We start from the raw sequence: 115,343 nt of genomic DNA on the forward strand, positions 1-115,343 counted from the left end.
ATGGGGTCTGTTGTTTCATGACCGTATCGTTTGAATAATTAAATATAAATAATCTTATCAAATTATTCCATTGACACAGTTCGCGTTACAGTCTCGTATGATAAGCACTACATAATAAGTACTTCACCATATCTCAATTCTCATTACGACCTACGCACTTCCCTATTCTACATACTAAGTACTATATACTAACTACTAAATCATATCTCAATTCTCACTACGACCTACGCAATACCTTATTCTACACACTAAGTACTATATACTAACTACTAAATCATATCTCAATTCTCACCACGACCTACGCACTACCCTATTCTACATACTAAGTACTATATACTAAGTACTAAATCATATCTCACTACGCAATTCTCACTACACAATCCTTCTAAATCACTCGATTTTTAAAACTGCTGCTTGGCTTCTGTGAAAGATCAATCAAATAACCATTGATGATAGCATATTTCAATTGCCCGCCGCTCCGCAACAAAAAGTTACTGGTACCCAAAAGGCTGATCTGCGCCGTAGGCGTAAAGGAAGCCTGCGTAAAGACCACCAACGGTAGGTTATGCAATCTATCCGCACCCCTGGCGTTTATCTTTACCGCTACAAAACCCTCTTTAAGTAAGTTCCACGCACGATCCATGGAGATGTCGTCAACCGTTTCGAAAGCTGTTGGATACGTTTTGCCTTGCACAAACTGCAAGCCTTGCTCCTCCAGCTCCTCATAACCGTAAGCGATATTTAAATCACCGATATCTTCCACATGTCCGCGTACGAAATAGTCACGGCCTACCGTAATCTCCGTCCTGCGAAGCGCAATATCGGTTTTCAATGAAACGCTGTCACTGCTTAAATCTACTCCCCTTAAAACCACATCATGCAGTTGCGAAGCATTAAAAGGAATTTTATCATAGTCTTCCGCGTCGTATTGCGCATACGATCCTTGCGCTATTTCCATGAGGGCGTTCAGGATAATAGCAAAATTCAAACGCCTGATTTCCTGCTTTTCCGGATCGCCTTTTTTGCCGCCAGACTCGATTAAAACCGTGCTGGCGCCCCAGCTTTGAAAATTGTCTCCAAAACCTCGTGGGCTGTAGGTGTCGTCGTATTTCGCCACTGCATCAGGCACATATTGCTGCAATAGGGTAATCATCCCGACGATGAGTTGCATAGCCCCTTTTCGAACCTCATTCACCTCTCGTGCCTCGTTATAGGCCGGTGCAAGCATGGAAATCGTTACCGGATTTTTGGTTTCCGGAACATTATAATAGATGCTTTGATCGTGCAGGTTGAACCCATAACGTGGCTTGACCTCCTTGCCTATTTTGCGTAGCAGGGCCCCTTCCACAGTCTGCCCAACGCGCGCATCGCGATTAAGGTCAATGTGCTGTGCATTTCGACGGGTATAGCGCTCTGCACCATCGGGGTTAAGCATGGGGATAAAGTGAATAGCTAAGTTCTCGTTCAATAATTGACGCACCGAGTCGAAACCATCTTCCCGACCCTCCAAAAAATTGAACAGATCAAAAAGCGCCATCGTGGCGGTAGGTTCGTCTCCATGCATCTGCGACCACAGCATCACTTTCTTATCCCCTTTACCGTACTGCAGTTTATAAATCGCTCGATTTTCAAAAGACTTACCGACTTCCTGGACAGCGAAAACAGATCCGGATTGATGCTTTTTTACCAAAGAGTCTACCTCATGATGCTTGAAGCGGCGATGCTTGATAGCCGTTTCTTTATATTGTGCGTGCAAGGAATTGAATTGTGTAGAGTCGAGTCTCATAGCCTTAGAATAATCCGATTTGGCTTCTGGCGAAACCGTTGTACATGCCTGAAGCATAGCCACTATGCCCACGATAAAGAAGGTTCTTTTCATCATAATAAAATAACATCGTTCAATAGCTTATTGTTTCAAAATCAATACTGATCTGCAAAGCCTGAGCTTGTTCAGCTCCGCAAAACAGGCCAAGATCCGGCTATCGATTAAATAGTAAGCGATGGCCCGATCCTGCTTCAACGATATCACCATGGCTAAACGCGATATTCCCAGATACCACGGTGTGGATAATACTGGACGAGAAGGTATGGCCTTCAAAGGGTGACCAGCCACATTTCGACAAGATGTTTTCTTTACTCACGGTGTAGGGTTTATTCAGATCAACCAATACCAAGTCGGCCCAATACCCTTCCCGTATAAAACCGCGATTTTCAACTTGAAAGAGTGTTGCCGTGTTATGCGCTGATTTCTGCACCAACTGCTCTAGGGTAAGTTTCCCTTGTTTGACTAAATCCAATAGTGCTTGGAGGGCGTGCTGCACCAAAGGACCACCCGATGGTGCCTGTGCGTAGGGTTGCGTTTTCTCTTCCAACGTATGGGGTGCATGATCCGTGGCGATAACATCAATATGCCCATCAAGCACAGCAGCCAAAATACCGTCGCGATCTGCCGCTGTTTTAACTGCTGGATTCCATTTAATGAAGTTGCCTTTGCTTTCATAGTCCGCGTCGGAAAACCATAAGTGGTGCACACAAGCCTCGGCGGTGATCCGCTTATCGGTCAATGGGATATTATTGGCAAACAAATGCGTCTCCCGTTCGGTTGAGATATGTAAAATGTGTAAGCGCGTATTGTGCTTTTTCGCTAAAGCCACCGCTTTGGAGGAAGAAAGGTAACAAGCCTCTTCCGAGCGGATGCGTGGATGCATGGACGCTGTTAAACCGTCTTCACCATACTCGTGTTTGAAATCGGCTAGATTTTGCTTTATCGTGCCCTCATCCTCACAATGTACGGCAATTAAAGTCGGCGCTTCTTTAAAAATGTTTTCTAGCGTATCTTCATTATCGACCAACATATTACCGGTGGAAGACCCCATAAAAATCTTGATGCCACATACGTCACGCGGATTTGTTTTTAGCACCTCCGCTAAATTGTCGTTTCCGGCCCCCATGAAAAAAGAATAGTTAGCCAATGATTTTTCAGCAGCAATATCATATTTATCTTGCAGCAATCTTTGCGTAAGGGTATTCGGCACCGTATTGGGCATCTCCATAAAAGAGGTGGTACCGCCCGCCACCGCAGCACGGCTCTCGTGCCATATATCAGCCTTGTAGGTTAATCCAGGCTCCCGGAAATGAACTTGGTCATCAATCAATCCAGGAAGTAGGTGCAACCCTTTGGCATCAATGACGTGATCAGCTGCATGGTCGATAGATTCGGCTATCATTTCAATGCGTCCGTGGTTAATGAACACATCAGCCTGCGTGATTTTTCCTTCGTTAACAATTTGCGCGGATTTTATAAGAATAGAAGACATGGTATGATCAAGATGTTTTACTAGTTTAGAATACGACGAGGTGCCTGATGATTGTGATCGAATGGCCATCCCCGCCGACGAATTTACGAATCGGCAACGAAAAAAGTAAGTTTGTATAAAGAAAAAGCTTGCAATCGGGCGATTGCAAGCTTTCCTATTAACCAATTATAAACTTAAATTATGAGATTGCAAAATTAACCTTTCACGGTGAAATTTGCAAGGTATGACATCTATTTTTCGCTAGCGATCCACTTCACCCAATACGATATCAATTGAACCCAGTATAGCGATTAGGTCAGCAATAAGCTGCCCTTTCCCCAATTCAGGTAACACCGACAAATTATTAAAGCTTGGCCCTCTTGCTTTTACCCGCCTAGGAATATCTGATTTTTCTTGTGTCACAAAATGAAAGCCGAGTTCGCCTTTTGGGTTCTCTGCACGCATGTAATATTCCTGTGATTTGAGGTTGACTTTTTTTGGCACCATGCCGCGCGGATCAAACTCTGGCGTACGCTTGTAATCTCCGCGCAAACGCTGCAAGCATTGTTCGATAATGCGGATCGATTCCTTCACCTCATCCACCCGCACCTTATAGCGGTCCCAGCAATCTCCGAGCGTTCCCATCTCGCCCCGCCCTACCGGAATCTCAAATTCCAGCTCGGGGTAAACGGAATAGCCATCAATACGGCGAAGATCCCATTTTACGCCGGATGCGCGCAGCATCGGCCCACTACAGCCATAATTAATGGCGACATCAGCCGGAAGAGCGCCAATATTGGCGGTACGGGAGATAAAAATCTGGTTGCCAGATAACAGATCGTCGAGTTCTACAAGCTTCGGCTTGAAATACGCAACAAAATCGTTGCAGCGATCTTCAAAACCAACGGGCAGGTCGTAAAATAGTCCGCCGATCCAGATGTAATTGTACAGCATCCGCGAACCTGATGCCCATTCCAGCATATTCATGATATGTTCGCGGTCTCGGAAACACCACATAAACGGTGTAAAGGCACCGATATCAATACCATAGGTGCCAATTGCGATTAGGTGCGAGGCAATTCGGTTTAACTCGCAAACCAACACGCGAATATATTCTATACGCTTCGGAATACGATCATGGAGGCCCAACATGCGCTCCACGCCCATGACGAAAGCATGGCTATTATTCATGGAGGCCAAATAATCCAAACGATCGGTGAACGGTATGGACTTGCCGTAACTCATAGATTCCGCGTGCTTATCAAAACAGCGATGCAAATATCCCAAATGGGGGATAATTTCTTTTACAACTTCGCCATCAGTGATCAGTTCCAAACGCAATACACCATGCGTCGATGGATGTTGAGGACCCATATTGATAACCATCTCCTGGGAACTTATCGCAGCAATCTTCTCCTTATATTTTTCTAATGCTTTTGTGTATTGCATGGGTTTTACCTACTTTATCGTGATACCATGATAGGATTCCGCATCTTCATAATCCTTCCGCAACGGATAGCCCACCCAGTCATCCGGCAACAAAATTCTTCGTAAATCCGGATGGTTTCTGAAGAATATACCCATCAGATCGAATGCTTCACGCTCGTGCCAATCTGCCGTGCGCCAAACAGCCGAAACGGAATCCACCTCGGGCAGTTCATTGACATCCCGGTTGTTCTCCAGCTCTATTTTAAGTGTAACCTGGGTTTGGTAGGGTATAGATGCCAAATGGTATACCACATCGAATCGATTGTCCGGAAAGTAATCGACTGCCGAAATATTCGATAAAAAATCGAAGTAACAGCCTTCTGTGTCGCGAAGAAAAAAACCTATTTGCTCGATGTAATCGGCATTCACCACGAGTGTGGGTTGCAGTGCTTGCTCATCTAACCTGATTATGGATTCTTCACCAAATTTATCACCCAGTAAGTCGCGTATTTGTTTAATCATAAGTTAAGGTGCTAGACGTTGACGAAGCCAGTTACCGTCTTGAAAAACATATTCCATGCGATCGTGAAGTCGACTACTTCGGCCCTGCCAAAATTCAACGCGCATTGGGCTTACCTGATAGCCGCCCCAGAATGCCGGACGAGGAAAATGTTCCTTATTTTCATACGTAGCACTTACTTCGATAACGCGTTGCTCAAGTGCTGCCCGATCTGGAATAATCCGGCTTTGTGGCGAAGCGATGGCGCCAATGCGGCTACCGCGCGGTCTCGATGCAAAATACTCGTCGGAATCCTCCGATGGAAGTTTCTCGACCCATCCCTCAATGCGAACCTGCCTTTGCAACTCGGGCCAAAAGAATAGTAAACTCACCTGCTTATTCACCGCCATCGACTGCCCTTTTTTACTATGGTAATTTGTAAAAAAGCTAAATCCCGACGATTTTATATCTTTCAACAGCACGACCCTGGACGAGGGGTAACCATCTTCACTGATGGTCGACAGCACCATAGCATTGGCCTCTGTAACCTCAGCATGCAAGGCTTCATCAAACCAGCGTTGAAACTGCGCAATCGGATTGTCCAGCACATCATGTTCATCAAGCGTATATTTGCTATAGTCTTCCCGGATCGCAGCGATATTTTTGTGCGTAATGGCCATGGTCTAAGTCTTATTTGATACGAAGCAAACTTAATCAAAAGCGGCGGCTTTGCGCACAAAGCCCGGAAAAAATTGCGTTTTTATGTAAATTGAAGTATATTGATAACGTCATACGTTAGCGGCGGAAATTTTCAGCGATAAGTTGACGAATCTCAACAGCCATCGAGGCGACGGCCTGGTTCTCCGCAGCGGCATTACAGCCCCACGTTCCTTAACGTATAGCGGTTTTGTATAAATAATAGGTTATTATTTAATTTAGGTGCAACATGTTCAACACGCATATACCACAAAAAGGCAGTCTTTTACTTTCCGAGCCCTTTATGCTCGACACGAATTTCGAACGATCGGTGATATTATTGTGCGACCACGATGATCAAAACGGAACGATGGGTCTTGTTTTAAATAACAAATCTTCCCTGCTGCTATCTGACGTTATTCAAGAGGTTGAAAACCCGAACTTCCCACTTTATGTTGGCGGACCGGTCAATATGGAAGCATTATTTTTTATACACAATATCCCCGAAAAGATCGAGGGCGGCCTTCCACTTTTTGACGACATTTATTTCGGGGGAGATTTTGAACAGGCGCTATTTCTGCTGAACGATAGTATAATCGACACCACCAACATCAAGTTTTTTATTGGCTACGCTGGTTGGAACGTCGGACAATTGAATGAGGAAATCCTGCAAAACAATTGGGCCGTGCACAATAAATTCCCTACAGCACTTCTCCTGTTGCAGGATGGTGAGGATCTCTGGAAACAAGCTTTAATAAACTTAGGCCCTAAATATGCGCACGTAGCGAACTTTCCGAAGACGCCGGATTTAAATTAGGAAGAGGAAATGTCATCCTTCAAATTTCTGCAGCCTCCATTACAATTCTTTACTGACGCAATTTCAAAATAGAGTCACCGTTTTTGAGTTTTGAATAAATTCAATAGACCTTCACCAATAACGCTACCAGTAAGTCCAAAAATTCCTAAAAAGCCTCTCTTGTGTAAAATATCTAGCCAAATTAAACATCTATCGTTTAAATTAGTATCATTTTAAATGCTAACAGGGCAGGTTATTCTAAACGAATAATATACGTAGACAGCTATGATGAAACCAAAATCCACGCCAAAATAGACTATCTTATGTAAATTGAGTTTTCTATTTAAGGTATAATTGGATATAATGAAAGCCATCTATACCCAAAGCCACAAATCTTAAATAACGAAAAGTAATTCACTTATATCCAAACCTAAATTCTCATTATTCGTAGATAGATCTGCTATTATTGCTACACCCAACCCGTTATGCAACTTCGCTGATAAATTATTTATTTGGCCATGATTAATTGCCTTAATAATGATCTCTTTTATTATTTCGTTAGGAAAATAAAAGTTCACCAGAGTAAGAATAGATAACTTTTTAAGATTTAGTTCTTCCGGATTACTATTGATTAATGAGAATCGAGTAATCAATATTTTTAGATATTCATTGGCTCTCATTTCATGCATTTTGAGACCGCGTTTTTTTGCGGCAGCTAAATAACTAGTCGCGAGATACGAATGATTAAGTAGAAGGTCGAGGTCTTCATCACCATAATACCGAGGGGTTTCGTTCCTCAACACATCTTCAATATTCAGAATTAATTTCTTATTAATCTTTTCAATTGTTGATTGATTTACGGGAATATCTAAATCCAAAACAGTTCTTAACGTATTCGCTAGCATTATAATACCTAACTTGTTATTAGATTGACTTTCGAGTGCTAATTCAATGAATTCTAATAAATCGTCTGTTAGGATTAAACAACCTTCCAAATGACCTAAAAGTGTATATCGATGCGCATTACTCGTTTTATTTCTGATTCTTCTGCTCAAATACTTTAATATTCCACAAATCCCTTTATCCAGCGATATATCCTCAATTTTTGTATATGCTATATATTTATATATGACTTTATCTATTGACTCTAAAATATCGTGTGTGTCTTCCACGTCCATCAAATCATTCTGAACAAGCCACTCTATAGCCCAACCAATACCCGCTAGCCCCCCAGCATAATCCACTGTTCTAATTGATTCACTTCTATCACAGATTTCTTCTATCAAAGTTTCCCCTAAACTGTAATACTTCTGTTTATTAAGAAACTTTGTTAATACAAAGAAAATTATTGATTGACCGGCTTTTCCGTTAAATAAGCCAAGTTCATCATCATTTTTAACAGTTTCTTCCAAAATTCTCACAATTGTGCGGAGCTTATTATCAATTGTATTTTGTATATTCATAATCTGAAAATTTAATTTTTGTACAACTATTAATGTAAGCTTGCAATTCCATTTCGCTCATGTTTGAGATTCGATGATATTCGTCCATAAAATCAAAATATACCTCATCGCTTTCATAAGCTGAATTTTCGTATCTTTCATGTCCCAAGTGGAACAGAGGACCATTTACTCTTTTTACCTTAAAGCCTAAATTTTTCATTCTCTTTATACGTTCTACATCCTCAGGCCCCCAACTTGTAAAATATTCATTTTCCATGCCAGCGGCGACGAAAGAAGCCTTTTTAAAAAAAACTAATCCTCCGTATGATCTATGGGTTATCGGATGAAAACATTCCCTATTTAGCATGAGTAGGTCTGCATCTAAAATTTTCCCAAACATTGGCTTAAATAACGTATGCACATCCAAATACTCGCCATCATATGGGGAAACCATATCAGCCTTTCCATCTTTAATCAGTTGTACACTTTCAACAATCTGGTTTATCGGGACAATCACATCTGTGTCTAAGATCGCTACTATGGGAGTATTGGCTTTGTCGATCATAAAGTTATTCACTTTGGTTCTATGGAGCAGTCCACTATTTTGAGGAATAAAATAGTGAGAACACTCTATGGGGAGCAAATCTCGATCTATTTTAGATTCTTCATCAACTTCGCCTAATATGATACTAGTCCTTAGATACTTGCATAAATACCATGTAACAGCATGGAGATTATCAAGTCTACTTTGCGAATCTATTTTTACACAGATGACAAATGTTACATCTAATAAATCTATTCTTTCCTTGTCCAGTTCCGATTTAAACTGCCTTATTAGGTCTAAAACTAAATAACTAGCAGTTTCACGGCTGATCGTATTGATAGAGTTATCATAATAGGGAGGGTAATGTCTGTAATTACTTTTAATAAAGAGAGGTCCCGGTGAATTAAGAGAATCACCAGAATAATGTAAAATGTTCTTTATTTCAAGTTCGTGGCCGGGACTCTTTGCAAAAGCAAAGTCCAGTGACTTATGAATTTCTATTTCATTCCCAAATAGAAGTCCATTCCAAAACATAGCATACATGTCCGCACACCAAGATTGAATAGTTGAAGGAATCGATTTACCTTCGCTTTCATAGTTTTCAATTATGCCCGTATTAAAGCCCTTAATCTCGTCAAATATTAGTTCACTGTCTCGTTCAATTTTATCCCAAAAGTCAGGGCTGCAATTTTTTAACAAATATTGTGCTCCGCCACAATTTTGATCATTTTCTATAACGATATCGGGTTGTATTCCAACTATAGTACATAATTTTTGAAAGAACTGAACGCTTGTTCTACCAATTACATATCGACTATCAAGATATTCCCTTGTGTCAGAAAGATACCACTTAGCATCTTTATTCAACAATGTCCAATCAGGCTGTCTCTTAAAAAGTATGTCTGAATCATGGTAAAATATAGATTCATTCGATAACTGCGGATTTCTTAAAAAATGTTTTCTAATGATATGAGGCCTTAGAGACGGAATATAATTTGTATGCTCCCGGGTGTCAGGATAAAAGAAAAACTTGGCCATATGCTGAAATCGTTTTTCAAGATCCCTATAATGCAGTGCTACACTTCTCTCCGAAGGATGACCGACAAGGACATGAATGTTGTCTGCAGAAATACCTTGTTGATGAAAATTGAAAATTTGTAATTCCAATTGCCAAACAAAGAAGTAATCATCAGGTTGAGCTGAAATAAATATCATATTACTTGCGTTCAAAGATTTAAAATACTTGTTAGAATGCGGGAAAAGAAAGACTTATTTTCTTTTCTGATTATTAAATCGCCTGTTGATTTTTCCCTCAAAGGCTTTAAAGAATTTGATGTTACATAGAAAACAGCTGAGTTAAAGTTCCTATAAATAATTGTATCTATTTTCCCAGAGACAAAATATCTGGTTTTGGGATTTCCGTTTTCAAATCTATATTCATACTTCGAATGAATTTTAAAAGTGGTGTCTTTTATATTTTTTACGATCAGGTTAAGCTTCATCGAGTCTTTATTTTGATTGATAAAAACTCGGTCCACTTCGGCAATCAGTTTCAACTCATCACTGGGTTCATAACGATTTAACAGAAAAAAGAAGACGACCAATAATGCCAGTACAAAGAAGTTACCTTTTGTTACCAACCCATTAGGTATTTTCTTCAATAATGAAGACATTTCTTCACTTCTTATTTCATACTTAGTCTCAGGCATAATATTTTAATCTCCTAATTCGAGTTGGTTTTTAACAAGTTCATAATAATTCCCTTTCGATCTAGATAGCGTCATATGGGTTCCTATTTCAACTATTTTACCTTCTTTTAGGACAACAATCTGATCCGCATTTTTAACAGTACTTAGTCGGTGTGCGATGATTACCACAGTTTTTCCTTCGAAAAAGTCATCGAGGTTGTCTATTATCTGCCGTTCGTTGTTCGCATCTAGACTACTTGTCGCTTCATCAAAAAACAAATACGCTGGATCTTTATAAACTGATCTTGCAATAAGTATACGTTGCTTCTGTCCACCACTTAGTCCCACCCCTGAAGAACCTATTTTGGTAGTATATCCTAGAGGCAATCGGTCTAAAAATTCAGATAGATTCGCTATTTTGATTGCTTTTTCCATTCTTCTCTCATCAATAGGCATTCCGTCAACTGCAATATTACGAGTGATTGTATCGAAAAAAATAAAGCCATCTTGCATGACCGTTCCACATGCACCACGCCATAGTTTTGGCGAAATTTTATTGAGATCCGTTTTTCCGATCTTGACGCTCCCACGTACAGGCTTGTAGAAGCCTAAAAGTAACTTTAGCAAAGTTGATTTACCGCTCCCACTGGTTCCGACAATAGCGGTCACTTTGCCTTTTGGAATTTGCAATGTGACATTGTTTAATACCATTGGAGAGTCGGGCCCACTATACTGAAACGATACATTTTCCAGGTTTAGATCTTCATGTTCTATTTGATCAATACCGTGATCAATCTTCTCATCTTGTTCCTCTCCCCTTTTTTGGTGAATCTCCAGCAACCTGTCCATACTTAATTTTGCATCCTGAAACCCTTGTATAAAAGACATCAATTGGGAGATCGGTCCATTCGTCTGACCAATAATATACGAAATGCTTAAAAGTGTTCCCAAAGTAAGATTACCGTCTAAGACCTGTCTAGCGGCAAGAAAAGAGATGATAATATTCTTTAGCGAGGTCAAAAAATTAAAACCTGTGGATTGCCACTGTTCAAGAGCAAGAGTAGAAATATTTAATTTGAAAAATTTTATTTGCAACCTTTCCCATTCCCATCTTTTCGAAATCTCGCTTCCATACAACTTGACTTCTTGCATCCCAGCTATCATCTCATATAGTTTGTCTTGGTTCCCGCGGTTTCTTGCAAAACGCTTATAATCAAGTTGCTTTCGTTTCTTTTGGAAAAGAAATACCCACAATACACCAAGTAGGCTCAACGCAAAGAAAGTTATAAAAATAGCGTTATCAAAAAATAGTAATATAATTGAAAAAACAACAATATTTACAAGAGAAAAGATGGTGGAGATTGCTGTTCCGGTCAGAAATGTGTCAATACGATGATGATCTCCTATCCGTTGCGACAGATCCCCAACTGCTTTCGTATCAAAGAAGCGTATAGGAAGTTTAAGCAATTGGATTAGAAAATCGGAAATAACATTTAAACTAATCCTTGTATTGACATGTAAAAGCAGCCAACCTCTGATCAATTCGATTAATGTACTTCCTATGAAAAGCGCAAATTGAGACAATAGCACTAAATATATAATAGAAGCATCGCCTTTATTGATCCCCTCATCGATTAGTATTTTACTAACAAAAGGAAGGATCAATGAGATTAAACTTCCAATTGTCATTCCGAAAATCAACTGGAAGAAATTACGCTTGTAGGGCTTTATATATTTTAAGAGGAATTTATAGCCATTAAAGCCTTCAGTCTCGCTACTTCGATCATTAAGCGCTGCTGTTGGTTCGAGCAACAACGCAGTACCTCTGTGATCTGCCGTCGATATCCATGATTTCTTAAATGTTTCTAGATCTATGTTTACCATGCCATGTGCTGGATCAGCTATCCTGAATTTTTTTTTACCTTTTATTTTGCACAACACCACGAAATGCTCTTGGTTCCAGTGTAAGATCGCAGGAAGCGGACAATCATCTATTAGTCTCTGAATATCTAAATAGGCCATAAAAGTCCTGAACCCAAGATGCTCAGCGGCCTTACTGATGTTCAGGAGACTAACTCCATCTTTACTTATGTAACAATTCTCCCTTAAATATTCCAATGGAACATCCTTTCCGTGGTAACGGCAGATCATTTTCAAACATGCAGGCCCGCAATCAGCCGAGTCATATTGACTATAGAAAAATCTTTTCCTAAACATATTTCAGCCAGATTCAGATTAGTGTATTGTCTTGCCAAACCTTTATAAAAACCGGAGTAATGTAGGTGTTTGGTCGTTGTTTGAGAGAATTATAAATTTTCTAAGAGCGATTCCTTAAATCGATTGATTACAATCATTCTTTTCTTACTTTCATCAAAATCGTTAACGCAGTAATCTACGCCCTCATTCTCAAGAGCTTGTTGAGAACAGCCTCCATTGCATATTGGTAAAATGACACAGTCCAAACAAGGTTCGTTTTTAAATTTACTTTCCAATCGTTTGGTATACTTATCATTCCATATGATTTCGCCGGATTGAGTTAAATTACCTTCACTATTCGACGTAGTAAAATCTCTTGCTGTGCACTTAAACACCTCGCCATTATAATTAATTGTAGCATGGTTTTTATGATCTCCATAACATGAGTTCATCACGTGGTCATGAGAACCTGTTGTAACGTTAAAGCCTTGTTCACGGAAATACCACCTAATATTATACAAATCATCGTCACTTACGTTATAGTTGTCTTGCCAAACCTTATGTAAATCGAATTCTATAAATTCACGGTTTTCGGCTGTTAGATCGGTAAAATCTTCAGCAATTCTTTCAAGGTCGGGAAGTGTTTCGGGAGAGCAATTAATGCGGATCAAAACTTTTATACCGTTGTACAATAATGATTTAATATTGGATATAATAGCGTCATAAGATCCTCTACCTTCCGACACAAAACGAACAACATCATGTCTGTCTCGATGCCCATCGAGCGTAATTTGAAAAAATAACAGATTAAATCGTTTGGCAGTCTGGATTACATCCGAATTGATTAATAGACCATTGGTGGTCATCCCTGACGTCATTTTAATCCCCAAAGAAGTACATATTTTGTGAATTTCTTCTAAGATTGGTAGAATCACCTTCCTGTAGTACAATAGCGGCTCACCACCAAACCAGTCCAAGCTAAAATATTTCAAATTATCCTTTCGGCTATTTACTATATCTCTCACAAAGCGCACGGTATTTTCAACCGTGCTGATATCCATCTTTGAATCCTTAATATGAGTTTCATAACAGTACCAACATTTAAAATTACAATTCATAGTGGGGTTTATATGCAATTGAAACATAGACTCATCTTGATCAATAAAATATACTAAATCCTTCACTTTTTGAAGTTCATCATCTGCTTCGTCAACTAAAAAACCTTTTTCCACTAAAAAATCAAAAAAAGTAGGATGTACAGATTGAAGACTTTCAAATTCGGAACGTTTTAATGATGATTCGTACATTAGATAGAGAGAATCGTCCAACGCCATATACTCCCGGGAATAACTATTAAAGCCTATTTTCTGATTTTCATAATCGAAAAACATATTGTATTTACTTGCTTTCATAATTTTAAGATTGGATATGAATTAATAAATTGAACCAAGAATATGCTAAAGAAGCCTCTCCAAGATCTTTCAAAATCGGAGAGGACTTCCAGAATTTAGCAAGTACCTGTGTTCGTACAGCCTGGGTTTGTACCAGTACATGTGCCAGGATTTGTACAGCCAGGATTTGTTCCGAACAAGCTAGCACTCAATTGTCTGAAACCGCCCTTGATGGCACCAAAACCACCAGTGAATTCTCCTTTTCCGTTTTCGTCCAATTTGTCAATGAGGACTTTAATTGTCTTTTTCATGTTAATAAATTTAAAATTTACATTCTGTTAAAATTTATTTAAACATCTTTCCTTTACTATGCGCACTTGTAAAATACTCAATGAAATAAATACGCGTTTAGTTGGCGCGACCTCGTTCGTCAAACTTGGCGTCCTTATTACTTGTTTTTATATTGGACAGACCGAAACGGTAGGTTACACCGAGGGTCAACCTTCTAGCATCCGAATAATTGTTATAATATTGTGTGTTATTTTGGAAATAGACCTCCATCCCAGTCCGATTTTGTTTAAAGATATCTTCAGCCATGAGCTGCAATTGCAGCTTTTTGTCCAAAAGCTGTAGATTTATTCCAGCACGCAAACTAGCCACAGACTTATATAAAGAATTGCCAGCACGTCTTGGAAGGTTCTGCCAATAATTAAGTAAAAGCGTTATCGTTTTAGCTCTATTTAAAAAGAAAGAGTTATTGATAAGGTAGTAATACGTTAAGCCCTTTTGAGCAATCGCATCTTCCAATCTACTTTTACTTTTTATATAGAATATATCTGAGAAAAGATAACTCTGCATCCAGTTGATCTTTGTAAAGGAATAGCCGATGTTCAAACCGGAATAATACTGCGTAAGATGATTTTGCCAAGTGGTTACCTTGGTTGTGTTTTCCAAAAAAGAGAGGTATGAATATCCGTCAATAACTTTTTGATGATAAAGAGTAACTGATAAATTTCCATTAAAGACATACCCAAATTCAAAGTTATTATTAAAAGAAGGTGACAGATTAGGATTACCTGTTGAGTATGTATAGGGATTGCTATACCACCTAAACGGGTTCAGATTGCCAAATCCGGGTCTATTTATTCGCCTGGAATAGCTAAGTGAAAGTGTATGTTTCTCATTTGGCCTAAAAGTTATATATCCATTTGGAAAAAAATTGCCATAATCAAAAGTGTTTTCCATTCCCGTTTCTGGAGAGAAGCCTTTCACATCGGTATATTCATAACGGATACCCACCTGAGCGGCAAGTTTGTCGTTCAATTGACGGAAACCACTTGCATAAGCAGCATAATTTTTCTCTGCGTAATCGAAAATATTACTTTTACCTGGGTCTATAATATAATCTCCACCTGTTAAGTTAAGATATCTAACAGAAGAGCTGTTAGAAATATCCGTATATTTTACCCCCATATCCAGATTGACAGCTTTAGTAGGATAGGTAAAATCACCCTGTACTGAAAAAATTTGATACGATACATCGCTCTCGTTCCTCACGGTATAGCTGTTTTGCGATTGCGAATTGTCAGATGTAAAATCAACGGGATTTTTGGGTCTATTCGACAAGAAATTTCCGATAAAGCTCAGCTTTCGTCCTAAGGTATCCAACTTCAGATCATAGTAGCTACTTACTGTCTGAAAATTCACGGATTGTCTATGCTTAGCACTTGTCCATAATGTAGAATCCAGCATTTGATTGGTCAGATATTGTGTTGACGAAGCTATGTTCATGTTAGCTTTGCCAATAGTACCATCATAAATGATTCCGACATTGGAAGATTTATTTATCGTGTAGTCAAGGTTAATATTCAGGCCTCCTCCATTATTAAAATCCTTTCGCTTATCCGATTGAACTGTTGAAGTAGGATTACCAACAAATGATGAGTTTTCTACTGTACGGAAGGCAACGTCATAGTGGCGGAGCCCAACGGCCAGCAAAAGTTTATCAGATTGATAATTGATATTAGCGTTGTTACCTATCCCGCCGTAAGTGCGTTGAAAATAGGTAGACCCTAAAGTTGCCTGAAAGCCATTATTCTTTTTTTTCTTGAGAACAATATTAATCAGCCCGCTATTGCCCTGAGCGTCATATTTGGCAGGCGGTGTCGTGATCACTTCAATTCGTGAGACATCGTCAGATCTTAGCGATTTTAAATATTGCATCAATTCATTACCAGACAAGTTGATAAGCCTCTCGTTTATCATCACAGAAACTCCACTTTTACCGACAATGGATACCCCCCCATCGCTCGTGTTTAGCATCGGTGTATTGGCAAGAGCCTCTGAAACATCGAATCCCTGCATCGCAGGAGAATTTTCAACGTTAAAAACGATCCTATCTACTTTTCTTTCAATGAGTTTTCTTTCTGCATTGATTACCACTCCTTCTAATTGAACAGCAGAGTTGATAATGATTTCACCTAAATCGTGATCTCCTGTTAGGTTGATTTCCTGAACCAGAAATTCTTTACCTAACTGGGTTATCCTGAGTACGTAATTACCGATATTTTCCTTCATACTGAAAGCTCCTGTACTATCTGTTACCACTTGTTTAGAAAGCACACTATCCTCATTCAATAAATGGACATTCATTTGCTCTAGCGGCTTACGTTCTTGGTTTACAACCTTACCCTTCAAGGTATATTCCTGTCCGAATAAAGCAGTGCGAAAAAAGACTAAAATAATAATAGTAACGAGCCTCGCGATCATAACTTTACAATGTGTGGATCTAAAAGAATTTAAGATAGTTTATAAAAATAGTAATGAGTTCAACAGTTTTGTTTCAATCTCCTTGAGTTTATGGCAATTTGCTGAAAACCCATATCCAAGATATTGTATTTTCATTTACGCTATTTGCATAATTCGACGAAAACAGATTCGACCCGCACGTAACTGCTTTTCCACTCGACATCATTTATTTATGCCGGCATGGTCCTAACGTAACATACTTATATTTAATATGCTTTAAAATGATATGGAAAACACATAATCTAAAATTTTTGATCTCCTAGATGTTATTGATTGTCTTAAACATATTTAATCTATACTAGAAGATCTGAATTGACTCGTCCGATTCTCTTTTCACTTGCAGAAACGATGAAATTCATCAAAATTATATTTCGGAACTACATTAGTATCGACTTTCGCGTAAAATGAAAATTCTATCGGGGTTCATCAAATATCCTATCCATATTTTTACTAAATTTACAATATCACAAGCTTTAGTTACTATATGGGAAATGATTTTAATTTATTAAAACAGCACACCTCAATGGTTCACATTGTATGTCATATTATCTCTTGGCTGTTCAGAACAATTCTTTACTTCCTCAACAGCATTGGTTTGTTTAGCACACCACAAACCTCTTCATGATCGAATAGATTACAGAACCCTAATAATTGATAACCGACTGGAACGGGTATGCTAACTGTTTATTGATTTAATATAGCTAAAAAGATGATAAAATGCATTGTTATCGATAACGAAAAGCTGGCAATTGAGATGATCACTAGCTGTATAGAGAAAATTCATGATTTGGAAATTTTGGGAGTGTTTCATAATTTCCTTGACGCCATGCCTATCATATCTTCGGGCAAAGTGGATGTTATATTTTGCGAGATACAAATGCCCGATATTAATGGAGTTTCATTCCTAAAGAGCATAAACAATCCTCCGTTATTTATTTTCGTTACCGGAGATCCCGGTCATGCGATTGAAAGTTTTGAATTGGGTGTACTTGATTATATTATGAAGCCATTAGAAATCGACAGACTGCTCAAATCCGTAAATAAAGTTCGCGCTTTCCTGGAACCAGAAAAATCATCAGCTTTTGAAAGAAATTTTTTAGTAATTAGGGACAGGTCTGCAAATGTTATCATCCCTTATATCGAGCTGTATTTTATAAGGAGCGACAAAGACTACGTAAAGATTTTTACAGTTGAAAAGACGTATACAGTCTGGAAGAAAATATCGGAACTGGAGGAAACACTAGCTTATGCTAAGCAGTTTTTACGTGTACAAAAATCGTATATAGTAAACCTCGACCATGCTAAAACTGTGGAAGGAAACTTAATTAAGATGAAAGGAAGCGTTGAAAACATTCCTATTGGAGGACAATACAAACCTGAATTGTATAAACGTTTAGGTATCTCTGGCATAGACTGAACACGAACTAATATTTAAGACACCTTTATTGCGACAGTACCGCGCCCTTTACGCTGCTTTGACAAAACCTTCTGCAACGATATGCTGTTCCAAACAAACACACATCAAATCTACACGTTATGGAAACTTGGATCGGGAGCATAGCCGGTATATTGACTTCTATCTCGATGGTTCCGCAACTATGGAAAGTTATTCGCACAAAAGAGGTAGACGATTTATCCTGGCCGATGCTTATCACGTTGATTTTTGGCGTAGCACTCTGGGTGTTTTATGGCCTGCTTCACATGGAGTGGCCCATCATACTATCCAATAGTTTCTCCTTTATCGTTAACTGCACAGTTTTAACCTATTATTTTCTATTCAGCAAAAAATAACCGAAGCGTTTTATACGTACCCTATCCGAAATATCTCGTTTTTCTACGGATTTTTTGTCAGATTTCTCCCATTTAGCGTCTGCAGTCGAAACATTCTTCACATACTTAGGTTTGTTTAAAACGAGTGGCTTAGCAAACGATATACATATAATCAATAAATACGAAGGAAAGATGAGAGTAGCTATAATTGGAACATATCCTCCCAGACAGTGCGGTATTGCAACGTTTACACAAGATCTTTATAAAGCGTTGCCGAGGGAAATGAATGAGGACCATGCTATTGTTGCAATAAGTGACGGAAGTGAGCTGTCTTTTCCAGAAGAGGTTCGCCTTTGCATCGCAAGAAACGAGCAACGTGAATACATCGATGCGGCGCAATACATCAACACACATTTCGATATGTGCGTGATCCAACATGAATATGGAATATTTGGGGGTGACGCGGGGGATTTTATTTTATCGTTGACAGATCATTTAAAAGTCCCTGTAGTTAGTAATCTGCATACCGTATTGGAAAAACCGAATCCGGTAGAGCATCGCGTACTAAAAGCATTGTGCGAACGCAGCAATGCGGTGACGGTGATGACCGAGAAGGCGATTGAGCTGTTGCGAGATGTATTCACTGTACCTGTGGAAAAGATGCATTGTGTTTCACATGGTGTGCCCACATTTGATTACAACCAAGTAAAAGCTAAGAATAAACTGGGGTTGGCTGGCAAAAGTGTGATGCTCAGCTTTGGCTTCTTAGGCCGCGGTAAGGGAATAGAAACGGCCATAGACGCTGTTAAGCACGTGAATGACCCCAACTTCCAATATCTCGTTCTTGGATCGACACATCCTAATGTATTGCGTGAAGAAGGCGATAGTTACCGAACGTTTCTGCAAAACAAGATCGATGAAAATGGCCTAGCCGATAAAATCAAATTGATCAACACCTTTGCATCGGAAGACTTGTTAATTGAATATTTAACAGCCTGCGATATCTATGTCACGCCTTACCCAAATGAAAATCAAATTAGCAGTGGCACACTTACCTTCGCCATTGGCGCTGGGGCAGCGGTGATATCGACTCCATATTGGTATGCAAAAGATTTACTGGCAAATGACCGTGGATTACTCTTTGACTTCAAAAATGAAAAGGCTTTGGCCAATCAGATAAACACTTTGCTTGATGACCCCTTGGTGTTGGCAAAATATAGACGCAATGCGGCTACGTATGGTCGAATGATCTCTTGGCAAAATGTTGGAAAACAATATTATGAACTCTTAAAAACAGTAGGTGTGAAAACTATTGAAATTTCCACGCCAAGCAGACAAAAAGTAAAGACGTTGTTTACCGCAGATAGCTCACGACTTTCCTCGTAGCGATTGATTATTGCTGTCCTAAAAGAAAGCTTACTTAATAAATAGTGGTCTCTGCTATTTAACGACCGCCTAATAAAGCCCCCTGCTCCTTTACGCAATCCATGTTGCTATCAAGGAGCAGGGGGCTTATTAACGCTATATGATATTGAAGTTTTAGAAGCAATAGATTGCACCATCGTCGTTCCTCAACCTTGCGCTGCCCTAACTTTTGCAGCTCCCTACAATGTCTACCGCTCTAGAAAAACCATTCCGGTAAGCTCGACTTCATCTGCGTTTTGCAGAACATTTTCGATAACTAAAAAGTTATTAAATTCGGTTTTAACGTAGGAATACGACGCGAATTTGATATCAATGCGATCTGGCACCCACGATGGATCGTTACTATCCACGTCCGACCGAGATCGCAAGGCGTTAAAGCCCTTTACTTTTAACTCCTTCAGTATTTTATAATTCAGCTTGACAAACTCCATGGCGGTATCTTGTATTAAAATGTGGAAGCATCAGGTATAGCACAGTAAAAAAGCTGGCCGCATTCATTTTATCGACCAAGGCAAACAAAATTGTCCGCGTTTACCAGCGAAAATCATAATGTACTGACGTAATGCTTTTGAACAAGCTCAATAACTTTTTTTGCAGTAGGCAATGCCGATAACGGATTCTGGCCGGTGACCAGGTTTTCGTCAACGACGACATGCGACATGAAGGGCACTTTCGATAAGCTCAGGTCCGACTCGTGCTCACGCAGCCGGCTCTCGAGCAGATAGGGAATCTGTGCGGCACGCAAAACCATATTTTCCTCTAAATTGCTAAATGCAGTGATCTTCTTGCCACGAAGATAACCGAAGATATTGGCTTCTATGGAGAAAAGTGCAGCGGGTCCGTGGCAAACAGCTCCTATTATTTTCGATTCATTCACACAATGTGTCAGTATTCTCCCTACCGCCACGTTGTCAGCAAGATCCCACAATGGGCCGTGTCCGCCAGGGACAAACACCGTGTCGAATTCGGCAGGATTTACAGCTTCAACCTTTTCCGTGGAAGCGAAGGCAAGCTGCGCCTCTTCGTCCTTCTGAAAGCGTTTGTTCGAAGCAGCCACATTTTCCGTAAGCTTACTCAACGGGTCTATTGGAGGCGTGCCGCCCTGCGGACTTGCCAACGTTACCTGATATCCAGCATCTTTAAATGCGTAGTATGGATCCGTAAACTCGCCTAGCCAAACACCCGTTTTCGAGTCCGTGTCAATCATGTCTTGATGCGAACTGAGTATAATAAGTACTTTTCGATGTGCCATAATATATGATCTATACGTTATTAACCATCATATCGTCTGTATCGTTCTTAATAAAGTATCTTTTTGTCGAAGTTAATTGAGCAAGCACCACACAGCCAGTCCCGCTGTGATTATTTGTTGCGAAATATCGATGTTCTGCGTGTATTATAAGCTTGCGAAATGCCCCTCGAACGCGGGCTCTTCCGCACCGATATACGAGTAGTAACGTGGCAAGAACCAACCCAGCGCTTGCATAATCGCGCGGTAATGCGCTTGACTTTCAAATTGCCAAGGAACGATATTAAAAACAAGATCTTGCCCCTTTCCGGTCTGGGCACGATCGATAATACACACTTTAGGATCTTGCACACCCTGGGCTTGCAAAAAGCTTTTTATGACATTTCTTGCCAAAGGAGGCAACACAAATTCAGAAGGCGCGCCAACCAGCATCTCTTCATCAGACTGAATCGTTTCATCGCCCTCTGATGCTTTGCCAAATGGATGGTCTTGTGGAATAGCAAAAGTACGATGCACCGAATAATGTAAAAGATCGCCATAGGAAAGCACCCACTCCACTTCCCCACCCTTCGGTTCGAGCGCTACTCCGAAGCCATTCTCCAGCAGGAAGTCATCCAACATATGCTCCAACACATAACATTGGAACGGTTTATTGGCCTCTGGAACGAAGATCTGGAAATATGGAAAATTATCCGGTCCCTGAATAACTTGCGGTTCACCGCAAGCGAAACTCGCTGTACCTACGTGCGACAAAAAGTTACCTACCCAATCATCGTTGCGTTCTTCCCGCGGAACTCTCAGAAGCTGATCGATAATTGCCGTATGCTCAAGGTTTCCCAAATAGGCATTTTGCTCATCTTCGGATGCTGCGGGCGACTCTTCCGAAGACACGACGTTATGCCCTGAACCAACAACGTGTTCATTGGCATTATCCGCATGCTGTTCCTGTTCATCCATATCGGCACTATCGCTATCTTTCACGGTTATGCCCTCTACAACGTTCTTTTCACCAACAGCAGGAGTTGGCTGTTCCAAAATGGGCTCTTGAAAAGTTTCATTTACCCCGGCAGATGCTCCATGCTGAACATCCTTATCGTGTAGCAGCTCTGGCGAGTCGTCATAACCCTTCTCATCACCTTGCCCATTCAGCTTTTTAGTTTTATCGTTCACTTTTGCGTCGCCATCTTCTACGGAAGCATCTACTCCGCTCTTCTTCTTAAAAAAATCAAATATTCCCATACCAATTAAATCGAGCCTCAATATATCTAAATCATCGAAGAAACGCAAAATTTAAATGTATTAGCGGTGCATGCAGCAGCGCACATCCGTAACGAAAGCGTGATAATACAACAGCAAAAAACAACGCTTGAGCAGCTGAATTACTACTTATCAAATAGACTAATTTTAAAACGCAAAAAATAGTATCTTTGCCAAGGTTTTACCGCTGAATTTTCGTTGTTGACCACGACACCATATGCGTGGTTGCCAACGGCCGACAACGAGGAGAATATGCTAAACCTGCCCATTGGTGCATGGCCGCATAAAAAACAGAGCGCAGCAAGCTCATGAAATAAATAGTTCGCGTATACACTATTGCATTAGCACAATACATGATCAGACTGGAAGAGATCAATAAAGTTTTTTACAAAAAAAATAAAGAGATACAGGCTCTTAAAAATGTGTCTTTAAAAATTGGCAAAGGAGAGATCTTTGGCATCATCGGTTATTCGGGGTCTGGAAAAAGTACGTTGGTCAGAACGATCAATCTTTTAGAACGCCCGACATCCGGCAGCATTTTTCTTTCCGAGGAGGAGATTACACGCTATTCGGACAAACAGCTTATTCCTTTTCGCCGTAAAATTGGAATGATTTTTCAACATTTCAACCTCTTATCCTCGCAAACGGTATTCGCAAATATTGCATTCCCATTGACACTCACCGGCATGCCGAAGGCGCAGATAGCGCAACGGGTAAACGAGCTTTTGTCACTGATTGATCTATCGGAAAAAAGTGAGGACTATCCGGCTTCGCTATCTGGCGGGCAAAAACAACGCGTAGCTATTGCGCGGGCGCTAGCCTCTGATCCGGAAATATTGCTGTGTGATGAAGCAACCAGTGCACTGGATCCGCAGACCACTCGGTCTATTCTATCGCTTTTAAAACGCATTAACCGCGAGCTCGGAATTACCATTGTCTTGATTACCCACCAAATGGAAGTGGTGCGTGCTATTTGCCAACGCGTCGCCGTCATATCACAGGGCGAAATTATCGAAACAAACGAGACCGAAGCGCTGTTTCAACACGCGCAATCACCCATTACTAACGAACTCCTTAACCCATCCCCTTTTATCGATTAACAAATCACTTTTATGTCTGAAGCTACATTTTGGTTATTAATGAAAGGAACGTGGGAGACAATAGCGATGACTTTTTCTTCCGGCTTTTTCAGCTTTTTTCTTGGCCTGCCATTGGGAATATTGCTTTTCCTGACGAGGGATCGGCAACTGCTTGCCAACCGTTCGGTAAACAGAACGGTGGCTTTCTTTGTCAACATATTTCGCTCTATTCCGTTCATCATATTAATCGTGTGGATGATTCCATTTACAAGAGCCTTGGTTGGCACATCGATCGGGATGAACGCGGCTATCGTTCCGCTCAGTATTGGAGCGGCACCATTTGTTGCTCGCCTGGTCGAGAACTGTCTATTAGAAATTCCATATGGTATCATAGAGGCCGCACGATCTATGGGAGCTACCACCATGCAAATTGTAAGGAAGGTATTGATTCCGGAAGCTTTACCCGCACTTATTAATAGTGCATCACTCACCCTCATTACGTTGGTGGGGTATTCGGCAATGGGCGGCGCCGTAGGCGCTGGCGGCTTAGGCCACATCGGCTATCAATATGGCTACGTGGGCTACGATGCGTTCATCATGAATATGGTGCTCATCCTACTCATTGGCCTTGTATTTGGTATACAATTTTTGGGAGACCGACTTTCGAAAAAAGTCGATCACCGCAAGTAAACGAGCGAAAAATATGCTATAAACGAAATAACAACATAGACATGAAATTGAATCTTACACACATAGCCGCATGCATGGGTCTCCTTGCCACACTGCTTTCCTGCGGCGGAAATCAAGGCTCTTCCGATACCCTTAAAGTTGGCGTGCAGGCCGGCCCAGAATTTACCCTGGCAGAAACCGCTAAGCAGGTAGCCAAGGAGAAGTATAATCTCGACGTCGAGTTGCTATCTTTTAACGACTATGTCATGCCGAATGAAGCCTTGCAGCAAAAAGATATCGATGTCAACGTGTTTCAAACAAAGCCCTATCTTGATGTGCAAACAGAAAGCAGAGGCTATAATTTCGCTATCGTGGGCAATACTTTTGTATACCCGATGGCTGGTTATTCCAAAAAAATAAAAAACATCAGCGAACTGAAAAATGAAGACACGATTGTTATCCCCAATGATCCTACAAATCTTGGAAGAGCGCTATTGCTGTTGCAAGAGGTAGGCTTAATCAAATTGAAGGACGACGTTGGCATTTTACCGAAACTGCAAGATATTACAGAAAACCGTTTAAAACTCAACATACTCGAGCTCGAAGCACCGCAACTGCCACGCACCCTCGACGACGCAAAAGTCACGGTCGCTGTGATAAACAACAATTTTGCAGCTAGCAACAACCTGACGGCCAAACGCGATGGTATTTTTGTGGAGAATGAAAAATCGCCTTACGTCAATATCATTGTCAGTCGAGAAGACAACAAAAATGACGAGAAGATCAAGAACTTCACCAAGGCTTATCAATCAAATGAAGTCGAGGCAAAAGCGGAAGAAGTTTTTAAAGGTGGGGCGGTAAAGGGTTGGTAAAATTTCACCAGACACTTTAAAAAGTGGGCATCCTCGGAGCCCACTTTTTTTGTTGTTACATTACACGAAGCGTTCTATCTGTATCCACGCCTACTAAGGTGCTGTAACGTCTCTTGCGAGATTTTCGGGTAATGTCTTAGGGCTTGCCTATCCTACAATAATAAGAAGAAACAAAAAACCTCCTGCTGCTGTTTTCATTAGGTAAGGATATCTAATCTATAAAACACAAAGGACATGGCTAAAATAGTTGCAGAGCAATTGGTGGAAATGCTCGTAGAGGCTGGTATAAAACGCGTTTATGCGGTAACAGGAGATAGTTTAAATTTTTTCAACGAAGCGATTCGGAAAGATGGGCGCATCAAATGGATCCATGTGCGCCATGAGGAAGTGGGCGCTTACGCCGCTGCTGCGGAGGCTGAGCTAGATGGCATCGCCTGTTGTGCCGGCAGTTGCGGCCCCGGACATATACATTTGATCAATGGTGTATACGAAGCACATCGTTCGCACCTCCCCCTATTGGTCATTGCATCAACCATTCCGACAAACCAAATGGGCACGGACTACTTTCAGGAAACGAATACGTATAAGTTATTTGACGATTGCAGTGGCTACAACCAACTGGTTACCACGGCCGAGCAAGCGCCACGCATTTTCCAAACCGCTATACAGCACGCGATAGCGCAAAAAGGAGTCAGCGTAATCGGCCTGCCGGGCGATGTGTCCGAACTGAAAGCAGTAGAACCGCATACCGCGCAGCGCATGTATCCATGCCAGCCGGTGATCCGACCCTCGGACTACGAGCTGCAGTGCATTGCGCAGCTACTCAACGAAGCCAAAACGGTAACCATATATGGCGGAATAGGCTGTACAGGCGCGAAAGAGCAGCTGGCTGAGCTAGCTGAGAAACTGAAAGCACCAGTAGGCTATAGCTTCCGCGGTAAGATGCACGTACAACTACCGGCGCCCTACGACGTAGGCATGACGGGCCTGCTCGGTATTCCCTCTTGCTACCAAGCCATGAAGGAGGCTGACGTGCTGCTCCTCCTGGGCACGGATATGCCGTATGATGCTTTTATGCCGAAAGAGAACAAAATTATTCAGATTGATCTTGCGCAAAGCAGGCTCGGTCGGCGTGCCGATCTGACCATTGGCGCTGTTGGCGATGTGAAAGAAACCATTAAGTCACTACTCCCCTTTCTGGAAGAAAAAGAAGACCGCTCCTTTTTAGATTCCTTTGGCACTTTTCATCAAAAAGTACAGGAGCGGCTACATCAATACGTGGAGAGCAATGGGGAGAAAGACGCCATTCAACCGGAGTTTCTGGCGGATAAGATTAATGCCTTGGCCCACGACGATGCCATATTTACGGTAGACACCGGCATGTCTTGCGTGTGGGGCGCGCGCTATATCCATCAAACGGGAAGCCGCGTACTACTGGGATCCTTTAACCATGGTAGCATGGCCAACGCCATGCCGATGGCTATTGGGGCCGCTTTGGCCTATCCGGAGCGCCAAGTTATCGCATTTTGTGGCGACGGAGGCCTCTCTATGCTGTTGGGCGACCTATCGACCATCAAGCAATACAATTTGCCAATCAAACTCATCGTATTCAACAACCGGGCGCTCGGGATGGTCAAACTGGAAATGGAGGTTGCAGGCCTAGTGGACAATGAAACAACCATGGAAAATCCAGACTTTGCAAAAGTGGCAGAAGCCATGGGCATCCATGCCATGTCTATCCATGAGCCCGATGATGTTGAAGATGGCTTGCGAAAAGCATTATCCTTCGAGGGGCCGTTTTTGCTCAATGTAATGACCAATCCAAATGCATTGGCCATGCCCGCACACATCACCAAAGAACAAGTCTTCGGCATGACGGAAAGCATGACAAAAATGATATTGGGTGGCCGAATGGATGAGGTGTTTGACACCATAAAATCAAACTACAAGCATCTAAAAGAGATCTTCTAGACCTGTATATATTACACGCGTCTTTCCCTTACGACAACGAGGCAGGGGAAAGACGCAAATAATTCCGATTATAGCTCCGCCGACTTTGCCCAAATATTAATATCGCTATCCAGCGCAAAGCGATCTATGTTCATTAGTTCCTGCTCAGAAAAATCCAAACGGTCCAATGCGCCCACACAGTCGATCACCTGTTGCGGCTTACTCGCTCCGATCAACGCAGACGTAACACGTTTATCGCGTAATACCCATGCTAGAGCCATTTGTGCCAGCGTTTGCCCACGCTCTTTCGCTATCTGGTTCAGTGCCTTAATACGGATCAAATTCTCCTCAGAAAGAAAGCTTGTCGCCAGCGATTTTCCCTGACTAGCACGACTGCCTTGCGGAATTTCATGCAAATACTTATCGGTCAGCATGCCCTGCGCTAGCGGCGAAAAGACGATAGATCCTATACCGGTATCTGCTAAAACGTCTAGAAGTCCGTCGGTTTCTACCCAGCGGTTCAACATGGAGTAGCTGGGCTGATGGATCACGAAAGGTGTTCCCATCTCGCGCAGCAGGGCATATGCTTCTTGGGTACGTGCGGCATTGTAAGACGATACGCCGACATAAAGCGCTTTACCGGAGCGTACCAATTGATCCAAAGCGCGCATAGTTTCCTCGAGCGGCGTCTCCGGATCAAAGCGGTGGGAGTAAAAAATATCCAGGTAGTCTACACCTAAACGCTTCAACGTTTGGTCGCAGCTAGCAATCATATTTTTCCGGCTCCCCCACTCGCCATAAGGTCCATCCCACATCAAATATCCCGATTTGGAAGAAAGTATCAGCTCGTCGCGCAGGCCAGCAAACTCTTCTTTCAAAATACGTCCAAAAGCTTTCTCTGCGCTACCCGGAGGCGGACCGTAATTGTTTGCCAAATCAAAGTGCGTGATACCAAGGTCGAAAGCTGTTGTGCAGATATCCACCTTCGTCTGGTGGGGCACATCGTCTCCGAAATTATGCCATAAACCCAAGGAAATGGCCGGTAGCAAGAGACCACTGTTGCCACAACGGTTGTACCGCATCTTTTTATAACGATCTGAATGAACTATATACTTCATGAAAATATCTATTTTTTACCTGCAAAGTAGGGAAATTTACGCTGATTAACAATATTCGTGTCGCTACAGTTGACGACAGCTTACCGTTTTCGCGATAGTACGATACGATAGGACCTATTCAAATAAATAAGAGAACGGGAGACCTAAAATTTCCATTTTTTTCGATATGTTTGGGACTCAAAGCCCCTAATCACTATGAAAAAAGTAACTGTAATCTGTTTGGCTTTTCTATACTGTACGCTGTTTTGTGTTTCGAACATCCAGGCGCAGACCCATCGTATCTTGTTTAAAACTGATTATGGTGCTTTTAAAGTATTGCTCTACGATTACACACCAAAACATCGGGATCTATTTTTAGATGCCATGAAAAACGATGTTTACCGGGCTGCACTATTCAACCGCGTCATTGAAAATTTCGTGGTACAAGGTGGCGAGCACGATGTGGACATTGCAAAGCGCGAGGCGGCGCAGCCAGCGCTCGGCAAGCGTCGCCTCGCGGGTGAATTTGACCAGCGAGCCTTCCACAAGGTAGGTGCCTTTGGCGCTGGACGAGACGACAATCCAGAAAAAGCGTCGTTCCTAAATCAAATCTATTTCGTTGTCGGCAAGCCTGTCCGTGCTGAAGATCTAGACAGCTTGGAGAAAAAGAAAGACATATCTTACAGTGCAGAAGCGCGAGATACCTATTTGAAAATAGGTGGACAGCCCCGTTTAGATAACGACTATACCGTATTTGGCGAAGTGTATGAGGGCTTGGATGTATTGCTAGCAATCAGCAAAGTGAAAACCGACAAAGAAGATTACCCACTTCGGGAGATTTCCTTTACGATCGAAGAAATACAATACCCGTGAAAACCAGAATGAAGGGCTGAACCAAGAACATTTATCAGTTCGTACAGCCTTAAAATAACAACTCCAAATTCGTTCTTTACGCGAATCTGGAGTTGCCTGAACACTACACGAAAGATGGCTTACTCTTCATACAATCGATTTGCGCCTACACCGTGGATCGATAGCTGGTTAATAATTTCGCGGTAGTCTAAGGCCTTTCCCTCCACCGTAAGAAGACGGTAAGCAGACTCCAGATCTAAACTCCATGTATAGATTCCATTCACTTTTTTAACAGCCGTATGAATTCTATCCAGTAGCGAGGTGCACGCTACGTCCGTTTCAAAAATTAATTTTTCCATAACTATTTCTGTTTTGTACACACCGTAAGGCGTGTACGATTCAACCATGGGCATCAGCTAGAAAACTGATGTATTAAACGCAAAAGGAATATCGCAAATAAAAAGAATGAAACCAAAGGCGTAGCGAAATTATGCAGCAAGGTGGGAAAATCCTGTAACGAAGTTTTGCTCATGTGTATTAAATTTTAATACCATGCAAACTTTACGTCTGCTACGGGGTTATTCGGTAGACCGTATTTAAAAACATACATGAATAATGCATTAATGCTCGCGGGAATCATCATATTATGCTTCACGCTCTTACCTCTTATTCGTCACGACTATTGGACATTCCGAGTCTTTGACTACCCCCGTATCCAAAAATTAGTGCTCACCTTGACGTGGTTTGTGGCCTACATGGCTATGGGAATGCCCGTAGAGATGCCGTTCTCTGTATTGGCTGTAGCGATGTTCGTTAACTGCTGTTACCTTTTTTATTTGATCTTCCCCTTCACGATTTTGGCAAAAAAACAGGTAAAAAAAATTATCCATGATGATGCGGACAATAGCATATCAATTTTGATATCAAATGTATATGAAGACAACGATAACATTGCGGGTTGTTTGCAGGTGGTTCATCGTTGTGGCGCAGATTTAGTGCTGCTGTTAGAAACAAATGATAAATGGGCAGCAGGCACCGAGGTATTGGACGAGGTTTATCCACATCAAGTCAAGGTGCCCTTAAATAACACGTATGGTATGCTCTTTTTTTCGAAATACCCCATCCATGATGTCACCGTACGGTATCTGGTAGAGGAGGATATCCCATCCATACGTTGCCGGGTAGAATTACCCAGTATGCAAATGGTTCAGGTATATGCTGTCCATCCTACGCCGCCCGTACCCAATGAAAATCCACGATCAACGGAGCGCGATAAGGAGCTACTGATCATAGCGGAAGAAGCCAGCAAAACAAAATTACCGATTTTGGTGATGGGCGATCTGAATGATGTGGCTTGGAGCTACACCACCACCCTATTTTTGAAGATTAGCGGCCTTTTGGATCCCCGCCGTGGACGCGGATTTTTTAACACCTTCCATGCGCACTACCCTTTCCTACGTTTCCCCTTAGACCATGCGTTTATATCAACGCATTTTAAGCTGAAAACCATCCGGAAGGAAGACAATTTTGACTCTGATCACTTTCCGATCTTTGCACAATTGCAGTACGAGAAGCAGGCAGATGAGGAACAAAGCGAGGCGGTGCTGGAGGCCGATGTGGAAGACCGGGAAATGGCCGCCGAAAAACGACATGCGGAAACATAGGCTCTTGGTTTACGGTTACCTCTTTTCAGGTAACCATGCAGGAGCTGAAAGATGGCCCGAAATAGGAAGGCAAACGCGACGGCCGGAAAGATAAGTCATCGCGGCACGAAGCACCACGTTTACCGCCTGAACAGATTAAATTTCATATTTTTTAACAAGAGGCATTCACCGCAAAGAAAATAAAAAAATGTACCTTTGCACAGTTTATTTGAGGAACAAAAGAATACATGCAGCAAAATTACCTTTCTAGACCATATGCAGCAATAACGGGTATTGGTGGATATGTGCCACAGAAACGAAGGACCAACTTTGATTTAGAGCAGGTGTGTGATACATCGGACGAATGGATCATGAAGAGAACCGGCATCAAAGAACGTCGAATATTAGATAAAGACCTAGGCACATCAGACATGGCCGTGATGGCTATCCGTGACCTGTGTACACAGTTTGACAAAAATTTGCATGACGTAGATGCCATCATTGTGGCAACATCCACTCCCGACGTCATGATGCCGGCAACGGCAAATATCATAGCCAAAAAGTTAGGTTTAAAAAATGTTTGGGCCTTCGACATGAATGCCGCTTGCTCCGGCTTTTTGTATGCGTTGGATATGGGCTCTTCACTTATCGAAACAGAACGTTATAAAAACGTATTGGTGGTGGGCGCAGATAATATCAGTGCCTTTGTTGACATACAAGATCGTTCTACCAATATCCTTTTTGGCGATGGAGCGGGTGTTGTTTGGTTAGAGCCTTCTTCGGAAAATGGCATCATCGATGCTTTTATGCAAAGCAATGGCGACGGCCGTGAGTTTCTGAACATTGAAGGGGGTGGTTCCTTACATACATTGAACAACGAAACCATCGCGATCGAGAAAAAATACATCCGGCAAGATGGCAAGGTGGTTTTCAAACAAGCCATACAGTCCATGAGTGATGCCTGCAACCAAGTATTGAAACGCAACAACCTCGATATAAACCAAGTAAATTGGCTTATTCCGCATCAGGCGAACAAACGAATCATCGACGCCGTCGGAAAAGAAATCAATATCGCTGCCGACCGAACACTGAGCAATATCGAGTACTTAGGCAATACCATTGCCGCCACGATTCCTCTTTGTATCTGGGAAAACCTCAAACAACTGCAAAAAGGCGACTTGCTGATGCTTACCGCCTTTGGTGCCGGTTTTTCTTGGGGAGCCAGCTTGCTCCGTTGGGCGATATAAAATCAGTAGTGCGTATCGAGTAATGCGTACAGCGTAGTGAGTAGTGCTGAATGCGAAGATGAGCGTCTTTGCGAGGAGGCACGACGAAGCAATCTTTCTGGGGCAGTAGTATATTGAGTAGTGCGCTTTAGATATTAGTATTTAGACATTAGTATTTAGATATTAGAACTTAGAAATTTTTGTTCTCACTTTTGACTTCTGACTTTTCAATTTTGACTTTTGACTTCTGACTTTTGACTTCCCCTCATTAACAACATATGTCGCCTCATTTTTGTTGCGTATGCAGTGATTTGCCTCTGTACTATCCAAAAGGGATGCAACAAAAATAAGCGACGGGGTTTTGTTACTTTTGCCCTCCAAAAGTAATGCCTTGCCGCGGCATGCGGCGGATGGGATGGTAGAATGAACAAACCATTAAAAAACAATTTTCTACCTTACAAAGACGTAGTCATCCTCCCGTCTCTACACAACGTATTTCAACCCGCTGCATACATCTTCCAATAATGTATAGCTTGGTCAAAAAGTGTCTCCGCATCCGTTTCGATTTCAGAAGCCGTATACATAATAACGTAGTGTTTGCTATCTTTTTGGTAGGCCATGCTGCGGAAAGATTTAGATAAGCGTCTTTCGTACTTGGGATGCTCTTGGATAATAAAGGCTACCAATGTGTCGCCACCTACTTTCCGCAACTCCATATCCACGACATCACTCCATTCGATTTCGCCGAAGGCCTTGGATAGTGGCGTCGTTTTTCCGGATATACCTTTCGCATTGATTTTCACCAATGCTGACTTATCTTTCAATTGACGTAAGGCGCCGACTAGCATAAAAAGCATCACCAACAACAGCGCACAGGATACAACCGCTAATTTTATTTTGATTACCCGATCAAAAACTCCAAAGCTATATACCGCCATACCTGCTAAGACGAGGCATAGTACAATCGATCTGATGAATAGCTTTTTACTCTTCTTGCTGTCGCGGAATATCTCAATTTGTTCGGTCATTATACAAGATTTGTTTCAGCGATCAAATATAGGAATAGCAAGGTAAATAAAGCTGATCGCTGCATAGAAAATATGTCAAAGAACTATACGTTTCGTGCGGTCGCAACATGCAGCGGAAGCGCTAAGCTACAGCACAAAATCCTATTTTTCTGGTCTTAGTAAATACCTTGTTGTCTGGTTATTATTTTGATAACCCTTATACTCGTGTCATAACGAGCTCTCTTAGGCAATTCAATAACGATGTCTCCCCCCGCATTTGAAAAGTGTAGAATCTCGCCCGTGTCCAGTAACTGACAAGTGTCAACGTTCTTTGCCAAGGTTATGGTTAGTTTATTATCTACAGCATCTCCCATGATGTGTGCGTAGATTGCCTGCCGATCTCCTTCCAATTTTTTTTGCGTAAATACGACATCTTGTGTCCCCCTTAGATTGCTAGCCACTTCCGTGGCGTAGATCGCTTCGCCGTTCGCTAACAACCAGGCACCCATTTCCTGTAGACGCCTAACGCCGGGCAACGGCAGCGTCCCGTCAGCCTTCGGGCCGATATTTAATAGATAATTGCCGCCCTTCGAGGCGTTACTCACCAAATACCGCAACATTTCTCCGGACGATTTCCAATTAAAATCGTTACCGTGATAAGCCCACGTATGGTTCATCGTGGCCGGTGTTTGCCAAGGTTTGCTTTGCATATCTTGCGGATAAGCATTGTCCATCATTTCCCGAAAATCGATATCATCTCCGGGATCGTGCATAGCAATGCGCCCGTTAATCAGACATTTTTTACTGAGCGACCTGATCAAGCTGATGAGTTCGTCTCTTCTTTCTGCTGTAATAAGTTCCTTGGCTTCATTATCCCATGTATCAAACCAAAGCAAATCTGGGTCATAGCGTTCAATTAATTCTTTGACTTGCGGAAGGCATTTCTGCTTCCAATACACTTCAAAATCAGTTGCTCTCCTTGGAGAATGCCAAAAAGGAACTGCGCCCTGCGGATGTTCCCAATCCTGCCAATGTGAATAGTAAAATCCATAACGAAGCCCATGCTTCCTACATGCTGCCACTAGCTCACCCAAAATATCACGATCTTTTAACGCCGTTGCGCCGATGTCAAAGTCCGAAACATCAGAATTCCAAAGGGCAAAGCCATCATGATGCTTTGCGGTAATTACAAAATATTTCATACCAGCCTGTTTGGCAAGTCCAATCCATTCGTCAGCATTGAAATCTTTTGGATTAAAGCGTGGTGCAAGCGCTTTATAATCGTCCATCGGTATTTCCAGCCGCTGCTGAATCCATTCGGCATACCAACTATTCCCATTAGCTAAGGTGGTATCGGGCATGGTACGCCCTTGGTAAGATCCACCCAACAAACTATATAGCCCCCAATGTACAAACATGCCAAAACGAGCTTCTTCAAACCATTCTAACTTATTGCTGTTGTTATTACTTCCTTGTGCCTTTATACTCATGAAACTAGATATGATCATACAGATCATGAGCAAACCGGAACACAATTTTGTTATCTTTTTTATTTTCATCATATGGAGATTTCAATGTTAGTTTTACTCCCAACCAGGGTTTTGTGTCAAAAGATTATTGAGGGCTAACTGTCCCGTAGGAATAGGCCATAGATACCGGTAGTCAGACCAGGGTAAGATACCATTTGACATATTGGTACTTCGTGCTTTGAGAATGATAAAACCATCTTCATCGACAAAAACGTCTCTATTTAACAGCGCAATGGTGGCAAACTCTAAGATACCTGTCGTAGGATTGATCAGCCCATTGGCATGCGATCCACTGTAAAGCTCCTGCATTTCCGCGGTCATTCTTACCCCACGCATGGGTACAGTAAGCAACCTAGCCGCTTTCCAGCGCATTAAATCCCAGTACCTTAAATCTTCTTGCGCCATTTCCACGCGGCGTTCTCTTCTGATTTCACGCAATAGGGGCGTCACCGCATAATCCAACTTATCTGCATATATCGCGTCGAGTCGGGGGTCTACGGGCTCATTGCCAATCAGCAACCGCGAGGATGGATACGTTGTAAAATCAAAACCGGCCCGCTCACGCAATCGGTTAATCGTGATATCGACATCTTGCTGCACAAGATTTCCCAATTCATATTTAGCCTCCACATAATTAAGTAAGGCTTCGGCATACCGAAACTCGATAACCGATTGTGAAGAGCCATGAGCGCGGTCCATTAAGTCTTTATCGGGCATCCAGTGCTTGATAAAGCGGTAACCAGACTGTTCTAAACCTGTAAACTGCAACCGAGGAAAGTTAATACCATTTGCCTGAGCATCATATACGCCCGTACTTCGATTGAAAATACTGATATATTCACCAGGTCGGCAAATAGTTTGCGTCAAACGCGGATCCCGGTTTTCGAGTTCAGTCCATTTGCCAAACCCTAGAAATAGCGGATTGTCTACGTAACTACCTGGGCCTCCCCCGATGTAGATCGGTCGACCATCGACGCACAGATACTCATCCACCAAGCTTTTCTGCCCCGTGATACCCAAGTGAATATTATCGTGGTAATACACAAGAAGATCATTCATAACGCCAATATTGAAATTGTATTCAACGCCTAAAACCGCTTCTGGGTTTGTTCGAATCGCGGCATCCCGCTGTGCAAAAAGCGCCCAGTAGGCATCGGCCCTACCGTTATCATACAGAGCATAGCGCCCACTGCTGATGAGTGCATCACTGGCGGCCACTGATTCCTGCAGCCATTGAGCTGCTGAGGACTGCAGCCCGATTTCCGTGTGGTATTTTCTGTAGGTGCCTTCATAAAGACATATTCTCGATTTTAGAAATTGAGCTTTATCTTGATCGATGCGCCCTACCGGGTTTGCACCCCCAGCAGCCGGCAACCAAGCAATGGCTCGATTAATACACATCAGCACAGAATCCATCACAAGTGCCCTCGGATCTCGGGCAGCATATAGTTCGGGCGAATCCACAGCCAGATCAGCCGCGATCCACGGAACGTCGCCAAAGATCTGTACTCTTCTAAAATAATCCCACGCTTTGAAAAAGTAAACCTCGCCGGCATAGGCTTGTTTTGTTTCTTCGGGAATAGCTGCCCGTCGGTAGTTGGCTAGAAAATGGTTTATTTGCCTAAGGTTACCCCAACTCCATCCATTATTGTCATCGTTTAACGGAACTACGTAAGCATCCGTCAATCTGACGTCTATATTCTGCCCCATATTGGTCGCATTGTCCGAAATAACATCGCCATAAGCGATATGGCTTCCACGTACAGAGAATGGCGGCCTCCGGGGATCCTGTGTATGTCCCCAAATGTACACTTGATACAGGCCGTTCACATACAGTTCTAAATCCGACTGAGAATTCCAAAAGTTTTCGTTCACTAGCCGATCCAAAGGCGCTCTCTCCATAAAGTCATCATTGCAGCCCAAAAATAGGGTTAGCGCGGTGAATATGACCAAACTTTGCTTTATATATATATTGATTTTCATATCCTTATAAATTGATTGTTAAAACCTAACCTGTACGCCGAGTGCTAAACTTCGCATTTGTGGGTAATTTGCGTCCAGCAAGTCTGGGTCATAAACTCTCGGCAATTTGGTTATCTCAAAAATATTAAACCCTGATACCGTAAACCGCAGTCGCTGTATACCGATAGCGCTGGTCTTATCGAATGGCACCGTGTAGCCCAATATAGCTTGCTTCAACCGGAGATACCTACCGTCAAATAGGTAAGCCGTTTGTGGAAGCCAGTTTTGACTGCGTCGTCCGTTGTACATGGGGTACTTCGCATTTGTTCGCTCCGGCGTCCAGGATTGGTTATATACATCCCAGTTTCCCGAACCATCGATATCCCCGCGCCAAGTCATATCCCCGATCCAAACATCGCGTTTTCCAATTCCCTGAAAAAACAGGCTTAGATCAAAACCTTTATAAGAGAAGTTGCTGGTCAGCCCGAAACTTAACCGCGGCGTGGAATTGCCGATCACCATGAGATCACCATGATCATCCAGGGTATTTGATCCCCTGTCTACCCTACCGTCTCCATTTCGATCTTTGTACATTATGTCTCCTGGAAAATAAGCCCCGCTATATTCGTGTGGTCGATGCAGATTTATATTATTTTCGCCCGTATACCTGGTAATAAGATTATTCTGTATGTCTTCGGCCTGCAAAATCCGGTCGGTTTCATACCCCCAAATCTCGCCGACCTGCATGCCGCTGTACAAGCTCGACAGGCTATTGTTATCATTTCCCCTAAATTCCAGCACTTTGGAGGTGTAGTCGGAAAGCACAAACCGAAAATCGTAATTAAATCCAGTCTGGGTTCTATCTTTATATCCCAGTGAAAGCTCCCAGCCATTGGTTTGGAGTGCTCCGGAATTTTGTGTTGGCGGATCTGCCCCTAGAACGGCGGGATAGGTAGCACCCGCCATAATGATGTCGGTGGTTTTTCGTTGGTAAACATCAAGCGATAGATCAACGCGACCTTTTAAAAGCGTGAGATCTAAGCCGCCGTTTATAGTCGTGGCCGTTTCCCAGGTAAAGTTTGGGTTCACCAAACCCGGTGGGGAAATTTTGTAAGGCCTCGCGCCATCGATAAGGTAGTTCGCACGCTCCGCTACCATGGTAGGATAAAAGCCATAATTGGCCACATTTTGGTTACCTATTGCACCATAACTTGCTCTTATTTTTAAATTGTCTATCCAATTCCGGATGTTGCCTTTAAAAAATGGCTCTTCCGATATACGCCAGCCACCGGAAAACGAAGGGAAAAACTTGAAACGATTGGCACTGGGAAATCTTGAGGAGCCATCGTAACGGCCATTCATCTCCACGATGTATTTATCAGCATAGTTGTAATTAAGCCTCAAAAAACCACCGCGCACGGCCCAGTGCTCATCTCGTTCGTCAATCGAGCGGTTATCGCCATAGGTATTTCCTAAGGTCGGCGCCCCAAGGGAAATGATTCCCTGATTGTAAGCTTGCAATTGTTCCAGGTTCCATACTTCTTGGTTAAACCCCACGATACCGGCGATTTGGTGCCTATCAATTCGTTTGTTGAAATCGAGATAAATATTATTGGTTAACAAACGAACGCTCTCCTTAGTATCCCATATACTTCCTGTATTGGTGAAGGTTCCGATGGTTTCTGCTTGCCAAGATTCAAAAATATAACGATACTCCGGCTCTACATTTTTATAATCGTAGGTGGATGGTCTGTAGGAGATATCAGCTTTAAGCTTGATGTCTTTCGTGATGATAAATTCAGGACTCGCGGTAAAAATCGCGACACTTCGCTTGGTATCTGCATATCTTCCGCTATTTGCATAAGCCGATACGATGCTGTTTGTCGGCGCATTGGGAATGGGGTCTGTCGGCCCCGTCCATACCGGTTGATTGACATTCCAGAGCCGTTGATAAAGCAACACCGGCCAGACACTTCCTTTCCACGCGTAAGGTAACGGTTCATGGTAATTTGTAGCATTATAGTTCAGTTTGAAAGCAATGTTGAACCACGTATTTACTTTAGCATCTACGTTTAACATACCGTTGTAACGCTTCATATTATCGTTCCGGTAATTGTAAAAACCATCTTGATCTTGGTAGCCAAAGGAGCCATAATAGCGTAAGGCTTCCGTCCCTCCAGACAAGCTTACATTATGTTTCTGAATGGGTGCCCAATCTTTAACAATCAAATCATAGGGATTATAATCGCCTACCCAGGTAATGGATTGTTCATTCGTGCCAGGCACATACATCCAGGCGTTTTCGGGGATAGGGTTGGCCTGGAATCTTCGAATACCTTCCAAGCGCTGCTCGTCTTCCGTCGTCATGGTTCCTCCAGTATAAACGCGCGACATGATATGCGCATATTCTGCCGTATAGGCATCCATAAAATTTGGCCGTGACGATGGACGGTTCCATTGGATATCGCCAGCATAAGCCACGGTGGATTGCCCGGCCTTACCTTTCTTTGTGGTCACTAAAATAACGCCGTAGGCAGCGCGTGCACCATATATGGCCGAGGCCGACGCATCCTTGATCACCGATATATTATCGATATCGTTAGGATTCAAAGCGCTAAAGTTGAAGTTTTCCATCTCGATATTATCCACCAAGATAAGTGGGCTGCCATTATCCACCAGCCATCGTGGATTATTATTATCGTTGTGTAGTGACATTGAGGTCGCCCCCCGAATGTTGTAGTTTGCAAAAGCATTTGGTTGGCCACTTCCCACCGTGACATTAAGATTAGGCACTACGCCCTGCAAGGCCTGACTGATATTTGTGACCGGCCTATTCTCCAAAACATCCGACGATACCGACGATACCGCGCCAGTTAAATTCACCTTCTTCTGCGTACCAAAGCCCACCACAACGACCTCATCCAGCGTGCTGAAATCACGTTGCAAGACGATGTGCATTTCCTGTCGGCTAATGGCGACCTTTCGAGAGACACTACCTATAATGGAGATGATTAGGATGCTTCCGTCTTCCACATCATCAAGCGCAAACCTGCCGCCACGATCGGTAACGGTTCCCTTATTTTTGCCTTCTACGCGAACCGTGACGCTGGCTAGGGGCTCACCGATGCTATCGGTTACTTTGCCGCTTACCGATTTACGCTGCGGAGCCTCCGCTGGGTTTTGCTGTCGCCCCGGCGACTTGGCCTTTATCGTAATCATCTTATCCAGCACTTGAAAAACAAAGGGCTGATTTGCGAATACCTGTTCCAGTATTGTCAAAATCGGCTGATCTTTTACAGCGAGTGTAACTGGATTGGCGGTCTTCAGATACTGCTGATCGTATAGGAAAGTATACCCGCTTTTATCGCCAAGCTCGGCAATAACTGCCTTAAGAGGGGCATTGTCAAATGATACCGTGATTTTCTGGGCAAAGGCACAGTTGATCCATTGGCTAAAAACGACAACCAAAAGGACGGCCGCTTTCGAAAACGGAAGAAACCTGTTAAATACGTGGATACCAACCGTAGCATCTCCGGCCTGAAAATCCCCAATTCGGTATGTATGGGATTTACTATTCATAGATTTGTGTGATTAGGTAATGTTATGAAGTTAGTTTCAAATTATGATATAGGCTTTGGCAGACCCAGTTTAGAGGTTATGGGAAAGACCGCTACGGGCGCCACGCTAATGATCAGCAATGTTAGCGTTATTGCTGATTTTTTTTGTTTGCTTTCGTTAGTCGATTATCTTACCAGCATTAACCTCCTTTCGCTTTCCATTTTAAATTTTAATCCGCTCGTGATTTCGAGCACCTCCAATATTTTCGAGAGATTTGCGTTTCGTGGGAGCTTGCCACTGTAGCGATTGCCCGGTAACCTATGCTTATCGATCGCATCAATAGCATACCAGCGCTCCAACTGTGTTACAACTTCCTGCAGATCGCTGTTGTTAAAATAAAAGTAACCTGCCTTCCTTGCCGCGAACTCCGCTAGATCCACATGCTGCACAGTCAACTCCTGGTCTTTCCTAGTAACGGCGCTCTGCTCGCCTGGTAATAACGACCTAGCTTTGCTCGAACCGGAACGTACTTTAACACGACCCTCAAGTAAGGTTACCCGAGAGATAGGATCATTGATGTAGTCATTGACATTAAAATGAGTCCCCAGAACCTGCACAAGCTGTCGTGGCGTCTCGACAAAAAACGGAACGCGCTTGGGCTCATCGCTCGGATAAACATGTTTTATTTGCTGGGTTACTTCAAAATACGCCTCTCCTTCTACGCTCACACGACGTTCCTCGGCAGCAAAACGCGTAGGGTATTTTAGCGAGGACGCAGGGCCTAACCATACATCAGTACCATCTGCCAGTCTGATCGTATAGTGACCGCCCTTTGGCGTTCTGATTTCGTGGAAACCACCGGCCTGATTGCTGTTTCGCGTTTCGACAGCCTGGAAGAAAAGATGCCCGTCCGGGTCTTTCAAAACGCGGATGCCATCATCTTTTGCTACAAGACCATGTGGACAGCTATCCAAAAGTACTTGTTCACCAGAGGACAAGGTAAGCACGGCCCGATCTTGCGCGGCCGTTATATCATGTATTTCCAAGCTATCAACTTGGGTGATCACTGGTGGTTCGACCGGATACATATACCGATACACAGCAAAAGATAGCCCTAGCAAAAGCAGTGCAGCAGCAGCTTGTATGTATGCCGGTAATCTTCCTAAACGTTTTGGTTTTTCTTTGTTTAACGCTGTCCACATCTCCGCTTCTATCCTGGAAAGTTCTTCTTCCGTTAACGAAAAGGGTGATTCCTCATGAAGTTGTTCGTACCAACGCTCGACCAGATACCGCTCTTCCTCCGAACATAGCCCGCGGCGATATCTTTTTAGAAGTTTCAATGCGTCTTGCTTTTTCACGCTTATCAATTAGTCAGTATATAGTCATGACGTGCGAAAGGTTAACAAGGGGGATAAGAAATTTAAAAAAAACGGATAAAAAATAAGAGAAGAAATAAATGCCGTAGTTTGGATCGAAGTATTTTCATCGCCTTTTTTACTTGATCAGTCACGGTGCTTTCTGCAATATCCAACCTTTGTGCAATCTCCTTATGCGAAAGATGGTCGTATCGGCTCAACAAAAAGATCTGCTGCATGCGGTTAGGAAGCAAGGAAATCTGTTGCTTAATAATGGTCAGCAACATATTTTCCCGCACAGCATGATCCGTATGATCCTCGCAATGCTGTAGAAAAACATGGAGGCTGCGGATGTGATCGGAGGCGTTTTTTTTCTTAGCAATAATATCCAGGACGCGATAGCGAATAGCTGCGTAGAGGTATGGTGCCAACTGACCGTTTCGAATGGCGATCGCTTCCCGTTTATGCCATAAATTGGCAAAAACATCCTGCACAACATCTTTTGCCTCTTCCTCATCATTCAATTTCATGTAAGCAGTAGTATATAGCGATTTGTTGTAGCGAAGAAAAAGATGATAAAATGCCTCGGCATCGCCATTGCCCATTAAAGACAACAGCGCTATATCCGACAGCTGATGTATATCTTTCATAAGTTTGACATGTAAACGAGCCTCCGAAAAAGCTCGATTTTAAATGGCCGCGTTTTTCTATCGGAAAGGTAGAAGCCTAAAAACACGCAATAGTAATAAAAATGATATAAACAACAAAATATTTCCAAATATCAAACGTTTGCATATTCTTTAATTTATATACATACATATAAGTATTATAAATAAACGAAAATAACGATATAAAAAACATTGAGACAATAATTTGTTTAAAAAAAAGTAGTGCACAAATCAAGATGCAGCTCAAACTACCTTGTTAAAGAACAGCAGGCTTTTCAGCGAAAGAGAAATATCCGCATACGCGAATATGAATAGAGGTATTGGCTGCACGATGCAGCTTTTAGGACCTTGCAAAGGATATATGATTTGAACGTTAGGAGTAGGCACGACATAGCGGAAAGTGATACTCCCAATTTTTGAAAACTTTAAGCAGACAATCCGGTTCAATGCATACGGATAATGCGTACATTAGAAAAAAAGCTTGCCATGAAAATCTTATCTGCAACCGACATTCGCCAATTGGAACAAACAACCGAAATCCAACAGCAATTACCGGACGCTGCGTTGATGGAACGCGCAGGGCGATTACTGTTTAGCGAACTGCAAAATGTCCTTGGGGAATGCCAATGTAAAGCGGAGATCTTATGTGGTTTCGGCAATAATGGGGGCGACGGATTGGTATTGGGTCGTCTGCTCCACGAGGCTGGGCATGATGTAACTGTCTATCTATTGGAACAGCACAGCTATAGTAAAGACAATTTTATCAACCAAGAACGACTTCGTAAAAGCGGCGTCGAAATCGTTTCGATAACCAAAGAGAGTACGCTTCATTTTTCGGAGAAGAGCATCGTACTAGACGCGCTTTTTGGTTATGGCTTATCCCGCTTGCTGGATCTTAGCTGGGAGCCGCTTATCCGCCAAATCAATGAAGCACCTAACCGCGTTTTTGCGATCGACATCCCCTCTGGTTTACTTGCCGACGAGCATACGCCAGAAGATGCAATCGTCGTCAAAGCTGATCGCACCTATACCTTAGCCTTTGTAAAACTTCCATTGCTCCTGCCCGCATACGGATCGATAACAGGGGATTTCGTAGTGTTAGACATTGGGCTGGATCAAGACGCCTTATCGCATAGCCAAACAAATACGTTTTATACAACCTTGGCGGATGCCAAAGAGATCGTGAAACCACTCCATAAGTTTTCGCATAAAGGTACATTCGGACATGGGGTGCTGGCCGGTGGAAGCTACGGTAGCATTGGCGCTGTGGTACTGGCTTCGCGAGCTGCACTGAAAACCGGATGTGGCTTGGTCAGCAGCTATGTGCCGCAATGTGGTTATGAAATTATACAGTCTACCGTGCCCGAAGCTTTGGTCAAAACGGATGCTGCGGAGCGCGCCATCAGCACCTTTATACCGGATATTTTGCAGACCAAATCAATTGCTGTTGGAATGGGTATGGGCACCGCGCAGGAAAGCCAGCACGCCCTACAGCAGTTGCTGACAGATCTCCAAGAGCTCGAGCACCCGCCAAAACTGTTGCTGGATGCGGATGCACTCAATATCCTCTCCCTGCACAAGGAATGGTTGGCTTTGCTCCCACCCTATACGATCCTTACACCGCATCCAGGAGAATTGCAACGGCTGATCGGTGGGTGGAAAGATGATTTCGACAAACTGGAGAAAGCAGCCGACTGGAGTGCAAAATACCAACAGATTTTGGTGATTAAAGGAGCGAACAGCGTCATCATTTTTCCGGATGGCCAACTGCATTTCAATTCGACCGGAAACCCGGGCATGGCAACAGGCGGTGCCGGCGACGTCTTATCTGGCATTATTGGCTCGCTGCTGGCTCAGGATTATACACCGGGGGAAGCAGCTGTTCTGGGCGTTTTTCTACATGGATTGGCAGGTGACTGTGCCGCAAAAAAGATCCATCCAAAAAGCATAACGGCCACGGATATTATCGAGAACCTTTCGGACGCGTGGAGGCACCTATTTCCCTAGATCGGGAAGATTTGGGAGGATGTAGCCTTCCTAGCCTTACCCTTTTGGTAGACGTTATGGCGAATGTAGCATGCTCATCACTTTGTATATATTGCTACAAAACATCTTGCTTTTATGGTTGACTATTTTTATGAAAAAATTAAGTTTTATAAAAATTTATTTAATAAATTACCTGAAACAACGTTAGACACTTAAACATTGGATTATATCTTGAAAGAAATGAATTATAAAAGGAAGACTATAGACGTCTTAAAATTAATTTTATAATTTTACACATTATTTAGTGGATGTCCATAATAGCAATAACCAATACGCAAAATATTGACGCAGTAACATTTGTAAAACAAAAAATCATGTTATGTTAAATCTCTTCACACATAACGATATGGATCACGAGGCTAATGCGCTTCAAGAAAGAGATCAGGCTTATCCCTTTGTAAGCTTTGATACAACGGGAAGTCGGATTGCACTTGAAGACTTTAGCGGAAAGTATATCCTGCTTGATTTTTGGGTGAGCTGGTGTGTGCCATGTTAGAAAGAGATTCCGGAGCTTAAAAAGATGTATAACTCGTTCGATAAAAAGGAAGTAGAGTTCGTGGGTGTATCATTCGATACCAGAGATCATTTATGGAAAAGGAGTATAATCAATAATGCAATTCCGTGGTTAAATAGCAGTGATCTTCAAGGCAACAAAGGACCTATGTCTGATCGCTACAAGGTGATAACGCTACCACATAAAGTTTTAATAGACCCGCCTCACTTTTCGACACGTTGTATTAAGAATCAAATTTTCGCACATATGAACAAGATCAGCACCTTATTGGCCAGCTTTACATTCTTCTTGATTGCTTTGGCCCCGTATACGATTGTGGTTGCACAGTCGCTCCAGTTCGGCAACGCCAATTTATTAGTTAAAATATCTGGATCTTGTGATAGCGTGCATGAGCTAAAACTCGCGCATTTTTCGTCGCTTTTTGAGGCTGATGTTCCCGCTAAAATTGATATTGTTAAGGATAGCCTGTTACGTCTATCTGGTACTACATTAGGCCCCTCGCTCTACTATTTTTTTTACAAAGATCAATACAATACGGTGCTGCTAAATCCGAATGAAACAACAACCCTACATATCAAGCATCTCGATTGTGACCATTATGAAGTTGACTTTGAAGGAGAATTTGAGGATATCTTCCGGCAATCGAAAGCCTATGGGGAGCTGATCAAAAATGCTGTTTTTGGGTACAGGCGATCTCCCGATATAAAAACACCATTAACGACATTTGAACGTGCAAATGATTTCAGAGATTGTAAACTGAATGAGTTTAAAGATCGAATTGCGTTTGCGGACGAAGCAATGAAGCCCCTGACTGTTTCTCCTTCCTTAAAAAATAAGCTTACCAACTTTATGAAGGCCGACTTGATACTTCATTATGATAGCTTAGTTGTTCGACATAACAGATCAATTGGTTTAGCTTCGCGACCTGCCCCTAAACGAGATGTTTCTTATTATGAAGGACTATTGGACATTACGTATTCCGATCCTGATCTGCTTATGTTTTCAGATCCCAGGTTTTTGGAAGCAGTTCGAAAAGATAGCGTGTTAAACTTGCCAAACTTAATGCATAGCTCCCCAGCTTCGTATAGAGAAAGCCTGCAAAAATCGCTACCAAAGCAGCGTGATTTGTTTTATGAAATCACGCTAGTAGGCGCATATTTGGATCAAATGAATGATGGGACACCCTTATCAGCAAGCCAAAAAGTAGCTATCAACGGCTATTTTACAAACCCGCAAATCAGCAATTACTTATATTTTAAAAATGCACAAGGAATACCCGACAACAAAAAATCTTCTGTAAAATATTACCTACCCTTCGACAACGCCCAAAATGATGTGCTGAACGATATATTATCGAAATATAAGGGCAAAGTGGTCATTGTTGACTTTTGGGCAACTTGGTGTGGCCCTTGCATCGAAGCTTTTGATGACATTAAAAATGTTAAAGACAAATACGCATCGCGAGATGATGTTGTGTTTGTTTACCTGACAGACCAATCGTCTGACCGAACTCGCTGGAATGAATATGCAAGAATCATTTCAGGAGACCATTATTATCTATATAGATCACAGTTGAGCTCTATAAATAACATGTATGATATTGAGTCGATTCCTAGCTATCTTATTTTTGATAAACATAGCAGCCTGTCTGAGAAAAGCATTGGTGGCTATATGGGCAATGACAAATTGATGGAATGGATTGAAAGTTCTTTAAAGAAATAGTTTTTCAGCCTCTTTCATTGGCAGAGATTATAAGTAACAAAGATTGGTTATGAGTTCTATAAAGAAAATACCAACTTTTATTATTATTGGAGCTTTTCATGGTTGGTATGGCATAAAGCTTAAGCAGGATCATACATACAATGAAACAAATATAAGCTTTCCACATCAGCCGAACAGATTAATGGCATTGCTGCGGCGACTTTATCCATTTCCCAATTCCACCATTTGATTTCCATTAACTTATCAATTTCTCCGATTGTAAATCGTTTTCGAATTTCTTTAGCTGGATTTCCGGCAACGATGGTATAAGGCGCAACATCTTTCGTGATTAGCGCCCGGCTACCAATAATGGCCCCATCAGCGACACGTATGCCCGGCATAATCATAGCTTCGGCGCCAATCCACACATCGTTTCCAATAATCGTATCACCTGCGGGTTGAAAACCATTCTTACTTGTTGCAAACGCATCCACATCGTCCATAAAATGAAAGGGAAAGGTAGAAATCCAATCACTACGATGCCCTTGGTTACCAGCCATGATAAACGATACACCTGTGCCGATAGAGCAGTAGTTCCCGATAATCAACTTATCGACATCATCCCGATCAGGAAAAAGATAGCGCGCGCAGTCTTCAAAAGCATGACCGTGATAATAGCCTGAATAATAACTAAACTTCCCGGCGATAATATTTGGATTCCTGTTGTGCTCTGCGATAATTTTACCCCGAAAGGGGCTTTGAAAATGATTTTCCATACTTATAGCGCCTGCTGTGCCTTAAAATACTGCCTGGGTGACGTGCCTAAATACTTATTGAAATCTTTGATAAGATGGTTTGCATCGTAATAACCACAGTCATCCGCGACAGCGTGCAGATTAAGGGCAGAATCCTCTCCTAGAATTTTATACGCAGCAAGGAAACGTTGTAACTGCCCAAATTGATAGGGGCTGATCCCCAGATTGCGTTTAAACTGTCGTTGCACCCATTTAGGGTGAAAAGTCGATAACGCTGACCTGTTCTTCCCTTGCATGCGATGTCCTGCTGAAAAATCAATGGCCAATTGATCAAAAGCCAGCACTTCCTCATCCATAGCGCACGAGCTAAACAAAGAAGCCAAAAGATCAATTAAGCCTTCAATAAGCGAAGGCGCTTGGTACACCTGCTGAAACATGGAATAATAGCGAGGATGATAGTCTGCAAGATTATGCACATACGGCGCAACAACGGCCTGTTTACCAAATAAAGCCTGCCAAGCCGATGGCAAGAACCGCACGATAGTTAGCTTTTCAGCTGCTGCTGTCTGTGGGGGTAGCCAGTAACTTGGGTTGAGTGACCCTGCGGTAAACCAAATCGAATCTAATGCGATGAGTTCGTTTCGCACGCGGCATGTACTGGCCATATCGGGTTTTGGAAGGATCAGCAATGCAGGCAAGCCATCATTAAAAAGAGCTACTTCTGTTCCCAATTCTCCAAGCTCGAACTGATAGATACCCTCCACAAATGCGGCGACTTGCGGGTCTAGCGGTAAACTTTCCCCAGCTTGGTCAAACGAAAACCGAATCGATGTCAGGCATTGTATAGGCATAGGCACAAAGATAACCATTTTCGAGAGCAATCCCATTGTCCAAAATTTACTACCTGCCTCCGCATCACACGACTTACTTTTGTTAAAAAAAGACGAAGATGATCATAGAAAGCGAACTAGAGCTAAGCATGCTGACACAAGCAGGAATGATTGTGGCGCAAACCTTACACCATATGCTGGAGCAAGTACGCCCCGGAATGAGCACCAAAGAATTGGATGATCTTGGCGGGGCCTATTTGGCGGATAGAGGAGCCCGATCAGCACCCCGACTTACGTATAACTTCCCCGGAAACACCTGTATTAGTGTGAATAATGTGGTTGCACACGGCATTCCTTCTCACGATATTATCCTGCAAGAAGGTGACGTAATCAATATCGATGTATCGGCAGAATGGAATGGCTTTTGGGCCGACAATGGTGCTTCTATGCTGGTGGGCGAAGACAAGCATCATCACCAAAAATTAGTCGATTGCTCCGTCCAGTCCCTGCAGGGACTAATCAGCCGCATGCGCGCTGGCATGCGTATTAATGAGGTGGGTGCCTATCTGGAAAAGCGTGCAAAATCTGCGGGTTATTATGTCATCAAAAATTTGGGCGGTCATGGTTTGGGTAAAGCGCTGCATGAGGAACCTACAGATATCTTAAACTATCGAGACGCAGCGGACAAACGCCGCTTCCGTAAAGGATCTGTGGTGGCTATCGAAACATTCTTTAACACCCGTTCCACATTAGCTATAGAGCAAGCTGACGGGTTTACGATGTTGGGCAATAAGGGCGGCGTCGCGGTACAACATGAGGTGACGCTGGTACTGACCGATAAAGCGCCGATCGTTATTACGCCCATGTTGTACATCAATCAGAGTTGACATCGGCTCAGCAACCCTTTGATCGAAGACCTTCTTCTTCCATTTGTTTTGTACCCCAATCATTGAGATGACCGATGAATGGAATCAATTCCATCCCGGTTTTGGTTAGGGAATACTCCACTCGAGGTGGGACTTCGTGGTACACTTCACGATGTATAAGATTATCAGCTTCCAGCTCCCGCAACGTTTGCGTAAGCATCTTGGTGGTAACATCATGTAAAGTACGCTTTAACGCTCCGTATCGTAACACACCAAAGTTTGATAAATACCAAAGTATTCTGCCTTTATACTTCCCTCCTATTCTTCGAAAAGCATAATCAACGGCGCAAATAGCCCTGTCTTCTAAATTAATCGATTTTTTTTTCATTTATAATAGACTGACAATCAACATTAGTTTCTTATTAGTACGTAAGATACTAAAAAGTACATACTTGACCAACAAGACTATGGTCGATAAATTTGAAAAAAAATAGGTAATGAATAGGAGAAACGTTATAAAATCTGGTCTTGCAGTGGCAGGAGCCATAATATCAAGCCGTTTAATCGGCTCGTCTAGAAAAGCACCAAAACAAATGCAAACCGGCATGCGATCTCTACGGCTAGATATTGGCACATTAGAAACTTACATCATATCCGACGGTTTTGTGGAGTTGGAACACATACATCCCGTGTTTGCGCCAGATGAAAACCCCGTATTAGTAAAACAGGAATTGGAAAAATTGCACTTGAAAGATCAGCCTGGCCAAGCAAGCATCAATATACTGCTTATACGCAGCAACGGCAAGTTGATATTACTCGACACGGGTAGCGGTATCTATTTGGGTCCTAATTCAGGAAAACTGCTAGAAGGTTTGGAATCATTAGGCATTGAACCAGTAGACATTACAGATATTATTATTTCGCATGCCCATCTGGATCATATCGGCGGCATATTAGATGGAAATGGAAACCTAGTTTTTCCATCCGCAGCCTATCATATTGCAGCGAAAGAGCATGAATTCTGGATGGCGAAAGAGCCAAGCTTTTCGAGAAGCAAAGGCCAGAGTGACCAAAGTTTCAGCATTTCATTAGCTAAAAAAATCTTTACTAAAATAGCGAGCAAGCTGCATCTTTTTCAATATGGAGATACACTATTTGGTTGTATGAAAACCGAACTTGCGGAAGGGCATACGCCCGGACATACCATCTTTACCATTTACGCAGGAAACAAAGCCATTAAACATATTGTGGATACCTTCCATACGCCATTGCTAATAGCGCAACCGGGCTGGGGAACACAATGGGATACGGACTTTTATAAAGCCGTTGAAACGAGAGAATTGATTATTAAACGTGCCATCGAACAAAACACAGTCATCATGTCTTGCCACCTCCCCTGGCCTGGCTTAGGCTACATCGACCGAGTGGATAATCAAGCCTACTGGACCATTTACCCCTATTTTGAACCAAACAGAATAATTATTTAACACAGCCCGAGCATGAACGATCTGCGCGTAAAGCAGTCTCGTCCATGCTGGGTCTTGCATACTTTGCTGCACTATCCTTTACTCTACTCCCCCGCCCAGCGCACGATATAAATCAGTCATGGCCTGCAATTTCTCACGATGTATGGCTATTGCATCGAGCTCATTTTGCAGCGCATTGCTTTGCGCCGTGATCACCTCCAGATAGTTGGCCATACCATTTTGATACAACAGCAGCGCATCCGCCGACGCTTTACGAAGTGCGGCCGTTTTTTCCCCTACCAGAAGCAAGCGTTCGTCGCTGTGCGCTACGACAGCAAGGGCATCAGACACTTCCGCCATCGCCGTCATGACGGATTGCTTAAACTGCACCGCCGCCTTTTCCTGCTCCAGCTTCGCAATCTCGTGTGCTGTTTTCAACGCTCCTTTCTGGAAGAGCGGCTGGGTGAGGTTTGCGCCAATATTCTTCACAAGCGAACCTGGCAAATCAAACCAGCTATTAAATTGGAAGGAATTTGCGCCTATAGACGGCGAAATGCTGATTGTCGGATACATAGCTGCCTGTGCCAAGCCCGTGCGCGCATTCGCAGCAACGACGGCAAACTCGGCGGCCTTAACATCGGGCCGACGACTTAATAATGCCGCTGGAACGCCCGACGAAAAGAGCGATACTGGCAACGCTTCTCTTAACGAGCCGGTTCTCGCCACCCGATCCGGATAGTCGCCGCACAGAATGCTCAGTGCATTCTCCTGCACCGCAATCTGTTGTTTTGCCAAAGGCAATAACAATTCCGCCGTCTTCTTTTGGGCAATTGCTTGGTCAACAGCTAAAGAGTTGACCTGCCCAGAGTTATACTGCAGCTCGATCATTTGCAACGTGATGGTACTCATTTCTATATTTCGGCTGGCCACCTCCACTTGTTCGTCCAAAGCCAAAAGGTTATAATAAGCTTGCGCTACTTGCGCAACGATCCGCGTTTTTAATGCGGCAACATTCTCCTGTTGCGCAAAGTACTGCGCCAAGGCTTCTTCCTGCTGCTTTTTGGCCTTTCCCCAGATATCCGCCTCCCACTGCAGCTGCAAAGTTGCGCTGTAATCATCTAGGAAGTTACTACCCAAGAATTGCTCGCCCAAGGAGCCGTTCAAGGAATTGGTAGAAAACCAGTTTCGGGATGCACCAACTTGTAAATTTAATGTCGGCAGCAGCTCACGCTTCGCGCGCTGATAGGTTAAATCTACCTGCTGCATGCTGAGCAATGCCACAGCCAGATCATTGTTCTTTTGCAAGGCTCGATCGATGAGGCCGATCAACAATGGATCTTTAAAGAACGTTTTCCAGCGTAAAACAACGGTATCTGCTGTTAGCGAGCGAACGGAATCCCGATATTGGTCGGGCATATCCAAAGCTGGTCTGCTGTATCGTTGGCCCACATTGCACGAGGCAAACAAGCTCAACAGACCTATCAACAATCCTATTCTATGTAATCTTGAATTATGCATATACACTATCCATTTAAGCTATCGACTTTATTTTTTCGTCCTATTTTCTCCTGCAGATACTGGAAAAACATAAAGAGTAACGGAATAACAAACACCCCCAGCACAACGCCCGTGAGCATGCCCATCGCAGCCCCCGTGCTGATCGACTTGTTTCCGGAGGCAGCGCCACCTGTTGCTAACATCAACGGAATCATGCCGGCGATAAAAGCTAGGGAAGTCATAATGATGGGTCTCAAACGCGCCTTCGCCCCTTCCAGAGCAGCATCCCTAATCGATAAACCTGCTCGACGTCGCTGCGCGGCAAACTCAATGATCAAGATGGCATTCTTCGCCAACAAACCGATCAACATAATTAAACCTACCTGCACGTAGATATTATTATCCAAACCGATGGCCTTGATCCCCAAAAATGCGCCGATAACACCCGTGGGAATGGATAATAAGACCGCTAGCGGTAATAAGTAGCTCTCGTACTGCGCAGACAAGAGGAAGTAAACAAAAAGCAAACTAAGTGTCAATATAAAAACCGTTTGGTTGCCCGAGGATTTTTCTTCCAAACTCAAACCCGTCCATTCATAACTGTAATCACTCGGTAATTTGCTCAATACATTTTGCTCTAAACCATCCATGATCGCTCCATTACTTGTACCGGGATTAGCCACCACGTTGATCGTTAGTGAATTGTAGAGATTATACCGACTGACAGATTCGGGCCCGTATACCTTACGTAGCGTGACGAGCGACTTAACCGGTACCATCTGTGCCTGATCATTGCGCACAAAAATCTCGTTGAATGCCTCTTGATCCATTCGGAAAACACCATCTGCCTTGACATTGATGCGATAAAACTTACCAAAGCGTGAAAAATTCAACGACTGGTCGCCCGAAAAATAGGTTTGGATCGCACCGAGCATGGAGCTCACATCAACGCCCATTTGTGCGGCCTTATCTTCATCGACCTCCAGCTCCAGCTGCGGAAAATCTGCTCGAAACATGGTATATGCGTACTGCACACCCGGCATCTGCATAATCTGTCCGATGACATTATCGGCCATTGCTTTTAGCGAAGCAGGATCTTTCCCCATCCGATCCTGCAGTACCAACTCAGCACCTGACGTCACGCCGTAGCCATCTACTGGCGGCATCCGGAAAGCCATAGCCGTACCCTCTTTGATTGCACCAAACTTCTCCGAAATTATGCCGTTGATCACTTCGATATCGTTCACTTCGCCGCGCGCTTTTGGCTCTTTCAATTTGACGAAGCCAAGGGCATAGGCCGGCCCGGCACTGTTGTTTAAGATATTGAATCCTGTAATCCCGGAGTTACTTTCGACGGCTTCCATATCTGTCAGCAAGCTATCGATTCGATTGGCAACGGCCGTGGTGCGATCCAAGGCCGTTCCAGGGGGCATACTTAAGCTGTACACAATAAAATTATCGTCTTCCATCGGCACAAAGCTGCGGGAGGTGCTGTTCATCAGATAACCGGCAGCCAGAATCGTAATCAGAATCAATACCGTAGCAAGCCATTTTTTCGCTGCCAAAAAACGAACGCCGCCAACATATCGGTTTGTCAGGTTTTCAAAACTGGCATTGAACGCCTTAAAAAAGCGCTTCCCAAATCCCTGACGCTTCGTATGTTCCTGTCTATCGTCGGCATGATCATTTTTAAGCAACAAGGCACACAACGCTGGTGTTAAGGTCAGAGCATTAACCGCGGAAATAATAATCGCGATCGCCAAGGTGTACGCAAACTGCTTGTAAAAAAGTCCGGAGGAGCCTGTCATAAATCCGATAGGGATAAACACAGCAGCCATCACCATGGTAATCGAAATAACAGCTCCTGTGATTTCGCTCATCGCTTGATGGGTAGCATCTCGACCAGACAGTTTACTGCCTTCCATCTTACTGTGTACGGCTTCGACGACGACAATAGCATCATCCACCACAATACCAATGGCCAACACCAGCGCGAAAAGCGTGAGGATATTGATGGTGAAACCGAAAACCAACAAAAAGAAAAACGTTCCCACGATAGCGACAGGCACAGCAATAGCTGGAATAATGGTCGAACGGAAATCTTGAAGGAACAAGAAAACCACAATAAACACCAAAATAAACGCTTCGATCAAGGTTGATTTGACCTGTCCCGTAGCCTCATCAAGACGATCTTTGGTACTCATAACACTGCTGTATTGAATACCCGGAGGAAAAGTGCGTGACGCACGGAGAATCTCCTCGCGAACACCGACTTCAATTGCATTCGCATTGGAACCGGATGTTTGCAAGATGGCTACCGTGACCGCGTTTTTTCCATTCATGGAATTATCGCCGCTGTAACTGATGGATCCAAATTCTACGCGGGCAACATCTTTCAGGCGTACGAGATCTGCCCCATTTCGCTTGACGACGATGTTTTCATATTCTTCCGGCAGATTTTTCTTCCCTTTATAACGGATTACATATTCGAGCGCCGCTTTCGACTCTTCGCCCAGCTTTCCGGGTGCGGATTCTAAACTCTGGCTGGCGATGGCTGCCGTCACATCTTGCGGGATCAGGCTGTAATTGGCCATCCGTTCTGGGTTTAGCCAGACGCGCATGGAATAATCTTTCATACCGAAAACCTGCGCTTGCCCCACACCGGGTACACGCTTGATCTGCGGAATCAAGTTGATGTTCACGTAGTTTTGCAGAAATAGTTCGTCGTACTTCGCATTATCTTCGGTATACACATTGAAGATCATGATCATACTATTCTGTTGCTTAGAAGTCGTCAAGCCCATACGCACTACCTCTTGCGGCAAGATCGGGGTCGCCTGCTGTACGCGGTTTTGCACATTGACCGCAGCCTGATCCGGATCTACACCCTGTTTAAAAACAATACGCACCGAAAAAGTACCATCATTACTCGCCGTAGAAGTAATGTATTGCATATTTTCCACCCCGTTGATCTGCTCTTCCAAGGGTGTCACCACCGAGCGGATCACGGCTTCACTATTTCCGCCTGGATAGCTACCACTGACCATAACCGTTGGCGGCGCAATATCCGGGAAGCGGGTTATCGGAAGACTGATCATCCCGATAATACCCAATATGACGATCACAACGGAAATGACGGTCGCGAAAACCGGTCTATCTATAATTTTCTTTAACATCTCTTATCTTTTTATCACCTCGCCAAGCTGGCTGCTATTTCGCTGCTACTTTTTCTCCACCGGTAGGCTTCACATCCATTCCCTCTGCCAGAACGTCAATCCGATTTAAGGCGACCTTTTCACCAGCTTGCAATCCAGATTTGAGGATATAGGTATTACCGGTATGCCCGGCAATTTCAATGGGCTTCATGGCCACCTTATTGCGATCCGCCAAGGCAAAGACAAAATATTTATTCTGTATATCTTTGACGCTGGCCATCGGAATCGTCAATACCTGTTTTAGGTTTTTGCGGATGACAATCTTGCCTGATCCGCCTGAGCGTAAAATCCTGTCAGGATTGGCAAAAACAGCTTTAAGGGGCACACTTCCCGTAGCCCGATCCACATTGCCACTGGCTGATTCAATACGCCCTTTTTGTTCGTAAACCGCGCCTGTAGCCATAATGAGCTCGACCGTATTCATGCCTTCATCTTGCTTTTGATCTTGCATGAATGCAATGTAATCGGCCTCGCTCAGCGAGAAGTAAACGTATACCTGATTAATTTCGGAAAGCGATGTCAGCGGCGTCATATCCGTCGGGGTGATGAGGTTTCCCACGCGATTCGGAATACGACCGATGTAACCGCTAACGGGTGCTTTAATCAATGTGAAGCCTGCATTGATGCGGGAAGAGCCTAGGCCCGCTTTTGCCTGCGCAACCTGCGCCTTAGCTGCAGCATAACTGGCTTCCGCCGTTTGCAACTGCAGTTCGGTGACGACCTTGCCGGTGACTAATGGTTTTATCTTTTGCAGTTCAATACGGGCGCTTTCTTCCGCGGCCTCTGCGGCCTGCACGAGAGCTTGACTGTTTTCAACCTGCTCATAATAAACATCATCTTTGATCTTGAACAGGGTTTGTCCTTGTTGAACGTAGTCGCCCTCTTTCACATAGATCTTTTCCAGATAGCCCGACACCTGCGCTTTCACATCGACGTTTACCATGCCTTCAATCGTTCCTGGATATCGTTTTTCTACGGCCGCATCCGCCGGATGCACGTCCATAAAATCAACATCTACTGCTGGCGCCTCAAAGCTTTCTTGTTGATTGCCCGCACAAGAAAATAATAATAATGAGGCAATCAGCATAGATGCTGTTAAGCCCTTCCCTATGAATAAAAATCGCTTTGTCATGTCTACCGAATTAATTTTGTCGACACAAAGCAACGAAAACGAAGAAATGGAAAGTTGAATAATCTGACCGAACCGTTGTTTTTGGGAGCCGAATCGAAGCGTGTTGTCGGCTGGCATGCATCGAGCGAAAAAAGAGGGGAGCCGCCTATCTAAGCGCTTATAAATAGAACGATTGTGTGATTAGAAGCGGCTTAAAGCAGTATGATCTTTTTGGAGCGATAGAAATAGCAGCTTCCTTTCGCGTCACATTGCTCTTGTATACACGCGCCGCTGCTTAGTGGACTGCGGTTTTGGAAAAGGCATTAATCACGACGACACCAGCAATGATTAAGAGCATACCTAAAATGGCGGGAAAATCTAAACTTTGCTTGAAAACCACGACAGATACGGCAGCCGTCAGCACAATGCCCAAACCTGCCCAAATCGCATAGGCTACACCAAGCGGGATCGTTTTTAGTGCCTGCGATAGAAAGAAGAAACAGCTGATATACGCTGCAGCCATTATAAGGGTTGGTATGGGTTTAGAGAAACCTTTTGAGGCCTGTAAGAAACTCGAGCCGGTTACTTCGAGAACGATGGCTAATGCCAAATAGATATACTTCATGAAAAAAATTAAAAGTCTAGCCAATTCTTTAGCAGCATCGCCTTATCACGACTAACAACGATCTCCACATCTGGGTTCTTCTTGATAGCTAACTTCAGCTTGCCGTTGAAATAGTTGTGCACACGCACTATGGCATCGATATGTACGATAAATTGACGATTAGCCCGAAAAAACAGTTTTGGATCAAGCTGCTGCTCCAGCTCCTCCATAGTCTGCGGAATCACCTGCTCCTGCCCATCAAGCAATTTGGCATGCGTAATCTTTAGTTCCGAATAGAAAAACACTACATCTTCCAGCATAACCGTTTTATAGCCATCTCGAAAAGGCAACAAGAAACGCTTTCGATATTCTTTCGGCTTGAATAGTTCCATAACACTACCGAGTGATACGTTTTGCATGACGGAGAACTGGTTTTGTTCAACCTTTGTCAATGCGGCTTTGAGTTCATCGGATTCTATAGGTTTTAGTAAATAGTCAATGCCATTGTGCTTAAAAGCACGTAGAGCATACTCATCATACGCCGTCGTAAAGATGACAGGCGCAGCGATATTTACTTTTTCAAATATCTCGAAACTTAGCCCGTCTGAAAGACGCACATCCATCAGCACGACATCGGGATGTGGATGTGCGGAAAACCATTTCACACTTTCTGCAATGCAATCCAACACGGCGACAACCTCGGCGTTGGGATAAAGCAGCTTTAACAAGCGCTTAAGGCGATCTGCATTAGGCTTTTCATCTTCGATAATTACAATGTTCGCTATCATCGTTGTAGGAGAGGAATAATAACTTTAAACAAACTGTCTTCTTGCAGGACCTGTAAATCACGCACAGATAACAAGTTAAACCGCTGTTTGATATTTTCGATACCAATACCAGATGAATCCGATCGTTTCTTGATCGGGAGACGCGTGTTCTCGACTACTAAGGTATCTGGATTAGTGGTGTAGATGCGTACCAGAAGCGGATCTTTTTTGTTGGTTTTGTTGTGCTTCAACGCATTTTCAACAAGCAGTTGCAGGGTGAGCGGCGGCGTATACAGAGAAAGGGATTGCGGATCTACATCGATGTCAAACTGTACACCTTCGCCAAATCTATTTTCGATAAGAAAGATGTATGAGTTTAGGAAACGCAGCTCGTCCTCCAACGGAATGACATCGCGCTTCGAATTGACAAGCATATACCGGTATATCTTCGAAAAGTTTTCCGCATATTCATAACCAAGCTGTTGGTCCTCCAAAATGAGCTCAGCAAGCACGCTGAGATTATTAAACACAAAATGTGGGTCGATCTGCAGCCTTAAAGATTGAAGCTCAGCTTGGGTAGCTAGCTGGTTTAATTCCGAAGCGCGTACGGCGGCATTTTTCCAGTTTTGAATCAGATAATTCCCGGTATTAACCGCCATGATCATAAAAGCAATCATCACGCTTACGACCATCCACTGCAACATACCGCGGGTTTCCTCTATCGATACATCACGCCAAATACCCCAACAAGCAGTATCCATGAAAAGTAGAACAATAAAGTCTGCTATAAAATTTATCAGCAACACGCTGAAAAATATAAGTAACGACTCAAATAAAAATCGCCTTGCCGGACTGTCCGTCCAGGGAATACGCTTGTTTAGCCGCGCGCTGATAAAAATACTGGTTTCGGAGTAAGCGAAGCACAGGGTAAACGAAAACAATATATCAGCAATAGTGGAGCGTCGCGTAAAATAACCGTCCCAGTAAGAAGAAAACGGGTCAATGATGTAAGTAACAAGGTAAAGCAATACTAACGCGGAGAACACAAGTAAAATGCGCTTTCGGCTATTGCTTAAAAAACTATCCCTCATACTATTTAATCCCATATGCTATCATCATCTTGCTTATGTATTATACCGTACAAAGGTACGCGAAGGTTGGATTTTTCACATTATTTTCCGTCCTAACTGTATTTTTCTTTAGCTGAATTGTAAAAACCACCTCCTGAACCTATTGCCTTAGCGTTGTATGGCATACACCTAGACGGTAGGCCCGTCTAAGGTGATCGACCGCTCCCAGAGGATCAATTTATCAAAAAATGGAAAAGATCTAATTTTCTTTTATAGATCTTGGCAATGCCGGCGCATCGCAACGACCGTCGTTTGCCGTATAGCGAGCATCGGCAAACGCCGTCACCGCGATGCGGCACGAATACGTGATCTGCATGGAACGCTATGGGATCCAAAACGCTAGACGTTTTTCAAAGCTTCGCCAATCGTTTGCAACTCGGCGGCAGATAAATCGATCTGCATCGCTTTGGCATTGGCAACGGCTTGCTCACTGTTTCGCGCACCGGCCAAAACAACCGTAATGCCTGGTTGTAGTGTTGTCCAACGTAACACAATTTGCGCTAAGCTTGCGCTTTTATCGGTAGCCAGCGGATGGAGTGAATCCAGAAAGCCCGACACATCTTTTCCGTCGAATTTTTTGAAATATTGCTGTCTATGATCACCTTCGTTGAGTGATGTTTCGCCTCGGTACTTACCCGTAAGCAACCCACGCTCCATAGGACTATAAGCAATAATGCCCAAATCGTTTTCCAATGCATAGGGCACCAACTCCTGCTCAATAGCACGATTGAGCATACTGTAAGGCACTTGATTACTCGAAATATTCAGGGTATGCTTTGCTTCTTTCACTTGGTCAACAGTATAATTACACACCCCCGCAGCGCGAATTTTACCTTGCTGCAGTAGCATGTCCATTGCCTCCATCGTTTCGCTGATCGGCGTAGTGGTATCTGGCCAGTGGAGCTGCAACAGATCGATGTAGTCTGTCCCCAAACGTTTCAAGCTGTCTTCCACCTCTTTGATCACGCTGTCTTTTGCGGCATATCGGTACACATCAATCTCCTTTCCACTGTTGTCTTTGGTATGCATAGCAAAGTCACCCTTTGGCGATGCAAGATCCCATCGCATGCCGAACTTGGTTAACAACTGTACTTTTTCTCGGGGAATACCTTTTATCGCTTCACCCACAATCTCTTCACTGGTTCCCTGCCCGTATATAGGCGCCGTATCAATCGATGTTACGCCCTCGTCGAAAGAGGCACGAATAGCCTGCACCGCATCATTTCTGTCTGTACTGCCCCACATCCAGCCGCCAGCCGCCCAGGCACCAAAAGTTATTGCTGATAGTTGTAAATCGCTATTACCTAATTTCCTGTATTCCATCGTGTCGTTATTTCGTTATTTTACCTGTATTAAAAGCACAAAAGTTTAAGCAATTTTCATTCCCATTTGCGCGGGGAGTATAGAGCACTTATGCTGAGATGAAGCAAACCCGTGATGGAGCAACGGCTTTCCTATTTAAGAAACAATGTATATCTTGCCAAGCGAAATATCGATATCGCAAAGTAAGCGTGGATGACCTACCGATTCCACTAGCAAACTGTAGCAACTACGTATGAACGAAGCCCCACTTATCCGCCCCTACCATCCGCATGACAAGGTTGCTTTGCTCGACCTGCTCACGTTACTAGTCCCCACCTACTTTGCCGAAGAGGAGATAGCTGATTTCAAAGACTATCTGGATCAGAAGATCGAACTATACTTTGTTGCCGAGCGGCAGGGCAAAATTTTGGCTGCCGGAGGCATCAATTTTGAAAGCGATAAAGGCCTTGGTAAATTAAGCTGGGATTTTGTGCACCCTGATGAGCAGGGCAAGGGGGTAGGTAAAAAACTCCTCACCTACCGCATCGATCTTTTAAAGGGAATGTCCGACATGCGTTCGATCAGCGTGCGAACCTCGCAATTGGCTTATCTTTTTTACCAAAAACACGGTTTCGAACTTGTGGAGATCCAAAAAGACTATTGGGCTCCGGGATTGGACTTGTATGCGATGGTTTATCGAGAGGTTTTCGATAAAACTGCTAAATAATCGTTGCATTACAGCGATGCATTTTAAGCAACTGATACATATCTTTGCAGCAACAAAACAGTTGACATGGAAGCATTAGTTTACCGGGATGCCTTGCATTCGGATTTGGAACAGATCGTAGCAATTTACAATAGCACGATAGCATCCCGATTGGTAACGGCAGACACCGAAGAAGTAAGTCGCGAAAGCCGCATCGCTTGGTTCGAAGAGCACAACGCAGACCGACGACCACTTTGGATGGTGGAAAATCAGGCGGGAGAAACCATCGGATGGGTAAGCTTTCAATCATTTTACGGCCGCCCTGCCTATAATGGTACGGTAGAAATTAGCATCTACCTGTCCCCTGAAAAACGTGGATCGGGCTATGGTAAGAAGATTTTGCAGGATGCTATAGAACGTGCTCCTAACCTGGGCATCAAGACGTTGCTCGCATTTATTTTTGCGCACAACATACCCAGCTTGCACTTATTTTATAAGCTTGGATTTACCGATTGGGGGGATTTCCCACGCATCGCGGAAATGGATGGACAGGAATATGGATTAAAGATCTTAGGAAAACGCTTGGCACCCTAAATCAACTGTCTTTAACCAAACGAATGCCGGCATACTGCCAGCGTGTAGACGCATGGAAGAAGTTTCGATACGTAGAGCGGCTGTGTTCTTTCGATGTTACGTCAGAAGCTCCGCGAAGGACCATTTGGTTCACCATAAATTTGCCATTGTATTCGCCGATCGCCCCCTCCTCTTTTCTAAAATTTGGATAAGGCAAATAGGCACTATTGGTCCATTCCCATCGGCGACCCCAATCCAATGACGCTGCAGCGACTTCCCATTCCTGTTCCGTCGGCAAACGCATCTTCTTCCATGACGCATAAGCTGATGCTTCGTAGAAGCTGACATGGTTCACTGGATCTTCGAGGTTTAATTTACGCAGGCCATTCAATGTGTATTGCATCCATTCCCCATCTATCTGATACCAATACAAGGGGGCCTGAACGTTGTTTTCATTCACCCATTGCCAGCCATCAGCATGCCAAAAGGAGAAATCTTGATATCCGCCATCCGCGATAAACTGCAAGTAATCAGCATTGCTGACGAGCTGTGTCGAAATTTCAAATGCTTCCAGCCACACCTGATGCCGTCCTTTTTCGTTGTCATACGCAAACCCAACACCATCGTGGCCTATGCTGTGCAGCCCCTCACTAAACGTAATAAAGGCGTTATGGATTGGCGAAAAAGGCTGTGGCTCCCGATAACCTAAATCATATGGTGGAAAAAGTGGGTTGTGCCCTAAAATATACTTGATGTCCGTAAACAGGAGCTCCTGATGTTGTTGTTCGTGGTTCAGTCCTAAAATCACGATTTTGTGCAGTCGCTCATCCTGTTCGATTGTTTCCATTCGCTCAAGAATTGCCTCATCGACATGTTGGCGGTATTCATATACGTCGGCAACGGCAGGTCTGCTCAGATTACCACGATCGGTACGCACCACCCGAGCGCCAACTGATTCATAATAGCTATTAAACACGAAATTGTATTGCGGATCAAAAGCCGTATAACCATCTTTTCCAAGCAAAAGAAAGGTTTCGAAAAACCAAGCCGTGTGCCCGAGATGCCATTTCGGTGGACTCACAAACTCTATTGGCTGAACCACATAATCCTCCTTCAACAGTGGAGCACAGATTTCTTCCGTTCTACTTCTTACCGTTTTAAACAGCTCTATAAGGTCATTCATAACATCATTCGTTTTCAGAAATTTACTGGGCTTCCCAGAGCACATCCACAAACCACCCACGTTTATCGGCAAAGGAATCGATTGGCAAGAAGCCGGTTTCGGTCGCCATTTCATCTATTTCAGCCTGCAGGTATTTTTGGGAAACCTCCATATGAATTAACTCCCCTTTTCCGAAATGAATTTCGTCCTCCGGAAAGACAACACGATGCTCCAATAAACTGACCAGATAGCTAGAGCATGTGCCCGATATCGGATCGTAATGGCAATAATGTTCGAAAAGTTCTTCGTTGAAATTAGCGTCCAACTCGCGGTTCATACGGGTAAGGAGGTTGGTATTGAATTGCCAAGTTAACCCCGCCTCATCGTCATAGGCAGCCTGGATAATGCGTGGGTTCTTAACCAAATCGAAACCCACCAAAACTTTATCGCCTTTATTCAAGAAGCTTCGCATACGGCTACAGAATTGCGTTGCATCGACCTTAGACATGTTCCCAATATTAGCGCCTAGAAACAGCACAACTTTAGGCAGGTCTGTCTGCTGCTGTATAGCAGCAAGGCCTTCGAAATAGTCACCATGATAGCTTTTTACCTGTAGCCTTGGCAGCTTTTCCTTCAAATCTTCTTCCAGATGATTTAAAATATGTGATGAAATATCAATAGGATGATAGGTCACATAGTTGGAGGAGGAGGTTAAAAACTGTAGCAAATGGAATGTTTTGCTGCCGTCACCTGCGCCAAGCTCGACAATGTTTATCGGCTCTTTTAGCGCGAAACATGCGGCAACATCCGCGGTTTGCTCGCGCAAGATCTCTTCCTCACAGCGAGTCAAATAATATTCCGGACAACGCATGATTTTCTGGAACAGCACGTCCCCTTGCGCATCATAGAAATATTTTGACGGCAGACATTTTTCACTTCGGCGTAGCCCCCACATCACATCATCATAAAAACTACGATTCACCTCGGATGTGAGGGAATCGTTTCGTTTACTTAACATATACATAGCGTTCCCCTTTTATTAAAACATCGGCGGTGTGAGATTGTTTTTCATGCGACAGGATGCAGCTGCTTTTAATCGCTGTTTTTTTTCAAGGAGTCAGCTTTTTCCAGCGAGTCCTGCTTCAGCGTATCTGTCGTGCCATATAATGGCTCATCCGTCGAGTTGAGATTATAGCGTGACTTATCCATTTCACTCACCGGGCCCGGCGTGCTTTCGTCTGTATCGGTAGCCTTTTTTTCATCATTGCCCCCGCAAGAGAACATAAAGAAGGGTAATACGGCCAAACCTGTTAAGAACATTTTTTTCATAACGTTTGTGTTTAGTGCAGAACTGGGAGCACAAAGTTCCCCTGCCCCATAAAGACGCACAAGTACACAACAAGTTGGCCAGCATGTAGCAAAACAAGTATAAATACAACGCATACAAGTAATTCTTCAAGCTGATATGGACGGGTCGAAACTGTCTGCTATGCGATTCAAGATGTAAATCTATGGCTTCACATGCTTCTACCCTGCGTTGAAAGATGGATAATAATACTTAAAAAGCGGCCATGGGGTGAACGAATATTTTTGTTTACTGTTATTTTATGTGCAACAGCGCCATTAACGGGCGCCGTAATAGATTAGAGCTACATCGCTATGGAAGAACCAGAAATAGATCAAAAAGCAACGGAAGCATTCTTTAAAGAGGCGTTGCAAAAACTTCATGAAAGCCAACTGCCCTACATGCTGGGAGGAGCTTTTGCTATGTTTCATTACACCGGGATATTCCGAGATACGAAAGATCTCGACATATTCTGCAAAAGCACGGAGTACGTGCAGATATTGAAATTTTTCGCCGAGCAAGGTTATCGGGTTGAAAACACCGATGTGCGATGGCTAGCAAAGGTGTTTAAGGATGATTTCTATATTGATATTATTTTTGACAGCGTCAATCACATCTGTACGGTCGATGACTCGTGGTATGAGCGCGCCGCACATGGGCATTTTCTGGATATTCCCGTTCGCTACATTCCGGCAGAGGAACTGATATGGTGCAAGCTCTATGTGCAAAACAGGGAACGCAACGACAATGCAGACATCAACCATACCGTGTTGAAGTACGGGAAACAATTGGATTGGGATCATCTTCTCTTTAGAATTGATGCACATTGGCATTTATTGTTAAGCCAATTGCTATCCTTTCAATTCGTTTATCCTTCTGAGTATACGGAAATCATACCACAAAAACTATTTATGGACCTTTTGCAGCGGGCCAAGGAACAGTACGATCTTCCACCGCCAGTAGAAAAGGTCTGTAGGGGGCCACTCATCGATCAAACGCAGTATCAGGTCGATGTACGCGAGTGGAACTATAAATCATATACTATAAAAACAGTTTAACTATGTCAACAAGAGAACCTATCAAAATCGCCGCAGTGGGCGATCTTCATATTAAAAGCAATGATAAGGGCGCTTGGAAAGCTTGCTTTGAAGAAATTTCAAACATGGCCGATGTCCTATTGATCTGTGGAGACCTGACAGATACCGGCGACGAAGGAGAAGCGGAGATCTTAGCGGAAGAATTGCATGCCCTCCATATTCCTGCCGTAGGCGTATTAGGCAATCACGATTATGAGAAGGGTCGGCAAAAGCTAATCCGACAAACATTGACCTCCAGCAATTTCCAGCTGCTGGATGGCGAATCGGTGGTCATCAAAGATACAGGGTTTGCTGGCGTGAAGGGCTTTGGTGGAGGCTTTGACCGTTATATGCTATCCATGTTTGGCGAAGATGCGATGAAAGCATTCGTTCAGGAATCTGTAAATGAATCCATGCAGCTTGACAGGGCTTTGGCTAGACTGGAGCAGGAATATCCAGAAATACCGAAAGTAGCTATCTTACACTATTCGCCTACCGCAGAGACGGTGCAGGGCGAGCCGGTAGAGATTTTTCCATTCTTAGGCTCTTCCCTATTGGCAGAACCCCTAGTGAGAAGGCAGGTATCCGCCGTGTTTCACGGCCATGCGCATGCCGGTCAGTTGATTGGATCGCTTAAAGATAGCTTGGCCGTTTACAACGTTGCACTGCCCGTTTTAAGGAAACATCAACAAGAAAAAGATTTTTTCATCGTTGAACTATAATCCAGCACGCTCTATAGAAAGAAACCGGTAGGTAAACTGAGGAAGAAATAATGTGTACTCCAGATTTCTTCCTTAGTTAGCCTTTTTTCCGATATGTTTTTCACCTTCCTACCCGTTTTATCGCCCAGATATTGGATTTTTTCGCTATTTAATTTTGATTCGTATTTTTTTCGCATACACCTTATTGATTTTCAACAACAAAATTATAAGAAAAATAAATTCACAGAATTACCCTATGTCAAGAAACAGCTACTTTCCTCGAATTCCCAAGGTAAAAATTATCTAACGCCGTTAGAAGGCAGAATTGACCAGCTGTTTTTCAAATAAAAAGCCGATCGTGTCATCTTTTTATACCCTCTCCATTCAAAATATTGGCGTTGGCGACTGTAGTTCGCTAGTCGTTTTATATATTTACGGTGGAAAACCCGATGAGAAACAGCTCCATGAAATACAGCATTCAATTAGTCATTTGTATCATTTTTTGTACCCTTTGTTTATCCACCCAAGCGCAGTTGATGAAAGCGAAAGAGCTTTTTAGCAAGGCAGATTCGTTGCGCGGCATGCTTACCCCCCTTCGCACGTGTTATGATATTCAATATTATCACTTAGACGTGAAGGTAGATATTGAAAACCGCTATATATCCGGCAGCAATCTCTTTAAATTTGTGGCCGTCGATAATTTCGACAGACTACAGTTCGATTTATTTGAAAATCTATCCGTAGACAGCATAACGTTTCATGGTAACAAGCTACCTTTTGAACGATCTTACCATGCCGTGTTTGTGGATTTCCCTAGCACCATCGAGAAGGGAAAAATAGACTCATTTACCGTGTATTACGCTGGCCATCCGGTAGCGGCCACACGAGCCCCTTGGGATGGCGGCTTTGACTGGAAAACAGATAGCCAAGGCAAACCATGGGTGGCTACCGCTTGCCAAGGGTTAGGGGCAAGTGTATGGTGGCCAAATAAAGACCACCAATCTGATGAAGTGGACAGCATGTTGGTATCCGTATCGGTTCCCAATGGTTTAATGAACATTTCGAATGGACGATTGCAAAAGGTTGAGCAATTAACGAATGGCTACACACGCTACGATTGGAAGGTGCGGAATCCAATCAATAACTATAATATTGCGCTCAATATTGGCGACTACACCCACGTAAGCGAACTATATGCCGGAGAAAAGGGACCACTTACAATCGATTACTATGTGCTGAAAGAAAATGTAGCGAAGATACCGCACTTGAAAAAGAATGCAAAGCAAACACTGGATGCTTTTGAGCATTGGTTTGGCCCCTACCCCTTTTATGAGGATGGCTATAAGCTCGTGGAAACAGCACATCTAGGGATGGAACATCAAAGCGCCGTGGCTTACGGCAACAAGTTTCAGAATGGCTATCTCGGCAGAGATGCGTCAGGGACGGGCTGGGGGTTAAAATGGGATTTTATCGTCGTCCATGAAACGGGCCATGAATGGTTTGGGAATAATATCACGTCTCAAGATCTTGCCGACATGTGGATCCACGAAAGCTTTACCAACTATTCCGAGGCCCTGTTTATCGACTACCATTACGGCAAAGAAGCTAGCCTCGCCTACGTGCATGGTAACCGGCAAGGCGTTTTAAACGATAAACCTTTGCAAGGACCATATCATGTAAACAAAGAAGGCTCTGGCGATATGTACGCGAAGGGAGGCGTTTTGATGAACATGATCCGGAGAATAATAGACGATGATGAGCAATGGCGACGTATCCTACGCGGATTGAACGAGACATTTTACCATAAAACCGTCAATTACCACGATATTGTCAACTATCTCCATCAAGCAAGTGGTATAGATTTCGGTACCGTTTTCGAGCAGTACGTTCAGCGTAAAAGCCTACCGGTGTTGGAAATTCGAAAAACGGCAGATGAACAGCTGCAATGCCGATGGATTACGGAAACCCCTAATTTTAAAATGCCCATGCATATCGGTGTAGCGGGAACACCGCAAAAAAAATTCGAGGTGACATCGCAATTCCAAACTTTGCCCTTGAAGATTAGCAACTTAAACGACCTTCGTATAGACACATTTAACTATTATATTGGTGTTCTAATGCAATAATTTAAGTGATCATACGTTGTAAAACTTTAGTAGTTTTTTATCAACAAAACATTTATCGCGTGCACGACTTTTTCCTAGCTAACAGATGGGTAAAACCATTTTTTTTTTTTAGGTTTGCATTAAATTTGAAAATAAGACAAGACATATTCAATGGGGTTATTTAACTGGTTTACGCAAGAAGTTGCTATCGATTTGGGAACTGCCAACACCCTCATCATACATAATGATAAAGTAGTTGTGGACGAACCTTCCATTGTTGCTTTTGATCGGACGACGAACAAAGTTATTGCGATCGGACGCCAAGCGATGCAGATGGAAGGTAAGACACACGATAATATAAAAACTGTAAGACCTCTTCGTGATGGAGTAATAGCCGACTTTACCGCTGCAGAGCACTTAATCCGTGGCATGGTAAAATTAGTGAATAACGGGAAATCATGGTTTTTCCCATCTCTCCGTATGGTGGTATGTATACCTTCCGGCATTACGGAGGTGGAAAAACGTGCGGTTCGGGATTCTGCAGAGATAGCAGGCGCAAAAGAAGTATACCTCATCCACGAACCTATGGCCGCTGCCGTTGGTATCGGTATCGATGTGGAAGAACCTGTCGGCAACATGATTATTGACATCGGCGGGGGAACTACGGAAATTGCCGTTATCGCATTATCGGGCATTGTTTGTGATCAATCCATTCGCGTGGCAGGAGATAATTTTGACTCCGATATTGTACAATATATACGCCGCCAACACAACATCATGATTGGAGAACGCACGGCAGAAAAAATTAAAATAGAAGTCGGTGCAGCACTTCCTGAACTTCAGGATCCGCCAGCAGACTTCGCTGTCCAGGGACGTGACTTAATGACGGGCATACCGAAGCAGATAACCGTGTCTTACACCGAGATAGCGCATTGTTTAGACAAATCGATTTCTAAAATTGAAGAAGCTATTTTGAAAGCATTGGAGATTACGCCGCCCGAGCTATCAGCAGATATTTATCAAACAGGAATTTATTTAACAGGCGGGGGGGCACTCCTTCGCGGACTAGACAAACGTGTTCAGGCGAAAACCAAGCTTCCTGTGCACGTAGCGGAAGATCCGCTTCGCGCCGTGGTACGCGGAACAGGCATCGCCTTGAAAAATATCGGAAGATTTAAATTTTTGATGCAGTAGTGCACATTAATTTTGTAAGGAATATGCGCGATACAGAAAACAAACAATCCTTCTGTATCGCGTATTTGTTGACAGTCTAATTTAACGGGTATTCATGAAAAACCTTTGGCTATTTCTTGTTAGATATAACGCTATCTTTTGGTTTATTCTATTTTTTACAATATCCATCGTACTTGTTGTTCAACACAATAATTATCAACGTGCATCCTTTTTCAATTCTTCCAATGTGCTCGTTGGCTCCTTTTACAAACAGGTCAATTCCTGGAAGAGTTACCTGTCGTTACATGAAGCCAATGAAGATCTCGCGGCAGAAAATGTTATGCTACGGCAACAGATCCAGAACCTCATACAAGCTGATACCTCAGCGGATTCGGTCCACATCGTAGACTCTATAGCACAGGGGCGATATGCGTTTATTGTAGCCAATGTGGCGAATAACAGCATCCATCAAAAAAGCAATTACCTGACGTTGGACAAGGGTTCGGCAGATGGCGTGGAAAAAGGAATGGGGGTCATCACCAGCAATGGTGTAGTTGGGATTGTTTTGCAAACGTCCACCCACTTCAGCGCTGTGCAGTCGCTGCTTCACCCAGACACCAAAATATCGGTGACACTAGATAGTTCGGAAGTGTTTGGCTCCCTGGTTTGGGGAAATAATATAGACCCGCGCTACGGTATGGTGCGCGATATTCCAAACCACGTGCAAGTGAAAAAAGGCGAGAAAGTATACACATCAGGCTACTCCCTCTTTCCGGCAGGCATCCGCGTAGGCGATATTGCGGAAACAGGAATTAAATCTGGCGAAAGCTTTTTGGACCTCAAAATAAAATTATCGACAAACTTCAGCAAGCTGAACCACGTCTATATCGTGAAGGATCTACAAGTGGAGGAAAAGGAAACCTTAGAAGCAATGAATCAAGACAATGGGTAAAGTGATCATCTTAAACTTGCTACGCTTCTTTGTGGTGATCTTGCTGCAGGTAATCTTATTTAAAAACATAGGTTACTATAATATCGCATCGACCTTTCCATACATATTCTTCATCTTACTGTTGCCCATTGGCCTACCGAACATCATGCTATTCACATTGGCATTTTTAACAGGCCTCACCGTAGATGCATTTTATGATTCGGTAGGTGTTCATGCCGCCGCCTGTGTGTCGCTATCTTTGTTTCGAACGTTCTTCCATAAAATCACCTTAGACGTCGAAATTAAAGATTCATTTAACACGCCATCTTTGGGCGAAATGGGAACCAAATGGTTTCTCCCCTATGTGTTTTTTGGCACTCTAGTCCATCATTTCACCCTGTTTATCGTAGAAACTTTTTCTTTCACAAATTTCCTATACACCCTAGCGAGCATCATTTTAAGTAGTATCTTTACGGTATGTGTCGTCTTTTTAATGAGCCTGCTGGTCTACAAAAGAAAATCACGTATCAATAGTATTTAAACCAAAAGGACGTTACGTTCATGAATAGTTTTTTCGCACGTAAATTTGTCATTCAAGGAATATTTATTGCAGTGGCGCTGATCATCGTAATCCGCTTGTTCTATATTCAGATCATTGACGAATCATATTTATTATCGGCCAATAACAACGTCTTGCGGAAAGTCGTTGTTTATCCGGCTCGTGGTGTTATTTTTGATAGAAAGGGCAAGGTGCTCGTGCAAAACGAGCCGGTTTATGACTTGATGGTTACGCCACGCGAAGCGAAAGAGATCGACACGGCGTTGCTTTGCCAGCTGATCGATATTGATTTGGAGGGCTATAAAACGCGCATGGATAAAGCGCGCGATCATTCCCCCTATCGGGCCTCAATCTTTGAAAAGCAGCTCTCGTCTGCCACCTATGCGCAGCTGCAGGAACACCTGTATAAATTCCGAGGTTTTTACGTGCAAAATCGAACAGTTCGAAGTTACCCAGATAGCATAGCGCCCCAACTCTTGGGCTTTATTCAGGAGGTAAATGATAAAGATATTGAACGCTCAAACGGTTTTTACCGGTCGGGAGATTATATCGGGGGGAGTGGTATTGAGCGCTCTTACGAGGATCTTTTACGCGGACAACGTGGCGTAAAAAACCAGATGGTCGATGCCTTAAACCGTCCCAAAGGAGTATTTATGGAGGGCAAGTATGATACGTTGGCCGTATCGGGTGAGGGATTGATTTCAACCATTGACCGGGACCTGCAGTATCTTGCCGAAAAACTGATGAAAGGGAAAATGGGATCGGTCGTTGCCATAGAGCCTGCTACGGGTGAGATTTTAACCTTGGTTAGTGCGCCCTCATACGATCCAAACGTCATGGTGGGGCGGCAACGTGGCAATAACTATATGAAATTGCTCAATGATGAAACGAAGCCCCTGTTTATCCGCCCGATTCAAGCATCTTATCCACCGGGCTCCGTTTTTAAAGTGGTTGCAGCTTTAACGGCGCAGCAGGCCGGAATCATCAATCAACAGACCGTTTTTAATTGCCCGGGGGGCTATCGGTATGGGGGCGGTCGCGCGTTTATGCGCTGTACACACGTCGATGGCCCGACAGACCTGATTAAATCCATCCAACGCTCTTGCAATACCTACTACGGCTACACCTATGCGCGGATGATCGATTCGCGCGGAATGTCTGGTCCGCAAGCCTACGATTTATGGCGAGAAGGTTTATTGAAATTCGGACTGGGACAAAAATTAGGAATTGATCTTCCCGGCGAACGGCCTGGACTCGTGCCCACCTCAGATTTTTACACCAAACGCTACGGCAGTGGAAAGTGGCGATCAGGCTATAACGTTTCCCTCTCCATCGGGCAAGGCGAACTGGGAATAACGCCACTGCAAATGGCAAACATCATGGCTATTGTCGCCAATAAAGGATTCTACTATCGTCCTCACCTCGTCAAAGGCATCGGCGAAAAGAAAATCATCAAAAAAGAGTTTACCGAAAAAATCAGTGCTGGTGTAGACGAAAAATACTATGCACCCGTAATAGAGGGAATGAGCAGAGCAGTAAACATGCCGGGAGGAACGGCGTACAGTGTGCGGATCCCGTCGATAGAGATGTGCGGAAAAACCGGAACGGCACAAAATCCACATGGTGAAAACCATGCGGTATTCTTTGCTTTCGCTCCGCGAGAAAATCCGAAAATCGCAATCGCCGTTTTTGTAGAGAATGCTGGGTATGGTGGAACATGGGCCGGCCCCATTGCCAATATGCTGGTCGAAAAATATATCAACGACACGATCTCGCTGCCGAAGTATATTCAAGATCGTATATACAACGCAAATTTTATCCCAAAAAAGGAAAACAAAACGGAGGTAAAAACGGACAGTAGCAATAGAAAGAATACGGGTCGAGCCACACAGCAAACGAATAATACAGCGCCTGGAAGAAGAGAATATTTTGTACACCATAGTCAAATAGGAAACCGTTATGAATAAAGTTGGAGAGAAAAGTTTCTTTGGACGGATTGATTGGCTCACTATTCTCCTATGGTTTATGCTCTGCATCATCGGATGGTTCAACATTCATGCGGCGGTATACGACCCGGAACAGCCCGGCTTGTTCAATCTGGCTACAAACTACGGCAAGCAATCGATTTATATTTTTACCGGCTTATTGATCGGGTTTAGCATCCTGATCATTGACGCCAAATTTTTCATTTCGGCATCGCCTATTATTTACATCGTCGTTATTTTATTACTGGTGGCGGTACTGATTGTGGGGAGGAATGTGGGAGGAAACCAAGCTTGGATACCGCTTGGAAGCTTTCGCTTACAACCGTCAGAATTTGGAAAACTCGCCACCTGCTTGCTTTTGGCATCTTACTTAAGCACACAAACCAATAAACATCCAAATCTGAAGACGCTTTCCATCGCATCGCTTATTGTGTTTTTCCCGGTGATGCTCGTTATGCTACAGCCCGACACCGGATCAGCCCTCGCGTTTTTCTCGCTGGTATTTGTTTTCTACCGGGAAGGCTATGTCGGAAATACACTATTAATTTTGGGCGGGCTGGCCATCTTACTCTTCGTTATGGCTTTATTGATCAACCAATGGCTGATTATCGGGATCTTGTTGCTCCTCGCTGCGATTTTTGCCTTTGTGTTACGGAAGAAGCGGAAGCATCTTATCAACATAGGTGCCTTATTCCTTGCCTCCTCGATATTTGTTCTCTGTGTAGATTTTGCATATGAACAGGTATTGCAACCGCATCAACGTAATCGAATTGACATTATTCTAGGGAAGATGAATGACCCGCGCGGTCAAGGCTACAACCTCAACCAATCTAAAATAGCGATAGGTTCCGGGCAGCTATTTGGTAAAGGCTACCTACAAGGCACCCAGACAAAATACAATTTTGTGCCGGAACAGAGTACCGATTTCATCTTTTGTACCGTAGGCGAAGAATGGGGTTTTGTAGGCTGCGTCTTTTTGATTTTAATCTATATAACGCTTTTGGTACGCATTGTCAATCTCGCCGAAAGGCAACGAACAGCATTTGCTAGAATATATGCTTATGGCGTTGCATCGATCTTATTTTTCCACTTCTTTATCAATATAGGCATGACAATCGGGATTGTACCGGTTATCGGTATTCCGCTTCCGTTTATCAGCTACGGGGGCTCATCGTTATGGAGTTTCACTATCCTCCTATTTATCCTCTTGCGGTTTGACTCCGCTAGAAAGGGACTGAATGGATAGTTTTCCGATAACTCTCGTTACAGCCGCTCAAGCACATAACGGATGGCTTGATCGACAATTTCTTTTGGATTCTCGGCAAAAGCATCGTGGAGTCTGCTTGCCAATATAGCGTTGATTGAAAGGGCATGATGACCGAACATGTTGGCTAGGGCATAAATTCCAGCAGTTTCCATCTCTAAGTTGGTGATGTGGCGTCCATCTACAGAAAACGAACTTGCCTTCTGAATAAGGTCGGGATACATATTGACCGAACGAACGGAACGCCCTTGCGGACCATAAAAACCGGGAGCCGTCATGGTGATACCTTTTGGTAGCGCTGCCGCTACTTGACGAAGCAACTTGTCACTCGCTTTCCCCACGTAGGGCGTGAAGGTCAACGTATGAAAATGCTGTTGCACAGCTTTCTGAATAGCGTTTTCTTCTGCCGTATAGCTCTTCACATAATATTGCATCAGCGTATCGAAACCAATGCCGTACTCGCTTGCCAGAATCGTCCCCATTTTGATATCCCCTTGTATGGATCCTGATGTACCAATTCGAATAATATCCAAGCTGATCAGCTTATCTTTCAACGTGCGCGTCGCAAAATCAATATTGACAAGTGCATCAACTTCGTTGAACACAATATCAATGTTGTCGGTGCCGATACCCGTCGATATCACCGATATTCTTTTCTCGCGAAGCCAACCTGTATGCGTAATGAATTCCCGTTTACCTTTTTTAAGATCAATACGATCAAAATACTGCGAAACCTCAGGTACCCTGTCGGGGTCACCCACGAAGATGATCGTGTGCGCCAAGTCTTCAGGCAAAAGGTTAAGATGATAGATGCTACCATCTGCATTAAGAATCAGTTCTGAGTCTGCAATCATCACAATGTTTTTAAATAGGCGTATTGCACAGCGTCGATGTTGTCAAGTTTATGTACAAATTGGTTAACCTGCATTTTGCGAACTTCAACCTCCATGCTGCAACGGTTATCAAAATTCTGATTCAAGATAGTTAAATTTTCTTCCTTCACCAAACGCATCACGTCATTCATTTGCAGGTAGTCAAAATCGATACGATATACATCATTTATGGTGCGCTCCACAATCTGCGCGTTCGCCAGCGCCTCGAGAGCTGCCGTCTTATACGCGTGAATCAGCCCCGGCACGCCAAGCAAAGTGCCACCAAAATAGCGCACCACCACAATAAGCGTATTGGTGATATCTTTCGATAGCAGCACATTCAAGAGGGGGCGGCCCGCCGTACCCGATGGCTCTCCATCATCATTGAAACGAAATACAGAGCGGTCGGGTGTCATCCGATAGGCCCAGCAATAATGCCTGGCTTTTGGATGCAATTCCCGAAGCTGAGCGAGAATATCCTTCAAAACAGACTCGTCCTTAAATGGATAGGCATAGGCTAAAAACTTACTTCCCTTATCCCTAAACAAGCCTTCACTCGCCGTGCCAATTGTAAAATACGTATCTTCAAATAAACTCACAAATATGCTATTATTAACACCGAAATAACGGCCAAAACCAACCCCACCCGACTCATTACACTAAGCCGCTCGCCGAAGGCAATCGTACCAACCACAGCACCAAGCAAAATAACACCGATGTTCATGCCGGTGAATACCACAGAAGGACTTTCCGATAACGCGCGATGTGCTTTCATGTAAAACAGGATGTTGCCAAAATTAAACATTCCCAAAAGAATACCCCAACCTATAGAACGTATTTTTAACCGCGTTCTGTTCGCTATAAGGTCATAAGCTAGAAACAGAAACGAAACGACCATAGCCAGCAGAAACACGACGAGCATCGAAAATGCATAAGAAACATCCTTGAAAAGTGCAATTTGTTTAAAAAGGATATCGATAACGCCCATTCCCAAAAACACCGCTAGCGCATACCCCCACTTACCACCCGATGCAGATTGCGGGCCGGCTTTTCGACCGGCAATCGTCAGGACAATAGCCGAAAAACCTACCGCAATACCTACAAGCTTGAACGAGCTTAATGCTTCATGAAAAATAAAATAAGCCGCCAACAAGGGAATAAATAAAGAGAGCCTTTGCGCGATTTCCGTCTTCACGATCCCGCTATATTGAATAGCGTAAGCTATACATAAGAAAATGCTGGGTAGTAATATGGCCAAAGTGCTGTACACCGACCAGGGCAGCCCAGGCTTTATCGCTTCCACACCATCTGGATCAAGGAAAATCCAAGTCATTAACGCCGCAACCGGATAGTTCCAAACAATAAGATGAAGATGTTTGATGCCCCTTTGCTTCGCCAATTTAATAACGACTGCCACCGTTACACTACAAATAACACTAATAAGTACGTACCACATATTTCTTAAAGCGCCGCATATAGTTGAGACGCATCTATCTCCAATGGTACAAAAAGTTTAGGACATTTTAGCGGCCTGCTTTCGATAGTGAGCATGCAGCTAGCTGTTCAATACCAACGATCTGTCAAGATAGAATTCGTGTTTTACACTATAGATACGTATAGCTTCCATATTGACCACACAATGAACAATCGGAAATACAATTATCCACTAATCTTTTATCGACTATTTTCACACCAAAAACACGGTATAAAACACATAATTAATATCCAAAAAAAATACAATTATTATAACAAAAAAAGAGTCGAAATCATAAGTAAAAAATGCTTAAAAAGTTATAGAAAACAGACACAAAACTAGAAGTTTTAAACACAAAATGTTTGTAATGAGCTTTTTAAAAAAACAAGGTTATTGATTTTTATAAAAATATAGTTAAATAAAATACTAAAAAAAACATAAAAAAATGTATGATAATTGCAGGTAAAAAAACACATTAAAACAAAAAAAATTAAAAATATTTTGGATATTAAAAATTTACTTCTACATTTGACATGTAATATTTGAGACATGATGATACGCAACAGCTATTTTTATTTTGGATACTTTTATTTTAAAGATAAGAGCCGGGATTAGTATGTTGTTGCGAAATAAACAAGAAAGTCCCGGATTGCTCTCCGGGACTTTTTTTATGCTATAAAAATAAATGAAAACACGAATTGCGATACAAGGGGTTAAAGCATCTTTCCATGAAGAAGCGGCGTATAAATACTTCGGCGAAGAGATAGAAACAATCGAATGCGAGTCTTTTAAAAAGACATGCGAGATGCTAAAGCAAGGCAAAGCTGATTATGTCGTGATGGCTATAGAAAACTCTATAGCAGGAAGCATTTTACCGAACTACAATTTGCTACGCGACTATCGCTTCCATATTATAGGTGAGGTGCACCTCAATATTCAACAAAACTTACTGGTTCTTCCAGGCGTAAAATTAACAGATATAAAATTTGTGGAGTCACACCCAATCGCCATCCGCCAGTGTGATGAGTTTTTAAGCGACTTTACGGATTGGACAGTTAAGGAAGGCATGGACACTGCGGCTTGTGCTAAAAACATAGCGGATAACAAACTGAAGAATACCGCTGCCATTGCCAGCACCATGGCCGCCAAATTATACGGCCTGGAGATCCTGGAAAAACGCATAGAAACAAACAAAAAAAATGCAACACGATTTCTTATCCTAGCCAATGAGGTCGTCGAACAAAAGAATGCGAATAAAGCTTCGCTCTCTTTCCAAACAGGAAACGCCGTCGGCGCACTAGCAAACGTACTGCAATGTTTTGCGGAGCAAAACGTCAACCTCAGTAAGATCCAATCCATGCCAGTAGTTGGAAAAAGAAACGAATATGACTTTTATGTGGACGTGGAGTGGAAAAAACAAAGCGACTACGATGCCGCTATTCGCAAAGTGCTTAAACACACCGTAAACTTCAATATTATGGGGGAGTATATAAAAAATGAAAAAGTATAATTAAGTATTAAAAAAACGAAAAGATGAAACATACATTAGACATTCTACCTTTAAAATCATGGTTAGACACAGGGGACAAGCCTTTGATCATTGCTGGTCCATGCAGCGCAGAAACAGAAGATCAATTGGTATCAACAGCGCATTTGCTGGCTAACACCGGTAAAGTAAATGTGCTTCGTGCAGGGATATGGAAACCTCGTACACGTCCAGGCGAGTTTGAAGGTATAGGCAGCGTGGGTTTGGAGTGGTTAAAACGTGCCAAAGCAGAAACGGGTTTGTTGACAGCGACGGAAGTGGCAACGGCAAAACACGTAGAAGAAGCATTGGCAGCTGGTGTAGACGTTCTTTGGATTGGTGCCCGCTCCACAGCAAACCCCTTCACTGTACAAGAGATTGCCGATGCGCTGGTCGGTGTTGATGTGCCTGTTTTTATCAAAAACCCGGTTAACCCGGATCTGTCCTTGTGGATCGGTGCACTAGAACGTGTAAACCGCGCAGGCATCAAGAAGTTAGCGGCGATTCACCGCGGATTCTCTTCTTTCGAGAAAACCGCTTTCCGTAATGAGCCGATGTGGGATTTGGCCATTCAACTGAAATCGGCATGCCCTGAGCTACCAATTATCAACGACCCTAGCCACATTTGTGGAAACCGCGAGCTGATCCCTTACATCGCGCAGAAAGCGATGGATATGGACCTCCAAGGTTTAATTATCGAATCACATATAGATCCTTCCGTAGCTTGGACTGATGCTAAACAGCAAGTCACGCCAGCAGCGTTGGCCGATTTATTGGATAATCTATCGGTGCGCCATCCCGAATCTAACAACCCCGCTTTTGAAGACAAACTGGCTGAGCTACGCACACAAATCGATAAATTGGATGATGCTATCTTGCAGCAAATCGGAGATCGTATGAAAATTGCCGAGAAGATCGGGCAATACAAACGCGATAATAATGTGACGATCCTTCAGGTAAACCGCTGGGACGAAATTGTGCAAAAACGCCTACAGCTGGCTAAAGCACTATCTTTAAGCGAAGACTTTGCGACAAAATACTTAGAACTTCTTCACAATGAATCCATTCGCAAACAGAATGAAGTGATGAACACGAAACCTGTAGCGGAGGCCTAATGAGTTTATCATCTATTAAACTCTCCCATCCCAACAGGAAAATTCAAGGCACGGTTCAGCTCACTGGCTCGAAGTCAGAGAGTAACCGTGCTCTTATTATACAAGCAATCAGCAAAGGGACTGTGCATGTAGAAAATCTGTCGGTGGCGGCTGATACCGTGATTATGAAAAGGGCGCTAGAGCAGACAAGAGATGCCAACACAGCTACTCAAACGACCATCGATATTGGTCCTGCCGGAACCGCCATGCGCTTTCTTACATCGTACCTCAATCTCTGCGAAGGATCTTATGTTCTTACCGGAACAGAGCGAATGCAACAGCGCCCGATTGGGATTTTGGTAGACGCATTGCACAGCCTAGGGGCAGAAATAACGTACGGCAATAAAACAGGCTACCCCCCTTTGCGGATCCAAGGGGGTGCATCGCTCAAGAATGACCGGGTGCGTATAAAAGGAGATGTCAGCAGTCAATACATATCCTCCCTCCTGCTCGTTGCTGCATCCCTTAAAAATGGATTGACGCTGGAGATTGATGGCGAGCTTACTTCGCGTCCTTATGTTACCATGACACTTAATATGCTGCAAGAGGCGGGCATTAGGCATGCGTGGACGGATAATACCATCGCCATTCAACCCCAAAACTTTCAAACCGCAACGATTTATGTAGAGCCAGATTGGAGTGCGGCGTCCTATTGGTATGCTATCGTCGCCCTCTCAGATGAGGGAAGCATTGTTTTGCCCGGACTAAAGGCACATAGTTTACAGGGGGATATTGCCATTGTTGATATCATGTCTCATTTTGGCGTGGCAAGTTCGTTTCAGGAAGATGGCCTACACATCGCCAAGGTTGCAGATGGAACAGACAAAAGCTTGTTTGATTTTAAAGAATGCCCAGACCTTGCGCAAACGATCGTAGCGTTAGCAGCGGCTTTAAAAAGAGATATTTCCATCACAGGCGTAGAAACCCTAAAAATTAAAGAGACCGACCGCTTGATGGCTCTCAAGACGGAAATTGAAAAATTTGGTGCTACACTAGTTGCAGACGGGGAAACATACCACCTCAAAACTTCCGGCGTGCAACTGCACACTGCCGTTGCATTTGACACGTATGAAGATCACCGCATGGCCATGGCCTTCGCACCACTTGCTATGGTGTTTGATGAGGTAACCATACATGAACCCATCGTCGTTGAAAAGTCGTATCCCGACTTTTGGGAAGATCTCCAAAACCACGGTTTTAAAATCAATTAAATAATATTACTAAATCAGCAATAATGGTTTCTACTTATTGCTGATTTATTATATTTACCAAATATTATAGAATTATGGCTGGAAACTCATTCGGCTATCTGTTTAAAATAACCACTTTTGGCGAATCACATGGTAAAGCTATCGGAGTTATTATAGACGGATGCCCCCCTAATATTGAAATTGATGAACACTTTATCCAATCTGAATTGGATAAACGCAAACCCGGACAGTCAAAAATCACAACACAACGTAAAGAAAGCGATGTGGCAGAAATACTTTCCGGCGTGTTTGAGGGGAAATCTACCGGCACACCAATCGCCATTGTTATTCCTAACGAAGACCAACGATCCAAAGACTATTCGCACATTGCTGAAACATTTAGGCCTTCACATGCTGACTACACCTATCAGCAGAAATATGGCATTCGCGACTACCGCGGAGGCGGACGTTCTTCCGCTCGTGAAACGGCAGCTCGTGTAGCGGCAGGTGCTGTTGCCAAACTATTCCTGAAACAGATGGGTATAGAGATCTTCGCCCATGTGTGTGCTGTGGGGCAGCTGGAGTCACCAAACTTGGATACAACGGATATAGAACAATTGCTGGAAACACGCGAGTCGAACATCGTTCGTTGTGCTGATCCGGCCACGGCAAATGAAATGATCGAATTGATAGACGGCGTACGCAAGGCGGGCGACACGATTGGTGGCAAGATCGCCACCCTAGTGCGCCATGTACCGGTAGGCCTTGGCGAACCTGTTTTCGACAAACTACATGCAGATCTGGGCAAGGCTATGCTCAGCATTAATGCTGTTCACGGATTCGAGTATGGCTCGGGCTTTGCCGGCGCAGCAATGTATGGATCTGAACACAATGATATCTTTGTGCAGGAAGACAATAAGGTCCGCACACGAACAAACTTTTCTGGTGGCATACAAGGCGGGATCTCCAATGGCATGGACATCAGTTTTCGGACGGCATTCAAGCCCGTAGCGACGATCATGCGCGATCAAGACAGTATCGATACCTCCGGCAACAGTACCACCGTATCGGGTAAAGGCAGGCACGACCCCTGCGTAGTGCCCCGCGCTGTGATTATCGTAGAGGCCATGACAGCATTGGTTTTAGCAGATCATTTTTTAAGATTTAAAGCATACAAGAATGAGCAGTAATTTCGTGGTTGCCTCAGATATAGGCGGTACACATATCACGTCAGCTGTCGTAGATATCAACACATGGCAAATTCTGGAAGATACCGTCTCCAGATGCCATGTAAATTCAAGGTCAGATGCTAAATCGATTTTCCAATCTTGGGGTGTGTCGATAGCGGCGGCTATAAAGGGATGCAATGTGTCCATCTCCCAACTAGGGATCGCGATGCCTGGCCCTTTCGATTATGAAAACGGGATATCGCTGATGAAAAATCAGGATAAGTATGATGCATTATATCAAATAGATGTGTCAAATGGTTTGTTGGATAGCCTCAATATGGACCAGGAAATTCGTTTTATCAATGATGCCGCAGCGTTTCTTCAGGGAGAAATCTTCGCGGGCAATCTGCAGCACAATGATCGAATCTTAGGCATCACCTTGGGCACTGGATTAGGCTCGGCCGTCTGGAGCAAGGGTGAAAAAGCATTCGACGCAGACCTATGGAATAGCCCTTATCAAGATAGTATTTTTGAAGAGTTTTTAGTGACGCGCTGGCTCACCAAGAGGTTTGCTGAATTAAGTGGTCAGCAAGAAGATGGGTTCAAAGCCATTTTGACAAAACATCAAGGAACGGCAGCCTTTGATCAATTAATGGAGGAATATGCCAACTCGCTCTACGATTTCCTGCACTTCTTCTCGGCAAAGCATAACAGCAAGACGTTTGTTATCGGCGGAAACATAGCCAACGCCTGGAACGTTATAAAAAGCTACCATCCTAAGCTAGCGGATGAATTTGAAATCCACACGGGACAATATGCAGAAAAAGCTGCTATTATAGGAGCAGCCTCTCTCTTTACCATCTAACTATTCCATAAAATATCCTAATACTAGAACAGTTTAGGATATTTTTCATGGTTATATTCGTTCATCATTTCGTACGCCAGCTCAATCACATCATCTGCCGATGGCTTCGTGAAATAATCGCCATCAGAGCCGTATGGTGGTCGATGTGCTTTTGCGGAAAGCGTGCGCGGCTGTCCATCCAACACAAAATATCCTTGTTGCTTTTCAATAATTTCTTGCAAGATAAAAGCGCTGGCACCCCCTGGCATGTCTTCGTCCACCACTAGGAGTTTATTCGTTTTTGATAACGACGTGCCACAAATCTGGGTACGGTCAAAAGGTTGTAAACACTGGGCGTCGATAATTTCGATGGAGATACCCATCTTTTCCAGTTCGATAGCTGCCTCCTGTACAACGCGTAACGTCGCGCCATAGGATACCACTGTTATGTCTTTCCCCGTCTTGATCAGCTCTGCAACACCAATGGGCACGGTAAACTCGCCCACATTAGCAGGCATTTTTTCCTTCAATCGGTATCCGTTTAGGCACTCCACAACAATGGCCGGCTCATCAGCGCGTAGCAAGGTATTGTACATACCTGCCGCTTGCGTCATATTGCGTGGCACACAGAGGTGCAGCCCACGTAAGCCCCCTAATAAAACCGTCATCGGAGATCCGGAGTGCCAGATCCCTTCCAAACGATGCCCGCGTGTACGAATGATGACGGGGGATTTTTGCGTCCCTTTCGTTCGATAACTTAAGCTCGCAAGATCGTCGCTGAGCACAGGCATGGCGTATATCAGATAGTCAAGATATTGAATTTCCGCGATAGGGCGCAAACCTCGTAAGGCTAAGCCCATCCCCTTGCCTATAATAGCAGACTCGCGTATGCCCGTGTCAAAAACACGCAGTTCGCCGTACTTCTCTTGAAGTCCCGCAAAACCTTGGTTTACATCGCCGATTTTACCAACATCTTCACCAAAAGCTAAAATGCGCTCATCCCGCTTGAAGTTGGTATCGAAACATGCATTCAAAACTTCCCTGCCATCTACTAAAGGTGCGTCTGCGGTGTAAATGGCATCAATAACGGATGCCTTTAGCGGCGAGTCCGGGGTGTCGGTAAAAAGTTTGTCGTTATAGCGATCACTATTTTTGTTTTGCTGGGCAATAAACCAAGCCAATAATTGTTCCTTTTCGGGAGATGCTATATGTCGAAGCTCACGAATAGCACGACGCACGTTGCTATAAACCTCCTTGAGGGATGGCTCGGCTAGCGACTGCAGCGTGCGGAGCGGAAGCTCGACACACTCTTCTTTGATCTGGATCAGAAGTTCAATTGCTTCATCCAGATCTTTTTGAATCGTTTTATGGTAGTCTGCCCAAGCACGACGCTGTTCGTTTCGTACCAGCTCTTTAGACTCCTTTTCTATTTGTGTAAGCTCGTCTTCCTTCGCAATGCCAGATTGTAGGAGCCAATCCCGCATTTTTAAATTACAATCAAAGTCACCCTCCCACGCTAAGCGATCCGTCGATTTATAGCGCTCGTGGGAGCCGGATGTGGAATGTCCTTGCGGTTGCGTTATTTCTGTCACGTGTACCAGACAAGGTATATGCTCTTCACGCGCTATGCGTGCAGCCTGTTCGTAAACCTCGCAAAGGGCTGGATAATCCCATCCCCGTACTTTAAATATCTCGATTCCGTTCCCGTTTCCATCACGTTGAAAACCACGCAACGCCTCCGATATATCCGCTTTTGCGGTCTGCAACTCATTAGGTACCGAAATTCCGTAACCATCATCCCAAATCGATATCACGACGGGGATTTGTTTGACCGCCGCCGCGTTCACCGTTTCCCAAAAAACGCCTTCTGATGTGGAAGCATTTCCGATCGTACAAAAAACGACTTCATTTCCCTTTCGGGAGAAATAACGCAAGTAATCCAAGTTCGGATTTTCGCGATACAGCTTTGACGCCAACCCTAATCCCATTACCCTAGGCATTTGGCCCCCAGTAGTTGATATATCAGAAGCAGAATTTTTTTGCTGTGTTTGATCGAGCCAACTTCCCGTATCGTCCAATAGCTGCGTCGAGAAATGACAATTCATTTGCCGGCCACCGGAAGAAATATCGGCATCCAAATCCGGATTTGCATAGAGCTGCGAAAAGAAATGATAAACGTTTGAAATGCCTGATGCAAACGCGAAGGTCTGGTCACGGTAGTAACCGGATCTCCAGTCACCTTCTTCAAAAACCTTCGCAAGCGCAATCTGTGCAATCTCCTTCCCATCGCCAAATATTCCAAACTTAGCCTTGCCGGTTAATACTTCTTTACGTCCAAGCAAACTCACTATTCTACTCTCGACAGCCAAGCGATAGTCGTTCAGGATGATTTCTCGAAAATCATTAAAACTAATTTTCGATGTTTCGAAATCGCGATTTATGTTCGTAGTAATATTTGACATATTTAAACCTAGGGTTTTAGCAAAAGTAGTAAAATATACCTGTTATTCCCAATTCTTACCGGACGATACCACAATGCGTGTTTCCTATCAAACAGATGAATTTCCCCGCCTGAATTCCACCCGCCCTATCATTTTTAAGTTTCACCAGGTAAAGGTTTTAGCGATAATGTCGATGGCGCGAAGGGATTGGGTCGGCCAAAAATCGAGACGGAAATTTTTGTTTACAGCAATAATCATTACTTTTAGGCTCTTTTTAAAGCATATAGTGGAATGAGTAAAATTGAAAAAAGCACGACGGAGGTAAAAAGCTTATTCGGCGATCTGGAAAAAACAATCGTGATCAACAACTTAATGATGACGCCATTCGAGGAGCGTAATGCACAATGGCGTGCGGATTTTCTGCGCAATATTGCAGGCGCAAATCTGAAGTTGGGTAATCCCGAGGTCGTAATGAGTAATGATAATTTCCCCTATTTTCAATTGGAAACAGTTGCCACCGGTGAAAACTTTAAGGCCATTGTATTGGAAAACCAGTTAGATTCCATATTAGAGCAAGGCTTTGGCGTGGTTATTAATGCACACCTAACCCGCCCGGACTGGGTCTTTTCTTACGGAGATTTGGTTAATTTAAAGTTGAATAATGAATTTTATACAGATAAGAGCGTATTTTCTAACCCGAAAGAGCACCAGAGCATTGGCCAGGATGAGGAAATTTTGGTAGGACAACCCGCTGAGCAAATTCTTCCCGCTGTATTACGTGCCAATATCCGCGAATTCTTGCAGTATGAGGGCGTTAAGAACCCGAAAGTTATGCTAATCGCGCGAAACTACACGGATGAGGAAAAGGTTTCCCAGGACCTTGTATTTAATATGATCCCTGCACAATTTGCAACGCAAAAAGACTTTGATAATATCATGACAACGTTGCACTGGTTTCTGCCAAAGCACTACTCTTTTTTTGGAGTAGATGAGATGGCCATTGAAAATGGCTTTCAACCGTTATAGTGCGGTAATTGAGGTATACCGATTGGCAGCTAGCAAGCTATACAAACGGATGTAAACATAACATAGAACAAAGAATGTATTTATTTAACGTTCGCGTTTACGGCATTTTGCTTAACGAAAGCAACGAAGTGCTGATTAGCGACGAAAAAACACAAAACGTATCGTTCACTAAATTTCCGGGCGGGGGCCTAGAATACGGTGAAGGCTTACTTGATGCGCTGAAACGGGAATTTATGGAAGAATGTGCGCTCGAAATAGAAATCGTAAAACACATATATACCACAGATTTCTATGAGAAATCTAGCTTCAACGAAAGCCAGATATTGTCCGTTTACTACCAAGTGCGCCCCCTGTCTGCCATCACATTCGACGTAAAAGTAAGTCCATTCGATTTTTCGAAAGAAAAACAGTTGGATAAGGTAGAGGTTTTTCGGTTTGTACCTATCGAGAAATTGCGCGATGAAGAACTAACCTTTAAAACGGATAAGAAAGCCTGGAACGTATTCAAGGAGTTGATAGAGCCCTAGACGAGCCGGGCCAACGGTATCGAGCATGGAAGCAAACACAAGGCTTCTGCTTACGCGAGACGTCCATATAGGTTATATATACTTGCTTATATAATACAAAGCGATGATAATAACTATACAAGAAATGATCAGTGTTTTATTCCGCCGCGAATCGTTGTAGGATTGTTCACTTTTGAACTTGTAATCGCGCTTAAATTTATTCATATCCATATCGACCTCCTTTATTGTATGATGAGTGAACGTACTAATTTACACAAAAGTTTTTATTCATGATGATAAGGCTCACCGCGCATTATGGTAAACGACCGGTAAACCTGCTCCACAAAAAACAACCGCACCATCTGGTGTGAAAAAGTCATCTTCGATAGGGATAACTGCTGGTTAGCCCGATTGTACACATCGGTAGAGAAACCATATGGGCCACCAATCACAAAAATCAAGTGGTTTACAGAGTCTATCATTTTTTTCTCCAGAAAGCGGGCGAATTCGACAGAACGAAACTCTTTCCCCTTTTCGTCCAACAACAAAACAACATCTGTGCTAGCGATCTGCTTTAAAATCAATTCACCCTCCTTGGTTTTTTGCTGCTCCTGAGTCAAATTTTTTGCATTTTTAATATCAGGTATAACCGAGATGCTGAATGTGATATAATGTGTTAAACGTTTAAGATAGGTGTCTATTGCCTGCTGGATAAATTTATCATCGGTTTTACCGACGCACAATAAGCTAATTTTCAATATATTACGTATTTAAAACAAGTAAAATTTTGCGCTAAATTAACACTTTGAAACGGTAAAAATAGAAAAAGCCTGGAATAATCGGGCGATTCTCCAGGCTTTAAAATATAACCTCCGTTAGGAGGTAATCAACCTAAACCTATCACAAAGGTAATAGATAATTATTATAATTCGAAAACTTTTTTGCTTGAATGGCGATTTATTTTTCCATTTTATATTTAAATATCTGATTATCAAAAAAAAAGGTTTTCAAACGGGGAGAATGAAAACCTTAAATAACCAATTATAAACCTAAATTATGATAGGTCAAAATTAGTGTATTTTTTACACTTTGCAAATTGTTTTTTAAACTTTTCTCCCGCGGGTTGCTTACCTTTGTAAAAAAGCTTAAAAACTATGTTTACCGGCATTATCGAAACAGTGGGGATTATCGAAAAAATTGAGCAAGAACAAGCAAACCTGCACTACTACGTATCGTCCCATCTATCTAGCGCATTAAAAATAGATCAGAGCGTCGCACATAATGGTGTGTGCCTGACGGTCGTTGGTATAGAAGAGGGCATGCATAAGGTGACAGCTATACAAGAAACGCTTACGAAATCTAATTTGGGCACGCTACAAGTCGGCGATTTGATCAACATCGAACGCTGCACCCTTCTTAACGGTCGCCTCGACGGACATATTGTACAAGGACACGTTGACCAAACCGCAACCTGCACGCAAAAGGAAGATCAAGACGGGAGCTGGCTGCTTACTTTCGAATACGATCCTTCGCTGCAGAACATCACCGTCGAAAAAGGTTCTATTACCGTAAACGGTGTGAGCTTAACCGTTGTAAATTCAAAAGAAAATAGCTTCTCGGTAGCTGTTATACCTTATACTCTGGAAAACACAAACCTGCAAAAGCTGAACGTCGGCGACACGGTAAACCTTGAATTTGATATTGTAGGAAAATATGTAGCTAAAATAATGGCGCTCCGGGGATAGGCTATAGCCTGTCGTCGCTAACCGAAGTTATTCAAGGTAATGGCCTTGCCTGACTAATAGTGCCCGGTACTTATTGAATACGCTAGATTTTGAGACGAATCCCAAGTAACGATTATCCTCGTCCACCACGGGTAAAATCCACACATCATCTCTGTTCATTTTAGACATGACAATGTCCATATTCTCCCGCTCTTTAATAATATCATTCGGCTTTTGGGCAAGTTTATCAAAGCTTTTCTCGACACCTTCCTCCTCTCCCAACAGGATGGAAAACAAACGTTCACTGTAAAGTATTCCCAACAATAGCCCTTTTTCATCGACAATGGGAAAAATGTTTCGTTTGGAATGTATGATGTCTGACTTTCTATCATTCGGTGTTTCTCCAGGCCGCAAAACAACAAAATTGGTTTCCAATACATAGCGCAGTTTCATCATGCTCAAGACCGTACGATCTTTATCTTCGTAGGACAACAAATCACCTGACTCTGCCAGCACTTTCGTATAGATCGAATGTTTCAATACCGATCTATTGATCAAGTAAGATATCGATGTCACGAGCATCAAGGGCACCATCAAGGTATATCCGCCCGTTATTTCCGCTATAAGAAATAAACCTGTCAAAGGCGCATGCATAATACCCGCTAAGGCGCCTGCCATACCCGCCATAACGAAATTTGGAACGTTTAACATCACCACCCCTGTTTGGTTCATACCATAGGCAAAAGCAAAGCCTATCAACCCTCCCATGACTAAGCTTGGACCAAACACGCCGCCGTTTCCACCACCGTTCAACGTAAACAACGACGCAAAAGATTTGGCAAATAAGGTCACAACGGTGTAAGCGATCACTACCCACGCCATATTTTTATAATCGGAAAAAAGACTATTTTGTACAATAGCATCAAATTTCCCATCCAGGATTTGCTGAATCGTGAGGTAACCCTCTCCGTACAAGGCCGGAAAGATAAAGATCATCAACCCTAAGGAAATGCCGCTGAACCACACCTTGTTGTAAGGATTGGACACACGAGAAAACCACTTTTTAACAACCCCCGTCAACTTTGCGAAATACACGGTATACAGCCCCACAAGCACCGCCAGCAGTACATAAAAGAACAATGCTTCTACTTCCCATTCGGTTGTAGCGGTATGGAACAGCGGCTCGCTGTAAAGCAACCTGGAAATCACGGAAGCTAGCGCTGCTGAGATTAACAGTGGAATAAAAGCCGGTATGGAAAATTCAGGCAATAAAATTTCGATCGCAAAGATCATCCCTGCAATAGGGCTGTTAAAAGCGCCCGATATTCCAGCGGCAGCCCCACACGCTAGCAGCATGGTAATCTCTTTGTATTGCAAACCGAAAAAGCGCCCTGTGTTGGACCCGATGGCTGAACCGCTGTAGGCGATCGGCGCTTCCAATCCGCAGGAGCCACCAAAACCCACGGTAATCGCGCTGGTCACAATCTGGGAGTAAATGTTATGGGGCTCAATACGGCTCGATTTGCGAGAAATGGAATAAATGATGGGAGTTATCCCATGCTCTAATCGCTTGCCTTTTAAAAATTTTCGAACATAGATCACGCTTAACAAAATCCCGATCAAAGGCAGTATTAAATAAAACGAATACTTGAAATGCCAGTCAATATCGTTTTGAAGCGTGGACGCAATAAAATGCGTTAACCCTTTTAATAGTGCCGCCGCTAAGCCGCCGATGACCCCCACCACAAATGCCAGAATGATTAAAAAATTCCGATTGGAAATTTTTTTCATCCGCCAATGGTTGATCTGGTCTAATTTTTTATAAATGGAGTAGTTCAAAATTCTCAATTTAGCTTTATAACTCAAAAGCCATAACCTCTTTCTTTTTCTTCGTCTTAAACCGTTCCGGAACAAGTTCTAAAATCTCATTCTTCAGCGCACGCACCGCTTGCTTTTTCACAAAATTGGTGGTAGTTACTATACTAATTTCGCGAACGGGCTCGGGTGATTTAAAGTAGCGTACATGCCCCAGCTGATCCTCATCGTAGTTCAGAATACTCATTTCCGGAAGAATAGTCAGGCCGCCATTGATGTCGACCATACGTTTTAACGTTTCCACACTTCCCGTGTTGTATTCAAACGTGCTGGCCCCACCTTGGTTGTGCTTGTAATGGCATAAATTTAACACCTGCCCGCGCATGCAATGCCCCTCATTCAACAACCACAACTTTTCATCGGCTATTTCATCCGTTGTAACCATCTTCTTCTGGTAAAGCGCGCTCTTTTCAGAAACATAGGCAACAAATGTTTCGTAATAAAGGGGCATCTCCTCTACCCCCGATTCCTGAAGAGGCGTAGACAAAATGCCGCAGTCTAACTTTCCAAGCTTTAATTCTTGGACGATTCGCTCCGTAGTATATTCCCAAATTTGCAGTTGCAATTTTGGATAGGTTTTTAAAAATTTAGTCAATAAGTCTGGAAGCAGGTATGGCGCAACAGTGGGTATAACGCCTATCTTCAATTCCCCCGACACTTCCCCTTTGCTTTCTTGCAATAACTCCCCAATTTTTTTGCTTTCGTTTAAAATAACACGGGCCTGTTTGATGATCTTTTCGCCAATTTCTGTCGGAACCACGGGCTGCCGACTTCTATCAAAAACCTTTGCGCCAATTGATTCCTCCAACTTTTGTATCTGCATACTGAGCGTCGGTTGCGTGACAAAGCAATGCTCCGCTGCAGCCACGAAACTGCGGTAGGTGTCTACTGCAATAATATATTCTAATTGGACAAGAGTCATGCTATAAATTTTAGCTATGCAAAGGTAGCTATTCCAATTTTATTACACCACTATTTATCTCAAAAGTTAATAACCAAAAAATGCAGGAGCACAGATTTTAGCGACAAGACTATCAAGCAGGCACCAACTGCTGACCCTGCTGAGTAAAGCGGAAGAGCTAGAAAATCTTTATTACCTTTGCTATCCTAAACGAGATTGGAAGATTATGAAGACATTGAAATTGAAAGGTAGCGTCGCATGTGCATTGTTACTTGCTGCAAGCGCTTTTACCTTTTCGGGTTCCGTGCCTGATGAAGGTATGTTTCCCTTGAGCGAATTGAGCAAAGCCGGATTAAAAAAAGCTGGACTGAAGATAACGGAAAAGGAAATCTATAACCCTGGACAAATTGGTTTGGTTGATGCCCTAGTGCAGGTGAGCGGCTGCACAGGTTCTTTCGTCTCCCCCAATGGACTGATCGTGACCAACCACCACTGTGCGTTTAGCGCCGTGCAACTGGCAAGTACGCCCGCTTTTAATTATCTGAAAAATGGTTTCGTAGCCGATAATAGGGAGCAGGAAATCGAGGCAAAGGGACTGACTATACGGATCACAGACTCGTACGCAGACGTATCAGCGGAGGTGCTGGGCGCAGTAGCCAACATCACGGACCCAACAGACCGAATCAATACCATCAATAGGAAACGTGCGGAGATTGCCCAACGTGCCGAAGCCGAAGATCGCAGCATAAAGGCAGAGGTTTCAGAAATGTTTATTGGAAAAAGTTATGTGTTGTTTCGATACAAAACAATAGAAGACGTTCGTCTCGTGTATATCCCTCGGCAGGATATCGGCGAGTTTGGCGGTGAAACAGATAACTGGGTATGGCCACGCCATACCGGAGACTTCTCTTTCCTTCGGGCCTATGTCGCGCCAAACGGCTCTTCCGCAAAATACAGCAAAGAGAATATTCCGTACAAACCAAAAAAGCACTTAAAGATAAATCCGCAAGGCGTGAATGAAAATGACTTTGTCTTTATCCTCGGATATCCAGGCAGGACATTCAGACATCGACCTGCACAATATTTGGCCTATCAGGAACAGTTCCTGCTGCCATACACTTCGACGCTCTACGAGTTTCAGAATCAACAAATGCTAAACGCGGGTAAAAATGACCTCACTACGGAGCTCGCCCTGGCCACACGCGTAAAACGCAACGCAAACGTATTAAAAAATTACAAAGGCAAACTGAAAGGCCTACACAACCTAAGCCTGGTAGACGCAAAACAGAAGGAGGATCAAAGCCTCGCTCAGTTTATTGACAACGACCCCAAATTAAAGGCCCAATATGGCAACCTAATGGCAGACATAGCCAAGCACTATGAGACGGTCTTTGAGGTGGCACAAAAAGAGCTTTGGTTTAATAATATGTATACAAGTACTCCCTTACTACGCGTTGCTAGCGCCATCAACGATTTCAAAACCGCCATTTCCAAGCAAAACGGGTTGAAAGCACAACAAGATTTTTTCGCCTTAAACATTCAGGAAGTGCAAAAACATCTAAACGCTATTTATGCCAGCTACAATATAGGGGTAGACAAAGCTGTTGCCCAGCGTATGTTTCAGGACGCCTACCGCTTCGAAGGAGCAAACCAACTATCTTTTTTTTCAAAACAAAATTTCACCAGCGGCGATGAGGCAGCTTCCTATATCACAAATGCCATAGAAAAATCAAAATTAAACGATAAAGATATTCTTTACGGAACTGTCTTGAAAGATGTGCAATCAGTAAAAAATTATACCGATAATCTTCTTGCGGCGCAGAAAGAGTTAGATGTGGAATTAACAGCCTTTAATACCGAGCAAAAAAGACGGGAAGGAATGTTGAACAAGCTAATGGGTGACTACGTGGCCGTGAAAGAAAAATTTCAGGCCAAGAGCTTTATTCCGGATGCAAACTCGACGCTGCGTCTGACCTTCGGAAACATTAAAGGCTACAGCCCGGCTGATGCAACGTACATGAAACCCTTCACAACGGTGAAAGGCCTTATCGAAAAGGGAAATTCTGGTTTACCAGAGTTTGAATATCCCGAAAGTATCAAAGCGGCCTGGCTAGCCAAAAATTTCGGCGCTTACACGAAAAAAGATTTGAATGACGTGCCGGTCAATATCTTATACAACATGGATACAACAGGCGGAAACTCAGGCTCGCCAATTATGAACGCCTACGGCGATTTGATCGGTATTAATTTCGACCGCTCGTACGATGCTACCATAAACGACTTTGCATGGAACGAAAACTACAGCAGGTCTATTGGTGTTGATATACGCTATGTATTGTGGATAGCAGACAAAATCGACAATGCACAGTTCATTTTGAAAGAGATGGGCATTTAACAAACAAAGAAGAAGGCTCCAGGGCCTTCTTCTTTGTTTTATTTTAAACTTGAAAATTTCACATAACCTATAGCGACATCATCTTCCGCAACGCCCTCCGCGGCTGAATGTATGACCAGCTGGTAGCGCTCCCGCATACCAGCAGGCAAAGCATCTTCTACGGTAAATATATCATCAACATCCAATCCATACTTATCGTCAATATGCGGAGATATGTGCTCCCGGAAAAAATTGCTGGATTTTGCTTTCGCTGTGGCTTCAGCGACATCGCGTGCAACCACCAACTGCTTATAATGATATTCCTCGAAATCCTGTCCTCGATAGCCTCCCAGATTGACAAAAAACAGCTTCAAATCGGATGATGCTCCATCTCCTCGCGATCGTACCGCAATGGAGTAGCCATCCACCACGGTTACCTCACGCCACGCGTCGACATGGAGTTTGCCATCGGCTTCCGCCCAAAAATCGTTCATTGCTGGTTTAAGATCGCGAAGATCGGTACCAATGCCAAAGAAGATATCGTGCTGTTCGGTAAATCGTCCTGTAGGCTTGCAGCCCAACAACACCATGTGTAACTTATCCATTTTTATCATGCCTATACCTAATTTCTAAATTAAGTATAATATCTCGCTTCTTGCCTTCGATAAGGGATAAATTTCCCGCTACAAAAACACCCTTCTTACCGTTGGCCTCATTGGAAATACCATATACAGTAGACTCGTCATCTGGATTAGAAGGCCCTTCATACCGGTATAAATGATCGATCTTATAATGATCCGCATCGTTCAAGATCTCGTCAAATTCGACGTTAAAATCTATCGTGTAACCCATCTGCTGCAAATTCGCAAGTGCTACATCTGTTGTTTCATAGTTGTGTTTCGTTTCCATAATACTTAACATCCGTTCATCCTTATAACATGCCGGAATGAAATTCTGTTTTATATTTTATGAGAAAGCATGAATACGATGCGGGCAGAAATGTTTTGTTTAGCCCCAAGCAGCGTTGTGCAAGTCGCCGGAATTAGCTATGTTTGGCTTTTGTTATTGTACATAGCATACACACCTTAGTCAATATGGCATACATCGCTCCAGAATCTCAAAACACGCCAGGCAAAGCTTTCGAAAGATTACTTCACGTGCTAGACACCCTTCGTATCGCGTGCCCTTGGGATCGCAAACAAACCATGGAATCGCTACGCCACCTTACCATCGAAGAAATGTATGAGCTTACTGATGCTATTCTGGAAAAGGACTACGCTGAAGTAAAGAAGGAACTTGGCGATGTGATGATGCATTTGGTATTTTACGCAAAGATTGCCGCCGAGCAAAACCAGTTTGACGTGGTGGAAGTACTCAACACTGTTTGCGATAAATTGATTGCAAGACACCCCCATATCTACGGCGATACAAGCGTTGCTAACGAAGAGGATGTAAAGCGAAACTGGGAAGCGATCAAACTTGCCGAAGGCAATACATCTGTACTTTCTGGCGTACCGAAAGGGCTACCGGCCTTGGTAAAAGCTTATCGCATTCAAGACAAAGTGCGCGGCGTGGGTTTTGATTGGGAAGACAAAAGCCAGGTATGGTTAAAAGTAGAAGAAGAACTGGCGGAATTTAAAGACGAATTTGACTTGGAAAAGTCGCATGATATAGACTTAGATAAAGCAGAAGATGAATTCGGTGATCTCCTATTTTCATTGATCAATTACGCGCGGCATCTGAAAATAAACCCGGAAAATGCGCTGGAACGCACCAACAAAAAATTTATAAAACGCTTTAACCACATTGAAAAGCGCGCCGCAGAAAATGGACAAACGCTGCAAGAAATGACGCTTGACGAGATGGATCGCTATTGGAACGAAGCAAAGAAGCTCTAGACGATGCGTTTGAACGCTTATGGCTCATCACAATTCAACGTATCTACTTTAATAAAAAGGGCTAAAAAGTTTTTCATCTGTGTGCCGTCATATACAACATGGTCGACTAGGCTATTCGCGCTGTTCCACCAGCCATAAACCAATACGTAGTCGAAAGCTAAATCCAACCTGTTGTCTTTCGACATATTTTCTAAGTAAGTGTTCCAAAGGTTTTCCGGCCACGCATTGTCAACCATCTTTGACTTGACAAGCTCCTCATAAACTTTCAACAGCTGCTCGCCGCCGTTGTTTAGCGCTTGGGCGTAGTACCAAGCTTTACTATCCTTTTGCACGGCCGCTATCAAATCCTCTGGCTTTGTTCGCGCATTTTTTTCGATTTTTTTAAGGGTGTAGGTTTGCTTGAGGTACGCGAGCATATCCGCCTTCAATTTTTTAAAATACGTATCCTCGACAACGTCGATAGCACGTACTTCGCGGATTGTTGATTCGTAGCGAGCCGTCAGCTCGGCCGAGGTGCCCCTATCATCAATAGAATACCCCATACCAACTATTCTGTAGGTGCTTAACAGTTGCTTTTCTGTAAATTTGCGACTGTCGTAATGCCCCCTATAGCGGCACAGCTCGTCCGAGAATTCAACGGTCTTTGTTTGGGCGAAAGCGACCTGAACAAGTAAGTAAAAGCTTACGAAACATCGAAAAAAAACCATGTTTACCATACGATCGGATTAAAGAAACTAATATAAGGAGCTTGCTTGGATTTAGCAATTTATACGTAAATTCGCCACATGAAGGAAACTGTTGTAAGCGGTATCAGAAGTACCGGGAAACTACATTTAGGCAACTATTACGGTGCATTGAGCAACTTTGTCAAGATGCAAGATGCCTACAATTGCTTTTTTTTTATTGCGGATTTACACTCCCTAACGACACACCCTACTCCCGGGGATCTTAGTCGTACCGTTCGCGAGGTCGTCGTAGAATATTTAGCCGCCGGCATCAATCCCGAAACCTCCACGATATACGTTCAATCGGATGTTCCTGAAGTGGCTGAGCTGTATCTGTATTTGAATATGAATGCATACCTTGGCGAGTTGGAGCGAGCTACCGCGTTTAAGGATAAAGTGCGTGCAAATCCAGACAATGTCAATGCAGGGCTGCTCACCTACCCCGTGCTGATGGCTTCTGACATCTTACTCCATCATGGCACCAAAGTCCCCGTTGGCAAAGATCAAGAACAACACCTTGAAATGACGCGCACCTTTGGAAATCGCTTCAACAGGTTATACAATGTCGATTATTTTCAAGAAGCGATGGCGTTCTCGTATAGCGATAAACTCGTTAAGATACCAGGGCTTGATGGCAATGGAAAAATGGGGAAATCAAATGGCGATGCCAGCTGCGTTTATTTGAGTGACACGCCAGAAGTCATCCGTAAAAAGGTGATGCGGGCCGTTTCAGACGCCGGACCGACAGAAATGAACCAGCCCAAACCCGAAGCTATCCAAAATCTTTTCGACCTGATGAAGGTGGTATCCACAGCGGACACCTTGGCGCATTTCGAAGACCTGTATAATAATTGCGCTATACGTTACGGCGATTTTAAAAAGCAGTTAGCAGAAGATATGGTCTTGGCGACCGAACCTGTGCGCTCCCGTATAAACGACATCACGAACGACGACGAATACCTTAAAAAAGTGGTTCGTCTAGGTGCCGAAAAAGCGAGCGAAAGTGCGCGCAAAACGATACGAGAAGTTCGAGAGATTATTGGCATCAAAAAGCTTTTCTAATCAACGAACAAGGTCTATTAAAAAATCTATTTATTAATTGAAAAGCATGCATTTAGCTATTGTAGGAAACATTGGAGCCGGAAAAACAACCTTGACCGAGAAACTTGCCCGCCATCTAAATTTTGAGCCACAGTTTGAGGCGGTAGACAACAACCCATACCTTGAAGATTTCTATGGAGATATGAAGCGCTGGGCATTTAATCTTCAGATATTTTTCCTGAACAGCCGCTTTAGGCATATCGTGGATTTGCAGAGCCGGGGAATTAATATGATTCAAGACCGTACGATATACGAAGACGCGTATATCTTTGCTGAAAATCTATATGATATGGGATTAATGAGCGCCCGGGACTTTGAGAATTATAGCAATATTTTTCAAAGCATCGTACATTACATTAAACCGCCAGATCTCTTGATTTATTTACGGGCTTCGGTTCCTACCTTAGTAAACAATATTCAGAAGCGCGGTCGCGATTATGAATCTGCTATTCGGCTGGATTATTTATCGAAATTAAACGATAAATATGAAAAATGGATTGGAAACTACAAAGAAGGTAAATTGCTCATTTTAGACAAAGACAATTTAGACTTCGCCAGCAACCCCGAAGATTTAGGCAAAATAATTGGCAAAATTGAAGCGGAGATGTTCGGCTTATTTTAAAACCACGGTAATACTAGTGAATAGGGTTTAACATACCTTTCACTACGCAAAAGATTGTCTGGTTTACGTTTGTAAACCAGACTTTACAGTAACCCTTCATCGCGGAAGCTAAAATATGATGTATCAGCAAAGATCAGATGATCGTTGACTTTGATATCCAAGGTGGCCGCGCCATCGACTATTTTCTTGGTCATATCTTTATCCGCTTGGCTCGCATCCAATGTACCTGATGGATGATTATGGATCAAAATAAGAGAGCTAGCCTTTGTATTTAGCGCAAATCGTAACACCACCCGAACATCAACCGGCGTAAAGTCAATCCCACCTTTCCCGATCAGCTGTTTATCAATCACTTTACATCCTGTATTGAGGTATAGCACCCAAAACTCTTCATGGGCTAGGTCTTGCATATGGCGCCGAAAATATTCATACACGCGCCTGCTGCTGTTCAGAATAGGTTTCGCCTCCGGCTCTGCTTCATTGCGCCTCCGCCCTAGCTCTAACGCTGCAATAATGGATATCGCTTTTGCATAGCCGATCCCTCGGTATCGGCAAAGATCTGAAGCTTCCAGCTTTGATAAGCTATTTAAATTGTTCTCGGCATCGGAAAGAATGCGTCTACAAAGCTCCACGGCAGTTTCTTCTGTAGAGCCAGACCCGATCAGGATGGCGATCAACTCGGCATTAGTGAGTGACCTACGGCCATGCTCCAAGAGTTTTTCTCGAGGCCGGTCAGCTTCTGACCATTCTCGGATTACGAGTTTATGCGTTTCAATCATCTTCAATTATAAATGGCAAACGCAATTTACTAATTTTTTTAGATATTTAAAAGTCATAATCCTATTAATAAATCCATTAACAATTCTTAACCAATTCTTGGAAGACATTTCCAACAGAAACTTTATCTTTGCAGTTCCGTAATTAATATGTAAACTATGAGTAAAGCGATTATTAAGACAGAAAAAGGCGATATGACTGTAGAATTTTACACAGCAGACGCTCCAAATACAGTAGCAAATTTTATCAAATTAGCTAAATCGGGCTACTACGACGGATTGGCTTTTCACCGCGTAATTCCTGATTTCGTTATTCAGGGTGGATGCCCAAATACGAGAGAAGGCGCTACAGGCGTACCGGGCACAGGTGGTCCAGGATATAAGATAGATTGTGAGTTGACCGGCGAAAATCAATACCACGACCGCGGCGTGCTTTCTATGGCACATGCTGGCCGTAATACAGGTGGCTCCCAATTTTTCATCTGCCACAGCCGGAATAACACAGCACACCTAGACAGAAACCATACCTGCTTTGGCAAGGTGATCGAAAATGTAGATGTTGTGGATAGCATACGCCAAGGCGATCGTATTTTAGCAATCGAAGTCACCGAAGATTAATTTATTGTCTATGAATTTAAGAGCATTAGTATCTGTAACCGGTAAACCCGGACTCTTCAAATTGATCGGTCAGAATAAAGGTGGCTTTATTTTAGAATCGTTGGATGAGAAAAAGATAAAATCGACAGTCAACCTGTCTACGACAAAGATGGCCACGTTGGAAGATATCACCATCTATGGCGAGGAAGATGAAATTAGACTATTGGATGTATTTCAAGCTGTTAAAGAGGCTGGCAAGGAAACGCCAGATGCCAAAGCAGACGGCAATACCTTACGCGAATTTTTTCGCGAAGTAGCACCTGGCCATGATGAATCTCGGGTGTATTCATCCGACATAAAAAAGATAATTTCCTGGTATAATATTATCAAGGATTTACCGCTATTTGAAGAAGAAGCTCCAGCGCCTATTCAGCAAGCATAAGTAGATCCAACTAAAGAAGCCTCTTTAAAATGCAAATTTTAAAGAGGCTTCTTTATGTAAGCAGTTGTATCCCGTCAAGCGAGCCAACACGATTTAAAACAAAGTCAATTGTGGGCTACGGTTTGGCCGCTCGAATAGATCGGTACGCAAAATAGGGTACGCTTCCTTTTCCATAAACTTTTTAGTAGCCGATTGGAAGAGTTGCCGAATAAGATCAGCAACCTCGCCATCACCACGAATTCTTCGCCCCCACTCGCTATCATTAAGTTTTCCGCCATGGCAAGACGCTATGCCGTGTAATACCTTCGCTGCACGGTCCGCGTAGTTTTTATGTAGCCAGTCTTTAAAAATATCAGCAATGGCACCATTTAGCCGTACGATGGTATAGCTCGCCCATTTCGCCCCGGCATCAGCTGCATGTTTTATCAAAGCCGGCATTTCATCGCTGTTGATGCCCGGCACGATCGGCGCGATCATCAGTGAAACGGGTATATTTTTCTCAGCAAGCTTCTCGATAAGTTTCAGTCGCGCGGTAGCGGTAGCCGTCCTGGGTTCCATTTTTCGCCGCACCTCCTCCCGGAGGCTATTGATCGTTATGGAAACCTTTACCAAACCTAGCTTTGCAAGCTCCGTCAGGATGTCCAAATCCCGCAGCATCAACACGTTTTTGCTGATCAATGAAACCGGGTGTTTATAGGCCAAACAGCTGGATAACAAACTACGCGTAATACCCAGTTTGCGCTCTATCGGTTGGTAACAATCGGTATTGCCCGATAAAAAAATGCTTTCCACCACGTAATTTTTCTTCGCAAATTCAGCTTCAAGAAGTGCTACAGCATTATATTTGACTAAAATCTTCCGTTCGAAATCCAAGCCAGCGCTGTAGCCCCAATATTGGTGCGAATTACGCGCGTAGCAATAGATACAGCCATGTTCACATCCTTGATAGGGATTTAAAGACTTAGAAAAGCCTATGTCCGGACTGTCCACGTTGGAAAGAATAACTTTTGGGTAAGTAGGGATGATCTGTGTAGACGATGATTCCAGAAAGGGCTCATCCAGTCCTTCTACATGTTGTTGGACGTATTGCTGCCCAAAAAACTTGTTGTTAGGATTGACCTGCGCCCCCCGCCCCTTAAAATATCCATCATCTTTTGCATCAGAAACCATAATCAAATTTACTAATATTTTTAGTAAATCAAAATCTATTGTGGCCTAATTTTCCTTAGCATGTTGAAATAGCCAGTCATACATATCATCCTGATGAAAGAGACGCTCGACACTGCCGTGCGTTCCACCAGGAATGATGGTTAGCGTAGCATCAGCATTTGGATTAGCGTTTTTTATCGCTTTATAGATCTTTTTGCTCTCCGATGCCGGCACGGCCCGATCGGCACTTCCGTGTTGAATCCATAGCGGAACTGTCGACAGATTTTCCGCGTATCGCGCTGTGCCGCCCCCACAAATGGCCACTGCTGCCGCAACTCGTTCGGGATATTTACCCACAAAATCCATGGTGCCATACCCTCCCATGCTCATGCCACATACGTATACGCGCTTAGCATCGACGTTGTAATTTTTTAAAACGTAGTCCAAAACATCGCTAACTTTATCAGGATCCCAACCTGACGTTGTTTGTGGTGCAACAATAAGGGAATTGGGGAGCGATAAACCGCGATTCTTGGCATACAAAACGCCATACCGTTTAACACGGTTCAAATCGCGCCCGGAAAGGCTCCGTCCATGTAAAAAAATGATTAGCGGACTGCTATCTTCCGCATCGTAATGTTCCGTATCAATCAAAAAATCATAGGAAGTCTTCCCTTCGACAGCTTCTTGCTGCGCAAAAACCATTTGCGTTGACAGGCATGTCAACAAAACAATATATTTCCACATAATGATTACTTAGACAGATGGATACGCATCTGCAGGATTTTTTTTTGAAATCTAAAAATAAGTTATTTTACCGAAAAATGGCATCTCTTTTTAAAAAAAATGAACGCCTCCTTGTTTCTATACGACTGTTCCATAGGCCGTCGCGTCCGAGCACGGGTTGCGAAAACATCCACAGCTCGAATCTACAGGTTTCATCTATCCCCTGTTTTCCTTACTTTTGGAAAGCAGCACTTTTAAAAACTAGATGACGATGAAAAAAACCGTTACCATCACGTATTGTCCGAAATGTGGCTGGCTTCTTCGAGCAGCCTATCTTGCGCAGGAGCTGCTCACGACTTTCACCGATGATATTTTTGGGGTCACATTGGTTCCCAGCGAGATTGCTGGACGCTTCGTCGTCAGCGTGGAAGATCGCATCATTTTTGACAGAAAATCGGAAGGGCGATTTCCGGAAACAAAAGAGTTAAAACAATTGCTAAGAGATGTGGTGAACCCCGACAAAGATCTCGGACATTCTGACAAAAAACAGCATGACGACTCGCCACGTGGATAATGTTGTAGCAACTATTTTCCAAAATCTTTTGAAGAGCCCAATAACAGGTGTTGCGTATAAAATAAACTAGGATGAAGATATTACATACGGCAGATTGGCATTTAGGTAAACGACTGGACTATTTCTCGCGTTTGGAGGAACAGCGTGAAATTCTCGACGAAATCTGCGCCAAAGCAGACGAAGAGGACGTAGATGTTGTGCTTATCGCGGGAGATCTTTTTGACACGTTTAACCCACCCGTTGAGGCGGTGGAGCTTCTTTATAAAACGTTAAGACGGCTTTGTAAAAACGGAGCTCGGCCCGTAATAGCCATCGCGGGAAATCATGATAGCGCGGATCGTATTGATGCACCGGATGTGCTCGCACGCGAAAGCGGCATTATCTTTATTGGCTATCCCAAAGCAAAAATCCCAACCTTTGCTATACAGCATGGCTTTGCCATCAGCCGAAGTGACAATGGGTTTATTGAAATCGTTTTGCCAAAGTATGATTATCCCCTACGTGTTATACATACCGCATTTGCTAACGAACTTCGCCTCAAACAGTACCTCGGGCCGGAAAACAAGGAGCAGATGCTCAATGAAGTATTGCACAACCATTGGCAGCAGCTTGCAGATGCATATTGCGATGATCAAGGTGTAAACATCCTCACAGCGCATTTGTATATGCTCAAGCGGGGCGGAGCTATCCTTGAAGAGCCAGAAGGCGAAAAACCGATCAAAGTTGGAAATGCCGATTTGATTTATTCGGATGGAATTCCCGACAGCATTCAATATACGGCATTGGGACATCTCCATCGCTGTCAAGAGATCGGCGGCCATCCAGCGCCCGTCATCTATTCAAGCAGTCCGCTGCCCTATTCTTTCTCCGAAGCAGAACAAGAAAAAGCCGTTGTGCTTATCGAAGCAAAGCCCCAGCAGGCAGTAAGCTATCAAAAATCGGTGCTGCGCGGCGGACGCAAGCTGTACAGGAAACGTTTCTCGGACATGGATGAGGCGGTAGCTTGGCTTCATGCCAATCCCTACTCCCTGGTCGAGCTTACCCTGATCAGCAATAAATTCGTGAGCTCGGCGGATTTAAAGAGAATACATGAATCACATGATGGTATTATTCACATTATTCCGGTCGTAAAAAGCGAGGAAATGACCATGGAAAAAGTCCAATCAATTAATCTGGATCAGGAAGTAGATGCCCTATTCCAAGACTATTTTCATTACCGTCTAGGCCAGGAGCCCAATACCGAAATTATGGATCTGTTAAATGAAGTCATACATAGTGAACCAGAAACGGAGGACTAAAGCGTGTTACCTTTATATTTAAGTATCGAGGGATTATATTCCTATCAACATAAGCAAGAGATAGATTTTACAAATTTAACCGAGGCCGGGCTTTTTGGTATATTCGGAAAAGTGGGCTCCGGAAAATCATCAATCCTTGAAGCGATCAGCTTTGCGCTGTACGGCGAAACTGAGCGCTTGAACAAGCAGGAAAAACGCACGTACAATATGCTTAACCTGAAATCCGAAGCAGCCTGCATCATTTTTGATTTTATCAATTTCGAGCAGCGCACCTTTAGGTTTGTCGCGCAATGGAAAAGGCGCAAAAGATTTGAAGAAACCACATCTTTGGAACGTTTCGCCTATGAATGGAAAAATAATGAGTGGATGCCATTAGCTTCCGCAGATGGAGCCGAGGTCACACGTCTTACCTATCCAAACTTTAGGCGGACGATCATCATCCCGCAAGGGCAGTTTAAAGAATTTCTCGAGCTTCGTGGGAAAGATCGATCCGATATGATGAAAGAGATTTTCAATCTTAATCGCTTTGATCTGGGACCAAAAGTCTCGCAGCTACAGCGGCAGAACAACAGTAAAATCGAACTGTTGAAAGGTGCACTTTCAGGTTTTGAAACCGTTAGCACGGAAATTTTGCAGCAAAAGAGAACGGAATTCGAAACAGCACAGCAGGGTCTTAACGAGCTGAAGGCAGAAACAAGTGCCTTAGATGTCGAGCTAACCCGAATGGCCGAGAGCAAGCGCTTACGGGCAGAACTCGCGGTCAAAAAGCAAGAAGTAGCGACCTTAAAACTAGATGAACCCAAGATTTTGCAACAGCAGCGAGATCTGGATAGTTACGAAGCTACTGACCGCGTCTTCCGGGAAGTCCTCAATCAAACCCAACGGCTCAATAAGGAAAAAGAGCAGGTCACCTTTAAGCTGGAACAGCTAACCGCGCGTAAGCAGCAGACGCTATCCCGCTTGGAAGAAAAAGAAACGCAGTGGCATAAGATTGCGCTTGATCATCAGCATGTCGAACAATACAGGCGCGAGAGCGAAGACCTTAAGCTGCTGATATACATCCAAAAACAACAGGAGCAAAAGAACATGATCAGCAAGCGTATCGAAGACGGCAAACCACATCTGGAATCTGTCCAGCTAGCAGAAACTACGCTTAAGAATAACATACTGGATCTGGAATCCAAGCTTGACAGCCTCAAACATAAAAAAGTGGATACAGGAGTGTTGCTCGCCTTGGAAAGCTGGTATCAAACAGCGGATACGCTGATGGAGAAGCTTAACGATATCAGCGCTCAAAAAGATGCGGTAACAATTGAAATTTCCCGTATCCAAAAAACATTTAAGGAACATGGGACAGTAGTTAACACATGGGAGCAAGATCTCAAACAAACGGAGGATAAGTGGAACGAGCAGCTGCTTGAGCTTCAAAAAGAAGAAACACATGTAAAAGTGCAGGCGAAGCTTAGTGAATTTGCGGATAATTTAGTAAACGGGCAGCCCTGTCCCCTCTGCGGTTCATTAGACCATCCAAACCATATGGTTTCCGATGATGCTTCTGCACGACAGAGCGAGCTGTTGATAAAAAAAGATACCATAAACAAAAAATTAACGGCCCTTAAAACACAATTTCAAGAGCTAACGCGAAGCAGCGTTTTATTGAAAGAAAAACAGCTGCAGGTGGATCAGCTTGTTTTAATGGATTCCAGATTGAAGAAGCAAAGGGAAGAACACGCCTCTACATTTCGCTGGAATGATTTCACGCCGGAAGACAAAACGTCGTTTTTAGCGTACAAAAATGACAATATTCTTGTCGAAAACAACATTAAGCTTACAGAGGATGAGCTAAAAGATACGCGAAGCAAGGCTGCCGCATCGCAAATGAAACTCGAGAAGTATAGGGCGACTATTGCCGAACTGGAGCAAAGCCTCGTCGTTATAGACAGCCTTGTACAGCAGAGCGAAAACCAACTGCAGATTTTAAAGGCGGAGGATTTCGCGCATCATAAGGAATCTGTTTTGGTCACCCGAAAACAGGAAATAGACAACAGGGTACAGTACCTGGAAGACACCTACAAATCACTTACAGAAGCTATTCAGCAGCTCAAGACAGCGTTTGCCGCGATCAATGGTGAGCGCGCGGCAGCTAAAGAACAATTTCAAAACCTTTACCAGCAGCTCAGCGCAAGGCAAGCTGAAATTTCAGCTTCGTTAAAAGAACATGGCTTTGAGGATATTATCCAAGTGCAGCAAATCCTACAGAAGCAAATCCATATAGAACACACGCGTAAAATAGTCCAAGATTTCAACGTGAGTCTCCAAATCTCATCCAAACAGCTTGCCGAGCTGGAAGAGAAAACAAAAGATGATGGCTACGACGACGATATGTACCAAGATCGCCTTCAACTACATGCACTTAAAAAGGAGGAGCTAGAATTGCGCATACGCGTAGTCGGTGCTTTGGAAAAAGAATGCGCGCGATTAAAAGTGGAGTTTGAAAAGAAGGAAAAGCTGCTTGAGGAGTATGAAAAGCTACTGGCCAGAAAGAGTAATTTGACGACCTTGGAAAATCTGTTTCGCGGTTCCGGCTTTGTTAACTATGTATCCAGTATCCATCTGCAACGTCTTTGTGAGATCGCTAACCAGCGCTTCCACCGATTGACCCGTAACAATTTGAGCCTCACTATCAATGAAAGTAACGAATTTGAAGTGATAGATTTCTTGAACAATGGTTTCCGGCGGTCGGTGAAAACGCTCTCCGGTGGTCAAAGTTTTCAGGCCTCGCTATGCTTGGCGCTTGCACTTGCAGAAAGCATACAAGCACTCAACAACGCGGATAAAAACTTCTTTTTTATCGACGAGGGCTTCGGTACACAAGATGCCGAAAGCATGAATACGGTTTTTGAAACGCTGCAGTACCTTCATCGGGAAAACCGGATAGTCGGCATCATTTCGCACGTAGAAGAGTTGAAAGAACGCATACCGCGATCCGCTTATGTCGTAAACGATAAGGACAAGGGCAGTATTATTAACTATAGCAATTAAAAGAAACGAAGAACGATGCGCAAAAACTATGTCATCATCGTTGCCGGCGGCAGCGGTAGCCGTATGAACAGCGACCTGCCCAAACAATTTTTACTATTGGCAGGTAAGCCTGTGCTCATGCATACCATAGAGCGCTTCACGCGTGCTACAAGTAACCCGAAGATCATCGTCGTGCTGAACGAGTCTTTGTTAAACTATTGGAAGATACTGGGTAAGGAACATCATTTCGAAATTCCGCACGCTGTTGTCAAAGGTGGCAACAGCCGATTTCAAAGTGTAAAAAATGGGCTGGAAAAGATATTTCAGCTAGAGGCTGACAATCTAGAGCAGGTGGGTATTGCCATCCATGACGGGGCTCGGCCGTTAATTTCGCCGAACCTGATAGATGATTGCTTCGACGCACTGTACGAACATCAGGCTACGGTTGTTGCTGTACAAAGTACAAACTCGGTTAGGATAGGCTCAGTTTCGGAAAGTGAATCTATCGACAGAGATAGCGTTTGGATGATTCAAACACCACAAACATTCAGCGCACAGGTACTAAAAGAAGCCTTTTTACAATCGGAGCTCGCATCCTTCACCGATGATGCTTCCGTTGTAGAAAAATTGGGCTATCCTATACACATCATCCCCGGTGACCATAAGAATATTAAAATCACTTTTGAAGACGATCTGAAGATAGCCCAACTCTACTTACAATAACGTCAAACTTAAGCGGCGCCTCTGATAACACGCAAAAGAATCGCGATAATAGCTATAACTAATAAAATGTGAATGATACCACCTGTTGCGTATCCGCCGAAAAAGCTAACCGCCCAAATTATTACTAAAATAACGGCTACTAAATAAAGAATGTTTCCCATAATTTTACAATTGAAATTAAAAATCCTTGTTTTTATTTACATCTATTGAACAAGGTAACTATGGGAAAAGTTTTGGTTTATTTTCACTATTGTTTTTGGCCTTAGATCACGATAGATAAGCCATCATAGGCCAGCTTAACACCAACTGGCAAATCACGGCTAATATCGTCATGCTTTCCAAAGCGATGGCTGATATGGGTGAGGTAGGTTTGTTCAGCGCCCACCTCCTTTGCAAAGGCCAGTGCTTCCTCCTTCGTGAAGTGGGATATATGAGGTTCGTTTTGCAAAGCGTTTACCACAAGTACCTTCACGCCTTCCAATAGCACTTTTGACGTATCTGCCACCGTTTTTGCATCAGTAATGTAAGCAAAATCGCCTATCCGAAACCCCAACACGGGCATCTTATGATGCATCACTTCGATAGGAAGAATGCGTAATTCCTTAACAAAAAAGGGTTCACCAGACACAATGGGCTTCAATTCCAATCGCGGCACGCCTGGGTATTTTATTTCGCCGAAAGCGTAGTAAAATTCCCGCTTTAAGGCCTCATGGGTAGCTAAGCTTCCATAGACGGGGATAGATTGCTGTTGCTGATAATTAAACGCGCGAACATCATCCATACCTGCGATATGGTCTTTGTGGGAATGCGTAATCAGCACCACATCCAAATGCCTCACGTCCTGTCGCAACATCTGATAACGAAAGTCCGGCCCCGTATCAACAACGATATGCAAATCACCGATTTCCATATAAATCGAAGTGCGCAGTCTTTTATCCCGGCCGTCTGTTGACTGGCAAACATCACATTGGCATGCGATCACGGGTACGCCCTGGGATGTGCCGGTGCCTAGAAATGTCACCTTCACAATTCGGCCTCTACTTTCCGTATAGCTTTATAAAATTCGCGCTTCTTATCGTCCAAACTCGACAGATCAATGTCCATCTCGCGAAGCAACTGAATCAACGATTGTATCCTTACTTCTAGGTTCGAAAATTTATTTACCATAATCACTTTGGTATGTTGGAGTACGCAAGCACCCGTCCGGAAGGAGCCTTTTTCGTACCGCACTCTATACCCAAGATCGGCAAACAGCTCTTCGAGCTTTCCTAAATTATGTTGTGTAAATGGAATCACTCTTCTTTATTTTAAGCCAAAATAACAAACTTTGAACGATATACCGATTTTAAAGTGCTGTTATTTTTTTAACCATACTTTTTCTATATAACTCCCTAAAAATCCGGATCCATAAGCAATAAGTTGTGTATAAGCGGCTAGTACGCTCAACACGCCGATCCAAACGCTTTTTGTAGTAAGACACGCATGTAAGAAGAGTAAAAAGGTATAAATCGACAATAGCGAATTCCCGAACAGCATCAATATCAAAACAACCACAGATGTCGTATGAAACAAAATGCCAACAACATTGAGTACGAGTAAACAGGCTAATCCCAATACAAACACCGCCGGTAAAGCATGAACCGGTTTTAATTCCTGAGGAAACATTTGGTAAATATCGATGCGACCTTTACCAAAAAAGTTGGTTTGTTTGAAAAATTGGAGGAATGTCGCACGCCGCTTATGGTATACAAAAGCTTCAGGGATCAATCCTACGCGAAAGCCCATATCAATCATCCGGATACTGAACTCAATATCTTCCGAGCGCCTCGGAAGCTTGAAGCCCTTAGTTAAATCATACACCGCTCTCGACAGGCCCATATTAAAACTTCGGGGATGAAAAGCACCCACCCGCGCTTTATTACCACGAATCCCACCAGTCGTAAACGGACTGGTCATCGAATAGCTAATTGCCTTCTGGATCGGCGTGAAAGATGCGTGTGCAGCATCAGGTCCGCCAAAAGCATCCCAGCCATCTCGCCGCAATCCCTTTATGACCTGGTCAAAATAATCATGTGGCACTAAAATATCTGAGTCAAATACGATAAAATAATCTCCCTTAGCCCGCGCAAATCCGAAATTACGGGCAAACCCCTGCCCCTCATTGGGCTTTTCGAAATAGCGCACATCCAGCACATCCACGTACTTTTCCACAATATCCTTCGCAGGCTTGGTAGAACCATCCTCCACAATGATAACCTCAAATTGGCGGTATCGTTGCATCGTTAACGACTGCAACAATTCGTCAATTTCTTGTGGACGATTGAAAAGCGGAATAATAATGGAAAAAAACATATTATATCACTTCCTCGATATGATATTTATTTCGGTCGGTTGAATTTCTGGAGACCAGTTCAGCGATAAACCCCGTAAGAAAAAGCTGCGTTCCGATTAAAATGGCTACGAGCGATAAATAAAACAGCGGTTGATCCGTTACGTTTCGATAGGCGGTTCCATGTGCAATGCTCATCAACTTATCAAAAATCAAGTATATCGTAATAAAAAAGCCTATCAGAAAACTGATAACACCAATCGCACCGAAAAAGTGCATTGGCCTTTTTCCAAACTTTCCGACAAAGAAAATCGACACCAGATCTAGAAAACCCTTAACAAATCGACCCGCACCAAATTTCGTTGTTCCATATTTGCGCGGGTAGTGTTTAACGACCTGTTCTTCAATCTTAGTAAATCCGGCCCATTTAGCCAACACCGGGATATAGCGATGCATCTCCCCGTAAACCTCTATGCTTTTCACCACCTCTTTCCTGTAGGCTTTCAAACCGCAATTGAAGTCATGCAGATTATGGATGCCAGACATCTTACGTGTAGCGGCATTAAAAAGCTTTGTAGGTATGGTTTTGGTTAGCGGGTCATAACGCTTGGCCTTCCAGCCAGAAACCAAATCGGCGCCCTTCTTAATACAAGCGTAAAGGGCGGGTATCTCGTCTGGGCTATCCTGAAGATCAGCATCCATGGTAATGACCACATCTCCCTCGGCCGCGTTAAAGCCAACGTTTAGCGCTGCAGATTTCCCGTAGTTTCTGCGGAATTTCACCGCGATGATTTCCGGATGATTTTCCTTCAGGCTTTGGATAACCCGCCAGGATGAGTCGCTGCTACCATCATCGACCAGAATGATTTCGTAGGCGAACCCATTTTCCAACATGACCCTACGAATCCAATCCGTTAATTCGGGAAGGGATTCTTCCTCATTAAACAAAGGAATTACAACTGATATATCCATACTTACTAAAAACGGAGACTGTTTAAAGGTGACTAATTTTCTTCATGATCTAAAGTCGGAAAGACGACGTGCCCAGCATACATCTTGCTTTTTCGCTTCTCCGCACAATGAGCCCTATTAAATTATGTATGTCCCTCTAAACAGCCTCTTTTTGACGTAATTTCTTTAATTAATTTTTATCTTGCCATGGATGAGCCCCATCACCCGGTTGTGGGATATTGAGGAATGCAGGCTTCTCACGCTTTAAAATAGCCGCTAGTATTAATGCAAACACAAAATACATAATCAAGCTCACTCCAAGCCCCTTCAATGTCTGCCCAATCGAAAAGGTCTGCGCTTCGTCGCGCGTCTTTTCTAAATCTGCCACTTGCTTGTCAATGCGATCATCGTCAGCACCCACACTTTCCATCGTCTCGATGGTGAAATTGATCGTCTTGTCGAAAATAATTTGTTGTAGTTCCGGCTTTACGAGGTTAAAAACGGTGGTACCAACAGTGGACAAAATAACCGAAACGGCTAGCATGGTAAAAATACCCTTTAGCGCCTCGCTGAACGTCCAGAACCCGCCTGCAGACTTACGTAAAACAACCGCGAAATACGCAGATAAACCAATCAGTAGCACAATACCTAAACCTCCGGTCACTAAGGACGCTACTTTGAAATTCGTGCTATTGGCTAGTACGTAAAACGAAACAATATTGATCACCAGTGATAAAACACCTAAGTAAAGGCCCAACCGGATGCCGTCCTTTCTGACGGCTTCAGCAGAGAATTCATTGTTCAAATCGGTCGACATAATTTATTTGTTAAAGTTTATAATTATTTGATAGATGGCTAGGTCCGAAGAAACATTCGCAGCATGTGTTGTAAACTCGTCCAACTGCTGCGCCGAAGGTGCTTGTTCTGTAAAAAAGCTTACCATAGGATAGAACAACGCTTTCAGTTCGTCTTCATGAGACAGCGTGGACGACACCTTAGCAATTTCTTCGAAAGAACTTTCTACTAAAATCTGGTTGGCAATAACTTTCTCATAGATTGCATATTCATCCTGAAACTCATCTTCTTCTACCAATAAAAATTCTTTCAGGTAGTCCTCTAGCGATGGTTCGATATCATCGTCTGCGCACTCCCGGAGATAAAGGAATATATTGAGCAACTCCGTACCTCTATCGATCGTTTCTTCTTCTATGGCTTCCCATTCTGCAGATTCCAAATAGTCTTCCTCCAATTTTTGGACATCCTCTACAAAGAAATTGACCATTAAAAGGTCGAAAAATATTTCCCGAAGCTCCTCGAAGCGCTGATGGTCATCAAACGCCTCATCAAGAGCCGCTACTTTCTCCATAAAGGAAGCTTCAAGATTGAAAGCCTTTTCCAAGGCAGACGATATCGCTACATGATCTGTATTTTCCGTTTTTGCGTAGGCCTCTAGCCCAGCATCAAACGCACTTTTTACTTTTGCATCCATATGTTATGTATTTTCGACCAATTGGCCATGATTAACTATAGCTTTCACCTTTCCGGTCAATTCTTGCCCAAATAACGGGCTGTTTGTTGATTTTGATCTATTCGTAGTCGAATCAAACATCCACTTATCTTCCACAGAGAACAGCACGAGGTTAGCTGTGCTTCCTTCTACGAGCGACGGAATTTCCTGTCGTACAATCTGCCGCGGAGCAACCACAAGCTTGTTCACAATATCTTCGGCCTGCAGTCCAGCCATTACCAATAGGGGTAATGTTGTTTGTAAACCTATAATGCCATCGTTGGCAATCTGAAATTCAACATTTTTAAACTCTACCTCATGCGGGCTATGCTGTGATACGACTGCATCTATCGTGCCGTCTTTGAGGCCTTTTAACAGTGCTTTTACATCCTTATCCGTACGTAGTGGAGGATTCACTTTAAAGTTGCTGTCAAACCCAAGCACCGCATCGTCACGAAAGACCAGATGGTGTGCAGCAACATCACAAGTTACCTTTACACCCCTTGCTTTTGCTTTCCTTATAAGATCCACAGACTCCACGGTAGATATGCAGGTAAAATGGATAGGCGCATCATGATATTCCGCCAGCGATAGATCACGTGAAACCATCAGGGATTCGGCCAAGTTTGGTTTGCCCTTCATCCCAAGAAATGTACTCACTTCGCCTTCATTCATTTGATTGCCGCCGGCAATAGATTCATCTTCTGCAAAAGAAATGACCAGTGCATTGATACCTTTCGAGTAGAGCAACGCCCGGGACATGAGTCCGGCCTGCTGCACGCTGTGGTTGCCATCTGAAAAAGCAATTGCCCCAGCACGCTGCATGTCATACATTTCTGCAAGCTCCTTCCCTTCCCGTTTTTTGCTAATGGAGCCCACCGGATAAACATCAACGACGTTTCCCTTCGCTGTATTGATGACAAGAGCGATCTCAGACCGGCTATGCAGCGGCGGATTTGTATTGGGATACACGGCTACACCGGTGTACCCACCACATGCGGCAGCCTCTGTACCGGTCACAATATCTTCCTTTGTTTCAAGACCTGGTTCGCCAAAATTGGCATGCAGGTCAAAGAAACCAGCCGATACAATAAGCCCGTTTGCATCAATATTCTGCACGTCCTTATCCGACATTTCTAACTTATTTCCCACGCGATCAATAATGCCGTCTTTGATCAAAATATCAACAACCTCGCCATGAAGCGCATGATTTGGCAACACAAGTTTAGCAGAGGAAATTAAAATAGTACCCATGTATAGTATTTAAAACGAATGAACAACAAAAAATGGAATAATGAAGAAGGTTAACACCCACAGCGGACGGGGTAACAAAAGCTGTTTTTTTTCCGAAGAAAAACCAATGAAATATGAGTGATGTACGTCCAAATCTGCGAACTGTTTCATTGAAAAACAAATGTACAAAATATATTGGAACGCCCTTCTAAAAATATGTGTTTTTGAAACTATTCGCCCCAAGAGTAGCTATCCACGCGGATGTCACAGAGGGCTAGCACCCGATCCACCACCGTAGCAGCAAGTTCTTCGAAGGTGTTGGGGTTACTGTAGAACGATGGGCTTGCCGGACAAATAATGCCTCCAGCCTGTGTGACAGCAGCCATATTTTGGAGGTGAATATGACTTAAGGGCGTTTCTCGCGTCACTAAAACCAACCGACGACGCTCTTTTAAAATAACATCGGCGGCGCGGGTGGTCAAGTCAGACGAGATACCGTGTGCAATACGCGCTAAAGTTCCCATCGAACATGGACACACGATCATCGTATCAAATCCTGCAGAGCCCGACGCAAATGGAGCCATGAAATCGCCCTTATCATAAAATTTGTGGCTATACCGTTGAAATTCATCCGTACCTAATTCAAATTTCCAAACGTCTTTTGCATTATCCGACATGACAACAGCAACCGCGTCCACCTGCGTCTGCAAATTAGCTAATTTATCCAATAACACTTTTGCATAGAGTGAGCCACTGGCTCCCGTAACAGCAACTACTACTTTTTTCTTCTGCATGTTCGTTTCGATTACGCAAAGCTAACAAAAAAACAGATGGAAATGTTCGCTATGGACTGGTATAAAGACAAACGCCTTCTTAACAAAGAAGTTAACCACTTGAAAACAAAAAAATTACGACATAACATTTGACTTTATAAAAAAGTAAGGGTCGAATAAGACTATTCGACCCCACATCTACCTATGAAAAACATGCCCTTGGGGAGGGCAGTACAAAAGTACCTTTAAGTTTAAAATACACAAACTTTTCGTAAAGTTTTTTTAGACAATGTAGAAAAACAACTACAAGCATTATCAGGAATATCACGAAAATAGAGATCCATTATCATTCCGATGGGATAATCCGTCAATTCCTATAATTTTCTCAAAATTTCAGCAGATAATACATCTGCTTTTTGTAACGACGGTAGGATCTCCTCATCAGATGGTAAACGAACGGGGTAATTTTGAACAGCCTAAATATTATTCACAAATTAGCTGATTTTGGTATTTTTTTGTTTAATTCGTATACGTCAAACACACACACGGATGAGTCTATACAAGCTAGAAGAATATATTGAGACGGGGAATCATCATGATTTGGAAATACTGCTTCGTACGCAACCTGAGCTGTTGCGGGAACAAACTAGTCATGAAATTTCGCCACTACTCTTGGCCTGCTATTACCATAAGGAGCAAGTGATCAAAACATTACTCAATCACTTAAACACCATTACGATCCACGAGGCTTGTGCTATAGGGCTCGCTCCGCAGGTAGAAATGATGTTAAAACAAAAGCCTGACGTCATCGATGAAATTTCTTCGCATGGCTTTACACCATTGGGGATAGCAACGCATTTCGGGCAGGAAACTGTAGTGCGGATATTGTTGCGCAAGCATGCAGACCCGAATATATGTTCGCAAAATGGCTATCACGTCTATCCGTTGCACACCGCATTGACCGGGCAATATGATCAAATCAGCAAAATGTTGGTCGAGGCCGGCGCAGAAGTGAATGTGACACAAAACGCCCGCATCAGCCCCTTGCACATTGCAGCTCAACAAGGAAATATCGAAATGATTATTATTCTACTCGAAAACGGTGCGGATATCACATTGAAAACGGACTTAGGAGCCACCGCCTCGGACCTTGCGCTTGAAAAAGGATTTAAGGAAATTGCCGAGATACTTCGTATTACGTAGTCTTTAAAATAGACAATCCGAGCATGCACGACAAGCATCTTTTCTGATCGCAATACTTCTTTTTCAATAATAGCAAGCCTTGCGAATCTGCTGCGGACTCCGCGCTGTAGCCACGATCGTGGTACAAGCGTACAACCGCATTATCCTCCGCGCCTAAACTTTCTAACCACGATAGCGCGCTATGCTGTAGCGCTTCCAAGCCCATCGCTTTCGCAAAAGCGAAGACGACAGGCGCAAATGCATTAATCACCAGGTGGCTCCTAAACCTGTGCGATAATGCGACGGTATGTGGCGCTGTACATTTGGTAAATCGATAATGATTTTTCCAGTATTCGTTTATCGGATATTGCTGCAAAAGCTGAAAAAGCTCATCTACGGAGCTACATCTTAAAATCTCTTCGAAGAGGTAAGGCTTTGCGCAATACATTGCGGCGAGCTGCGCCAAACGAAAGGTAGGAAAGTTTGCGGGCCTCATGCGTAGAAACTTCCATTCAAATGCCTGCAATTGATCCAAACCATGTAGGCCTTTCAAATATTGGTATTCGCCACGGAGCCGCCGCAGGTAATCATCATCTACAGCATTGCCCAAAAACCCGGCTTGCCCGAAGAAAATTGCATCCGTTTTAAATGGATCGTTTTGGTAGCGTCTTATGATATTTAAGTCAATCAGTCGGGCAAACTGCATAAATACGTCGGCGTTTACCTTGCTGCCAAAACTTCGCGCCAATAAAATAAAAAGGATACGTTCCCAATTATCATTCGTTTCCAGCATCAGCTCTTTAATGCGGCTAAACTTATCTTCCAACCTTTCCACAAGCAGACGCTCCAACATATTGCGTTTGATAAGGGGCGATATCCCGCGAAGATGCTTCTCACAAGGGATCCATGACATATTGCACATGATTTCCTGGTAATTAACCAACAACGAAGGCGAAAGCAACTCTCCGATGCACAAACATGGGATACGTGTGCCGTCTTGCCGATACGTCTGAACGGCATTCGTATATACCACATGAAGAACAACAGTATTATACGCCGCGTCTTTGTTATGTTGGTGTTTGAACCAGTCAGCCCCATTGACATGGAGTTCCACATGCCCAAACCAGAACTGCCCGGCAATATACACCTGTGCATATAGAAAATCCGGACCTGCGTCTCGGTTAATCTCACCTACAAGATCAATCTTAATTTCTTCACCATCTGTGCTATAAAGTTCTAATTGGTTAAAAAGCCTAAATTGCCAGATGAAGTGTAACAATTCTTCTGCAACCATAGGTTAAATAT

General features: G+C 43.5%; 104 protein-coding genes and 1 pseudogene. 46 read left to right on the forward strand and 59 right to left on the reverse strand.

What is annotated here, in order from left to right:
* Window positions 1–385: 385 nt before the first annotated feature.
* The 5 genes from B0I21_RS12370 to pdxH form a co-directional block, all read right to left on the reverse strand.
* On the reverse strand, window positions 386–1,882 hold the full coding sequence (locus B0I21_RS12370; protein WP_243836104.1) for a M14 family zinc carboxypeptidase: 1,497 nt from the start codon (window positions 1,880–1,882) through the stop codon (window positions 386–388).
* A 97-nt stretch (window positions 1,883–1,979) separates the two neighbouring features.
* Window positions 1,980–3,317, reverse strand: coding sequence for a dihydroorotase (locus tag B0I21_RS12375; RefSeq protein WP_133640799.1), 1,338 nt, complete (start codon window positions 3,315–3,317; stop codon window positions 1,980–1,982).
* Window positions 3,318–3,557: 240 nt separating this feature from the next.
* Window positions 3,558–4,745, reverse strand: coding sequence for an NADH-quinone oxidoreductase subunit D (locus B0I21_RS12380; RefSeq protein ID WP_133640800.1), 1,188 nt, complete (start codon window positions 4,743–4,745; stop codon window positions 3,558–3,560).
* Between the two features lie 9 nt (window positions 4,746–4,754).
* Complete coding sequence (locus tag B0I21_RS12385) at window positions 4,755–5,246, reverse strand: NADH-quinone oxidoreductase subunit C (RefSeq protein WP_133640801.1); 492 nt, start codon at window positions 5,244–5,246, stop codon at window positions 4,755–4,757.
* A 3-nt stretch (window positions 5,247–5,249) separates the two neighbouring features.
* Window positions 5,250–5,903 (reverse strand): pyridoxamine 5'-phosphate oxidase, encoded by a 654-nt coding sequence (gene pdxH / locus B0I21_RS12390; protein ID WP_133640802.1) that lies wholly within the window; start codon window positions 5,901–5,903, stop codon window positions 5,250–5,252.
* 266 nt (window positions 5,904–6,169) lie between these two features.
* On the opposite strand from pdxH, the gene B0I21_RS12395 reads away from it, so the two are divergent.
* The gene (locus tag B0I21_RS12395) at window positions 6,170–6,736 is read left to right on the forward strand and encodes a YqgE/AlgH family protein (protein ID WP_133640803.1); all 567 of its coding nucleotides are present in this window, start codon (window positions 6,170–6,172) and stop codon (window positions 6,734–6,736) included.
* A 374-nt stretch (window positions 6,737–7,110) separates the two neighbouring features.
* Here B0I21_RS12395 and B0I21_RS12400 read toward each other — a convergent pair whose 3' ends face one another.
* From B0I21_RS12400 to B0I21_RS12430, 7 genes are all read right to left on the reverse strand, one after another.
* Entirely contained in the window at window positions 7,111–8,178 is a 1,068-nt protein-coding gene (locus B0I21_RS12400; protein WP_133640804.1) for a lanthionine synthetase LanC family protein, read from the reverse strand.
* Window positions 8,156–9,916 carry a galactosyltransferase-related protein gene (locus tag B0I21_RS12405; RefSeq protein WP_133640805.1) on the reverse strand — a complete coding sequence of 587 codons (1,761 nt, stop codon included), beginning with the start codon at window positions 9,914–9,916 and terminating at the stop codon, window positions 8,156–8,158. The genes B0I21_RS12400 and B0I21_RS12405 overlap by 23 nt, the downstream gene beginning before the upstream one ends.
* Before the next feature lie 11 nt (window positions 9,917–9,927).
* Window positions 9,928–10,410 carry a hypothetical protein gene (locus tag B0I21_RS12410; RefSeq protein ID WP_133640806.1) on the reverse strand — a complete coding sequence of 161 codons (483 nt, stop codon included), beginning with the start codon at window positions 10,408–10,410 and terminating at the stop codon, window positions 9,928–9,930.
* 6 nt (window positions 10,411–10,416) lie between these two features.
* Window positions 10,417–12,606: a peptidase domain-containing ABC transporter gene (locus tag B0I21_RS12415; RefSeq protein ID WP_133640807.1), complete on the reverse strand. Its 2,190-nt coding sequence runs from the start codon at window positions 12,604–12,606 to the stop codon at window positions 10,417–10,419.
* A gap of 89 nt (window positions 12,607–12,695) precedes the next feature.
* Window positions 12,696–13,997, reverse strand: coding sequence for a radical SAM/SPASM domain-containing protein (locus B0I21_RS12420; RefSeq protein ID WP_133640808.1), 1,302 nt, complete (start codon window positions 13,995–13,997; stop codon window positions 12,696–12,698).
* Window positions 13,998–14,092: 95 nt separating this feature from the next.
* Window positions 14,093–14,287: a hypothetical protein gene (locus B0I21_RS12425; protein WP_133640809.1), complete on the reverse strand. Its 195-nt coding sequence runs from the start codon at window positions 14,285–14,287 to the stop codon at window positions 14,093–14,095.
* A 97-nt stretch (window positions 14,288–14,384) separates the two neighbouring features.
* Window positions 14,385–16,745, reverse strand: coding sequence for an outer membrane beta-barrel family protein (locus tag B0I21_RS12430; RefSeq protein ID WP_133640810.1), 2,361 nt, complete (start codon window positions 16,743–16,745; stop codon window positions 14,385–14,387).
* 748 nt (window positions 16,746–17,493) lie between these two features.
* On the opposite strand from B0I21_RS12430, the gene B0I21_RS12435 reads away from it, so the two are divergent.
* The 3 genes from B0I21_RS12435 to B0I21_RS12445 all read left to right on the forward strand — a co-directional run bounded on the left by B0I21_RS12435 (window position 17,494) and on the right by B0I21_RS12445 (window position 19,940).
* Window positions 17,494–18,201, forward strand: a complete 708-nt coding sequence (locus B0I21_RS12435) for a LytR/AlgR family response regulator transcription factor (RefSeq protein ID WP_133640811.1) — start codon at window positions 17,494–17,496, stop codon at window positions 18,199–18,201.
* A gap of 119 nt (window positions 18,202–18,320) precedes the next feature.
* Entirely contained in the window at window positions 18,321–18,575 is a 255-nt protein-coding gene (locus tag B0I21_RS12440) for a SemiSWEET transporter (protein WP_133640812.1), read from the forward strand.
* 171 nt (window positions 18,576–18,746) lie between these two features.
* Window positions 18,747–19,940: a glycosyltransferase family 4 protein gene (locus B0I21_RS12445; protein ID WP_133640813.1), complete on the forward strand. Its 1,194-nt coding sequence runs from the start codon at window positions 18,747–18,749 to the stop codon at window positions 19,938–19,940.
* A 227-nt stretch (window positions 19,941–20,167) separates the two neighbouring features.
* Here B0I21_RS12445 and B0I21_RS12450 read toward each other — a convergent pair whose 3' ends face one another.
* From B0I21_RS12450 to B0I21_RS12460, 3 genes are all read right to left on the reverse strand, one after another.
* Window positions 20,168–20,410, reverse strand: a complete 243-nt coding sequence (locus B0I21_RS12450; RefSeq protein WP_133640814.1) for a hypothetical protein — start codon at window positions 20,408–20,410, stop codon at window positions 20,168–20,170.
* A 113-nt stretch (window positions 20,411–20,523) separates the two neighbouring features.
* Window positions 20,524–21,231: a type 1 glutamine amidotransferase domain-containing protein gene (locus tag B0I21_RS12455; protein WP_133640815.1), complete on the reverse strand. Its 708-nt coding sequence runs from the start codon at window positions 21,229–21,231 to the stop codon at window positions 20,524–20,526.
* Window positions 21,232–21,375: 144 nt separating this feature from the next.
* Complete coding sequence (locus B0I21_RS12460; protein WP_133640816.1) at window positions 21,376–22,467, reverse strand: hypothetical protein; 1,092 nt, start codon at window positions 22,465–22,467, stop codon at window positions 21,376–21,378.
* Window positions 22,468–22,838: 371 nt separating this feature from the next.
* Here B0I21_RS12460 and B0I21_RS12465 point away from each other — a divergent pair, with 371 nt between their 5' ends.
* From B0I21_RS12465 to B0I21_RS12480, 4 genes are all read left to right on the forward strand, one after another.
* Window positions 22,839–23,585, forward strand: coding sequence for a methionine ABC transporter ATP-binding protein (locus tag B0I21_RS12465; protein WP_133640817.1), 747 nt, complete (start codon window positions 22,839–22,841; stop codon window positions 23,583–23,585).
* A gap of 12 nt (window positions 23,586–23,597) precedes the next feature.
* Window positions 23,598–24,254 carry a methionine ABC transporter permease MetI gene (metI, locus tag B0I21_RS12470; protein ID WP_133640818.1) on the forward strand — a complete coding sequence of 219 codons (657 nt, stop codon included), beginning with the start codon at window positions 23,598–23,600 and terminating at the stop codon, window positions 24,252–24,254.
* A 41-nt stretch (window positions 24,255–24,295) separates the two neighbouring features.
* Complete coding sequence (gene metQ / locus B0I21_RS12475) at window positions 24,296–25,105, forward strand: methionine ABC transporter substrate-binding lipoprotein MetQ (protein ID WP_133640819.1); 810 nt, start codon at window positions 24,296–24,298, stop codon at window positions 25,103–25,105.
* A 234-nt stretch (window positions 25,106–25,339) separates the two neighbouring features.
* A complete protein-coding gene (locus B0I21_RS12480; protein WP_133640820.1) occupies window positions 25,340–27,076 on the forward strand; it encodes a thiamine pyrophosphate-dependent enzyme in 1,737 nt (578 codons plus the stop codon).
* A 68-nt stretch (window positions 27,077–27,144) separates the two neighbouring features.
* Here B0I21_RS12480 and mgrA read toward each other — a convergent pair whose 3' ends face one another.
* Window positions 27,145–28,173, reverse strand: a complete 1,029-nt coding sequence (mgrA, locus tag B0I21_RS12485; protein ID WP_133640821.1) for an L-glyceraldehyde 3-phosphate reductase — start codon at window positions 28,171–28,173, stop codon at window positions 27,145–27,147.
* 195 nt (window positions 28,174–28,368) lie between these two features.
* On the opposite strand from mgrA, the gene B0I21_RS12490 reads away from it, so the two are divergent.
* A complete protein-coding gene (locus tag B0I21_RS12490) occupies window positions 28,369–29,025 on the forward strand; it encodes a peptidylprolyl isomerase (protein WP_133640822.1) in 657 nt (218 codons plus the stop codon).
* Window positions 29,026–29,144: 119 nt separating this feature from the next.
* On the opposite strand, the gene B0I21_RS12495 is transcribed toward B0I21_RS12490, so the two are convergent.
* On the reverse strand, window positions 29,145–29,363 hold the full coding sequence (locus B0I21_RS12495) for a hypothetical protein (protein ID WP_133640823.1): 219 nt from the start codon (window positions 29,361–29,363) through the stop codon (window positions 29,145–29,147).
* A 249-nt stretch (window positions 29,364–29,612) separates the two neighbouring features.
* Between B0I21_RS12495 and B0I21_RS12500 the strand changes: the two genes are divergently transcribed.
* Window positions 29,613–30,668, forward strand: coding sequence for an endonuclease/exonuclease/phosphatase family protein (locus B0I21_RS12500; RefSeq protein WP_133640824.1), 1,056 nt, complete (start codon window positions 29,613–29,615; stop codon window positions 30,666–30,668).
* A gap of 227 nt (window positions 30,669–30,895) precedes the next feature.
* Window positions 30,896–31,894, forward strand: a complete 999-nt coding sequence (locus tag B0I21_RS12505; RefSeq protein WP_133640825.1) for a beta-ketoacyl-ACP synthase III — start codon at window positions 30,896–30,898, stop codon at window positions 31,892–31,894.
* Window positions 31,895–32,370: 476 nt separating this feature from the next.
* Here the strand turns inward: B0I21_RS12505 and B0I21_RS12510 are convergent, their stop codons facing one another.
* The 6 genes from B0I21_RS12510 to B0I21_RS12535 all read right to left on the reverse strand — a co-directional run bounded on the left by B0I21_RS12510 (window position 32,371) and on the right by B0I21_RS12535 (window position 41,934).
* Entirely contained in the window at window positions 32,371–32,901 is a 531-nt protein-coding gene (locus B0I21_RS12510; protein WP_133640826.1) for an STM3941 family protein, read from the reverse strand.
* Between the two features lie 155 nt (window positions 32,902–33,056).
* Window positions 33,057–34,370, reverse strand: a complete 1,314-nt coding sequence (locus B0I21_RS12515) for an alpha-L-fucosidase (RefSeq protein ID WP_243836105.1) — start codon at window positions 34,368–34,370, stop codon at window positions 33,057–33,059.
* A gap of 93 nt (window positions 34,371–34,463) precedes the next feature.
* Window positions 34,464–36,392 carry a RagB/SusD family nutrient uptake outer membrane protein gene (locus B0I21_RS12520; protein ID WP_208292337.1) on the reverse strand — a complete coding sequence of 643 codons (1,929 nt, stop codon included), beginning with the start codon at window positions 36,390–36,392 and terminating at the stop codon, window positions 34,464–34,466.
* Between the two features lie 18 nt (window positions 36,393–36,410).
* Window positions 36,411–39,950, reverse strand: a complete 3,540-nt coding sequence (locus B0I21_RS12525; protein WP_133640827.1) for a TonB-dependent receptor — start codon at window positions 39,948–39,950, stop codon at window positions 36,411–36,413.
* A 164-nt stretch (window positions 39,951–40,114) separates the two neighbouring features.
* Window positions 40,115–41,287, reverse strand: a complete 1,173-nt coding sequence (locus B0I21_RS12530; RefSeq protein ID WP_133640828.1) for a FecR family protein — start codon at window positions 41,285–41,287, stop codon at window positions 40,115–40,117.
* A 62-nt stretch (window positions 41,288–41,349) separates the two neighbouring features.
* Entirely contained in the window at window positions 41,350–41,934 is a 585-nt protein-coding gene (locus B0I21_RS12535; RefSeq protein WP_133640829.1) for an RNA polymerase sigma factor, read from the reverse strand.
* 504 nt (window positions 41,935–42,438) lie between these two features.
* On the opposite strand from B0I21_RS12535, the gene B0I21_RS12540 reads away from it, so the two are divergent.
* The 4 genes and pseudogenes from B0I21_RS12540 to B0I21_RS12550 all read left to right on the forward strand — a co-directional run bounded on the left by B0I21_RS12540 (window position 42,439) and on the right by B0I21_RS12550 (window position 46,234).
* Window positions 42,439–43,959, forward strand: a complete 1,521-nt coding sequence (locus B0I21_RS12540) for an NAD(P)H-hydrate dehydratase (RefSeq protein ID WP_166637848.1) — start codon at window positions 42,439–42,441, stop codon at window positions 43,957–43,959.
* A gap of 358 nt (window positions 43,960–44,317) precedes the next feature.
* Window positions 44,318–44,494 (forward strand): TlpA family protein disulfide reductase, encoded by a 177-nt coding sequence (locus B0I21_RS12545; RefSeq protein WP_133640831.1) that lies wholly within the window; start codon window positions 44,318–44,320, stop codon window positions 44,492–44,494.
* Between the two features lie 6 nt (window positions 44,495–44,500).
* Window positions 44,501–44,701, forward strand: a pseudogene (locus B0I21_RS20580) (TlpA family protein disulfide reductase); the annotation flags it as partial.
* 57 nt (window positions 44,702–44,758) lie between these two features.
* Complete coding sequence (locus B0I21_RS12550; RefSeq protein WP_243836113.1) at window positions 44,759–46,234, forward strand: TlpA family protein disulfide reductase; 1,476 nt, start codon at window positions 44,759–44,761, stop codon at window positions 46,232–46,234.
* Window positions 46,235–46,353: 119 nt separating this feature from the next.
* On the opposite strand, the gene catB is transcribed toward B0I21_RS12550, so the two are convergent.
* Together catB and B0I21_RS12560 are read right to left on the reverse strand one after the other, a co-directional pair.
* Entirely contained in the window at window positions 46,354–46,989 is a 636-nt protein-coding gene (catB, locus tag B0I21_RS12555) for a type B chloramphenicol O-acetyltransferase (protein ID WP_133640833.1), read from the reverse strand.
* A 2-nt stretch (window positions 46,990–46,991) separates the two neighbouring features.
* A complete protein-coding gene (locus B0I21_RS12560; RefSeq protein WP_133640834.1) occupies window positions 46,992–47,855 on the reverse strand; it encodes a helix-turn-helix domain-containing protein in 864 nt (287 codons plus the stop codon).
* Window positions 47,856–47,917: 62 nt separating this feature from the next.
* Here B0I21_RS12560 and map point away from each other — a divergent pair, with 62 nt between their 5' ends.
* Complete coding sequence (gene map / locus B0I21_RS12565) at window positions 47,918–48,685, forward strand: type I methionyl aminopeptidase (protein WP_133640835.1); 768 nt, start codon at window positions 47,918–47,920, stop codon at window positions 48,683–48,685.
* A gap of 7 nt (window positions 48,686–48,692) precedes the next feature.
* Here the strand turns inward: map and B0I21_RS12570 are convergent, their stop codons facing one another.
* Window positions 48,693–49,052 carry a winged helix-turn-helix transcriptional regulator gene (locus B0I21_RS12570; protein ID WP_133640836.1) on the reverse strand — a complete coding sequence of 120 codons (360 nt, stop codon included), beginning with the start codon at window positions 49,050–49,052 and terminating at the stop codon, window positions 48,693–48,695.
* Window positions 49,053–49,161: 109 nt separating this feature from the next.
* Between B0I21_RS12570 and B0I21_RS12575 the strand changes: the two genes are divergently transcribed.
* Complete coding sequence (locus tag B0I21_RS12575) at window positions 49,162–50,151, forward strand: MBL fold metallo-hydrolase (protein ID WP_133640837.1); 990 nt, start codon at window positions 49,162–49,164, stop codon at window positions 50,149–50,151.
* A gap of 78 nt (window positions 50,152–50,229) precedes the next feature.
* Here the strand turns inward: B0I21_RS12575 and B0I21_RS12580 are convergent, their stop codons facing one another.
* From B0I21_RS12580 to B0I21_RS12610, 7 genes are all read right to left on the reverse strand, one after another.
* Window positions 50,230–51,648 carry an efflux transporter outer membrane subunit gene (locus B0I21_RS12580; RefSeq protein ID WP_133640838.1) on the reverse strand — a complete coding sequence of 473 codons (1,419 nt, stop codon included), beginning with the start codon at window positions 51,646–51,648 and terminating at the stop codon, window positions 50,230–50,232.
* 5 nt (window positions 51,649–51,653) lie between these two features.
* A complete protein-coding gene (locus B0I21_RS12585) occupies window positions 51,654–54,803 on the reverse strand; it encodes an efflux RND transporter permease subunit (protein ID WP_133640839.1) in 3,150 nt (1,049 codons plus the stop codon).
* Window positions 54,804–54,837: 34 nt separating this feature from the next.
* On the reverse strand, window positions 54,838–55,974 hold the full coding sequence (locus B0I21_RS12590; RefSeq protein ID WP_133640840.1) for an efflux RND transporter periplasmic adaptor subunit: 1,137 nt from the start codon (window positions 55,972–55,974) through the stop codon (window positions 54,838–54,840).
* Window positions 55,975–56,248: 274 nt separating this feature from the next.
* Entirely contained in the window at window positions 56,249–56,578 is a 330-nt protein-coding gene (locus B0I21_RS12595; protein ID WP_133640841.1) for a DMT family transporter, read from the reverse strand.
* Between the two features lie 8 nt (window positions 56,579–56,586).
* The gene (locus B0I21_RS12600) at window positions 56,587–57,345 is read right to left on the reverse strand and encodes a LytR/AlgR family response regulator transcription factor (protein ID WP_133640842.1); all 759 of its coding nucleotides are present in this window, start codon (window positions 57,343–57,345) and stop codon (window positions 56,587–56,589) included.
* Window positions 57,342–58,430, reverse strand: coding sequence for a sensor histidine kinase (locus B0I21_RS12605; RefSeq protein ID WP_133640843.1), 1,089 nt, complete (start codon window positions 58,428–58,430; stop codon window positions 57,342–57,344). The genes B0I21_RS12600 and B0I21_RS12605 overlap by 4 nt, the downstream gene beginning before the upstream one ends.
* Window positions 58,431–58,793: 363 nt before the next feature.
* Window positions 58,794–59,777: an aldo/keto reductase gene (locus B0I21_RS12610; protein WP_133640844.1), complete on the reverse strand. Its 984-nt coding sequence runs from the start codon at window positions 59,775–59,777 to the stop codon at window positions 58,794–58,796.
* 232 nt (window positions 59,778–60,009) lie between these two features.
* On the opposite strand from B0I21_RS12610, the gene B0I21_RS12615 reads away from it, so the two are divergent.
* Both B0I21_RS12615 and B0I21_RS12620 read left to right on the forward strand, forming a co-directional pair.
* Window positions 60,010–60,483, forward strand: coding sequence for a GNAT family N-acetyltransferase (locus B0I21_RS12615; RefSeq protein ID WP_133640845.1), 474 nt, complete (start codon window positions 60,010–60,012; stop codon window positions 60,481–60,483).
* 66 nt (window positions 60,484–60,549) lie between these two features.
* On the forward strand, window positions 60,550–61,056 hold the full coding sequence (locus tag B0I21_RS12620; protein WP_133640846.1) for a GNAT family N-acetyltransferase: 507 nt from the start codon (window positions 60,550–60,552) through the stop codon (window positions 61,054–61,056).
* Window position 61,057: 1 nt separating this feature from the next.
* Here B0I21_RS12620 and egtB read toward each other — a convergent pair whose 3' ends face one another.
* The 3 genes from egtB to B0I21_RS12635 all read right to left on the reverse strand — a co-directional run bounded on the left by egtB (window position 61,058) and on the right by B0I21_RS12635 (window position 63,526).
* Window positions 61,058–62,218, reverse strand: a complete 1,161-nt coding sequence (gene egtB / locus B0I21_RS12625) for an ergothioneine biosynthesis protein EgtB (RefSeq protein ID WP_133640847.1) — start codon at window positions 62,216–62,218, stop codon at window positions 61,058–61,060.
* A gap of 22 nt (window positions 62,219–62,240) precedes the next feature.
* Window positions 62,241–63,215 carry an L-histidine N(alpha)-methyltransferase gene (locus tag B0I21_RS12630; protein WP_133640848.1) on the reverse strand — a complete coding sequence of 325 codons (975 nt, stop codon included), beginning with the start codon at window positions 63,213–63,215 and terminating at the stop codon, window positions 62,241–62,243.
* Between the two features lie 74 nt (window positions 63,216–63,289).
* Entirely contained in the window at window positions 63,290–63,526 is a 237-nt protein-coding gene (locus B0I21_RS12635; RefSeq protein WP_133640849.1) for a hypothetical protein, read from the reverse strand.
* Between the two features lie 330 nt (window positions 63,527–63,856).
* On the opposite strand from B0I21_RS12635, the gene B0I21_RS12640 reads away from it, so the two are divergent.
* From B0I21_RS12640 to rodA, 8 genes are all read left to right on the forward strand, one after another.
* A complete protein-coding gene (locus B0I21_RS12640) occupies window positions 63,857–64,600 on the forward strand; it encodes a nucleotidyltransferase (RefSeq protein WP_133640850.1) in 744 nt (247 codons plus the stop codon).
* 2 nt (window positions 64,601–64,602) lie between these two features.
* On the forward strand, window positions 64,603–65,340 hold the full coding sequence (locus B0I21_RS12645; RefSeq protein WP_133640851.1) for a metallophosphoesterase family protein: 738 nt from the start codon (window positions 64,603–64,605) through the stop codon (window positions 65,338–65,340).
* A gap of 515 nt (window positions 65,341–65,855) precedes the next feature.
* Entirely contained in the window at window positions 65,856–67,445 is a 1,590-nt protein-coding gene (locus tag B0I21_RS12650; RefSeq protein WP_243836116.1) for a M1 family metallopeptidase, read from the forward strand.
* Window positions 67,446–67,595: 150 nt separating this feature from the next.
* On the forward strand, window positions 67,596–68,618 hold the full coding sequence (locus tag B0I21_RS12655) for a rod shape-determining protein (RefSeq protein ID WP_133640853.1): 1,023 nt from the start codon (window positions 67,596–67,598) through the stop codon (window positions 68,616–68,618).
* Between the two features lie 94 nt (window positions 68,619–68,712).
* Window positions 68,713–69,549: a rod shape-determining protein MreC gene (gene mreC, locus B0I21_RS12660; RefSeq protein WP_133640854.1), complete on the forward strand. Its 837-nt coding sequence runs from the start codon at window positions 68,713–68,715 to the stop codon at window positions 69,547–69,549.
* On the forward strand, window positions 69,542–70,069 hold the full coding sequence (locus B0I21_RS12665) for a rod shape-determining protein MreD (protein ID WP_133640855.1): 528 nt from the start codon (window positions 69,542–69,544) through the stop codon (window positions 70,067–70,069). Before mreC ends, B0I21_RS12665 begins: the two co-directional genes overlap by 8 nt.
* A 20-nt stretch (window positions 70,070–70,089) precedes the next feature.
* Window positions 70,090–72,054: a penicillin-binding protein 2 gene (gene mrdA, locus B0I21_RS12670; protein ID WP_133640856.1), complete on the forward strand. Its 1,965-nt coding sequence runs from the start codon at window positions 70,090–70,092 to the stop codon at window positions 72,052–72,054.
* Entirely contained in the window at window positions 72,047–73,318 is a 1,272-nt protein-coding gene (rodA, locus tag B0I21_RS12675) for a rod shape-determining protein RodA (protein WP_133640857.1), read from the forward strand. The genes mrdA and rodA overlap by 8 nt, the downstream gene beginning before the upstream one ends.
* A gap of 17 nt (window positions 73,319–73,335) precedes the next feature.
* Here rodA and B0I21_RS12680 read toward each other — a convergent pair whose 3' ends face one another.
* Genes B0I21_RS12680 through B0I21_RS12690 form a run of 3 tightly spaced genes read right to left on the reverse strand, consistent with a single transcriptional unit; the run spans window position 73,336 to window position 75,664 of the window.
* Complete coding sequence (locus tag B0I21_RS12680) at window positions 73,336–74,190, reverse strand: nucleoside phosphorylase (protein WP_133640858.1); 855 nt, start codon at window positions 74,188–74,190, stop codon at window positions 73,336–73,338.
* Window positions 74,190–74,807 (reverse strand): YigZ family protein, encoded by a 618-nt coding sequence (locus B0I21_RS12685; protein WP_133640859.1) that lies wholly within the window; start codon window positions 74,805–74,807, stop codon window positions 74,190–74,192. Before B0I21_RS12685 ends, B0I21_RS12680 begins: the two co-directional genes overlap by 1 nt.
* Window positions 74,804–75,664 (reverse strand): DMT family transporter, encoded by an 861-nt coding sequence (locus tag B0I21_RS12690; RefSeq protein WP_133640860.1) that lies wholly within the window; start codon window positions 75,662–75,664, stop codon window positions 74,804–74,806. The genes B0I21_RS12685 and B0I21_RS12690 overlap by 4 nt, the downstream gene beginning before the upstream one ends.
* A 703-nt stretch (window positions 75,665–76,367) precedes the next feature.
* Here B0I21_RS12690 and B0I21_RS12695 point away from each other — a divergent pair.
* From B0I21_RS12695 to B0I21_RS12715, 5 genes are all read left to right on the forward strand, one after another.
* Window positions 76,368–77,192, forward strand: coding sequence for a prephenate dehydratase (locus B0I21_RS12695; protein WP_133640861.1), 825 nt, complete (start codon window positions 76,368–76,370; stop codon window positions 77,190–77,192).
* 23 nt (window positions 77,193–77,215) lie between these two features.
* Window positions 77,216–78,322 carry a chorismate mutase gene (locus B0I21_RS12700; protein WP_133640862.1) on the forward strand — a complete coding sequence of 369 codons (1,107 nt, stop codon included), beginning with the start codon at window positions 77,216–77,218 and terminating at the stop codon, window positions 78,320–78,322.
* Complete coding sequence (gene aroA / locus B0I21_RS12705; protein ID WP_133640863.1) at window positions 78,322–79,572, forward strand: 3-phosphoshikimate 1-carboxyvinyltransferase; 1,251 nt, start codon at window positions 78,322–78,324, stop codon at window positions 79,570–79,572. Before B0I21_RS12700 ends, aroA begins: the two co-directional genes overlap by 1 nt.
* A gap of 74 nt (window positions 79,573–79,646) precedes the next feature.
* Window positions 79,647–80,741, forward strand: a complete 1,095-nt coding sequence (aroC, locus tag B0I21_RS12710; RefSeq protein WP_133640864.1) for a chorismate synthase — start codon at window positions 79,647–79,649, stop codon at window positions 80,739–80,741.
* The gene (locus B0I21_RS12715; RefSeq protein ID WP_133640865.1) at window positions 80,731–81,585 is read left to right on the forward strand and encodes an ROK family protein; all 855 of its coding nucleotides are present in this window, start codon (window positions 80,731–80,733) and stop codon (window positions 81,583–81,585) included. The genes aroC and B0I21_RS12715 overlap by 11 nt, the downstream gene beginning before the upstream one ends.
* 23 nt (window positions 81,586–81,608) lie before the next feature.
* Here B0I21_RS12715 and B0I21_RS12720 read toward each other — a convergent pair whose 3' ends face one another.
* Window positions 81,609–84,026: an alpha-ketoacid dehydrogenase subunit alpha/beta gene (locus B0I21_RS12720; protein WP_133640866.1), complete on the reverse strand. Its 2,418-nt coding sequence runs from the start codon at window positions 84,024–84,026 to the stop codon at window positions 81,609–81,611.
* A 270-nt stretch (window positions 84,027–84,296) separates the two neighbouring features.
* On the opposite strand from B0I21_RS12720, the gene B0I21_RS12725 reads away from it, so the two are divergent.
* Both B0I21_RS12725 and B0I21_RS12730 read left to right on the forward strand, forming a co-directional pair.
* Complete coding sequence (locus B0I21_RS12725; RefSeq protein ID WP_133640867.1) at window positions 84,297–85,031, forward strand: hypothetical protein; 735 nt, start codon at window positions 84,297–84,299, stop codon at window positions 85,029–85,031.
* 74 nt (window positions 85,032–85,105) lie between these two features.
* Window positions 85,106–85,558 (forward strand): NUDIX domain-containing protein, encoded by a 453-nt coding sequence (locus B0I21_RS12730; protein WP_133640868.1) that lies wholly within the window; start codon window positions 85,106–85,108, stop codon window positions 85,556–85,558.
* A 263-nt stretch (window positions 85,559–85,821) separates the two neighbouring features.
* Here the strand turns inward: B0I21_RS12730 and rlmH are convergent, their stop codons facing one another.
* The gene (gene rlmH / locus B0I21_RS12735) at window positions 85,822–86,295 is read right to left on the reverse strand and encodes a 23S rRNA (pseudouridine(1915)-N(3))-methyltransferase RlmH (RefSeq protein WP_133640869.1); all 474 of its coding nucleotides are present in this window, start codon (window positions 86,293–86,295) and stop codon (window positions 85,822–85,824) included.
* A gap of 396 nt (window positions 86,296–86,691) precedes the next feature.
* Here rlmH and B0I21_RS12740 point away from each other — a divergent pair, with 396 nt between their 5' ends.
* The gene (locus tag B0I21_RS12740; protein WP_133640870.1) at window positions 86,692–87,282 is read left to right on the forward strand and encodes a riboflavin synthase; all 591 of its coding nucleotides are present in this window, start codon (window positions 86,692–86,694) and stop codon (window positions 87,280–87,282) included.
* A gap of 27 nt (window positions 87,283–87,309) precedes the next feature.
* Here the strand turns inward: B0I21_RS12740 and B0I21_RS12745 are convergent, their stop codons facing one another.
* Both B0I21_RS12745 and B0I21_RS12750 read right to left on the reverse strand, forming a co-directional pair.
* Window positions 87,310–89,052 (reverse strand): chloride channel protein, encoded by a 1,743-nt coding sequence (locus B0I21_RS12745; RefSeq protein WP_133640871.1) that lies wholly within the window; start codon window positions 89,050–89,052, stop codon window positions 87,310–87,312.
* A 64-nt stretch (window positions 89,053–89,116) separates the two neighbouring features.
* Window positions 89,117–90,058 (reverse strand): hydrogen peroxide-inducible genes activator, encoded by a 942-nt coding sequence (locus B0I21_RS12750; protein WP_133640872.1) that lies wholly within the window; start codon window positions 90,056–90,058, stop codon window positions 89,117–89,119.
* A 205-nt stretch (window positions 90,059–90,263) separates the two neighbouring features.
* Between B0I21_RS12750 and B0I21_RS12755 the strand changes: the two genes are divergently transcribed.
* Window positions 90,264–92,432: a S46 family peptidase gene (locus B0I21_RS12755; RefSeq protein WP_133640873.1), complete on the forward strand. Its 2,169-nt coding sequence runs from the start codon at window positions 90,264–90,266 to the stop codon at window positions 92,430–92,432.
* Window positions 92,433–92,470: 38 nt separating this feature from the next.
* On the opposite strand, the gene B0I21_RS12760 is transcribed toward B0I21_RS12755, so the two are convergent.
* Both B0I21_RS12760 and B0I21_RS12765 read right to left on the reverse strand, forming a co-directional pair.
* Window positions 92,471–93,016, reverse strand: coding sequence for a DUF1543 domain-containing protein (locus B0I21_RS12760; protein WP_133640874.1), 546 nt, complete (start codon window positions 93,014–93,016; stop codon window positions 92,471–92,473).
* Window positions 93,009–93,320, reverse strand: a complete 312-nt coding sequence (locus B0I21_RS12765) for a hypothetical protein (RefSeq protein WP_133640875.1) — start codon at window positions 93,318–93,320, stop codon at window positions 93,009–93,011. Before B0I21_RS12765 ends, B0I21_RS12760 begins: the two co-directional genes overlap by 8 nt.
* 185 nt (window positions 93,321–93,505) lie before the next feature.
* On the opposite strand from B0I21_RS12765, the gene mazG reads away from it, so the two are divergent.
* Entirely contained in the window at window positions 93,506–94,309 is an 804-nt protein-coding gene (mazG, locus tag B0I21_RS12770) for a nucleoside triphosphate pyrophosphohydrolase (RefSeq protein ID WP_133640876.1), read from the forward strand.
* A gap of 17 nt (window positions 94,310–94,326) precedes the next feature.
* Here the strand turns inward: mazG and B0I21_RS12775 are convergent, their stop codons facing one another.
* Window positions 94,327–95,025, reverse strand: coding sequence for a hypothetical protein (locus B0I21_RS12775; RefSeq protein WP_133640877.1), 699 nt, complete (start codon window positions 95,023–95,025; stop codon window positions 94,327–94,329).
* A 69-nt stretch (window positions 95,026–95,094) separates the two neighbouring features.
* Between B0I21_RS12775 and trpS the strand changes: the two genes are divergently transcribed.
* Window positions 95,095–96,096 (forward strand): tryptophan--tRNA ligase, encoded by a 1,002-nt coding sequence (trpS, locus tag B0I21_RS12780; RefSeq protein WP_133640878.1) that lies wholly within the window; start codon window positions 95,095–95,097, stop codon window positions 96,094–96,096.
* 46 nt (window positions 96,097–96,142) lie between these two features.
* Window positions 96,143–96,757: a deoxynucleoside kinase gene (locus tag B0I21_RS12785; protein WP_133640879.1), complete on the forward strand. Its 615-nt coding sequence runs from the start codon at window positions 96,143–96,145 to the stop codon at window positions 96,755–96,757.
* A gap of 83 nt (window positions 96,758–96,840) precedes the next feature.
* Here B0I21_RS12785 and radC read toward each other — a convergent pair whose 3' ends face one another.
* Window positions 96,841–97,536 carry a RadC family protein gene (radC, locus tag B0I21_RS12790; protein WP_133640880.1) on the reverse strand — a complete coding sequence of 232 codons (696 nt, stop codon included), beginning with the start codon at window positions 97,534–97,536 and terminating at the stop codon, window positions 96,841–96,843.
* Window positions 97,537–97,692: 156 nt separating this feature from the next.
* Between radC and B0I21_RS12795 the strand changes: the two genes are divergently transcribed.
* Window positions 97,693–98,151 carry a peptidylprolyl isomerase gene (locus B0I21_RS12795; protein ID WP_133640881.1) on the forward strand — a complete coding sequence of 153 codons (459 nt, stop codon included), beginning with the start codon at window positions 97,693–97,695 and terminating at the stop codon, window positions 98,149–98,151.
* A 10-nt stretch (window positions 98,152–98,161) separates the two neighbouring features.
* Window positions 98,162–98,572 carry a DUF5606 family protein gene (locus B0I21_RS12800; RefSeq protein WP_133640882.1) on the forward strand — a complete coding sequence of 137 codons (411 nt, stop codon included), beginning with the start codon at window positions 98,162–98,164 and terminating at the stop codon, window positions 98,570–98,572.
* 93 nt (window positions 98,573–98,665) lie between these two features.
* Here the strand turns inward: B0I21_RS12800 and B0I21_RS12805 are convergent, their stop codons facing one another.
* Together B0I21_RS12805 and B0I21_RS12810 are read right to left on the reverse strand one after the other, a co-directional pair.
* Complete coding sequence (locus tag B0I21_RS12805) at window positions 98,666–99,742, reverse strand: PA0069 family radical SAM protein (protein ID WP_243836119.1); 1,077 nt, start codon at window positions 99,740–99,742, stop codon at window positions 98,666–98,668.
* Between the two features lie 45 nt (window positions 99,743–99,787).
* Window positions 99,788–100,468 carry a carboxylesterase family protein gene (locus B0I21_RS12810; protein ID WP_133640884.1) on the reverse strand — a complete coding sequence of 227 codons (681 nt, stop codon included), beginning with the start codon at window positions 100,466–100,468 and terminating at the stop codon, window positions 99,788–99,790.
* Between the two features lie 250 nt (window positions 100,469–100,718).
* On the opposite strand from B0I21_RS12810, the gene B0I21_RS12815 reads away from it, so the two are divergent.
* The 4 genes from B0I21_RS12815 (at window position 100,719) to B0I21_RS12830 (ending at window position 106,063) form a co-directional block, all read left to right on the forward strand.
* Window positions 100,719–101,021, forward strand: a complete 303-nt coding sequence (locus B0I21_RS12815) for a SelT/SelW/SelH family protein (RefSeq protein ID WP_133640885.1) — start codon at window positions 100,719–100,721, stop codon at window positions 101,019–101,021.
* Between the two features lie 71 nt (window positions 101,022–101,092).
* On the forward strand, window positions 101,093–102,319 hold the full coding sequence (locus B0I21_RS12820; protein ID WP_133640886.1) for a metallophosphoesterase family protein: 1,227 nt from the start codon (window positions 101,093–101,095) through the stop codon (window positions 102,317–102,319).
* 3 nt (window positions 102,320–102,322) lie between these two features.
* Window positions 102,323–105,361 carry an SbcC/MukB-like Walker B domain-containing protein gene (locus B0I21_RS12825; protein WP_133640887.1) on the forward strand — a complete coding sequence of 1,013 codons (3,039 nt, stop codon included), beginning with the start codon at window positions 102,323–102,325 and terminating at the stop codon, window positions 105,359–105,361.
* Between the two features lie 15 nt (window positions 105,362–105,376).
* Complete coding sequence (locus B0I21_RS12830) at window positions 105,377–106,063, forward strand: 2-C-methyl-D-erythritol 4-phosphate cytidylyltransferase (protein ID WP_133640888.1); 687 nt, start codon at window positions 105,377–105,379, stop codon at window positions 106,061–106,063.
* 8 nt (window positions 106,064–106,071) lie between these two features.
* Here the strand turns inward: B0I21_RS12830 and B0I21_RS12835 are convergent, their stop codons facing one another.
* The 9 genes from B0I21_RS12835 to B0I21_RS12875 form a co-directional block, all read right to left on the reverse strand.
* Window positions 106,072–106,224: a lmo0937 family membrane protein gene (locus B0I21_RS12835; RefSeq protein ID WP_117624894.1), complete on the reverse strand. Its 153-nt coding sequence runs from the start codon at window positions 106,222–106,224 to the stop codon at window positions 106,072–106,074.
* 101 nt (window positions 106,225–106,325) lie between these two features.
* Window positions 106,326–107,090, reverse strand: a complete 765-nt coding sequence (locus tag B0I21_RS12840) for an MBL fold metallo-hydrolase (RefSeq protein WP_133640889.1) — start codon at window positions 107,088–107,090, stop codon at window positions 106,326–106,328.
* The gene (locus tag B0I21_RS12845; RefSeq protein WP_133640890.1) at window positions 107,087–107,359 is read right to left on the reverse strand and encodes a hypothetical protein; all 273 of its coding nucleotides are present in this window, start codon (window positions 107,357–107,359) and stop codon (window positions 107,087–107,089) included. The genes B0I21_RS12840 and B0I21_RS12845 overlap by 4 nt, the downstream gene beginning before the upstream one ends.
* 60 nt (window positions 107,360–107,419) lie before the next feature.
* Window positions 107,420–108,415, reverse strand: a complete 996-nt coding sequence (locus B0I21_RS12850) for a glycosyltransferase (protein ID WP_133640891.1) — start codon at window positions 108,413–108,415, stop codon at window positions 107,420–107,422.
* A gap of 1 nt (window position 108,416) precedes the next feature.
* Window positions 108,417–109,364 (reverse strand): glycosyltransferase family 2 protein, encoded by a 948-nt coding sequence (locus B0I21_RS12855; protein ID WP_133640892.1) that lies wholly within the window; start codon window positions 109,362–109,364, stop codon window positions 108,417–108,419.
* A gap of 169 nt (window positions 109,365–109,533) precedes the next feature.
* Window positions 109,534–110,160 carry a DUF4199 domain-containing protein gene (locus B0I21_RS12860; RefSeq protein WP_133640893.1) on the reverse strand — a complete coding sequence of 209 codons (627 nt, stop codon included), beginning with the start codon at window positions 110,158–110,160 and terminating at the stop codon, window positions 109,534–109,536.
* A 3-nt stretch (window positions 110,161–110,163) separates the two neighbouring features.
* Window positions 110,164–110,832: a hypothetical protein gene (locus tag B0I21_RS12865; protein WP_133640894.1), complete on the reverse strand. Its 669-nt coding sequence runs from the start codon at window positions 110,830–110,832 to the stop codon at window positions 110,164–110,166.
* Window positions 110,833–110,835: 3 nt separating this feature from the next.
* Window positions 110,836–112,104 (reverse strand): dihydroorotase, encoded by a 1,269-nt coding sequence (locus tag B0I21_RS12870; protein ID WP_133640895.1) that lies wholly within the window; start codon window positions 112,102–112,104, stop codon window positions 110,836–110,838.
* 209 nt (window positions 112,105–112,313) lie between these two features.
* On the reverse strand, window positions 112,314–112,877 hold the full coding sequence (locus B0I21_RS12875; RefSeq protein WP_133640896.1) for a UbiX family flavin prenyltransferase: 564 nt from the start codon (window positions 112,875–112,877) through the stop codon (window positions 112,314–112,316).
* A 528-nt stretch (window positions 112,878–113,405) separates the two neighbouring features.
* On the opposite strand from B0I21_RS12875, the gene B0I21_RS12880 reads away from it, so the two are divergent.
* Window positions 113,406–114,059 carry an ankyrin repeat domain-containing protein gene (locus B0I21_RS12880; protein ID WP_133640897.1) on the forward strand — a complete coding sequence of 218 codons (654 nt, stop codon included), beginning with the start codon at window positions 113,406–113,408 and terminating at the stop codon, window positions 114,057–114,059.
* On the opposite strand, the gene B0I21_RS12885 is transcribed toward B0I21_RS12880, so the two are convergent.
* A complete protein-coding gene (locus B0I21_RS12885; protein ID WP_133640898.1) occupies window positions 114,052–115,332 on the reverse strand; it encodes a DUF2851 family protein in 1,281 nt (426 codons plus the stop codon). The two genes, B0I21_RS12880 and B0I21_RS12885, sit on opposite strands and share 8 nt — an antisense overlap.
* Window positions 115,333–115,343: the final 11 nt, after the last annotated feature.

This window comes from Sphingobacterium paludis, from assembly GCF_004364125.1.
Taxonomy (GTDB): Bacteria; Bacteroidota; Bacteroidia; order Sphingobacteriales; family Sphingobacteriaceae; genus Sphingobacterium; species Sphingobacterium paludis.

Excerpts from the sequence above, each read along its gene's own strand:
- mgrA (WP_133640821.1), bottom strand. The coding sequence starts at position 28,173 with ATGAAGTATATAGTTCATTCAGATCGTTATAAAAAGATGCGGTACAAC.
- B0I21_RS12750 (WP_133640872.1), bottom strand. The coding sequence starts at position 90,058 with ATGACTCTTGTCCAATTAGAATATATTATTGCAGTAGACACCTACCGC.
- egtB (WP_133640847.1), bottom strand. The coding sequence starts at position 62,218 with ATGAATGACCTTATAGAGCTGTTTAAAACGGTAAGAAGTAGAACGGAA.
- B0I21_RS12455 (WP_133640815.1), bottom strand. The coding sequence starts at position 21,231 with ATGGCACATCGAAAAGTACTTATTATACTCAGTTCGCATCAAGACATG.
- B0I21_RS12490 (WP_133640822.1), top strand. The coding sequence starts at position 28,369 with ATGAAAAAAGTAACTGTAATCTGTTTGGCTTTTCTATACTGTACGCTG.
- B0I21_RS12775 (WP_133640877.1), bottom strand. The coding sequence starts at position 95,025 with ATGGTAAACATGGTTTTTTTTCGATGTTTCGTAAGCTTTTACTTACTT.
- B0I21_RS12630 (WP_133640848.1), bottom strand. The coding sequence starts at position 63,215 with ATGTTAAGTAAACGAAACGATTCCCTCACATCCGAGGTGAATCGTAGT.
- B0I21_RS12720 (WP_133640866.1), bottom strand. The coding sequence starts at position 84,026 with ATGTCAAATATTACTACGAACATAAATCGCGATTTCGAAACATCGAAA.
- B0I21_RS12425 (WP_133640809.1), bottom strand. The coding sequence starts at position 14,287 with ATGAAAAAGACAATTAAAGTCCTCATTGACAAATTGGACGAAAACGGA.
- B0I21_RS12860 (WP_133640893.1), bottom strand. The coding sequence starts at position 110,160 with ATGTCGACCGATTTGAACAATGAATTCTCTGCTGAAGCCGTCAGAAAG.
- B0I21_RS12370 (WP_243836104.1), bottom strand. The coding sequence starts at position 1,882 with ATGATGAAAAGAACCTTCTTTATCGTGGGCATAGTGGCTATGCTTCAG.
- B0I21_RS12595 (WP_133640841.1), bottom strand. The coding sequence starts at position 56,578 with ATGAAGTATATCTATTTGGCATTAGCCATCGTTCTCGAAGTAACCGGC.
- B0I21_RS12430 (WP_133640810.1), bottom strand. The coding sequence starts at position 16,745 with ATGATCGCGAGGCTCGTTACTATTATTATTTTAGTCTTTTTTCGCACT.
- B0I21_RS12410 (WP_133640806.1), bottom strand. The coding sequence starts at position 10,410 with ATGCCTGAGACTAAGTATGAAATAAGAAGTGAAGAAATGTCTTCATTA.
- B0I21_RS12795 (WP_133640881.1), top strand. The coding sequence starts at position 97,693 with ATGAGTAAAGCGATTATTAAGACAGAAAAAGGCGATATGACTGTAGAA.
- B0I21_RS12640 (WP_133640850.1), top strand. The coding sequence starts at position 63,857 with ATGGAAGAACCAGAAATAGATCAAAAAGCAACGGAAGCATTCTTTAAA.
- B0I21_RS12650 (WP_243836116.1), top strand. The coding sequence starts at position 65,856 with ATGAAAGCGAAAGAGCTTTTTAGCAAGGCAGATTCGTTGCGCGGCATG.
- B0I21_RS12435 (WP_133640811.1), top strand. The coding sequence starts at position 17,494 with ATGATAAAATGCATTGTTATCGATAACGAAAAGCTGGCAATTGAGATG.
- mazG (WP_133640876.1), top strand. The coding sequence starts at position 93,506 with ATGGCATACATCGCTCCAGAATCTCAAAACACGCCAGGCAAAGCTTTC.
- B0I21_RS12740 (WP_133640870.1), top strand. The coding sequence starts at position 86,692 with ATGTTTACCGGCATTATCGAAACAGTGGGGATTATCGAAAAAATTGAG.
- B0I21_RS12690 (WP_133640860.1), bottom strand. The coding sequence starts at position 75,664 with ATGTGGTACGTACTTATTAGTGTTATTTGTAGTGTAACGGTGGCAGTC.
- B0I21_RS12400 (WP_133640804.1), bottom strand. The coding sequence starts at position 8,178 with ATGAATATACAAAATACAATTGATAATAAGCTCCGCACAATTGTGAGA.
- B0I21_RS12605 (WP_133640843.1), bottom strand. The coding sequence starts at position 58,430 with ATGGGATTAAATAGTATGAGGGATAGTTTTTTAAGCAATAGCCGAAAG.
- B0I21_RS12755 (WP_133640873.1), top strand. The coding sequence starts at position 90,264 with ATGAAGACATTGAAATTGAAAGGTAGCGTCGCATGTGCATTGTTACTT.
- B0I21_RS12665 (WP_133640855.1), top strand. The coding sequence starts at position 69,542 with ATGGGTAAAGTGATCATCTTAAACTTGCTACGCTTCTTTGTGGTGATC.
- B0I21_RS12540 (WP_166637848.1), top strand. The coding sequence starts at position 42,439 with ATGAAAATCTTATCTGCAACCGACATTCGCCAATTGGAACAAACAACC.
- B0I21_RS12600 (WP_133640842.1), bottom strand. The coding sequence starts at position 57,345 with ATGATAGCGAACATTGTAATTATCGAAGATGAAAAGCCTAATGCAGAT.
- B0I21_RS12375 (WP_133640799.1), bottom strand. The coding sequence starts at position 3,317 with ATGTCTTCTATTCTTATAAAATCCGCGCAAATTGTTAACGAAGGAAAA.
- B0I21_RS12865 (WP_133640894.1), bottom strand. The coding sequence starts at position 110,832 with ATGGATGCAAAAGTAAAAAGTGCGTTTGATGCTGGGCTAGAGGCCTAC.
- B0I21_RS12480 (WP_133640820.1), top strand. The coding sequence starts at position 25,340 with ATGGCTAAAATAGTTGCAGAGCAATTGGTGGAAATGCTCGTAGAGGCT.
- B0I21_RS12765 (WP_133640875.1), bottom strand. The coding sequence starts at position 93,320 with ATGGAAACGAAACACAACTATGAAACAACAGATGTAGCACTTGCGAAT.
- trpS (WP_133640878.1), top strand. The coding sequence starts at position 95,095 with ATGAAGGAAACTGTTGTAAGCGGTATCAGAAGTACCGGGAAACTACAT.
- map (WP_133640835.1), top strand. The coding sequence starts at position 47,918 with ATGATCATAGAAAGCGAACTAGAGCTAAGCATGCTGACACAAGCAGGA.
- B0I21_RS12760 (WP_133640874.1), bottom strand. The coding sequence starts at position 93,016 with ATGGATAAGTTACACATGGTGTTGTTGGGCTGCAAGCCTACAGGACGA.
- B0I21_RS12590 (WP_133640840.1), bottom strand. The coding sequence starts at position 55,974 with ATGACAAAGCGATTTTTATTCATAGGGAAGGGCTTAACAGCATCTATG.
- B0I21_RS12405 (WP_133640805.1), bottom strand. The coding sequence starts at position 9,916 with ATGATATTTATTTCAGCTCAACCTGATGATTACTTCTTTGTTTGGCAA.
- B0I21_RS12725 (WP_133640867.1), top strand. The coding sequence starts at position 84,297 with ATGAGTAAAATTGAAAAAAGCACGACGGAGGTAAAAAGCTTATTCGGC.
- B0I21_RS12580 (WP_133640838.1), bottom strand. The coding sequence starts at position 51,648 with ATGCATAATTCAAGATTACATAGAATAGGATTGTTGATAGGTCTGTTG.
- B0I21_RS12615 (WP_133640845.1), top strand. The coding sequence starts at position 60,010 with ATGAACGAAGCCCCACTTATCCGCCCCTACCATCCGCATGACAAGGTT.
- B0I21_RS12695 (WP_133640861.1), top strand. The coding sequence starts at position 76,368 with ATGAAAACACGAATTGCGATACAAGGGGTTAAAGCATCTTTCCATGAA.
- B0I21_RS12815 (WP_133640885.1), top strand. The coding sequence starts at position 100,719 with ATGAAAAAAACCGTTACCATCACGTATTGTCCGAAATGTGGCTGGCTT.
- B0I21_RS12885 (WP_133640898.1), bottom strand. The coding sequence starts at position 115,332 with ATGGTTGCAGAAGAATTGTTACACTTCATCTGGCAATTTAGGCTTTTT.
- B0I21_RS12835 (WP_117624894.1), bottom strand. The coding sequence starts at position 106,224 with ATGGGAAACATTCTTTATTTAGTAGCCGTTATTTTAGTAATAATTTGG.
- B0I21_RS12575 (WP_133640837.1), top strand. The coding sequence starts at position 49,162 with ATGAATAGGAGAAACGTTATAAAATCTGGTCTTGCAGTGGCAGGAGCC.
- B0I21_RS12850 (WP_133640891.1), bottom strand. The coding sequence starts at position 108,415 with ATGTTTTTTTCCATTATTATTCCGCTTTTCAATCGTCCACAAGAAATT.
- metI (WP_133640818.1), top strand. The coding sequence starts at position 23,598 with ATGTCTGAAGCTACATTTTGGTTATTAATGAAAGGAACGTGGGAGACA.
- B0I21_RS12655 (WP_133640853.1), top strand. The coding sequence starts at position 67,596 with ATGGGGTTATTTAACTGGTTTACGCAAGAAGTTGCTATCGATTTGGGA.
- B0I21_RS12875 (WP_133640896.1), bottom strand. The coding sequence starts at position 112,877 with ATGCAGAAGAAAAAAGTAGTAGTTGCTGTTACGGGAGCCAGTGGCTCA.
- B0I21_RS12870 (WP_133640895.1), bottom strand. The coding sequence starts at position 112,104 with ATGGGTACTATTTTAATTTCCTCTGCTAAACTTGTGTTGCCAAATCAT.
- rodA (WP_133640857.1), top strand. The coding sequence starts at position 72,047 with ATGAATAAAGTTGGAGAGAAAAGTTTCTTTGGACGGATTGATTGGCTC.
- B0I21_RS12730 (WP_133640868.1), top strand. The coding sequence starts at position 85,106 with ATGTATTTATTTAACGTTCGCGTTTACGGCATTTTGCTTAACGAAAGC.
- B0I21_RS12500 (WP_133640824.1), top strand. The coding sequence starts at position 29,613 with ATGAATAATGCATTAATGCTCGCGGGAATCATCATATTATGCTTCACG.
- B0I21_RS12645 (WP_133640851.1), top strand. The coding sequence starts at position 64,603 with ATGTCAACAAGAGAACCTATCAAAATCGCCGCAGTGGGCGATCTTCAT.
- B0I21_RS12465 (WP_133640817.1), top strand. The coding sequence starts at position 22,839 with ATGATCAGACTGGAAGAGATCAATAAAGTTTTTTACAAAAAAAATAAA.
- B0I21_RS12570 (WP_133640836.1), bottom strand. The coding sequence starts at position 49,052 with ATGAAAAAAAAATCGATTAATTTAGAAGACAGGGCTATTTGCGCCGTT.
- B0I21_RS12700 (WP_133640862.1), top strand. The coding sequence starts at position 77,216 with ATGAAACATACATTAGACATTCTACCTTTAAAATCATGGTTAGACACA.
- aroA (WP_133640863.1), top strand. The coding sequence starts at position 78,322 with ATGAGTTTATCATCTATTAAACTCTCCCATCCCAACAGGAAAATTCAA.
- B0I21_RS12420 (WP_133640808.1), bottom strand. The coding sequence starts at position 13,997 with ATGAAAGCAAGTAAATACAATATGTTTTTCGATTATGAAAATCAGAAA.
- B0I21_RS12550 (WP_243836113.1), top strand. The coding sequence starts at position 44,759 with ATGAACAAGATCAGCACCTTATTGGCCAGCTTTACATTCTTCTTGATT.
- B0I21_RS12450 (WP_133640814.1), bottom strand. The coding sequence starts at position 20,410 with ATGGAGTTTGTCAAGCTGAATTATAAAATACTGAAGGAGTTAAAAGTA.
- metQ (WP_133640819.1), top strand. The coding sequence starts at position 24,296 with ATGAAATTGAATCTTACACACATAGCCGCATGCATGGGTCTCCTTGCC.
- B0I21_RS12880 (WP_133640897.1), top strand. The coding sequence starts at position 113,406 with ATGAGTCTATACAAGCTAGAAGAATATATTGAGACGGGGAATCATCAT.
- B0I21_RS12380 (WP_133640800.1), bottom strand. The coding sequence starts at position 4,745 with ATGCAATACACAAAAGCATTAGAAAAATATAAGGAGAAGATTGCTGCG.
- B0I21_RS12515 (WP_243836105.1), bottom strand. The coding sequence starts at position 34,370 with ATGAGTATAAAGGCACAAGGAAGTAATAACAACAGCAATAAGTTAGAA.
- B0I21_RS12415 (WP_133640807.1), bottom strand. The coding sequence starts at position 12,606 with ATGTTTAGGAAAAGATTTTTCTATAGTCAATATGACTCGGCTGATTGC.
- B0I21_RS12445 (WP_133640813.1), top strand. The coding sequence starts at position 18,747 with ATGAGAGTAGCTATAATTGGAACATATCCTCCCAGACAGTGCGGTATT.
- pdxH (WP_133640802.1), bottom strand. The coding sequence starts at position 5,903 with ATGGCCATTACGCACAAAAATATCGCTGCGATCCGGGAAGACTATAGC.
- B0I21_RS12545 (WP_133640831.1), top strand. The coding sequence starts at position 44,318 with ATGTTAAATCTCTTCACACATAACGATATGGATCACGAGGCTAATGCG.
- catB (WP_133640833.1), bottom strand. The coding sequence starts at position 46,989 with ATGGAAAATCATTTTCAAAGCCCCTTTCGGGGTAAAATTATCGCAGAG.
- B0I21_RS12525 (WP_133640827.1), bottom strand. The coding sequence starts at position 39,950 with ATGAATAGTAAATCCCATACATACCGAATTGGGGATTTTCAGGCCGGA.
- B0I21_RS12560 (WP_133640834.1), bottom strand. The coding sequence starts at position 47,855 with ATGGGATTGCTCTCGAAAATGGTTATCTTTGTGCCTATGCCTATACAA.
- B0I21_RS12610 (WP_133640844.1), bottom strand. The coding sequence starts at position 59,777 with ATGGAATACAGGAAATTAGGTAATAGCGATTTACAACTATCAGCAATA.
- mreC (WP_133640854.1), top strand. The coding sequence starts at position 68,713 with ATGAAAAACCTTTGGCTATTTCTTGTTAGATATAACGCTATCTTTTGG.
- B0I21_RS12620 (WP_133640846.1), top strand. The coding sequence starts at position 60,550 with ATGGAAGCATTAGTTTACCGGGATGCCTTGCATTCGGATTTGGAACAG.
- aroC (WP_133640864.1), top strand. The coding sequence starts at position 79,647 with ATGGCTGGAAACTCATTCGGCTATCTGTTTAAAATAACCACTTTTGGC.
- B0I21_RS12510 (WP_133640826.1), bottom strand. The coding sequence starts at position 32,901 with ATGACCGAACAAATTGAGATATTCCGCGACAGCAAGAAGAGTAAAAAG.
- B0I21_RS12805 (WP_243836119.1), bottom strand. The coding sequence starts at position 99,742 with ATGGTTTCTGATGCAAAAGATGATGGATATTTTAAGGGGCGGGGGGCG.
- B0I21_RS12715 (WP_133640865.1), top strand. The coding sequence starts at position 80,731 with ATGAGCAGTAATTTCGTGGTTGCCTCAGATATAGGCGGTACACATATC.
- B0I21_RS12745 (WP_133640871.1), bottom strand. The coding sequence starts at position 89,052 with ATGAAAAAAATTTCCAATCGGAATTTTTTAATCATTCTGGCATTTGTG.
- B0I21_RS12505 (WP_133640825.1), top strand. The coding sequence starts at position 30,896 with ATGCAGCAAAATTACCTTTCTAGACCATATGCAGCAATAACGGGTATT.
- B0I21_RS12395 (WP_133640803.1), top strand. The coding sequence starts at position 6,170 with ATGTTCAACACGCATATACCACAAAAAGGCAGTCTTTTACTTTCCGAG.
- B0I21_RS12785 (WP_133640879.1), top strand. The coding sequence starts at position 96,143 with ATGCATTTAGCTATTGTAGGAAACATTGGAGCCGGAAAAACAACCTTG.
- B0I21_RS12520 (WP_208292337.1), bottom strand. The coding sequence starts at position 36,392 with ATGAAAATCAATATATATATAAAGCAAAGTTTGGTCATATTCACCGCG.
- mrdA (WP_133640856.1), top strand. The coding sequence starts at position 70,090 with ATGAATAGTTTTTTCGCACGTAAATTTGTCATTCAAGGAATATTTATT.
- B0I21_RS12585 (WP_133640839.1), bottom strand. The coding sequence starts at position 54,803 with ATGTTAAAGAAAATTATAGATAGACCGGTTTTCGCGACCGTCATTTCC.
- B0I21_RS12635 (WP_133640849.1), bottom strand. The coding sequence starts at position 63,526 with ATGAAAAAAATGTTCTTAACAGGTTTGGCCGTATTACCCTTCTTTATG.
- B0I21_RS12535 (WP_133640829.1), bottom strand. The coding sequence starts at position 41,934 with ATGAAAGATATACATCAGCTGTCGGATATAGCGCTGTTGTCTTTAATG.
- B0I21_RS12440 (WP_133640812.1), top strand. The coding sequence starts at position 18,321 with ATGGAAACTTGGATCGGGAGCATAGCCGGTATATTGACTTCTATCTCG.
- radC (WP_133640880.1), bottom strand. The coding sequence starts at position 97,536 with ATGATTGAAACGCATAAACTCGTAATCCGAGAATGGTCAGAAGCTGAC.
- B0I21_RS12460 (WP_133640816.1), bottom strand. The coding sequence starts at position 22,467 with ATGGGAATATTTGATTTTTTTAAGAAGAAGAGCGGAGTAGATGCTTCC.
- B0I21_RS12385 (WP_133640801.1), bottom strand. The coding sequence starts at position 5,246 with ATGATTAAACAAATACGCGACTTACTGGGTGATAAATTTGGTGAAGAA.
- B0I21_RS12830 (WP_133640888.1), top strand. The coding sequence starts at position 105,377 with ATGCGCAAAAACTATGTCATCATCGTTGCCGGCGGCAGCGGTAGCCGT.
- B0I21_RS12820 (WP_133640886.1), top strand. The coding sequence starts at position 101,093 with ATGAAGATATTACATACGGCAGATTGGCATTTAGGTAAACGACTGGAC.
- B0I21_RS12495 (WP_133640823.1), bottom strand. The coding sequence starts at position 29,363 with ATGGAAAAATTAATTTTTGAAACGGACGTAGCGTGCACCTCGCTACTG.
- B0I21_RS12680 (WP_133640858.1), bottom strand. The coding sequence starts at position 74,190 with ATGATTGCAGACTCAGAACTGATTCTTAATGCAGATGGTAGCATCTAT.
- B0I21_RS12855 (WP_133640892.1), bottom strand. The coding sequence starts at position 109,364 with ATGGATATATCAGTTGTAATTCCTTTGTTTAATGAGGAAGAATCCCTT.
- B0I21_RS12810 (WP_133640884.1), bottom strand. The coding sequence starts at position 100,468 with ATGTGGAAATATATTGTTTTGTTGACATGCCTGTCAACGCAAATGGTT.
- B0I21_RS12800 (WP_133640882.1), top strand. The coding sequence starts at position 98,162 with ATGAATTTAAGAGCATTAGTATCTGTAACCGGTAAACCCGGACTCTTC.